This is a genomic window from Nocardia sp. NPDC052254, from assembly GCF_040679495.1.
GTDB lineage: Bacteria > Actinomycetota > Actinomycetes > Mycobacteriales > Mycobacteriaceae > Nocardia.
In genome coordinates this window covers 344,168-448,616 of the sequence record NZ_JBFAUW010000006.1, presented here as the reverse complement: position 1 = coordinate 448,616, position 104,449 = coordinate 344,168, and the positions used below count along the sequence as shown (strand labels likewise).

At 66.9% G+C, this 104,449-nt stretch carries 88 protein-coding genes (1 of these 88 only partly in view); 33 read left to right on the top strand and 55 right to left on the bottom strand.

Going from position 1 to position 104,449, the window contains the following annotated elements; translation table 11 throughout:
• Positions 1–1,042: 1,042 nt before the first annotated feature.
• Positions 1,043–2,419 carry a phosphatidylglycerol lysyltransferase domain-containing protein gene (locus tag AB0L57_RS18810; RefSeq protein WP_364963435.1) on the top strand — a complete coding sequence of 459 codons (1,377 nt, stop codon included), beginning with the start codon at positions 1,043–1,045 and terminating at the stop codon, positions 2,417–2,419.
• 14 nt (positions 2,420–2,433) lie between these two features.
• Here AB0L57_RS18810 and AB0L57_RS18805 read toward each other — a convergent pair whose 3' ends face one another.
• The gene (locus AB0L57_RS18805) at positions 2,434–2,961 is read right to left on the bottom strand and encodes a hypothetical protein (RefSeq protein ID WP_364963432.1); all 528 of its coding nucleotides are present in this window, start codon (positions 2,959–2,961) and stop codon (positions 2,434–2,436) included.
• 238 nt (positions 2,962–3,199) lie between these two features.
• On the opposite strand from AB0L57_RS18805, the gene AB0L57_RS18800 reads away from it, so the two are divergent.
• Complete coding sequence (locus AB0L57_RS18800; protein ID WP_364963430.1) at positions 3,200–4,657, top strand: metallopeptidase; 1,458 nt, start codon at positions 3,200–3,202, stop codon at positions 4,655–4,657.
• Positions 4,658–4,723: 66 nt separating this feature from the next.
• Here the strand turns inward: AB0L57_RS18800 and AB0L57_RS18795 are convergent, their stop codons facing one another.
• The 5 genes from AB0L57_RS18795 to AB0L57_RS18775 all read right to left on the bottom strand — a co-directional run bounded on the left by AB0L57_RS18795 (position 4,724) and on the right by AB0L57_RS18775 (position 8,990).
• Positions 4,724–5,191, bottom strand: coding sequence for a 6,7-dimethyl-8-ribityllumazine synthase (locus tag AB0L57_RS18795; RefSeq protein ID WP_364963428.1), 468 nt, complete (start codon positions 5,189–5,191; stop codon positions 4,724–4,726).
• A gap of 9 nt (positions 5,192–5,200) precedes the next feature.
• Positions 5,201–6,040 (bottom strand): lysophospholipase, encoded by an 840-nt coding sequence (locus AB0L57_RS18790; protein WP_364963426.1) that lies wholly within the window; start codon positions 6,038–6,040, stop codon positions 5,201–5,203.
• Between the two features lie 176 nt (positions 6,041–6,216).
• Positions 6,217–6,624, bottom strand: a complete 408-nt coding sequence (locus AB0L57_RS18785) for a DUF3224 domain-containing protein (protein ID WP_364963423.1) — start codon at positions 6,622–6,624, stop codon at positions 6,217–6,219.
• Positions 6,625–6,661: 37 nt separating this feature from the next.
• Complete coding sequence (locus AB0L57_RS18780) at positions 6,662–8,020, bottom strand: M20/M25/M40 family metallo-hydrolase (RefSeq protein WP_364963421.1); 1,359 nt, start codon at positions 8,018–8,020, stop codon at positions 6,662–6,664.
• A gap of 58 nt (positions 8,021–8,078) precedes the next feature.
• Positions 8,079–8,990 (bottom strand): oxygenase MpaB family protein, encoded by a 912-nt coding sequence (locus AB0L57_RS18775; RefSeq protein WP_364963418.1) that lies wholly within the window; start codon positions 8,988–8,990, stop codon positions 8,079–8,081.
• Positions 8,991–9,157: 167 nt separating this feature from the next.
• Here AB0L57_RS18775 and AB0L57_RS18770 point away from each other — a divergent pair, with 167 nt between their 5' ends.
• Positions 9,158–9,313 carry a hypothetical protein gene (locus AB0L57_RS18770; RefSeq protein ID WP_364963415.1) on the top strand — a complete coding sequence of 52 codons (156 nt, stop codon included), beginning with the start codon at positions 9,158–9,160 and terminating at the stop codon, positions 9,311–9,313.
• Positions 9,314–9,381: 68 nt separating this feature from the next.
• Positions 9,382–10,896 (top strand): serine hydrolase domain-containing protein, encoded by a 1,515-nt coding sequence (locus AB0L57_RS18765; RefSeq protein WP_364963413.1) that lies wholly within the window; start codon positions 9,382–9,384, stop codon positions 10,894–10,896.
• A 48-nt stretch (positions 10,897–10,944) separates the two neighbouring features.
• On the opposite strand, the gene AB0L57_RS18760 is transcribed toward AB0L57_RS18765, so the two are convergent.
• Both AB0L57_RS18760 and glnA read right to left on the bottom strand, forming a co-directional pair.
• Positions 10,945–11,088: a hypothetical protein gene (locus AB0L57_RS18760; RefSeq protein ID WP_364963409.1), complete on the bottom strand. Its 144-nt coding sequence runs from the start codon at positions 11,086–11,088 to the stop codon at positions 10,945–10,947.
• 562 nt (positions 11,089–11,650) lie between these two features.
• The gene (gene glnA / locus AB0L57_RS18755) at positions 11,651–13,087 is read right to left on the bottom strand and encodes a type I glutamate--ammonia ligase (protein WP_364963406.1); all 1,437 of its coding nucleotides are present in this window, start codon (positions 13,085–13,087) and stop codon (positions 11,651–11,653) included.
• A 459-nt stretch (positions 13,088–13,546) separates the two neighbouring features.
• On the opposite strand from glnA, the gene AB0L57_RS18750 reads away from it, so the two are divergent.
• The 4 genes from AB0L57_RS18750 (at position 13,547) to AB0L57_RS18735 (ending at position 16,856) form a co-directional block, all read left to right on the top strand.
• Complete coding sequence (locus AB0L57_RS18750; RefSeq protein WP_364963403.1) at positions 13,547–14,008, top strand: RDD family protein; 462 nt, start codon at positions 13,547–13,549, stop codon at positions 14,006–14,008.
• 192 nt (positions 14,009–14,200) lie between these two features.
• The gene (locus AB0L57_RS18745) at positions 14,201–15,013 is read left to right on the top strand and encodes an ABC transporter permease (RefSeq protein ID WP_364963512.1); all 813 of its coding nucleotides are present in this window, start codon (positions 14,201–14,203) and stop codon (positions 15,011–15,013) included.
• Positions 15,010–16,071, top strand: coding sequence for an ABC transporter substrate-binding protein (locus AB0L57_RS18740; RefSeq protein ID WP_364963401.1), 1,062 nt, complete (start codon positions 15,010–15,012; stop codon positions 16,069–16,071). Before AB0L57_RS18745 ends, AB0L57_RS18740 begins: the two co-directional genes overlap by 4 nt.
• Positions 16,068–16,856, top strand: a complete 789-nt coding sequence (locus tag AB0L57_RS18735) for an ABC transporter ATP-binding protein (RefSeq protein WP_364963398.1) — start codon at positions 16,068–16,070, stop codon at positions 16,854–16,856. The genes AB0L57_RS18740 and AB0L57_RS18735 overlap by 4 nt, the downstream gene beginning before the upstream one ends.
• A gap of 41 nt (positions 16,857–16,897) precedes the next feature.
• Here the strand turns inward: AB0L57_RS18735 and AB0L57_RS18730 are convergent, their stop codons facing one another.
• On the bottom strand, positions 16,898–17,455 hold the full coding sequence (locus AB0L57_RS18730) for a TetR/AcrR family transcriptional regulator (protein ID WP_364963395.1): 558 nt from the start codon (positions 17,453–17,455) through the stop codon (positions 16,898–16,900).
• Positions 17,456–17,549: 94 nt separating this feature from the next.
• On the opposite strand from AB0L57_RS18730, the gene AB0L57_RS18725 reads away from it, so the two are divergent.
• On the top strand, positions 17,550–18,410 hold the full coding sequence (locus tag AB0L57_RS18725; RefSeq protein ID WP_364963392.1) for an aldo/keto reductase: 861 nt from the start codon (positions 17,550–17,552) through the stop codon (positions 18,408–18,410).
• 4 nt (positions 18,411–18,414) lie between these two features.
• Here the strand turns inward: AB0L57_RS18725 and AB0L57_RS18720 are convergent, their stop codons facing one another.
• From AB0L57_RS18720 to AB0L57_RS18685, 8 genes are all read right to left on the bottom strand, one after another.
• Entirely contained in the window at positions 18,415–19,911 is a 1,497-nt protein-coding gene (locus AB0L57_RS18720) for an aldehyde dehydrogenase family protein (RefSeq protein ID WP_364963390.1), read from the bottom strand.
• Between the two features lie 103 nt (positions 19,912–20,014).
• Positions 20,015–20,650 (bottom strand): helix-turn-helix domain-containing protein, encoded by a 636-nt coding sequence (locus AB0L57_RS18715; protein WP_364963387.1) that lies wholly within the window; start codon positions 20,648–20,650, stop codon positions 20,015–20,017.
• 9 nt (positions 20,651–20,659) lie between these two features.
• Positions 20,660–21,844 (bottom strand): alpha/beta hydrolase family protein, encoded by a 1,185-nt coding sequence (locus tag AB0L57_RS18710; RefSeq protein ID WP_364963384.1) that lies wholly within the window; start codon positions 21,842–21,844, stop codon positions 20,660–20,662.
• A 33-nt stretch (positions 21,845–21,877) separates the two neighbouring features.
• The gene (locus tag AB0L57_RS18705; RefSeq protein ID WP_364963382.1) at positions 21,878–23,104 is read right to left on the bottom strand and encodes a homogentisate 1,2-dioxygenase domain-containing protein; all 1,227 of its coding nucleotides are present in this window, start codon (positions 23,102–23,104) and stop codon (positions 21,878–21,880) included.
• A 155-nt stretch (positions 23,105–23,259) separates the two neighbouring features.
• The gene (locus tag AB0L57_RS18700) at positions 23,260–24,003 is read right to left on the bottom strand and encodes a DUF4191 domain-containing protein (RefSeq protein WP_364963379.1); all 744 of its coding nucleotides are present in this window, start codon (positions 24,001–24,003) and stop codon (positions 23,260–23,262) included.
• Between the two features lie 95 nt (positions 24,004–24,098).
• Positions 24,099–26,309 carry an elongation factor G-like protein EF-G2 gene (locus AB0L57_RS18695; RefSeq protein ID WP_364963376.1) on the bottom strand — a complete coding sequence of 737 codons (2,211 nt, stop codon included), beginning with the start codon at positions 26,307–26,309 and terminating at the stop codon, positions 24,099–24,101.
• A 113-nt stretch (positions 26,310–26,422) separates the two neighbouring features.
• On the bottom strand, positions 26,423–27,406 hold the full coding sequence (gene lipA / locus AB0L57_RS18690; RefSeq protein ID WP_364963509.1) for a lipoyl synthase: 984 nt from the start codon (positions 27,404–27,406) through the stop codon (positions 26,423–26,425).
• A gap of 101 nt (positions 27,407–27,507) precedes the next feature.
• Positions 27,508–28,053 (bottom strand): N-acetyltransferase family protein, encoded by a 546-nt coding sequence (locus AB0L57_RS18685; RefSeq protein ID WP_364963373.1) that lies wholly within the window; start codon positions 28,051–28,053, stop codon positions 27,508–27,510.
• A gap of 349 nt (positions 28,054–28,402) precedes the next feature.
• On the opposite strand from AB0L57_RS18685, the gene AB0L57_RS18680 reads away from it, so the two are divergent.
• Positions 28,403–28,828 carry a peptidoglycan-binding protein gene (locus AB0L57_RS18680; RefSeq protein WP_364963370.1) on the top strand — a complete coding sequence of 142 codons (426 nt, stop codon included), beginning with the start codon at positions 28,403–28,405 and terminating at the stop codon, positions 28,826–28,828.
• A gap of 382 nt (positions 28,829–29,210) precedes the next feature.
• Here AB0L57_RS18680 and AB0L57_RS18675 read toward each other — a convergent pair whose 3' ends face one another.
• Positions 29,211–30,098: a TIGR01777 family oxidoreductase gene (locus AB0L57_RS18675; protein ID WP_364963367.1), complete on the bottom strand. Its 888-nt coding sequence runs from the start codon at positions 30,096–30,098 to the stop codon at positions 29,211–29,213.
• Positions 30,099–30,130: 32 nt separating this feature from the next.
• A complete protein-coding gene (gene sucB / locus AB0L57_RS18670) occupies positions 30,131–31,900 on the bottom strand; it encodes a 2-oxoglutarate dehydrogenase, E2 component, dihydrolipoamide succinyltransferase (protein ID WP_364963362.1) in 1,770 nt (589 codons plus the stop codon).
• Between the two features lie 414 nt (positions 31,901–32,314).
• On the opposite strand from sucB, the gene AB0L57_RS18665 reads away from it, so the two are divergent.
• Entirely contained in the window at positions 32,315–32,665 is a 351-nt protein-coding gene (locus AB0L57_RS18665; protein ID WP_364963360.1) for an oxidoreductase, read from the top strand.
• Positions 32,666–32,728: 63 nt separating this feature from the next.
• Here the strand turns inward: AB0L57_RS18665 and AB0L57_RS18660 are convergent, their stop codons facing one another.
• Positions 32,729–34,237, bottom strand: coding sequence for a leucyl aminopeptidase (locus AB0L57_RS18660; RefSeq protein WP_364963357.1), 1,509 nt, complete (start codon positions 34,235–34,237; stop codon positions 32,729–32,731).
• A gap of 87 nt (positions 34,238–34,324) precedes the next feature.
• Positions 34,325–34,987 (bottom strand): PhoU domain-containing protein, encoded by a 663-nt coding sequence (locus AB0L57_RS18655; RefSeq protein WP_364963354.1) that lies wholly within the window; start codon positions 34,985–34,987, stop codon positions 34,325–34,327.
• A 312-nt stretch (positions 34,988–35,299) separates the two neighbouring features.
• Between AB0L57_RS18655 and AB0L57_RS18650 the strand changes: the two genes are divergently transcribed.
• From AB0L57_RS18650 to AB0L57_RS18640, 3 genes are all read left to right on the top strand, one after another.
• Positions 35,300–36,142: a ParA family protein gene (locus AB0L57_RS18650; protein WP_364963506.1), complete on the top strand. Its 843-nt coding sequence runs from the start codon at positions 35,300–35,302 to the stop codon at positions 36,140–36,142.
• An 88-nt stretch (positions 36,143–36,230) separates the two neighbouring features.
• Entirely contained in the window at positions 36,231–37,046 is an 816-nt protein-coding gene (locus tag AB0L57_RS18645) for a class I SAM-dependent methyltransferase (RefSeq protein ID WP_364963352.1), read from the top strand.
• Between the two features lie 372 nt (positions 37,047–37,418).
• Positions 37,419–37,757 carry a hypothetical protein gene (locus AB0L57_RS18640; RefSeq protein WP_364963349.1) on the top strand — a complete coding sequence of 113 codons (339 nt, stop codon included), beginning with the start codon at positions 37,419–37,421 and terminating at the stop codon, positions 37,755–37,757.
• Positions 37,758–37,811: 54 nt separating this feature from the next.
• Here the strand turns inward: AB0L57_RS18640 and AB0L57_RS18635 are convergent, their stop codons facing one another.
• The 4 genes from AB0L57_RS18635 to AB0L57_RS18620 all read right to left on the bottom strand — a co-directional run bounded on the left by AB0L57_RS18635 (position 37,812) and on the right by AB0L57_RS18620 (position 41,034).
• Complete coding sequence (locus AB0L57_RS18635; protein ID WP_364963346.1) at positions 37,812–38,351, bottom strand: dihydrofolate reductase family protein; 540 nt, start codon at positions 38,349–38,351, stop codon at positions 37,812–37,814.
• A gap of 1 nt (position 38,352) precedes the next feature.
• Positions 38,353–39,270 (bottom strand): helix-turn-helix domain-containing protein, encoded by a 918-nt coding sequence (locus AB0L57_RS18630; protein ID WP_364963343.1) that lies wholly within the window; start codon positions 39,268–39,270, stop codon positions 38,353–38,355.
• Positions 39,271–39,342: 72 nt separating this feature from the next.
• A complete protein-coding gene (locus AB0L57_RS18625; protein WP_364963341.1) occupies positions 39,343–40,521 on the bottom strand; it encodes a glycoside hydrolase family 19 protein in 1,179 nt (392 codons plus the stop codon).
• Positions 40,522–40,611: 90 nt separating this feature from the next.
• The gene (locus tag AB0L57_RS18620; protein ID WP_364963338.1) at positions 40,612–41,034 is read right to left on the bottom strand and encodes a DUF1707 domain-containing protein; all 423 of its coding nucleotides are present in this window, start codon (positions 41,032–41,034) and stop codon (positions 40,612–40,614) included.
• A 246-nt stretch (positions 41,035–41,280) separates the two neighbouring features.
• Between AB0L57_RS18620 and AB0L57_RS18615 the strand changes: the two genes are divergently transcribed.
• A complete protein-coding gene (locus AB0L57_RS18615) occupies positions 41,281–42,135 on the top strand; it encodes a TIGR03621 family F420-dependent LLM class oxidoreductase (protein ID WP_364963334.1) in 855 nt (284 codons plus the stop codon).
• A gap of 10 nt (positions 42,136–42,145) precedes the next feature.
• Here the strand turns inward: AB0L57_RS18615 and AB0L57_RS18610 are convergent, their stop codons facing one another.
• Positions 42,146–42,889 carry an SGNH/GDSL hydrolase family protein gene (locus AB0L57_RS18610; RefSeq protein WP_364963331.1) on the bottom strand — a complete coding sequence of 248 codons (744 nt, stop codon included), beginning with the start codon at positions 42,887–42,889 and terminating at the stop codon, positions 42,146–42,148.
• A 320-nt stretch (positions 42,890–43,209) separates the two neighbouring features.
• Between AB0L57_RS18610 and AB0L57_RS18605 the strand changes: the two genes are divergently transcribed.
• The 3 genes from AB0L57_RS18605 to AB0L57_RS18595 all read left to right on the top strand — a co-directional run bounded on the left by AB0L57_RS18605 (position 43,210) and on the right by AB0L57_RS18595 (position 46,611).
• On the top strand, positions 43,210–43,683 hold the full coding sequence (locus AB0L57_RS18605; RefSeq protein WP_364963328.1) for a nuclear transport factor 2 family protein: 474 nt from the start codon (positions 43,210–43,212) through the stop codon (positions 43,681–43,683).
• Positions 43,680–44,465: an SDR family oxidoreductase gene (locus tag AB0L57_RS18600; RefSeq protein WP_364963326.1), complete on the top strand. Its 786-nt coding sequence runs from the start codon at positions 43,680–43,682 to the stop codon at positions 44,463–44,465. Before AB0L57_RS18605 ends, AB0L57_RS18600 begins: the two co-directional genes overlap by 4 nt.
• 193 nt (positions 44,466–44,658) lie before the next feature.
• Complete coding sequence (locus AB0L57_RS18595; RefSeq protein WP_364963323.1) at positions 44,659–46,611, top strand: UvrD-helicase domain-containing protein; 1,953 nt, start codon at positions 44,659–44,661, stop codon at positions 46,609–46,611.
• 67 nt (positions 46,612–46,678) lie between these two features.
• Here AB0L57_RS18595 and AB0L57_RS18590 read toward each other — a convergent pair whose 3' ends face one another.
• Complete coding sequence (locus AB0L57_RS18590; protein WP_364963320.1) at positions 46,679–47,287, bottom strand: CoA pyrophosphatase; 609 nt, start codon at positions 47,285–47,287, stop codon at positions 46,679–46,681.
• A 239-nt stretch (positions 47,288–47,526) separates the two neighbouring features.
• Here AB0L57_RS18590 and AB0L57_RS18585 point away from each other — a divergent pair, with 239 nt between their 5' ends.
• The 4 genes from AB0L57_RS18585 to AB0L57_RS18570 all read left to right on the top strand — a co-directional run bounded on the left by AB0L57_RS18585 (position 47,527) and on the right by AB0L57_RS18570 (position 54,622).
• Positions 47,527–51,330 carry a hypothetical protein gene (locus AB0L57_RS18585; RefSeq protein WP_364963318.1) on the top strand — a complete coding sequence of 1,268 codons (3,804 nt, stop codon included), beginning with the start codon at positions 47,527–47,529 and terminating at the stop codon, positions 51,328–51,330.
• A 903-nt stretch (positions 51,331–52,233) separates the two neighbouring features.
• A complete protein-coding gene (locus AB0L57_RS18580) occupies positions 52,234–53,025 on the top strand; it encodes a hypothetical protein (protein WP_364963316.1) in 792 nt (263 codons plus the stop codon).
• Positions 53,022–53,510, top strand: a complete 489-nt coding sequence (locus AB0L57_RS18575) for an alpha/beta-hydrolase N-terminal domain-containing protein (RefSeq protein WP_364963313.1) — start codon at positions 53,022–53,024, stop codon at positions 53,508–53,510. The genes AB0L57_RS18580 and AB0L57_RS18575 overlap by 4 nt, the downstream gene beginning before the upstream one ends.
• 74 nt (positions 53,511–53,584) lie before the next feature.
• Complete coding sequence (locus AB0L57_RS18570) at positions 53,585–54,622, top strand: hypothetical protein (RefSeq protein ID WP_364963310.1); 1,038 nt, start codon at positions 53,585–53,587, stop codon at positions 54,620–54,622.
• Between the two features lie 14 nt (positions 54,623–54,636).
• On the opposite strand, the gene AB0L57_RS18565 is transcribed toward AB0L57_RS18570, so the two are convergent.
• The 4 genes from AB0L57_RS18565 to AB0L57_RS18550 form a co-directional block, all read right to left on the bottom strand.
• Entirely contained in the window at positions 54,637–56,751 is a 2,115-nt protein-coding gene (locus tag AB0L57_RS18565) for an FAD-dependent oxidoreductase (protein ID WP_364963307.1), read from the bottom strand.
• A gap of 287 nt (positions 56,752–57,038) precedes the next feature.
• Positions 57,039–58,286, bottom strand: a complete 1,248-nt coding sequence (locus AB0L57_RS18560) for an MFS transporter (RefSeq protein ID WP_364963304.1) — start codon at positions 58,284–58,286, stop codon at positions 57,039–57,041.
• Positions 58,287–58,288: 2 nt separating this feature from the next.
• Complete coding sequence (locus AB0L57_RS18555; RefSeq protein WP_364963302.1) at positions 58,289–60,736, bottom strand: hypothetical protein; 2,448 nt, start codon at positions 60,734–60,736, stop codon at positions 58,289–58,291.
• 737 nt (positions 60,737–61,473) lie between these two features.
• A complete protein-coding gene (locus AB0L57_RS18550; protein ID WP_364963299.1) occupies positions 61,474–62,355 on the bottom strand; it encodes an SDR family oxidoreductase in 882 nt (293 codons plus the stop codon).
• A gap of 81 nt (positions 62,356–62,436) precedes the next feature.
• Between AB0L57_RS18550 and AB0L57_RS18545 the strand changes: the two genes are divergently transcribed.
• Both AB0L57_RS18545 and AB0L57_RS18540 read left to right on the top strand, forming a co-directional pair.
• Positions 62,437–63,015 (top strand): TetR/AcrR family transcriptional regulator, encoded by a 579-nt coding sequence (locus AB0L57_RS18545; protein WP_364963296.1) that lies wholly within the window; start codon positions 62,437–62,439, stop codon positions 63,013–63,015.
• Between the two features lie 151 nt (positions 63,016–63,166).
• Entirely contained in the window at positions 63,167–64,219 is a 1,053-nt protein-coding gene (locus AB0L57_RS18540; RefSeq protein WP_364963292.1) for a mechanosensitive ion channel domain-containing protein, read from the top strand.
• Here the strand turns inward: AB0L57_RS18540 and AB0L57_RS18535 are convergent.
• Positions 64,201–64,794, bottom strand: a complete 594-nt coding sequence (locus AB0L57_RS18535; protein WP_364963289.1) for a hypothetical protein — start codon at positions 64,792–64,794, stop codon at positions 64,201–64,203. The two genes, AB0L57_RS18540 and AB0L57_RS18535, sit on opposite strands and share 19 nt — an antisense overlap.
• 153 nt (positions 64,795–64,947) lie before the next feature.
• Here AB0L57_RS18535 and AB0L57_RS18530 point away from each other — a divergent pair, with 153 nt between their 5' ends.
• The 3 genes from AB0L57_RS18530 (at position 64,948) to AB0L57_RS18520 (ending at position 68,058) form a co-directional block, all read left to right on the top strand.
• Complete coding sequence (locus AB0L57_RS18530) at positions 64,948–65,520, top strand: helix-turn-helix domain-containing protein (RefSeq protein WP_364963287.1); 573 nt, start codon at positions 64,948–64,950, stop codon at positions 65,518–65,520.
• A 116-nt stretch (positions 65,521–65,636) separates the two neighbouring features.
• A complete protein-coding gene (locus AB0L57_RS18525) occupies positions 65,637–67,043 on the top strand; it encodes a cytochrome P450 (RefSeq protein ID WP_364963284.1) in 1,407 nt (468 codons plus the stop codon).
• Between the two features lie 37 nt (positions 67,044–67,080).
• Complete coding sequence (locus tag AB0L57_RS18520) at positions 67,081–68,058, top strand: hypothetical protein (protein ID WP_364963281.1); 978 nt, start codon at positions 67,081–67,083, stop codon at positions 68,056–68,058.
• Between the two features lie 55 nt (positions 68,059–68,113).
• On the opposite strand, the gene AB0L57_RS18515 is transcribed toward AB0L57_RS18520, so the two are convergent.
• Positions 68,114–69,616, bottom strand: a complete 1,503-nt coding sequence (locus tag AB0L57_RS18515) for a DNA mismatch repair protein (protein ID WP_364963278.1) — start codon at positions 69,614–69,616, stop codon at positions 68,114–68,116.
• Complete coding sequence (locus AB0L57_RS18510) at positions 69,613–71,136, bottom strand: hypothetical protein (RefSeq protein WP_364963276.1); 1,524 nt, start codon at positions 71,134–71,136, stop codon at positions 69,613–69,615. Before AB0L57_RS18510 ends, AB0L57_RS18515 begins: the two co-directional genes overlap by 4 nt.
• Before the next feature lie 147 nt (positions 71,137–71,283).
• Between AB0L57_RS18510 and AB0L57_RS18505 the strand changes: the two genes are divergently transcribed.
• Positions 71,284–71,493, top strand: coding sequence for a DUF5302 domain-containing protein (locus tag AB0L57_RS18505; RefSeq protein ID WP_364963274.1), 210 nt, complete (start codon positions 71,284–71,286; stop codon positions 71,491–71,493).
• 943 nt (positions 71,494–72,436) lie between these two features.
• Here the strand turns inward: AB0L57_RS18505 and AB0L57_RS18500 are convergent.
• From AB0L57_RS18500 to AB0L57_RS18485, 4 genes are all read right to left on the bottom strand, one after another.
• Positions 72,437–72,826: a DUF3761 domain-containing protein gene (locus AB0L57_RS18500; RefSeq protein WP_364963271.1), complete on the bottom strand. Its 390-nt coding sequence runs from the start codon at positions 72,824–72,826 to the stop codon at positions 72,437–72,439.
• Positions 72,827–72,965: 139 nt separating this feature from the next.
• A complete protein-coding gene (locus tag AB0L57_RS18495; protein ID WP_364963269.1) occupies positions 72,966–73,172 on the bottom strand; it encodes a hypothetical protein in 207 nt (68 codons plus the stop codon).
• Positions 73,173–73,666: 494 nt separating this feature from the next.
• The gene (locus AB0L57_RS18490) at positions 73,667–74,626 is read right to left on the bottom strand and encodes an alpha/beta hydrolase family protein (RefSeq protein WP_364963266.1); all 960 of its coding nucleotides are present in this window, start codon (positions 74,624–74,626) and stop codon (positions 73,667–73,669) included.
• A 448-nt stretch (positions 74,627–75,074) separates the two neighbouring features.
• The gene (locus tag AB0L57_RS18485) at positions 75,075–75,710 is read right to left on the bottom strand and encodes a TetR/AcrR family transcriptional regulator (RefSeq protein WP_364963503.1); all 636 of its coding nucleotides are present in this window, start codon (positions 75,708–75,710) and stop codon (positions 75,075–75,077) included.
• A gap of 228 nt (positions 75,711–75,938) precedes the next feature.
• Between AB0L57_RS18485 and AB0L57_RS18480 the strand changes: the two genes are divergently transcribed.
• From AB0L57_RS18480 to AB0L57_RS18465, 4 genes are all read left to right on the top strand, one after another.
• A complete protein-coding gene (locus AB0L57_RS18480; RefSeq protein ID WP_364963263.1) occupies positions 75,939–76,742 on the top strand; it encodes an SDR family NAD(P)-dependent oxidoreductase in 804 nt (267 codons plus the stop codon).
• A 48-nt stretch (positions 76,743–76,790) separates the two neighbouring features.
• Positions 76,791–77,918 (top strand): DUF5938 domain-containing protein, encoded by a 1,128-nt coding sequence (locus tag AB0L57_RS18475; RefSeq protein WP_364963261.1) that lies wholly within the window; start codon positions 76,791–76,793, stop codon positions 77,916–77,918.
• Positions 77,919–77,926: 8 nt separating this feature from the next.
• On the top strand, positions 77,927–79,483 hold the full coding sequence (locus tag AB0L57_RS18470; RefSeq protein ID WP_364963259.1) for a long-chain fatty acid--CoA ligase: 1,557 nt from the start codon (positions 77,927–77,929) through the stop codon (positions 79,481–79,483).
• A 155-nt stretch (positions 79,484–79,638) separates the two neighbouring features.
• Positions 79,639–80,133 (top strand): ankyrin repeat domain-containing protein, encoded by a 495-nt coding sequence (locus AB0L57_RS18465; RefSeq protein ID WP_364963257.1) that lies wholly within the window; start codon positions 79,639–79,641, stop codon positions 80,131–80,133.
• Between the two features lie 133 nt (positions 80,134–80,266).
• Here the strand turns inward: AB0L57_RS18465 and AB0L57_RS18460 are convergent, their stop codons facing one another.
• The 6 genes from AB0L57_RS18460 to dapA form a co-directional block, all read right to left on the bottom strand.
• Positions 80,267–80,728: a hypothetical protein gene (locus AB0L57_RS18460; protein WP_364963254.1), complete on the bottom strand. Its 462-nt coding sequence runs from the start codon at positions 80,726–80,728 to the stop codon at positions 80,267–80,269.
• 7 nt (positions 80,729–80,735) lie between these two features.
• Positions 80,736–82,028 carry a hypothetical protein gene (locus tag AB0L57_RS18455; RefSeq protein ID WP_364963251.1) on the bottom strand — a complete coding sequence of 431 codons (1,293 nt, stop codon included), beginning with the start codon at positions 82,026–82,028 and terminating at the stop codon, positions 80,736–80,738.
• Positions 82,029–82,331 (bottom strand): WXG100 family type VII secretion target, encoded by a 303-nt coding sequence (locus AB0L57_RS18450; protein ID WP_364963248.1) that lies wholly within the window; start codon positions 82,329–82,331, stop codon positions 82,029–82,031.
• Positions 82,332–82,333: 2 nt separating this feature from the next.
• Positions 82,334–82,678 (bottom strand): WXG100 family type VII secretion target, encoded by a 345-nt coding sequence (locus AB0L57_RS18445; RefSeq protein WP_364963245.1) that lies wholly within the window; start codon positions 82,676–82,678, stop codon positions 82,334–82,336.
• 149 nt (positions 82,679–82,827) lie between these two features.
• On the bottom strand, positions 82,828–83,241 hold the full coding sequence (locus AB0L57_RS18440; protein WP_364963243.1) for a pyridoxamine 5'-phosphate oxidase family protein: 414 nt from the start codon (positions 83,239–83,241) through the stop codon (positions 82,828–82,830).
• A gap of 218 nt (positions 83,242–83,459) precedes the next feature.
• Complete coding sequence (gene dapA / locus AB0L57_RS18435; RefSeq protein WP_364963241.1) at positions 83,460–84,350, bottom strand: 4-hydroxy-tetrahydrodipicolinate synthase; 891 nt, start codon at positions 84,348–84,350, stop codon at positions 83,460–83,462.
• 328 nt (positions 84,351–84,678) lie between these two features.
• Between dapA and AB0L57_RS18430 the strand changes: the two genes are divergently transcribed.
• Positions 84,679–85,485 (top strand): DUF3048 domain-containing protein, encoded by an 807-nt coding sequence (locus tag AB0L57_RS18430; protein WP_364963238.1) that lies wholly within the window; start codon positions 84,679–84,681, stop codon positions 85,483–85,485.
• 271 nt (positions 85,486–85,756) lie between these two features.
• On the opposite strand, the gene AB0L57_RS18425 is transcribed toward AB0L57_RS18430, so the two are convergent.
• The 11 genes from AB0L57_RS18425 to AB0L57_RS18375 all read right to left on the bottom strand — a co-directional run.
• Positions 85,757–88,249, bottom strand: a complete 2,493-nt coding sequence (locus AB0L57_RS18425; RefSeq protein WP_364963235.1) for an AAA domain-containing protein — start codon at positions 88,247–88,249, stop codon at positions 85,757–85,759.
• On the bottom strand, positions 88,195–89,436 hold the full coding sequence (locus AB0L57_RS18420) for a caspase family protein (protein ID WP_364963232.1): 1,242 nt from the start codon (positions 89,434–89,436) through the stop codon (positions 88,195–88,197). Before AB0L57_RS18420 ends, AB0L57_RS18425 begins: the two co-directional genes overlap by 55 nt.
• Positions 89,433–89,843, bottom strand: a complete 411-nt coding sequence (locus AB0L57_RS18415; protein ID WP_364963230.1) for a hypothetical protein — start codon at positions 89,841–89,843, stop codon at positions 89,433–89,435. The genes AB0L57_RS18420 and AB0L57_RS18415 overlap by 4 nt, the downstream gene beginning before the upstream one ends.
• A gap of 225 nt (positions 89,844–90,068) precedes the next feature.
• The gene (locus AB0L57_RS18410) at positions 90,069–92,138 is read right to left on the bottom strand and encodes a DUF262 domain-containing protein (RefSeq protein ID WP_364963227.1); all 2,070 of its coding nucleotides are present in this window, start codon (positions 92,136–92,138) and stop codon (positions 90,069–90,071) included.
• 183 nt (positions 92,139–92,321) lie between these two features.
• Positions 92,322–94,538, bottom strand: a complete 2,217-nt coding sequence (locus AB0L57_RS18405) for a 3'-5' exonuclease (RefSeq protein WP_364963224.1) — start codon at positions 94,536–94,538, stop codon at positions 92,322–92,324.
• Positions 94,538–100,891 (bottom strand): DEAD/DEAH box helicase, encoded by a 6,354-nt coding sequence (locus AB0L57_RS18400; protein ID WP_364963221.1) that lies wholly within the window; start codon positions 100,889–100,891, stop codon positions 94,538–94,540. The genes AB0L57_RS18405 and AB0L57_RS18400 overlap by 1 nt, the downstream gene beginning before the upstream one ends.
• Positions 100,892–101,253: 362 nt before the next feature.
• A complete protein-coding gene (locus AB0L57_RS18395; protein WP_364963219.1) occupies positions 101,254–101,784 on the bottom strand; it encodes a hypothetical protein in 531 nt (176 codons plus the stop codon).
• Positions 101,784–103,085, bottom strand: a complete 1,302-nt coding sequence (locus AB0L57_RS18390; RefSeq protein ID WP_364963217.1) for a hypothetical protein — start codon at positions 103,083–103,085, stop codon at positions 101,784–101,786. Before AB0L57_RS18390 ends, AB0L57_RS18395 begins: the two co-directional genes overlap by 1 nt.
• Complete coding sequence (locus AB0L57_RS18385; RefSeq protein ID WP_364963213.1) at positions 103,086–103,388, bottom strand: WXG100 family type VII secretion target; 303 nt, start codon at positions 103,386–103,388, stop codon at positions 103,086–103,088.
• A gap of 1 nt (position 103,389) precedes the next feature.
• Positions 103,390–103,737, bottom strand: coding sequence for a WXG100 family type VII secretion target (locus AB0L57_RS18380; RefSeq protein ID WP_364963210.1), 348 nt, complete (start codon positions 103,735–103,737; stop codon positions 103,390–103,392).
• Between the two features lie 103 nt (positions 103,738–103,840).
• Positions 103,841–104,449, bottom strand: the 3' portion of a protein-coding gene (locus AB0L57_RS18375) for an ImmA/IrrE family metallo-endopeptidase (protein ID WP_364963500.1). The gene runs 519 nt beyond the window's last position; the window shows 609 of its 1,128 coding nt (coding positions 520–1,128); the start codon falls outside the window, past its right edge; the stop codon is at positions 103,841–103,843.

Below are 104,449 nucleotides of genomic sequence, written 5' to 3'. Positions count from 1 at the left end.
GATCGAAACGGCCGCCGGGGTTTTCGACGCGCTGCCCATCGCCCGCGCCCCGCGCATGAGTTTCCTGCATCGTCGCGTACGCAGCGGCACCCGAACGGCGAGACGGCCGCCAACCCACCCGGGAGCACTGCCTCGGAAACGCTTTTGTCGTGCCGGGGTGCGTTGAGTGGGCATGGCCGCCTCAGGGGATGCATTTGCTGGGGGCTCGCGCCGCGCGACCCATCCAGCGGCACTACCCCGGAACGCTTTCAGCGTGCCGGGGCGCGTCGGGCGGGGATCCTCGCCTTCGAGGATGTGCTTGTGCTTCGGGGCTCGGTTGCCGTGCGAAGCGCCCCCAGCGGCACTACCTCGAAAGCCACTCGAGCGTGCCGGGTCGGCTCGTATCCGGATGTCGCCTTCGAGGTGCTCCGACTGTGCCGTGCGGGTGACCGATCTGTTCTGTCCCGCCCGCGATCAGGCATCGGTTCGGTAACTACACATCTGTCGCGCAGCGATCCTCCGCGGTCACAGCCGCCTCAGGAGTAACACGCCTGCGGTCCGGCAAGACCGTGGCAGGGGGTACTCCCGGGAGCGCCGAAGCAGCGTCGAATCGGTCTTGACCAGCAACATGGTGTGTTGTCACGACTTCCTTGTCCGGTATGCGACGGTGGGCGACGACGGTGCGGCCGTCGAATGTGGAGCTGTGAGGCCGAGCCGCCGCACACCCCGCGCCGCCGAATAACGGTGTTGCGGGGAACAGGTTGTACGCGATATCGGTTGATGTGAAGGTGTGCTGTGTTGTCGCGACTGTGTCCCCGATTACCAGCACTGTCTCATTGGGAGCTACCGATGCCGGTTCGTATGCGCGCGGGTGTGCAACGGCCGATCTGCCGTACCGTCACGGCGCGTCCGCCGGGGCCCCGCCGAGACGGAACGAGCGTTCCGCATACTGTATCGGTACGCGACCATTCGGGAGGACCACCATGGTGAGGATGTTCGTGGACGTGTCAGGCGCCCACCTCTTCGACGACACCCGTATCGCGCGATGTGAACGGAGAGCGTGATGGCGGAAATCGAATCGGTGGCCCTCACCGGTTATCGGACCTATCGGCACGCGGCGCTGAATCCGACACGTGCGGTGCGGGTTCCGCTGATCGTGGTGCTGCTGCTGGTCGGTGTCGTGCTGTTGTACGCGGCCGATCGCGCCTCCCGGGAGGGTGTCAACCGCGGCTGGTTCGTGGCGATGTCGCTGTCGGGCCTGTTCATCGCGCGCGGATTGCATCTGCGGCGCCCGATCACACTGCCGCACTTCACCGTCGCGGTGATCGTGCTGGGGGTCTCCAATGTGGCCTACCGCGGCGATCACGCCACGGTCGGCTTCGTCTGCCTGGCCTCCACCGGACTGATCCTCATGCTGCCGCAGGGTTCTCGGGCCCAGCCCGATCAGCTGCACCGGGTCGCCGCGCTCGTCGATCGCACGGTCGAGGATCCGCTGGCGCCCTTCGCCCTGCACTCGGCGAAGTCCTACTACTTCAGCACCGATTCGAACGCCGCGATCGGCTACCGGGCACGCTTCGGCATCGCGGTGGTCGCCGGTGATCCGATCGGAAACTGCGCCGAATTCGGCACCCTGATCGCGGAATTCTCCGAATTCGCGGCGGGGCGCGGCTGGCGGGTCGCCGTACTGGGCGCGAGCCCCGCGATGACCGAACTGTGGCGCACCCGCGCCGCCGACCATCACGGACTGCGCGCGATACCGATCGGCCGCGACGTGGTGATCGATGTCGGCTCCTTCGACATGGTCGGCCGCAAATACCGTAATCTGCGCCAGGCTGTCAGCCGCACCCGCAACTTCGGGGTGAAGACCGAGGTGATCCCGGAACGCGAACTGGACCGGGAACTGCGCGAGACGCTGCTCGGCATCGTCGACGAATGGGGCACCGGGCATCAGACCCGAGGCTTCTCGATGATCCTCGATCATCTGCTCGACGGCCGGCATCCGGGCATGTACGTGGTGCTCGCCCGTGATGCCGACGGCCGGGTCGCCGGATTCCAGCGCTACGGTTCTTCCAACAACGGCAGTGAACTCAGCCTCGATGTGCCGTGGCGGCGCAAGGACGCACCCAACGGCCTGGACGAGCGGATGATCGTCGATCTCGTCGACTACGGTCGCGACCACGAGGTGCGGCGAATCTCGCTGGCGTTCGCCGCCTTTCCCGAACTGTTCGCCGACAAGGAGCGCTCGCGGTCGAAACAGGCCATCTATGTGCTGGCCCGCACGCTCGATCCGCTGATCCGGCTGGAGTCGCTGTATCGGTTCCTGCGTAAGTTCAACTCCTTCGGCAATCAGCGGTTCGTGCTCATCCGCTGGCGTGAGATCGTGTTCACCGCCGTGGCCCTGCTGACGCTGGAATTCGTCCCGCATCGCAAACAGGGCTGATCGGACAGCGTCGCTCAGGCCAGATTGCCCTCGTAACACAGCGAGGAGGTCCGCCAGGTCGATTGCGGGGCAATGGTTCCGCGGTCGAAGTACCAGGCCTCGATCGGCTCGGCGGCCCGCCAGAACAGCGTGCCGTCGGCGGCTCGTACCACCTGGTAGATGTCGTCGGTGCCCTCGATGAGCTGATTGCCGACGCAATAGTCGTTGTAGGCGGTGCCGGGCTGGCGGGCGCCGAGGCTGAACGAATCGGTGGGGTCGGTCGCCGAACCCGGATTCGCGACGGTGTCCGCGCGGTGCGACGGTGCACCGGCCGACCACCGGGGCGCCCCCGAATCGTCTGCCGCGCAGAGGTAGTCACGGCCGCCGGCGACCACGGTGGTGCCGGTGGCGTGGCCGGTGCCGGCCCACAGGCAACCCGTCGTGGATTTGGTGGACGACCGCCGTTCTTCGGCCTCCGCCGGCGCGGCGGCGAAGCCCAGGCCTGCGACGGCCAGTGCCGCGAGGGCGGGAAGGGTCAGGGAGATACGAGGAATGCGGGGCATGGGATCGGCCTCTCTGCTCGCCGTTGAGCATCTACTGCCTACGTAAGTAAATAGTAGATGAATCGAGGGTGTGTGCGCCACGTCGTGCGCGTCACTTCCTGTCCCGGCGCACTACGTTGCGCATCCGGCCCGGTGCCCGATTACGATGTGAGCGCTCGGGAGACGGGGGGAGCCGCGGTGCGGAATCCTGGACCGTCGTCGCCTCCGGGCGCCGACACAGAATCGGGGAGGAATTCGGATGAGGAACAACAGGCGATTGCGGCTGGCCGCGGTGGCCGGGCTGCTCGTGCTCGGCGCGGCGGTGGCCGGCTGCGGTGGTGAGGCGAAAACCCCTGCGGCACAGGAGGTCGCCGCCACCGGCGGCAATCCGTGGGCGGTCAGTGGTGCCGCGACCAACAGCGCTTCGGGGCCCAGTGGCCCGCGGCCCGGTGTGCCCGACGCCCCGCTGCGCGCCGACAACGGTGACGGCGGGGAAATGGATCGCCTGGCGCTCAACACGTTGTCGGATCTGCGGGACTACTGGGGAGCGGAGTACGGCAAGAACTTCCCCGGCACCTTCACGCCGGTCGACCACTTCATTTCCTGGGATGCCAACGCCCCCAAGGAACAAGCGGTCACCTTCTGCCGCTCGAACACCTACAAGGTGGTGAACGCCGCCTACTGCAAGATCGACAAGACCGTCGGCTGGGATCGTGGCAAACTGCTGCCGTTGATCGCGGACAAGTACGGGAAGATGGCCGTGGTGATGGTGCTCGCGCACGAGTACGGTCACTCGCTGCAGGACCAGGCCCGGCTCAACGGCTTCTTCACCCCCGGCATCGTGCTCGAACAGCAGGCCGACTGCTTCGCCGGTGTCTTCCTGCGGCATGTGGCCGAGGGCGGGTCCACGCACTTCACGCTCAACACCACCGACGGTCTCAACGGCGTGCTGGGTGCGGCGGTCGCGGTGCGCGACCAGGATCCCGACAACCCGAAGAATGTGCACGGTTCGGCGTTCGAACGCGTCACCGCGGTGCAGATCGGCTGGTCCGATGGCACGGCCGGGTGCAAGAACATCAACAAGAAGGAGATCCAGGAGCGGCGCGGCGGGCTGCCGACCACCTTCGAACCCGGCGATCAGGAGAACCAGATGCCGGTCGACCAGGGCGGGCTCACCGCGGTCTCCGCGGCGCTGGGGCGTATCTATCCGCTGGCCCAGCCGCCGGCCTTCGATTATGACGGCATCGTCAAGCTGTGCGTGAAGAACAAAGCGGTGGAACCGGTTTCGTACTGCCCGTGGATGAACAAGATCGGGACCGACGTGCCGGAGCTGGCCAAGCGCGCGGGAGCGCAGGCCGGCGACGACGAACCGCTGTCCGCCGTGGTCGACGGCAACTACAACGCCTACGTGGTGTTCATCTCCCGGTACGCGCTGGCGGTGGAGAAGGACCGGAATCTGTCGCTGACGGGCCCGGAGACGGCGGGTCTGCGGACCGCCTGCCTGACCGGTGCCATCACCACCGAACTCAGCGATCCGGCCAGTGATCCGCGCCTGACCGCCGGTGATCTGGATGCCGCGGTATCGGGGCTGCTGGCCGACGGGCTCGCCGCCGCCGATGTCGACGGCAAGGTCGTGCCCAGCGGCTATCAGCGGCTGGACGCGTTCCGCAGCGGTGTCCTCGACGGCGAGGGCGCCTGCCTGAACAACTACAAGTGATGCCGGGCGCGGCCGGGGATCGGTCCCCGGCCGCACACCCGTCGGTGGATCTGTGCCGCGCGAGAATCAGGCGGTGCCGGTCGGCAGGGTGCGCAGCGAGCTGAGGGTGGTCGCGGCGGCCCGGGCCGCCTCGGCGCCCTTGGTGCGTAGATGGTCGGTGAAATAGTCCACGTGCTCGCGGTGCTCGTGGAAATGATGCGGGGTCAGCACCACGGAGAACACCGGGACGTCGGTCTCGAGCTGCACGCGCATCAGCCCGTCGATCACCGCCGATGCGACGAAGTCGTGCCGGTAGATGCCACCGTCGACGACCAGGGCGGCTGCGACCACGGCGTCGTACCGGCCGGTGCGTGCCAGGCGCTGGGCGTGCAGCGGGATCTCGAAGGCGCCGGGCACATCGAAGACCTCGACGGTCTCGGCGGAATACCCCAGGTCGCCGTACTCGGCCAGGAAGCCCTCGTACGCCTGGGTGACGATGGATCGATGCCAGCTGGCCCGGATGAACGCGATACGCCCCTGGTCGGTATTGCTCATCTTCGGATGCTACTGCGCGCCGGTGTGCTCCTCCAACCAGCGCACCAGGTCATCGAGCACCCGCTGCTGCTCCGGTTCGTTGAAGATCTCGTGGTAGAGGCCCGGATAGCGGAGCACTGTGAGATCGGTCGCGGCCGCGCCGGCCTCGATGCGGTCGGCGCCGGTGGGAATTGCCAGCGCATCGTCGCCACCGTGCATGACCAGGGTCGGTACCCGCAGCGCGTCCAGATGGCCGAGGACGAATTCCGCACCCCGCAGAATCTCGGTGGCCGTCCGAGCGGGAAGTTTGCCCCGATGGACCAGCGGATCGGAATCGTAGGCGCGGATCACCTCCGGATCGCGGCTGATCATCGCCGAATCCAGTTGCAGCACACCCAGTCCCGGGGCCCATCGGCTCAGCACCGGGGCCAGCAACCGCTGTATCGGATTACCGGCCTCGAGCACCACCGGTGGCGCCGAGACCGCGATCCCGGTGACGTCCACCGGCGCCCGGGTCGCGAGATACAGCGTGATCAGACTGCCCATACTGTGGCCGAGTATGAAGCGCGGCAAATCCGGGTGTTTCGCGCTCGCGATGGCCAGCATGGTGTTCACATTGTCGGCCGCGGCGTCGAGCGATTCGATGTTCGCGGACCCGCCCGCGGACCGGCCGTGGCCGATGTGGTCGAACGCGTACACCGCGAAACCGCTGTCCGCCAGGCGTTTACCCACGTGATCGTAGCGGCCGGAGTGCTCGGCGACGCCGTGCACCAGTACCACGACAGCGCGTACGGGCCCCTCGGGAAGCCAGGCCCGCCAGAAGACCTGTCCGCCGCGCGCGTCGAATTCTCCGGTATCGCCGGTCGTCATCGTTGCCTCCTGCGTCTGGCGGGACACCCGCACCCGGTCGCACCGACGACCAGCTGCGCGATTGCCGGTCATCGTCGCTCTGTCCGCGCCGCGGTGCCGGCGCCGTGCGTCATTGTCGCGCACGGCGGGCCGGAAGGATACGTCTCGGCGGTGCCGCGTGGCGCGACCCCGGGATCTCACCCCAGGTCGTAGTCGAACCAGATGCGATGGGTGCCGTCGGTGTCGACCGCCATTCCGCCGGTGCCGGTGATCTCGTTGAGTTCCCCGGTACCGCTCGACGGCACGATCGTGAAGAATTCCGCGCTGCGGTCGGTGCCGGTCGTGGTGGCCGAATGCGCGAAGTTGAAGGTTCCGGCGAGCCCGTTCAGCGAACCTTCGAACGACTCCATCGCCACGTAGGTGCCCTTGCCGGTGAACTGGTCGAAGGCCGCGGTGAACAGCGTGGCCGACCGTCCGACCGCCTCGCCCTCGAAATGCTTTTCCAGCCGGGCGATTCCGACCGGGGTGGCGGTCGGGATGTCCGGGTCGGGAAGCACATCCGTGGGGACGAAGGATTTGACGGTGAACGTTGCTGTAGCTCGCACCCGCTGAGCCTAGCGGCGGACCCCGGCATTGCCGGCATCAGCCGCCGGGGCGGGTGTAGTGCGCGAGCAATCGTCGATTGAACTCGATCAACCGCGCGTAGTTGGTGCGTGAGAGCCGTTCGTCGGTGCCGTGGATACGTTCGAGATCCGCCGCGTCGACGACGATCGGCGCGAAATTGCAGCGGGTTCCGGCCAGGCTGTCGTAGTGGCGGGAATCGGTGGCGCCGGGCACGATTCCGGTGGTGACCACCGCCTCGGGCACCAGCGCGCGAGCGAGGCCGGCGATCAGATCGAAAGCCGGTCCGGGTCCGGCGATGTGCGAAGGTTCCGATGCCGCGCCCACCACCTCCACCGAGACCCCTGGATCGGCGATCACCCGCCGGCAGTGCCGCAGGACATCGTCGACCGAATCGCCCGGCAGGATACGGAAATTCACCAATGCCTCGGCGCTCTGCGGCAGCACATTGGCCTTCACGCCGCCGCGGATCACGGTGGGTGCGGTGGTGGTGCGGACCATGGCCTCGGTCTGCGGACGCGCCGCCATCAGCCGGGTGACGACACCACTCGCGACCGGCAGCAGCCGCAGCGCCGACCGTCGTGGTTCGGACATGGCCGGACGCATGCGGGCGAGCATGTCGGCGATCACCGGTGTCATGCGCAGCGGCATCGGCCGATCCTGCAGCCGTGCCACCGCGCGTGCCATCCGGCCGACGGCGGTTTCGCGGCCGGGCATCGAGGAGTGGCCGCCGACGTCGACCGTCCGCAATCGGATGGTGGCCCAGCCTTTTTCACCGAGCATGATGGAGGCGACGGGTGTGGTGGCGCCGTCGGCGACGCCGGTGGTGATCACGCCGCCCTCGTCGAGCAGGAGATCGGCGTGCACCCGCAGTTCCCGCAGCCGTTCGGCCATCCGGGCGGCGCCGACCTGCCCGAAGACCTCTTCATCGTGCCCGAATGCGAGGTAGATGGTGCGGCGCGGGCGGCGGCCCTCGGCGAGCAGGGACTCGACGGCCTCGAGGATCGCCATCAGCCGGCTCTTGTCGTCGATCGCGCCACGGCCCCAGACGAATTCGCCGTCCACCACGCCCGCGAACGGGGGATGGGTCCAGCGCTGCTCGTCGTCGACGGGCACCACATCCTGGTGGGCGAGCAGCACCGCCGCCGTACCGGTTCCGGTGCCCGGCCACCGGTACAGCCGGCTGTGGCCGAACCGCTCCAGTTCCAGCCGGGAATGCACCAGCGGGAAACAGGTTTCGAGATGGCTTGCCAACCGGTCGAATTCGGCCGTGTCGGGTTCGGCGTCGTCGCGGGAGACGGTGGCGCAGCGCAGTGCGGCGGCCAGGCGCTCGGCGGTCCGGTCGTCGATATCGCTGATGATCTGATTCGTCGCGGTCATCGATTGTCGAGTCTGCCCCGCCACCCGGGCCGCCCGCCTGCCAGGGGGCCGATCCGGCTCAGATGGGCCGCAGGTCGATCACCTTGCGCAGGCGCGCGCGGTCGCGTTCGAGCTTGCGGGCCTCGTAGGCGATGGGGAAGTAGCGAATCCGCTCGGGCAGCAGCGGGACCAGTCGCGCCAGCAGCCAGCCGAGGATCCGCAGCTTGCGTTCATCCGCCGCGCTCCAGGTCAGACCCAGTTTCCGGCGGGCCGGTTCGGGTGTGGTGCCGACCGTGCAGAAGTACTGCATCCGGCCCACCGGCGAGGCCACCAGATTCCACAGCGGGATCAGCGGTGTGGGCAGCGACTTCGGGGCCCGGACATTGCGGATGGTCTTCAGATAGTCGCGGGCGGTATCGGTGGCGACCAGGTGGTTCTCGACGGTGTCGGCGAAGAAGACCTCGAAGTCGGCGTAGGTCGCCGGCATCTGTTTGGGGGCCACCGAGAACATCCGCTGCAGCTGCAGGACCTCCTGGTAGTACTGATTCTTCTCGGCATCGGTCAGGGTGCCGGTGCTGAAGTACTTCGAGCCCTCGGTGAAAGCGAACGTTCCGGTGTGCAGAACCCACGCCCACGGGCCCGACGCCAGGGCGGAATGTTTCTTGCCGTTCTCGTCGACGGTATTCAGCGAGGCGTGCATGTGGCGCAGTCGCTCCGCCTCGGCCACCGCCTCCTCACCGCCGTAGGTCCAGGTCATCACGGCAGCGAGGCTGCGCATGGCCCGGCCCATCGGGTCGGTGCGGAAGGTGGAGTGCTCGTCGACGACCGCGGAGATCGTCGGTTCCATGGTCTGTAGCAGGAAAGCGGAACCTGCGGTGAGGGAGAAGGTGATCAGCCCGACCTGGTCCCACATCCGGGTTCCGGGCTGGATCGGCTGCCGGGGACCGAGCTCGTTCGAGGTGTGCTCGGTCCGTGCGACTGACGCGGTCATGCGGTGATCTCCTTTGACCCCTGGACACGATGAGAAGATTGCATAGGAATCCTCTCATCGTGTCCAGGGTTTCGCAAGGCGTGTGCCACTTCGATGAAATCCCGGTCGACCGGTGGAAGAATGGTGTTCCACTTCCAATCACGGGACGGGGGAGGAGGGAGCCGATCATGGTTCACGTTTCGGTACTGCGGGGTTTGCGCGCCCGCGCCCGCCGTGCGGTGGCCCGCCACACCCTGACCGATCAGGAGCGCCGCAATCTCGAGGCGGCACACGGACATCCCGCGATCTACACGGCCTCGCTGGGCAGCCACCCGCATCTGTGACCGCCCGCCGTCGCCGGATTCCGGTATCGTCGCGCGCAGAAGGCCGTGCGGCGGTGGGGGAATGGATGTTGCGAAAACATCGAAGTGGCAAGCGATTACGCGCTGTCGCGGCGCTGGTCGTCGCGGTGTCGTTGGCCCTCGCCGCCTGCGGGAACGGTGCCGAGGCGCCGAGCTTTCCCGGTGATGTGGCGCAGGGGGTGGATCGCATCGCCGAATCGAGTATCGCCGCCGGGCTGATACCGGGTGCGGCGATATCGATCATCGATCCCCAGCGCGGGACCTACGCACGCGCCTACGGGGTGGCTGATGTCGGCACCGGCAGGCCGGCGGATGTGCGCGACCACTATCGGATCGCGAGTATCACCAAGACATTCACCGCGACAGCTGCGCTGCGACTCGCGGATCAGGGCAAGCTGTCGCTCGACGACCATCTCTCGCGGTATGTCGACGGGATTCCCAACGGAGATGTCATCACGCTGCACGATCTGCTGGGGATGCGCGGTGGGGTCTACGACTTCACCACAGACCCGTCGTATCGGGGATACAACATCGGGAAGCCTGCGGGACAGGTCTACGACCGGGAAAGCGCCCTGCGGGTGATTCGCTCGCATCCGAAGCGGGCCCAGCCGCCGAATATCCGGACCGTGTACTCGAACTCCGAATACTTCCTGCTCGGCATCGTCCTCGAGAAGGTCACCGGACGCCCCGTGCGCGACGTGCTGAACTCCGTGGCGGCCGACCATGGTCTGCCCGATACCGAATACCCCCTCGGCGCCGCACTTCTCGCTCCCGCCAGCCGCGGCTACAGCTATGACGAGGGCAAACTGGTGGACGTGACGTCGTTCGCCGGTCCGGAGGCGGCTGGCGCGGCCGGGGCCATGGTGTCGACGGTCGGTGACATGGGGCAGTACGTCCTGAAACTGGATCGCGGCGATCTGCTGACGCCGCAGAGCTTCCGATCCCGCTCGGCGTTCACCCCGATGAACGATGCCGGATACGGGCTAGGGTTGTGGAAGCTGGGATCGTGGGTCGGCCACAACGGTGGGATGCCCGGTTACAGCTCGATGGTCATGGCGCTGCCCGACCGGGGGGTGAGCGTGGCGGTCCTGATCAACCAGGCGACAACCTGGAAGCAAGGGTTCTCCATCTCGGCTTACACCATCTTCGCTCGTATCGTGAACAGCTTGTACCCGAGCACACTGCCCCCAACGCCGACCTCCGCATCGCCGTCGCCGCCGATTCCGTCTCCCGCCGAGCTGACCCCCCGCCTGATGGCCGTCCTCGACCCCGCTGCGAATCCGGCGATTCCGCCACTACCCATCGATGGCACCGACGTAGACCCCGGCCTACCCGCCGCGATCTCCGATGCCTATCGCTCCCAAGGCATCTCACTGCGAGTCGACCGAACCACCGACCTCGGGAGCGGGATGATGGCCGCCACCAGCACGATGTCGGTGCAGAACGACACCGGTCCCTTGATCATCATGCTGACCGCCCGAGACGGAATGTGGTTGCTGTCTCGCGGCTGGGCCTGTGAATCCCTGGCCCGGTTCTCCCAACAGCATTCACCGGCCTGCGGGTAACTATGCGACCTTCCAGGTGCGGTCGCCCGACGTAACAACGAAGTCCACCTATCCGCCGAGCGTCGCGACGTATGCCTCGTGGCGTTCGTGTGCGTGGCCGCAGTCGCTTGCGCGCTGTGCATCGCTGCGCGGGTCTGCCTGCCGCGCCTTCGCCTTCACCTCGTCCCACTTGGTGAATTTCGTGCTCGCCATCGCCTCTACTCTGCTCGATCGGAAGTCGCATGACCTGTTCGAGAGCCCTGGCGTGGGAGGGGCGGGGGGTTGGTCGTTGCCCCCGATTCCCATCGCTGTACAAGCCGTTTGGTGGCGCTCGCACATCCCGCATCGCGGAGCGCTCGGGCGAGGTCGTCCTGGCTGAGGAGTCGCGCGGTGCGGGCGGCGCGGAGGCATGACCATGGCTCTTCCATCTGACGGGATTCAGAACCGGGCTCAGGAAGGTCTCCATGGCTGGAGACGGCGAACCGCCTTGCGGCCGGAGGAGGTGTGCGGTGGTTGTGACATGGGAAAGCCGTCACCGCGGATGTGCCAGCCGAAACCGACCCACTGATCGTCGTTGTCGATGATGACGTATTCCTCGGCGCCGCCGTATCGCCGGTCCACTTGCTGGCCGCAGCGACAGTCGCGGAAGCGGAGTGGGAAACGCAGGGAAGTGCCTCCTTTGACATTCTGTATAGAGGCCAGCTTTGTAGCGAAACGTCCGGAGCCCCGGCCGAATTCGGCCGGGGCTCCGTGAGAACGTATGTCCTACAACGACTTACACGTCGTAGTACAGCTCGAACTCGTAGGGGTGCGGACGCAGGTTGACCGGCGCGATCTCGTTGTCGCGCTTGAGCTGAATCCAGGTCTCGATGAGGTCGTCGGTGAAGACGTTGCCCTCGGTGAGGTACTCGTGGTCGCCCTCGAGGCGGTCGATGACCGACGCCAGCGAGGTGGGGGCCTGCGGGATGTTCTTGGCCTCCTCCGGCGGGAGCTCGTAGAGGTCCTTGTCGACCGGGGCCTTCGGCTCGATCTTCTTCTTGATGCCGTCCAGGCCGGCCATCATCATGGCGGCGAAGGCCAGGTACGGGTTACCCGAGGAGTCGGGCGCGCGGAACTCGATGCGCTTGGCCTTCGGGTTGTTGCCGGTGACCGGGATGCGGACCGCGGCCGAGCGGTTGCGCTGCGAGTACACCAGGTTGATGGGGGCCTCGTAGCCCGGCACCAGACGGTGGTACGAGTTGATCGTCGGGTTGGTGAACGCCAGCAGCGACGGGGCGTGGTGCAGGATGCCGCCGATGTAGTGCCGCGCCAGATCCGACAGGCCGCCGTAGCCGGCCTCGTCGTGGAACAGCGGCTTGCCGTCCTTCCACAGCGACTGGTGCACGTGCATGCCCGAGCCGTTGTCGCCGAACAGCGGCTTCGGCATGAAGGTGACCGACTTGCCCTCCTGCCAGGCGGTGTTCTTCACGATGTACTTGAACAGCTGCAGGTCGTCGGCGGCCGACAGCAGGGTGCCGAACTTGTAGTTGATCTCGGCCTGACCGGCGGTGCCGACCTCGTGGTGACCGCGCTCGAGCTCGAAGCCCGCGTTCTGCAGGTTGGTCGAGATCTTGTCGCGCAGGTCGACGTAGTGGTCGTAGGGGGCGACGGGGAAGTAGCCACCCTTGTTACGGACCTTGTAACCGAGGTTGCGGGTGCCGTCGGGGTTGAACTCCTCGCCGGTGTTCCAGGAACCGGAGATGGACTCGATCTCGTAGAACGAGCCGTTCATGGCCGAGCCGTAGCGGATGCCGTCGAAGATGTAGAACTCGGCCTCGGCGCCGAAGAAGGCGGTGTCGGCGATACCGGTCGAGCGCAGGTACTCCTCCGCCTTGCGCGCGATGTTGCGCGGATCGCGGGAGTAGGCCTCACGGGTGAACGGGTCGTGCACGAAGAAGTTCAGGTTCAGCGTCTTCGCGGCACGGAACGGGTCGATCCGGGCGGTGGTGTAGTCGGGCAGCAGCAGCATGTCCGACTCGTCGATCGACTGGAAACCGCGCACGGAGGAGCCGTCGAACGCCAGGCCCTCTTCGGCCAGGTCGGCGGTGAAGGACTTCGCCGGGATCGAGAAGTGCTGCTGAACACCAGGGAGATCCGAGAAGCGTACGTCGATGTACTCGACGTTCTCCTCCTTGATGAACTGGATGACCTCGTCGGCCGTACTGAACGCCACTTGTACTCCTTACGGATCGGTTCCCAGCCTGTGCCGATTGCTGGGTTCAGCGCTGAACGGTATGGATGCGGTGTTTCCCCGCAATCAAGGCTGTGTTTCGCCAGTGTTACACGTGCTGCTGGACCGGGTGGCGGCGTCCCCGTGCTCCGCACCGCAACGGCGGTGGTGCGCTGCGGTGCTCGACCAGCACACTTATCCTGCCATCACGGTCTCGGCGCGCGGACACAAGGATCGCGGGTCGTGGCTGGTAGATGTCGTTGTGGTCGAGAGTTTCCCGGCCGCAACCGCTTTGGCGACCGTGCCGGACGCGGTGTTTCGCGGCCGTGCCGGGCCGCGGGAAGTGGCGGCCGAAGCGCGCGGTGGCGGCCCGTTCGGGTGGGTGAGCGCGCCGGTTCGTGCCGGCGGTGCGAGGTGTGGGTGTGACGTAATCCTCACCGTCGCCGCGCCTAAGCTGGCAGCATGGCGCGAATTTCCGGTTCCTGGCTGTCCGGCCCCGACTCGGCCCGACCCGATGGGCCGGGGCCCGACGACTATCCGGGGAAATTGCTCGGCCTGCCCGAGACGGGTGCGGGTTCGCTGGCGCCCATGTCACGGCGCATCGTGGCGTTGTTCGTCGACTACTTCATCGCGATGGGTATCGCCGCGCTGATCGTGCACGGTGCCGGATCGCTCAATACCGTCACCTATCTGGTCTGGTTCGTCGTCGGCATGGTGACGGTGATGCTGTTCGGCTTCACCCCGGGGCAATACTTCCTCGGTATGCGCACCATCCGGATCGATGCCCCGGTGCCGGTCGGTTTCGTCCGGGCGATCGCCCGCCAGGCCTTGCTGACCTTCGTGGTCCCGGCGCTGTTCACCGACGGTGACCGCCGCGGTATGCACGACCGGGCCACCGGGACGGCGCTGGTCCGGGCGCGGTAGGGCGTATTGCGATCACGGTGATCGCGACCCTCGACCGGCGGGCCGGCACCGGTCAGGATCGGGCGGGACGGTCTCCGCTCGGGATCGTGGATCCCGAGACAGACAGGACGACCCCTCGCCGTGACGCCGCCCTCGACCGTCGCTCTGAGCGACGATGCGTTCGTGTCGCCGCGCAAGTCGCGTGCGCTTCGCCTGGGCGGGCCGCGTGTGCGCGGCCTCGCGGTGCGAGTGGCATCGCTGCTGGTGCTGCTGATCGTGTGGTGGGTGGTCAGCGCCGCACAACTGGTCGACGCGCAGTTCCTGCCGGGTCCGCGTGCGGTCTGGGACGCCTTCGTGCGGGCCAACAGCTGGCATCGGATCGCTCCCGGTGTCCCGCGCGAGGTGCAGGGCGAGCAGAACTATTTCCTGTGGGAGCACTTGGTCGCGAGTCTGCAGCGCATCGCCGTGGGCGCCGGGGCCGCGGTCGTGCTGGGACCTCCGGTCGGATTCCTGCTGGGTAGCTCCCGGGTGATCAGCGCGATCGTGGAGCCGTATCTGAACTTCCTGCGCATGTTGCCCCCGCTGGGATATATCGGCCTGCTCATCGTGTGGTTCGGCATCGGCGACACGTCCAAGGACTGGCTGCTGTTCCTGGCGGCCTTTCCGCCGATGGTCATCGCGACCCTCGCCGGAGTCCAGGCGGTGCCGCGGGACCGGGTCGACGCGGCGCGGTCACTGGGGGCGGGGCGGCTGCAGGTCGTCACCCGGGTGCTGTTCCCGTCGACCCTGCCCGAGGTGATCGGCGGGGTGCGGGTGGCCGTTGGATTCGCCTGGACCACGGTGGTGGCCGCCGAGCTCAACAACGGCATTCCCGGCATCGGTGGGCTGGCGTATCTGTCCGGTCAGCAGTTGAATACCTCGCTGACCTTGGCGTGCGTCATCGTCATCGGTGTCACCGCGGTGGCGCTCGACGCGGCGATCAAGTGGGCCGGTGCGGCTCTGGTGCCATGGAAGGGCAGGGCGTGAAGCGGAGTTTCGTGGCGTCGGCGGTGGCCGCCGTGCTCGTCCTGGCACTGACCGGATGCGTCGAATCCGGGCGTGGCGACCGGTCGCGGGCGCTGGGCCCCGCACTCGACTGCCCGGTGGCGCCGAACGACGGTGTCACCGGTGCGGTGCGCATCGGATATCAGAACATCGCCAACGGTGATCTGATCGTCAAGGACACCGGGCTGCTGGAAACATGCCTGCCGGAGGCGAAGATCACCTGGTCGAAGTTCGATTCGGGTGCCACGGTCATCCAGGCTTTCGGTGCCGGATCCCTCGACCTGGGCCTGCTCGGCAGTGCGGCGGCGGCCCGCGCGATATCGGCACCACTGAACCTCGATGTGCGGGCCATCTGGATTCATGACGTGATCGGTCCGGCCGAATCGCTGATCGTGAAGGATCCGGCGATCACCACCGTGGCTGGGCTGCGCGGGAAGAAGATCGCGGTGCCGTTCGCGAGCACCTCGCACTACAGTCTGCTCGCCGCCCTGCACGCGGCCGGTATCGAACATGATGTGACGCTGGTGAATCTGCAACCCGACGCGATTCTCGCCGCGTGGAAGGACAGCGGTGTCGATGCCGCGTTCATCTGGGATCCGACACTGGGCGAACTGCGGCGCGGCGGGCACGTGGTGAACAGCGCGGCGGATACCGCGGCGGCGGGCGCACCGACCTTCGACCTCGAAGGTGCGCGGTCGGACTTCGTGGCCGCGAACCCGGCATTCCTCACCGTATGGACGGCAGTGCAGAACTGGGCCGTCCACCAGTTGATCAGCGATCCGCAGGGCGCGGCCACCCATGTCGCCGCTCAGCTCGGGACCGATGTCGACGCGGCGCGCAGACAGTTGGCCGGATACACCTATCCCGATGCCGCCACCCAGGCCGGCCCCGCCTATCTGGGTGGGCAACTCGGCGCGGATCTGCGCAGCACCGCCCAGTTCCTGCTCGGCCAGGGGCAGATCCAGGGCCTGGCCGCGCCGCGGCGATACCACGACGCCGTCTACGCGCAGGCGGCGGCGACCGTGGGAGGTGCCCGATGAGCACCGCGGCGGCGCTTCGCGATCGGGTCGTGCTGCGCGCGGTGTCGAAGACCTACGCCGATGACACGGTGGCGTTGTCGCACACGGATCTGGTCATCGAACCCGGTGAGTTCGTGAGTGTCGTCGGGCCCTCGGGGTGCGGGAAGACCACCCTGCTCCAATTGCTCGGCGGCTTCATCGAACCCAGCGCGGGAACCGTGCTCGTCGGCGACGACCCGGTCGCCGGGCCGAGTCCCGAGCGCGGGGTGGTGTTCCAGGCGCCGACGCTGTATCCATGGCTGTCGGTGCGTGGCAATGTCGAATTCGGCCCGAAATGCCTTGGCGTGGACAAGAAGACGCGTCGTGCCGAGGCGCAGCGACTGTTGCGGCTCGTCGGCCTCGGCGAATTCGGCGACAAGAGGCCCTACGAACTGTCCGGCGGTATGCAGCAGCGGGCCCAGATCGCCCGGGTCCTGATCAACGATCCGCGCATCGTGCTCATGGACGAACCGTTCGGAGCGCTCGATCAGCTGACCCGTGAACGACTCCAGGTCGAACTGCTGCGGCTGTGGCGGGATGCGGGCAAAACCATTGTGTTCGTGACGCATTCGGTGGAGGAGGCGGCGTTCCTGTCCACTCGCGTACTGGTGATGAGCGCCCGGCCCGGCCGGGTGATCGTCGACCGGCGCATCGACCTGCCGGGCGACGGTCCGGATACGGTTCGCGATCTCACGGTGACCGCGACGCCGGAATTCCAGGCACTGAAATCCGAACTGGCACAGGCGATCTACGCTGCCCACAGCTGAGAGTTGTCGGCCTCGGCCGATGTCATCGGCCTCGGCCGATGTCATCGCGGCGGACGCAGGCCGTCGACGAGCAGATCCAGTAGCCGATCGATCTGCTCGCGGTCGATTCCGGCCAGCGTGGCGCCGGCCATCGCCGCGGTCACGTCCTGCGCGGAGATGTCGGAACGTAGCAGTTCCGCCGGCGTGCCCGCGGCGATGATGTGACCGATCGCCGCGCTGAGGCGTTCCCGGGTCTGCGCCGAGGTGACCGCGCCCGACGCGATGACCTCGCGTAGTGCCTCGGCCATTCCGCGTTTGGTCGCGACGAAATCGGCGTAGCGGCCCAGCCATGTCCGCAACGCCTGATCCGGCGGCTGCTCGGTGAGCAGATCGCCGACCTGATCGCAGAGCTGTTCCAGTTCGCTGCGGTAGACGGCCTCGACGAGTGCTTCCCGGGACGGGAAGTGCCGGTAGAGCGTGCCGATTCCCACTCCGGCCGATTTCGCGATCGATTCCAGGCTGACCGTGGGCGAATCCCCGGTGAATGCCGTGAGGGCGGCGTCGAGGAGGCGTTGCCGGTTGCGTTGGGCATCGCGGCGGCCGCCCGGTTGTGCGGACAAAGCGGAGGATCCTCCGTTTCTGTGTATCATCGACGGTAAGCGGAGGATCCTCCGCTTACCGTCGAGAGTAGTCGAGATCAACCAGGAGCCACACATGAGGCAATCGCAAGACGGCGTACTCGCCGGGCAGCCCGTCGGGCGGATCGGTTACGGCGCGATGCAGCTGGAATCCGACGGCGACGGCGTCGCGGTGCTGCGCCGCGCCAGGGAATTGGGCGTCGACCACATCGACACCGCGGGGTTCTACGGCGGTGGGTCGGTGAACGCGCTGATTCGCGAAGCGCTGCATCCCTATGGCGAGGATCTGATGCTGGTCGACAAGGTCGGCGCCGCACATGTCGACGGCAGGCTCGTGGCGGCGCAGCAACCCGCGCAACTGCGCGCATCGGTGGAGGCGGATCTGGCCGCGCTGGGCGCCGAGCGGCTCGATGTGGTGAATCTGCGCCGGGTGGACGCGCCACCCGGCATCGTCGCCACCGGTGATCAGGTCGTCGACCTCGACGATCAGCTCGCCGAACTGATCGCGCTGCGCGACGAGGGCAAGATCGGAGCGATCGGGTTGAGCTCGGTGACGGTGGACCAGCTGGTGCGGGCCGCGCCGGCGGGGATCGTCTGCGTGCAGAACCTGTACAACCTGCTCGATCGCGGCGAGGAGCCACTGCTCGCCGAATGTGCCTCCCGCGGGATCGCTTTCGTGCCGTTCTTCCCGTTGGGATCCGGCTTCCCCGGGCATCCGAAGGTGGGCGAGCAAGCGGTGGTGCGCGATATCGCGGCGCGATACGACCGCACGCCGAGCCAGATCGGGTTGGCCTGGTTGCTGGCGCACGATCCGCACATCCTGCTGATTCCGGGGACCCGCCAGGTCGAACACCTGGAACAGAATGTCGCGGTGGCCGGCATCCGCCTGGACGATCGGGCGCTGGCGGCGCTGGAGAGCGACATCGCACGCCCATGACCGCTCAGAACATCATCTGCACGGTCTTCTCCTCGGTGTAGGCCTCGATTCCGGCCGGGCCGAGTTCGCGGCCGATGCCACTGCCACCCTGCCCGCCCCACGGTGTGGTCATATCGGGAATGCCGAAGGCATTGATCCACACATTGCCCACCCGCAATTCGCGGGCGGCGGTCTGGGCGGTGTGCAGATCCTCGGTGTAGACGATGGCGTTGAGACCGAAGTGGGAGTCGTTGGCGAGAGCGAGCACCTCGTCGGTATCGCTGAACGGAATGATCGTGGCGACCGGGCCGAAGATCTCCTCCCGGGCGATGCGGTGCTCCTGACGGCCCACGAACACCGTCGGCTCGACGAAATATCCGGTCCGTTCGGCCAGTGCGCCGCCGGTCACGAGCCGTGCGCCCTCGGTGACGCCGAGCCCGAGATAGCCGCCGATGCGGTCGTGCTGCTGCCGGTTGATCACCGGGCCCATGCTCACCTCGGCGTCGAACGGGTCACCGAGAGTGAGGGATTCGGCGTGGGCGGCCAATCGCGTGGTGAGCTCCTCGGCCAGGCTGTCGTGGACGTACACCCGGGTTCCGGCCGCGCAGACCTGGCCCTGATGCAGGAAATTGCCGACCGCGACGAACGGCAGGGCGCGGTCGAGATCGGCATCGGGGAACACGATCTGCGGATTCTTACCGCCCAGCTCGAGGGTCAGCTTGCGGAACCGGCCACCGGCGTGGGACCCGAGCAGGGCGCCGACCTCCGGGCTGCCGGTGAAGCTGAGCTTCGCCAGCCCGGGGTGGCCGGCCAGGGCCGCGCCGGTGGTCTCGCCGCGGCCGGGCACCACATTGAACACACCGTCCGGAACGCCCGCCTCGGCCAGGATCTCCGCGAGCCGCAGGATCGACAGCGCCGCGTCCTCCGGCGGTTTGATCACCACGGTGTTGCCCGCGGCCAGTGCCGGTGCGACCTTCCAGCCCGCGACCACGATCGGGTTGTTCCACGGGGTGATCGCGCCGACCACCCCGAGCGGCTCGCGCAGCGTGTAGTTGAGCCGGTGCCGGCCCGCGTAATCGGGTAGCGCCACCGTCGAGCCGTGCAGTTTGTCGGCGTAGCCGGCGTAGTAGCGGAAGGTCGCCAGCGTCGCCGGGATGTCGCCGAAAACGCCGTCCTTGTAGAGCTTTCCGACCTCGAGTGTCTCGAGTGCGGACAGGTACCGGGTCTGCTCCTCGATCAGATCGGCGGCGCGGAACAGGATCCGGCCGCGTTCGGCGCCGCCCATCTCCTTCCAGCCGCTGTTGTCGAAGGCGTCCTGGGCGGCGCGCACGGCATCATCCACATCCGCGGGCGCGGCTTCGGCGACATCGCAGATGAATTCACCGGTGGCCGGGTTCTCCGAACGGTAGGTGGCGCCGCCGCGGGCCGCGCGCCAGCGTCCGCCGATCCAGAGATCTCGCGGGGGCAGAGTGGTCGGCGGCCGCGCTCCGTCGGCATGGGCGGTGGTGGTGTAGTCGGACACGGCTGCTCCTGACGAACTGAACGAGAGTGTGAGCAGGCTAACGCCGCGACCGTTTATTGTGAAGACTTATCCGATTATCGGACGAATATGGCTGGGGTATCGGCTATTCGAGGGCTGTACGCAGCCGGTCGGCGGCCCGGCGCACGGCGTCGGCCATCGCGGGAGTCTCCTGGCCGACCAGCGTGACCACGCCGACCGCCGCCGGGGGACCCGGCAGACCCGGCAGCGCGGCGACGACACCGTGCGCGCCGGCCACCAGCTGCCCCTCACTTTCGAAGAGCCCGCCCTGGCCGCGCGCCGCCGCCTCGATCGCCTCGCCGAGTGCGCCCTGGCCGCGTCGGGTGCGAGCGCCCACCCGGTAGGCGACGTGAAAGGTGGTGAACGGCGGCTCCACGACGGCGACCGCGAGCACGTCGTCGCCGTCGGCAACGCAGAAATGCGCCGTCGCCTCCGCCTCGCGGGCCAGATCCTCGAGGATGTCGCGGGTCGCCTCGCGCACCGAGCCGAGCACATTGCGGGTGAGGATCAGCGCACCGACGGAGATGCCTACGGCCCCGTCCGCGCCGCGTCGGACCAGGCCGTGCTCGACCAGTGTGCCGACCAGCCGGTAGATGATCGTGCGGGACAACCCCAGTTCCGTCGCCAGCTGCGCGGGCGTGCGGGGGTGCGGACTGCTCGCGAGCACCTTCAGCACATCGAGTCCGCGGCTGAGGGTTTGTGAAGTGTCGGGGGCCGGCATGGCCAGATCCTACGTCGGCGGCATGCTGATCAGCTCCCGCTCGGCGGCCCATTGTTCGACGTGCTCGACACAGGTGCGCAGGTGGTCCGGCTGCCCGACGTAGTAGTGCGTGGCGCCCGAGATCACCCGATAGGTCCGGTCAGGGGTGGCCAGGGCGTCGCGCACGATCGGGTTGTGCGTGGCCGGAACCGCGTCGTCGGCGGAGTTCTCGATCTGCAGCACCGGGCCCTTGTCGATCCGCGCGGCGTTGCGAGCCCCGCCCGCCACCGAATGCTCCAGACTCCACTGGCTCAGCCACGACCGCAGGGTGGTGTAGCGCGCCAAGCCGACCGGGCCGACATTCGCGGTGCGCGGATCACCCAGATAGCACCGGTCCGGCTTGCGGTCGTTGGGGTCGACCGCCGGATCGATCCAGCGCACATCGCACATCGTGCGGTGGACGAGAAACGGTTGTTCCTGTTCGGGCCCGCCCGCCGCGCGCAGTTCGGCCAGCCGTCCCAGCGCCCACTCCGAGATGCGCCGGTTTCGGGCCCGCTGCGCCTCGCGGAAACCGGCGACGAAATCCGGGTCGAAGGGCGGGCGCCGCGGTGCGTCGTCGGCGTAGATGTCCCAGGCCGGGTCGCGGCGACGCGGATCGGCCTCGTCGAGCACCGACGGGTCCATCCACTCGGTGAGCGTTTCCGCGCGTGACAGATGGGCGGCGATGAAGACCACCCCGTCGGCCGGTGACAGTCCGGCGCCCACCACGTCGACCGGATCTCCGGCCGGTGTGTGGGTGATGGTCGGATGGAGTGCCTCGGCCTGATAGAGCAGCGACAGCGAACCACCCCCGGACCAGCCCACCAGAACCACCCGCCGATAGCCGCCCACCTCGCGCGCCCACCGCACCCAGGCACCGAGGTCGAGTACCACCTTCTCCATGATCAGTGCCGAGTCGTTCTTGGGATACCGGCTCGCCGCGCACAGCACGTGGTGGCCGCAGGCCGCGAGCGCGGTCGGCATGGGCAGCAGGTTCAGCGTCGAGGTCGGATGCTGGAAGATGAAGACGGTGTCGCCGCCGCGGTCACCCGGTGGGCGCAACAGCTGCCCCTCCAGGACGACACCGTGACCGCCGGTGAAGCCGTAGGTTTCCCGGATCGACGGCTGGTCCTCGTTGTGCAGGATCACCGGGATCCGCTCGAATGGTTCGCTCACACAGACTCCTGTCGCGGTGGGATGGAACGGGCGCTACGGGCGTCGCCCCGGCCGTCCGGCGTGTGGTTTGTCCGACCAGCTCCACGGATAGCCGGGCACATCGGAGGCGGTCCCGCCCTCGGCAACCTCCAGCGGACGGAAGGTGTCGACCATGAAGGCCATTTCGTTCGGTTCGGTGAAGCCGGGGGAGTCGAGGTAGGCGCGGCGGCGCGGGCCGTGGGTGTAGGCCGCCGGGTGCAGGGTCACCGAACCCGTGCGGATGCCGGAACCCTTGCGGGCGGCGGTCTCCCCGGCGAAGTAGAACATCACCTCGTCGGAGTCGACATTGGCGTGGTAGTAGGGCACCTTGATCGCGCCGGGCGCGAATTCCAGTGGGCGCGGGACGAAGTTGCACACCACGAATCCCGGCCCCTGGAAGACCTGATAGGTCGGTGGCGGTTGCAGCACCGCGCCGACCACCGGTGCGAAATCACGGTAGTTCAGGGCGTACGGATACAGATGACCGTCCCACCCGACGACATCGAAGGGGTGGTGGTCGTAGACGACGATCGTGCCGTGCGCACCCGAGGCGGTGCGATGGCGGACGTAGACCTCGGTATCGGCGTCCACCAGTTCTTCGCCGGCCAGTAGCGGGCCGTCCGGTCCGCGCAGATCGCGTTCGGTGATCGGGGAGCTCTCCAGGAATTGGCCGTAGCGGGTGCGATGCCTGTCCGGCGGCTGGACGTGGCCCGCGGCCTCGACGCACAGCAGTCGCAGGGGCCCGGCCGCCGGATCGGGCAGCCAGCGATGCACCGTCACCCGCGGGACGACGACATTGTCGCCCTGGCGTACCTCGATCCGGCCGAAGACGCTCTCCAGGACCGCCGCGCCGGATTCGACGAACAGCACCTCGTCGCCGATGCCGTTGCTGTAGAGCGGGGACGGCCGGTCCGCGACCACATAGGAGATCCGCACATCGGCATTGGCCAGGATCGGCCGCCGGTGCCGGACGGCGTCACCGCCCGTCGCCTCCGCGAACAGGTCCGGCGGGTGGAAATGTCGCGGTAGCAGCGGAGTGTTGGCGCTCAGCGCCTGGTCGCCGAGATCCCAGTCCCGGGCGTCGACCAGCGCCGAGGGGACCCGGCGGTGGTAGAGCAGCGAGCTGGTTCCCGAGAAACCCTCCTCGCCGATGAACTCCTCGAAGGTCGGTGTGCCGTCGGCGCGGGTGTGGATGGTGTGGCGTTGCCGCGGGAGTTCGCCGACGGCTCGGTAGTACGGCATCGCTTCTCCTGCCGGGTGTCCGAAATTCAGGATACTGAGTCCTATATTCGAACTTTAGGGAGCGCGTGGCGTCCTGTCCACCATCCGACGAAAAACTGCCGCCGCCCGCGGGTGCGGGCGGCGGCAGTTCGTGAAGCGGTGCGGCGGTGGGTATCTCAGCGACGGCGAATGGTGCGCTGGACACCGCGCATCTTGGCGCCGGCCGGCAGCGGGCCCTTCGGCATGGCCGGGCCACCGCGGGTCGCCAGAGCGGTGAGGCGGCCCTCGATGAGGTCCATCCGCTTGGCGTCGATGTTGCGGGGCAGCTTGGTGAGGTGGCGCTGCAGTCCCTTCAGCGGCACCTGGCCCTCGTCGTTGCCGATGACGATGTCGTAGATCGGGGTGTCGCCGACCAGCCGCGCGGTCTTCTTCTTCTCCTGCGCCAGTAGCGATTTCACCCGCTGCGGGGAGCCCTCGGCGACCAGGACGACGCCCGGCAGGCCGATGACGCGATGCACGGCGTCGAGCTGGGTGGTGGCCGCGACCGCCTGGGTGGCGCGCCACTTGCCCTGCAAATTGTCCAGCACCCACCAGGCCGCGCCGGCCTGGCCCTCGGCCTTGGTGTACACGTTCTTCTGCACCCGGCGGCCGAAGATGATGAACGCGACCAGCGCGCCGACCAGAATGCCGACCGGAAGCAGGAACCACTGCAGGTCGAACAGGAAACCGATGCCGAACAACACCACGGTGATGACGACGAGTGCGCCGATCATCAGCGGCAGCAGCAGTTTGTCTTCCTTGCGCACCATCTGGAACGTCTGCCAGAGCTGCTGACGCCGCTCCTTCGACGCCTGCCGGCGCGCCGCCTTCGCCGCGGCCTTCGCTTCCTTCGACGGTGTGCCGCCCTTACCTGCTGCCATGACTCCCAGAATAGTGGTCGGGCCGGACATATCCCGCGCGGGATGGGTCCGGCCTGCCGATCGCCCGCCGAAGCTCGCCGGCTACGGCGCGGTGCTCACACTCCGCTGCCGACCCGGTCGCGCAGATCCTGTGCCACCTGGGCGGGTGCGGACTCGTGCCGGATATAGGTTCTGGTGAACTGTGCCCCGCCGTGCGACAACGACCGCAGGTCGATGGCGTAGCGGCGCAGCTCCAGCTCCGGGACCTCGGCCCGGATGCTCGTGCGACCGGAGCTCGCCGGTGCGGTGCCCAGGACCCGGCCGCGGCGGCCGGACAGATCACCCAGCACCGTGCCCACGTACTCGTCGGCGACGGTCACCTCCACCTCGGCGATCGGTTCGAGCAGGGCGATCCGGGTGGCCGCGGCTGCCTCCCGCAGGGCCAGCGCGCCGGCGGTCTGGAAGGCGGCATCGGAGGAATCGACCGAATGCGCCTTGCCGTCGAGCAGGGTCACGCGCACATCGACCAGTGGATATCCGGCCGACACCCCGCGCTCGGCCTGGGCCCGCACGCCCTTCTCGACCGAGCTGATGAACTGGCGGGGCACCGCACCGCCGACCACTTTGTCGGCGAATTCGATTCCGGAACCCTCCGGCAGGGGTTCGACCTCGATATCGCAGATCGCGTACTGGCCGTGCCCACCCGACTGCTTCACATGCCGCCCGTGCCCGGAGGCCTTGCCGCCGAAAGTCTCTCGCAGCGCCACCCGGTATTCGTCGACATCGACGTGTACGCCGAAGCGCGACCGCAACCGCTCGAGCGCCACATCGCGGTGCGCCTCCCCGAGACACCACAGCACCAGCTGGTGGGTGCGCGGATTCTGTTCCAGCCGTACCGTCGGATCCTCGGCGACCAGCCGCGCCAGGCCCTGCGACAGCTTGTCTTCGTCGGCCTTGCCGTGCGCGCGCACGGCCACCGGTAACAGTGGTTCGGGCAGCGGCCACGGTTCGATCAGCAGCGGAGAATCCTTGGCCGACACCGTATCCCCGGTCTCGGCATGACCGAGTTTGGTGACATAGGCGATATCCCCGGCGATGGCCTGGCTCAGCGGGAACTGCTGTTTGCCGAACGGTGCGGTGACCGACCCGATCCGCTCGTCGAGATCGTGCGCGCCGTTACCGGCCGCGCTGCCGTGGCCGTGGATGTGCACGGTGTCGTCGGCGTGCAGCGTGCCGGAGAACACCCGCACCAGCGAGACCCGGCCGACATAGGGATCCGAGGCCGTGCGGATGACCTCCGCGGCCAGGGGCGCGCCCGGATCGCACGACAGCGCCGCCGGTGCGGCACCGTTGGACGGGCAGCGCGCCGACACCGCGTGCTCGGCCGGGGTGGGGAAACCGCGCGTGATCAGTTCCAGAATCTCGACCATCCCCAATCCGGCGCGGGCACCTTCCGGCGGTGGCGCGGCGATCAGGATCGGATGGAAGCGATCGGTGGCCACCGCGCGCTCGAGATCCGCGGTCAGGGTGGCCAGATCGATGGGCTGCCCCTCGAGGTAGCGGTCCATCAGGGTCTCGTCCTCGCTCTCGGCGATGATGCCCTCGATGAGCCGGTCGCGGGCCGTCTCGATCAGCGTGGCTTGTTCGGCGGTCGCGTCGGTGCGGGTGTGCTCTCCGGCGGAGTAGTCGAAGATCTGCTCGGTGAGCAGATCGATCAGACCGGTGACGGGGCGGTGCCCGTCGGCCCCCTTGGCGCCGTGCACCGGGAGTTGCAGGGGGAGTACGGCATCGGAGTCGCCGTTGCCCAGCAGCGCGGCGCACGTCCGGGCCATCAGATCGAAATCGGCGCGGACGGCATCGAGATGGGTGACCACCAGAGCGCGCGGCATACCCACCCGCGCGCACTCCTCCCACAATGCCAGGGTCTGACCGTCCACACCCTCGGCGCCCGCCGCGGCCGAGACAATGAAAAGGGCCGCGTCCGCGGCTCGTAGACCGGCCCTGAGCTCGCCGAGGAAATCGGCGTATCCCGGTGTATCGATCAGATTGATCTTGATCCCGTTCCAGGCCACCGGTACCACCGACAACTGCACCGAGCGATGCTGACGCTGTTCGATGTCGTCGTAGTCCGAGAGACAGGTGCCGTCCTCCACCCGCCCGGACCGGGTGAGGGCACCGGCCGCCATGGCCAGCGCCTCCACCACCGTGGTCTTACCCGAACCGGTGTGCCCGACGAGAACCACATTGCGGATTCCGTCGGGCCGCTCCGCCTCGGGCACTCTGCCCACGGAATTGCCTCTGGCGCCGTTGCTCGCTTTGTCGGCCATGTCTCATCACTTCCCGGAGTCGACACGTGCGGTTGCTTCGAGCTTCCCACCGGCAAGCGGCTGTGTCACCCGGTTCCGGGCATCCGCACCCCGTGCGTGATGAAATGCCTCGATCAGCCGCCGAAGCGGGCGAGGACCGCCCCGGCCTCCTGGGAGGCGGTGCCCTCCTGGGCCAGATGCGCCATCTCCGGCGCGATCTCCCGGCCGTGATGCGCCATCGCCTGCGCGTACAGCCGGCCGGCCCGATAGGACGAACGCACCAGCGGGCCCGCCATCACACCGGCGAAGCCGAGTTCCGTTGCGACCCGGGAGTGTTCGACGAACTCCTCCGGCTTCACCCAGCGATCGACCGGGTGGTGCCGCGGCGAGGGGCGCAGGTACTGCGTGATCGTGAGGATGTCGCAGCCGGCCTCGTGCAGGTCACGCATGGCCTGGGTGACCTCCTCGGGGGTCTCGCCCATGCCGAGGATGAGATTGGACTTGGTGACCAGACCGGCCTCGCGGGCCGCGGTCAGCACCGCCAGGGAACGCTCGTAGCGGAAGGCCGGCCGGATGCGCTTGAAGATGCGCGGCACCGTCTCGACGTTGTGCGCGAGTACCTCGGGACGGCTGGCGAACACCTCGGCCAGCTGATCGGGCTCGGCGTTGAAATCCGGGATCAGCAGCTCCACACCGGTGTTCGGATTGAGCCGTTTGATGGCGTGCACGGTCTCGGCGTAGAGCCAGGCGCCACCGTCGTCCAGATCGTCGCGGGCGACACCGGTGATGGTCGAATACCGCAGGCCCATCGCCTGCACACTCTCGGCTACCCGGCGCGGTTCGTCGCGATCCAGCGCGGCGGGCTTACCGGTGTCGATCTGGCAGAAATCGCAGCGGCGGGTGCACTGTTCACCGCCGATGAGGAAGGTGGCCTCGCGATCCTCCCAGCATTCGAAGATGTTGGGACAGCCCGCCTCCTCGCAGACCGTGTGCAGCCCTTCGCGTTTGACCAGGCCCTTGAGCTCGGTGTACTCGGGGCCCATGGTGGCGCGGGTGCGGATCCACTTCGGCTTGCGTTCGATCGGGGTCTGCGCGTTGCGGGCCTCGATGCGGAGCATTTTGCGGCCACCGGATTCGCGTACCAGCGGATCGGGGGACGAAGTGGCCGGCGTGGCGGGTTGTGCCGCGCCGCTGTTCGATGTCGGGGTGTCGACGGAGCTCACTCGCAAGACTCTACGCTCGGTGAAATCGGGCCCGGCAGCGTGCGCTGCATCAAGGTCAGATCCATCCATCCGCCGAACTTGTGACCGACCTCGGGCAGCTGGCCCACGATCTGGAATCCGAACTTCTCGTGTAGCAGGATCGAGGTCTTGTTGGAGGTCTCGATCGCGGCGATCACGGTGTGCACGCGCCCGGACTCCTCCGCCCGCCCCAGGAGCGCGGTGAGCAGCGCGGTCGCGGCGCCGCGGCGCTGGAACCGGTCCGCGACGTACACGGAGTTCTCCACGCAGTGCCGGTACCCGGACTTCGGGCGCCACTGGGCGTAGCTGGCGTATCCGGCGACCTCGCCGTCGATCTCCGCGATCAGGACGGGATATCCGGAGGTCACCCGGTCCCGCCACCACCGCAGCCGATCGTCGAGATCGACCGGTGCGGAATCCCAGATCGCGGTCGTCTCGGTCACGGCGTTGTTGTGGATCGCCAGGATCGCGGGGATGTCGCTTTCGCTCGCGTCGCGAATCAGCGGGGCGTTCTGCTGGATCACCGGATCAACTTATCGTGCCGGCGGCTGCCTTCCGCATACCCGGTCCCAACAGCGAATCTGCCACCCGCCATTGCCATCGGCCGGCGCGACCAGATTTTCCCACCGCGTGGTGAATTATCGGTGCACGCGGAAACATCTGTTTCATTCGTGGTGTCGGCCAGGGTCGCGTAATTCGGTCATGGAATGAATATTTCACCGAGGGTCGAAGTAATGTCCGGCGTCGAAATAATTTGCTTTGACCAGCATCGATATGGCGACAGATACCCGTCGAGTTCAGCGTCGAAACTTCCAAATATGGGAAGCGATCGACCTTGCTCGCCCCTGGGATCGATCCGGAAACATGCCGCCCGTGAAAAAACTACTTTTGGCGCTGTGTGTTGCCGTCGTCGCTGTGATGTTCTCGATCGGGACCGCCGCCGCGCGGCCGGCCGACGGTGACGGCCCGCCGCCGCAGATGCCCAAGCCGGCCGAGCCGGAGAAGCCGCACAAGGGGAAGCCGGAAGCGCCTGCCCCCGAAGCGAACAACCAGCTCCAGCCGTACCCCGGTTCGGACTTCTTCCACAACGGCCAGAACTCGGCGATCGTCACCAATATGGGTAAGCGCTTGGTCGAGGTGGGTTGCTCGCGCTACCAGGTGGGCCCCAGCCCCCAGTGGTCCGACGCCGACCGCAACTCGTACAAGTGCTGGCAGGAGAAGCTGGGCTACAGCGGTGGCGACGCCGACGGTATCCCCGGCCCCGCATCGTGGAACGCCCTGCACGTTCCGCACGTCTAGCCGGAGCAACAAGAGTTGGAGACTGCACCGGCATGAGTTCGAATCGACTGGTGCAGTCTCACTCGGCCCAGCAACAGACCCGAGGCAACACACCTGAGCCTGCACAATTGGCAGTCCGGTCCACGCCTGCTCAGTCGACCCACGTCCCCCACCTGGGTGGGTTTCGCCCGGCCCCCGCCGACCCACCCGAGTGGGTTTCGCCCGGCCCCCGCCGACCCACCCGAGTGGGTTTCGCCCCGCCTCCGTCGACCCACCTGGGTGGGTTTCGGCCCGCCTCGATTCTGGACTGCCGGAGCGGAGGAGCGAAGCGGAGGAGCGGAGAAGGGAAGAATCGAGGCCCAGAGGGCCGAAACCCCGCCGCAGCGAAGCGGAGGCCAAAGACTCAGCTCACGGCGGCCAGCGCCTCGCCGATGGTCTCGTGCCGGAACGAGTAGCCGGCCTCCTCGAGGACTGTGGGAATGGCCCGCGGGCCGCGCAGGATGGCCTCGGAGGCCATTTCACCGACCACGGCCTCCAGCGCGAAGGCGGGCAGCACGAATGGTGCCGGGCGATGCAGTGCCCGGCTCAGCGCCCGGTTGAATTCGGCATTGGTCACCGGCGCGGGGCCGACCAGGTTGACCGGTCCGCGCACCTCGGAGTGGGTGAGCGTGAACTGGAGGCCGCCGACCTCGTCGTCGAGTGAGATCCACGGCTGATACTGGCGGCCACTGCCGAGGCGGCCGCCCAATCCGAGGGTGTAGAGCGGTCGCAGCAGCGCGAGCATGCCGCCGTGGCGTGAGAGCACGACCGCGCTGCGCACCAGGACCACCCGCACGCCCGCCTCGGCCGCGGGCTGGGTGGCAGCCTCCCAGTCGCGGCACATCGTCGACAGGAAACCCGCTCCGGCGGAATCGGATTCGGTGATCACGCGGTCACCGGTCTCGCCGCCGTAGAAGTGCACACCACTGGCATTCACCAGCGTCGGCACTCCCGCGGCGGCGACCGCGGTGGACAGCACATCGGTCGGACCGATCCGGCTGTCGCGCAATTCCTGTTTGTAGCTTCCATTCCATCGACGTGAGCCGATTCCGGCGCCGCAGAGATTGACCACCGCGTCCGCGGAACGCAGGGCCCGTTCGGGCACTTGCGCTCGCACCGGATCCCAGGTGAACTCGTCCGAGGCCCCGGCGGGACGGCGCACCAGGCGGGCCACTTCGTGACCGTCCCTGCGCAGAGCGGCTACCAGCGCCGTCCCGATCAGCCCGGACGAGCCGGCGATCACAATCTTCATGCGGGCACCGAATCGTCGTGTCGAGGAGTGGTTTACAGACCCAGGTCGGCCTCGAACGCGGCCTCTTCCAGCCGATGCCTGATGGTGGTCAGGAAGCGACCGGCGTCGGCACCGTCGATGAGGCGGTGATCGTAGGTCAGCGGCAGGTAGCACATCGAGCGGATACCGATGAACTCACTGCCGTTGTCGGAGATCACGATCGGACGCTTGACGATCGCACCCAGGCCGAGCATTCCCGACTGCGGCGGGAGCAGGATCGGGGTGTCGAACAGGGCGCCCTGGCTGCCGATATTGGTGATGGTGAAGGTGCCACCGGCCAGCTCGTCGGGCTTGAGACCGCCGGTGCGGGCACGGTTGGCGATATCGGCGATGGCGCGGGCCAGTCCGGCCAGCGACAGATCGCTGGCGTTGTGGATGACCGGCGACAGCAGTCCCTGATCGGTGTCGACCGCGATACCGAGGTGCACCGCGGAGTGGTAGGTGATCTCCTTGGTGTCCGCGTTGTAGGAGGCGTTGACGTTGGGGTGTACGCCCAGCGCCTCCACCGCGGCCTTCGCGAAGAAGGGCAGGAAGGTCAGGTTGACGCCCTCCCGTTCGGAGAACGCGGCCTTGGTCTTGGTGCGCAGTGCCGCGATCTTGGTGACGTCGACCTCGTGGGTCTGGGTCAGCTGCGCGGTGGTCTGCAGCGATTCGAGGGTCTTGGTCGCGGTGATCTGCCGGATCCGGCTGGCCTTCTGGACCGTGCCGCGCAGCGCCTGCAGCTGCGGGCGGACGCCCGCGGCCACGGCCGGTGCGGCGGGAGCCGCGGTGGCAGCGGGAGCGGCCGGCGCGGTGGCAGCGGGAGCGGGAGCCTTGGTCGCCTCGGCGGCGGCCAGCACGTCCTGCTTGCGGATTCGTCCGCCGACGCCGGAGCCCTTCAGCGCCGACAGGTCGACGTTGTTCTCGGCGGCCAGCTTGCGGACCAGCGGGGTGACGTAGGGGGAGTCACCGTTGCCGGACGCGGTCGCCGCGGCGGCCGGGGCCGGAGCAGGCGCCTGCGCGGCGGCCGGTGCCGGTGCCGGAGCGGGTGCCGGTGCCGGTGCCGGAGCGGGCGCGGGTGCCGGAGCGGGCGCGGGTGCCGGAGCAGCGGCGGCGGGTGCCGGAGCAGGCGCGGGGGCCGGTGCCGGTGCGGCGGGAGCCGCGGCGGGCGTACCGCTGCCGATCACACCGAGCTGACCACCGACCTCGATGACATCGTCCTCGTTCGCGCTGATCTCGAGCAGCGTGCCGGCGACCGGCGACGGGATTTCGGTGTCGACCTTGTCGGTGGAGACCTCGAGCAGTGGCTCGTCGATCTCGACCTGCTCACCGACCTGCTTCAGCCACCTGGTCACGGTGCCCTCGGTGACGGACTCGCCCAGCTCGGGCATCTTGACCGGGGTGCCGGAAGCGGCAGCGGCCGGTGCGGCGGCGGGCTGAGCGGCCGGGGCGGGCGCCTGCTGTGCGGGGGCCGGGGCCGGTTCGGGGGCCGGTGCGGCGGCGGGGGCTTCCTGCGCGGGGGCGGGAGCGGAAGCGGGTGCTTCGCCGGCATCGCCGATCACACCCAGTTCGCCGCCGACCTCGACGACATCGTCTTCCTGGGCCACGATCTTGGTGAGCACGCCCGCGGTGGGCGACGGGATTTCGGTGTCGACCTTGTCGGTGGAGACCTCGAGCAGTGGCTCGTCGACCTCGACCGTGTCTCCTTCCTGCTTCAGCCACCTGGTCACAGTGCCCTCGGTGACGCTCTCACCAAGAGCTGGCATCTGGACGGAGAAGGCCATGTCCGTTGACTCCTCTAACTGCTCGACGGGTCTACAACAGTTCGTCTCTCGGCGGGGGCACGCCGCGGGTCGCGGCGAGCACCCGGTTGCCACCGAACATTCCTGTGGCACCGGAGATCCGTGCGGTTCTTGTTCCGGTTCTCCATCCTTGCACTCGCCGTTGCGATACGTACCACAGGGCAGGGCGTCCGCGGGCCGTCGGCGATCTCACAGCATTCGCCCCATCGTCGAGAGCAGGACGTATATCGGCCCCGCGGCCTGGCGTGTCTGATTCGCCACCTCGGCGATGTGCGGAGTTCGGCGGCTCGGCGGTCCCGGCGGATCGGGTCTGTCGCCCGAAATGCCCGACAACTGGCACTATCGATGAGGAGGGAGTGTCGATCCTCCCCATCCGTGCACAGGAGGTAGGCGGCCGTGGGGTTGCTCGATCGTTTCCGCGGCGGCCGTGGGAGTACCGGCCACACCGCATCCGATATCCGCTATCTGGCCGATTGGGTACGCACCCACACCGGCGTGGAGGCGTATATCGAACCCAAAACTACCGTGACTGATGTCACAGCCGTACTTGTCGCCGCCGATGGGGAATGGACCCGCCGGATCGTGGGTGAGTCCGGTGCGCGCCGCCTGGCCGATCGACTCGGAATCCCGGTCTACGACGTGGGCCGCACGGGATATCCGCAGCGGATGCGCGACTACGACGCACGCCGGCGGATCGAGCGTAAACGCGCGTTCGACGCCGAACTGCGTGATCTGTCGGCGGAGTAGGCGCCGAAGCGCCGGCCGCAGCGGGGTTCTCCGCGACCGGCCGCACGGAATTCGTTGTACCGCTTACTCGCCCGCGATATCGGTGAGCACGGCGACCAGGGTGCGGACCGGAACGCCGGTGCCGCCCTTGCCGACATAGCCGAACGGCCCGCCGGTGTTGTACGCCGGTCCGGCCACATCCAGGTGTGCCCACTGCACACCCTCGGGCACGAACTCCTTCAGGTAGATGCCGGCGACCAGCATGCCGCCCCAGCGGTGCGGCGAGACATTGGCCAGATCGGCGATCTTGGAATTCAGGTCCGCCCGCAACTCGCTGGGCAACGGCATCGCCCAGCCGTTCTCGCCGACCTGCTGGGACAGTCGCGCGACCCGGTCCCGGAATTCCTCGGTGCCCATCACGCCCGGGGTGCGGGTGCCCAGCGCGACCATCTGCGCACCGGTGAGGGTGGCGACGTCGATCAGATAGTCGGGATCGTCCTCGCCCGCGCGCACGATGGCGTCGGCCAGGATCAGCCGGCCCTCGGCATCGGTGTTGATGACCTCGATGGTGGTGCCGCCGTACTGGGTGAGGACGTCGCCGGGCCGCTGTGCGGTGGCCGAGGGCATGTTCTCCGCCATCGGCACCGTGGCCGTGACCGTGATCGGCAGGCCCAGGCGCGCGGCCACCAGGGTGGTCGCGATGACCGCCGCGGCACCACCCATGTCGGAGGTCATGTTCTCCATGTTCGCGGCGGGCTTGATCGAGATGCCGCCGGTGTCGAAGGTGATGCCCTTACCGATCAGCGCCACCTTCCGGTCGCCGCCGGCGTAGGTGATGCGGATCAGCCGCGGCGGGCGCGAGGACCCCTTGCCGACGCCGACGATGCCGCCGAATCCGGCCTCCTCCAGCTGCTTCTCGTCGAGGATCTCCACGTCGAGTCCGGCCGCCCGCGCCAATTCCGCTGCGCGGTCCGCGAATTCGGCGGGGAACAGCGCGTTCGGCGGGGTGTTGACGAAATCGCGGGCGGTGGCCACCGCCTCGGCGATCGCCTGCGCGCGCATCAGTTCCTCTGCACCGGAATCCGGTGTGGGAACGAGGAATTCGACGCGCCGCACGGGCTGCTCACCGGGCTTGGGCGCGGATTTGCCGGATTTGAACGCGGTGAAGGTATAGGCGCCCAGATAGAAGCCTTCGGCGGCGGCCCCCAGATCGAGTCCGGACAGGGTGGTGACCGCGGTGGCCGAACCCGCCAGCGCGCGGGCCGCCACACCGGCCGATTTGCGGATCTGCTCGGCGTCCAGTTTGTCCTCGGCGCCCAGTCCGACCGCCAGCACACTGGTCACGCCGAGACCGTCGGGCGCGGGCAGCCGGGTCAATTCCTCGGCCTTGCCCTTCGCGCCGACCGCGAGCAGCGCTGCCAGCAGTCGCTCGCGTGTCTCGGCGTCGAGCGCCTCGTCGAAGACATCGGCGGCCGCGATCACCGGGCCGTCGTCGCGGGACAGGACTCCGATCACGAGGACGTCGGTGTCAGGGCCGATACCGTCGGTACGAGCCAGTTCCGGGCCGAGTGAGCGATCTGCAACAGCTGTCATGCGGCCCACGTTACCGGGGGGTGTCCAGCCGCCCGGCGAGTGCTGTGAGCAGGAGCGGAATTCGCCGGAGCGGGGTCGCGATGCCGTTCACCGATCGTCGGACTGCGCGGACAACGGCACGCCGGTGTGAAAGAACCGGATCAGCCGTCCGATCCGGACGCAGTGCGCCGCGCACCGTTCGTAATGATGTGCCATCAGCGCCGATTCGACGGCCACGGCACTGCCGTGCTCCCAGCCCGTCTCGGAGACCGCGGCGAGCAACTGCTGATGCAGACCCGCCATCCCGGAATCGGGCGGGATCAGGGTGGTGCCGGGTTCCACCTCCTCGACGGTGATCGTCGTGACGGCCGCGGCCGTGAGATCGACGGCGGCGGCGGCGATCGCGGTCAGCAGGGCCGTGATGTGTTCGGGCGCTACCGGTTCCGGGAATCTGCGCACCACGGCGTCGGCGACCCGGCTCAGCCCGGTCGCGATCCCCGACAGATCTTCGGCGATCTGGATGGCGGTCACCACATTTCGCAGATCGCGCGCGACCGGCGCCTCCAGTGCGAGTAGCAGAACCGAACGGTCCTCGCAGGTGGCGTGCTCGGCCTGAATCTGCTCATCCAGCGCCAGGACTTCGTAGGCGGCGGTCAGGTCGGTGTTCTCGATGGCCACGGTGGCACGCTCGGCCGCCTCGTGTGCCAGCCGGGCCATGTGGGCGAGCTCATCGCTGAGCGCCGCGAGCTCGGAGGAGAATTTCGTTCGCACCCTGGTATCTTCGCCGCCCCGGCCGCCGAACGTGCAACATCGCAGGAAAACTCGCCGAATCTCCACCTTGTGGCATGGTGTCGTGCACTGCCGCAGCGTGTATCGGTCACTAGTCTGTAGCGAACCGTGCCGACGGTGGTGTGATTGGAGGGTCTCGAGCTGGTGGAAGTGCGTAGCGAGGCGCAGGTCACCGCGACCGACGACGACGGATTCGATTGGCTGGGGCGGACGAGGGCGCGCCGGGTGCTGCACCTCGAACGGCCGCAACGGATCTGGGAGGGTGAGCGCACACCCGGCCGTTCCCGGCCCTATGTGGTGGCCACCTTCAATCTCAAGGGCGGCGTGGGCAAGACCACCACCACCGCGGCCCTCGCGGAGATCCTGTCCGCCGAATTCGACAAGCGGGTCCTGCTGATCGATCTGGATCCACAGGCCAATCTCACCGCCATGATGGTGGGGGAGAACCGGGCGCGGGAACTGGACTCCGCCGATCGCACCCTGGCCACGGTGTTCGCCGCCGTCCTCGCCGGTCGCCCCGGGCCCGACGCGCGCACGCTGATCCGGCACGAGGTCTCGGCCATGGACGCGGTCACCTCGGTGGATCTGCTGCCCGCCTCGCCGAAACTCATTGCGCTGCAAGACGAGTTGCCGACATTGTGTGCCGGTGATCCCACCGCGGTGCTGGCGGCGTCGCTGTCGGGTGTGCTCGAGGACTACGACTACGTTCTCGTGGACTGCCCACCCAATCTGGGCCCGATCACACAGAACGGCCTGCGGCTGTCGGACGGCTATCTGATCCCCACGATTCCGGACATCATGTCCACCTACGGAATTCCGCCGGTGCAGGCGCATCTGCGCCATCTGGCCGGACGCTGGGGTGCGCCGCTGGAGGAATTGGGGGTGGTGGTGACCAAATATCGCCGCTCCTCCGCGGTGCACCGCACCACGCTCGAGATCCTGCAGGCCAACCGCACGCTGCCGCGGTTGTTCCCGACCCGGATTCCGGATTCCAATCAGATCGCGGCCGCGGCCGCGTTCACCGACTTCGGCAGTCTGCGCAGGAAGTACGGGACCGGCGGCCAGTTCCTGGCGTTGCGCGAACTCACCGCGGACTTCCTCGCGACCACTCGCATCACCCTGGCCTGGGGGCGCTGACCGGCCGGTTCGGATATCGCCGACAGCGAAGCGCGCTATCGTCAACCTGAGGTTGACGATAGTGGAGGGCTGCTTCTACCGTGAACGCATGCCCGCCACTGAACCGCCGCCGCGCGACATCTCCGCCGAAGTCCGCCGGAAGGTCGGCGCATCCTTCGGTATCGATCCGGCGCGGTACGACCGGACCCGCCCGCCGTATCCACAGGCATTGATCGACCGCATCGTCGCCGGGAGTCCGGGGCCGGATGTCCTGAACGTCGGCTGTGGAACCGGCATCGAGGCGCGGCAATTCCGTACCGCCGGATGCGCGGTGCTCGGTGTCGAACCCGATGCGCGGATGGCCGATTTCGCGCGCCACGACGGACTGGTGGTCGAGGTGGCCCGGTTCGAGGAGTGGGATCGCCGAAATCGCGACTTCGACGCCGTGGTCGCGGGAACCGCCTGGCACTGGGTCGATCCGGTGGCCGGTGCGGCCGCGGCCGCGCGGGCATTGCGGCCCGGTGGCCGGATCGCGTTGTTCTGGCACGTTTTCGAGTTGCCCGCCGCGGTGACCGAGACGTTCGCCGCGATCCATCGCCGGTTGCTGCCGGGCTCCGCGTTCCGGATGCCCGCGTCCGGGCGGGCGCTGGACGGATACGAGGGGATATTCATCAACTCCGCCAACGGAATTCGGGACAGTGGCGGTTTCGGTGCGGTCGAGCGGTGGCGGTTCGACTGGGAGCGGTACTACACCCGGGACGAATGGCTGGACCAGATGCCCACCCAGGGGTCCTTGACGCAGGCGCCGCCGGAGGTGGTCGAACAGGTCCTCGATGGTGTCGGTGCCACGATCGACGACATGGGCGGCGGGTTCACGATGCCGTACTCCACGGTGGCGGTCACCGCCGTCCGTGCGGCGCGATGATCGAAAAGGATATGGCCTGAGCCGCATTCGAGGATTCGCGGAACCGGGGCGCGGTGGCGACGTCCAATCCCTGTCGACCAACGGCTGCCCGCCACCGCCCATCGGTGTCGACGGAAAACCGCTGCCGCACGGGCCCGACGGCAAGCCGCTGCCGCCACCCATCGGTGACGACGGCAAGCCGTGCCCGCCGCCCACCGGCCCGGACGGCAAGCCGCTTCCGCCGCCGCCCGGCGCCCAGTACCCCGGTCCGCGCGGATCGGGGGGATGCGCACGGGCTCGCCGGGCGGCCGTCGAAACAGGCTTCATCGGTGGGAAGGGACTCTCGAGTTGTGCGGTCATCATGGACCGCGCAACTTCGAGTGAGGGAACGGCATGAGTAGAACAACTGCCGCAGTTCTGATCTGCGCGGCGATAGCGAGCTTCGGCTCGTTCGCCGCGGGATCGGCCACGGCGAATCCGGGGGCCTCCATCCCGACGATCCAGCAGGGACTGGGCCCGAACGGGTGCCCGGCACCGCCCGGGGCGGATGGCCGGCGACTTCCGCCGCCGAATCGCAACGGCCATCCGGCGCCGCCGCCAGGAATGAACGGCCATCCGGCACCGCCGCGCGGCGCGGACGGTAAGCCGGTGCCGCCGACCGGAACGGACGGCAAGCCGTGCCCGCCACCCACTGGTCCGGACGGTAAGCCGCTACCGCCACCCGGCTCCTGACATCGTGGGCGCGCGCGGCGCGACGCATCGTGCGACGCGCGCCCACGCCGGTGTTCAGTTCGATCGCACCACATCGTAACGAGCGCAGGCGAATTCGCCGTTGCGATCGAGTTCGGTGAGAATCAGCTCGACGTGGCGGGGCAGCAGCGGACGTCCCGCGCCGAGCGTCACCGGCGCGATCGAGACACACACCTCGTCCAGCAGGCCGTGCTCGGCGAACTGCGCGGCCAGTGGCCCACCGCCGACGATCCACACATTCCTCTCGCCCGCCGCGGCCGTCATCTGTTCGTGTACCACCGGGATCGGGTCCTGGGTGAATCGCACATCGGCGCCGTCGCCACGGGCGGGGAACCGCTGATGGGTGAACACCCACGAGGGCATCGAGTACGGCCACTCCACGGTGGGATGGTTGTCCAGCAGCCACCGATAGGTCTGGGCTCCCATGGCGAGCGCGCCGATATCGGCGATGAAGGTGTCATATCCCATCGGACCGGAACCGTCGGTGCTGCGCGAGAGCAGCCAGTCCAGTGAATGATCCGGTGTCGCGATGAAACCGTCGAGGGTGGTGGCGGTGTAGTACACGGTCCTGGGCATGTCATCCTCTCGTGCGCAACCACATGATCGGGTCGCCGTTGTCGTGTTCGGTTGATTCGCCGGTTGTTTCGCTCGTGATCCATCGGCGCACCAGCAGGCGCCGGTAGGCGGAGTAGGTGAGAACGTGCGCCACGACCGAACCGAGGACGAAACTCTCCGGCGGTTCGCACAGCGCGTCGATGAGGGTGTCGTCCCAGCCGCCCCGCCGGTCGATCTCGCGGATCGCGTCCAGCCAGCGCGGTGCCACCGCGTCGAAGCGCCGGGCCAGTTCCGCCGGGTCGTCGCCGCCACGGCCCGGCTGATCGGCGCCCGCGATGGCGGCCAGCCACACCTCCTTCGTCCGGATCAGGTGATTCAGCACCGAGGCGATCGAATCGTCGGGACCGTCCCAGGACAGCACCGCGTCACCGGAGCGCCGGCGCCGGAACTGCTCGTCGTCGAGATCGGTTGCCGATGCCAGTAATTCGCGTGTATCGGCCACATCGTGATGCAGCAGCAGGGAGGTCGGATCCATGTCGTGCCTGCCTTTCGGTTCGCCCTCCACCCACAGCGACATCGGCGGGTGGAAATGGATGCCGTTCACCGCCGGTAACCAGCGCGTGCGCGTATCCGCGGCGGTGGCACTCGGTGGATGTCCGAACGCACGGTGATAGGCGCGGCCGAACCCCTCCACCGACTCGTATCCCGCCGCGAAGGCCACCTCGGTGACGGCCGCACCGCCACTCAGTTGCCAGGCGGCCCGCTCCAGCAGGACCCGCCGCCGCATCGCGACCGGTGACTCACCGGTGCCCCGGGCGAACTGGCGGGAGAAGTGATACGGCGAGGCGAACGCGCCCTGTGCCATCGCACCCAGTGTGGTGTTGTTCTCGTCGAGAACGGCGTCGAGGAGTTCGCGCAGGCGGTCGCGTCCGGTGGTCACCCGAACAAGTCTGGCCGGATGCGGGCGGGAGCGCTTGACCGAAATTGCGCATGTCGAATCCGCGGGCGACGACTAATCGGCGTCGAGAATCTTGCGGGCCCTGTCGTAGTAGTCGCGGCGTTCGCCCGCACCGGTGCTGCCGCCGTTGATGTCACGGGTGATCGCGTCGAGATCGGACTTGTCGGCATGGCCGTTGAGATGATGGGATTTCCAGTACCAGCCGGCGATATCGAACGCATGCTCAGGCTCAGCGGCCTGTCCTGGATGGTCCTCCAGATCGATACCCAGCGCCTTGCCTGCTGCCCGGTAGTTCGATCGCCCGGTGATCTGCAGCGCACCACGGCCGCGGTACCGGGAGCCGTCACCGGAGTGGGTGTTGCCGAGAGACCGGCCGATCGCGGTCCCCGGTCCGTAATTGGAGTCGAAGTAGTCGTCGTCACCGTATTCGGTGAGCGTTTTCAGCTTGTCGGTCTCGTGGATGACCTGAGCCAGGAATGCGGCCTCGCGCTTCGGGTCGGTGATGCGCGCCGCCAGCATCGCCTTGTTCAGGTACGGCAGATACTCCCGCAACTTGTCGGAACTCGTTTTCGGCATCAGGGATTTCAGGTCCGCGAGTGTCAGGGGCCCCATTCCGTCCTTGGTGGAGTTGTTCGCGTTGACGACGGCGTCGTACTTCTTCCATATTTTCCGCAGGGAGGTTCGCAGCTGATCGAGTAAGCCGACCTCCACCTGTGCGGACAATTTTCCGCTGCCCGCCGCAGCCAGAGCGGTCCGCAGATCAGCGACCGCGTTCCAGATGTCGCGGTTGAGCGCGGTGCCCATCTTGGCCGTTGTCGCCACCTGGGCGGTGATGTCCGCGTGCTGGGCGATCAACCCCTTTTTGACACTCCGCATCCGGTCGAGAGTGGCATTGTGCGCGTCCGTGGCGAGGGACTTGTCGATGGTGTCGGACAGGCCGGTGTCACGCAGCAACGTGTTCACATCCGGTACCGCCGCCTTGCCGCCGACACCGAGTTGGTCGACCATCGCCTGGAAGACCCCCTGAGTCAATGCCGTCAGTAGTCGCAGCGCGGCGTGCGCTTTCGGTGGCGGGGACAGTTCGACGGTCCAGCCCGTCCAGCCGTAGGTGGGGCAGGTGGTGGCGTCGGCGGGTGCGGCGGTGTACGGAGAATCGGATCGTGGACCGGGGCGATCGGCGGTTGCCGATTCACCGACGATTCGGGAGCTCGATGCGGACGTCGGGTCGCCCATCCGGAAATGATGGCACGGGTTTGCCAGCTGTGTCGTCACAGCTGGGAATGCGGCTGTCCCGGGAGTCGAGGCTCCGGCTACGGCGGGGAATCACGCCCGGTGGTCGCGCCCCCCGCCGTAGCCGGGTGGACCGAACCGTCCGCGGGTGCGGATGAACAAGAAGAACAGCACCGGGAAGATGAAGAACGGCACCATGTGGGTGGTCGCCACGACCACCACACCGAGGACGATCGCGGCCAGCAGCGCAGCCGGAATCCACGGCTGGGGCCGTCGGCGTGGCTGCGGCCGGGCGACCGGCGCCGCGGGCTGCGGCCGGGGCAGGTCGTCGAACAGTACGGTCAGGTCGCCGGAGGTCTTCGCGGCGTAGGCCCGGCCGACCCGGTCATCGTATTCGTCGAGATCGAGGCGTCCGGCGGCGAAGTGCTCACCGAGCGCGGCGGCGGCCTGCTCACGTTCGGCCGTGCCGACCCGCACGGTCGGCGGCCCGAACACCGCGGGATCGAATTCGGTCATGACCACCGCCTCACCGGGAACGAACGACGATGACCCCAGAGTAGGCCGGTCGGACGAAGCGCGCCTGCGCCGCTGGGCGTATTCGCGGCTACATCCCGCGGCGGACGAGGGTCCCCCGCGGATTGCCGCCCTGTCGGCCGTTACGGGGAACCGCGGATCGCCGCCTGTCCTGCCCCCGTGGGGTGCCGACCACGGTGCGAATGCCGACGGTCGATGCACCGGCCGTTCCACGTATAGGGTCGGGTCGTGCGCGATTTCCGATTCGGAGTCAATTTCCTCGAGCCCGGTTCCCCCGACGAGTGGGCGGCCAAATGCCGCCGGGCCGAATCACTGGGCTACGACGTACTGCAGGTACCCGACCATCTCGAACTGCCCGCGCCCTTCCCGTCACTGGTCGCCGCGGCGGCGGCCACCGAGCATCCGCGGGTGGGTACCTTCGTCCTGAACGCGGCGTTCTGGAATCCGGTCCTCCTGGCCCGCGATGTGGTCAGCACCGCGCAACTCACCGGCGGCCGCCTCGAACTCGGTCTCGGAACCGGTTATGTGCGCCCCGAATTCGAGGAGGCCGGGATCGATTTCGGTACCCCGCGAACCCGGGTCGACCACCTGGAGCGGACCGTCACCGAACTCGAGCGGCTGCTGCCCGAACCACGCCCCGCCCTGCTGCTGGGCGGCACCGGTAACCGGATGTTGCGCCTGGCCGCCCGGCACGCCGATATCGTCGCGTTCACCGGTGCGCAGACCGTACCGGGCAGCACCGACGGCAGCCTGCGCCTGCTGAGTGCCGCGGCCGTGGACGAACGGGTCGCGGCCGCACGGGGTTTCGCCGCCGAGTACGGCCGGGATCCCGAATTCAACATTCTGATCCAGCAGGTGGTGCCGACCGACGACCGCAAGTCCGTCGCGGCACAGGCCGCCGCGCAGATGCACCATCTGAGCCCCGAGGAAGTACTCGAGCTGCCGACGATGCTCATCGGCACCGCCGAGGAGATGGCCGCTCAGCTGCTCGAGAGCCGCGAGCGGTTCGGGTTCTCCTATGTGACCGTGCTCGAACCGGCGCTGGAATCCTTCGCGGACGTGATCGCGCGCCTGCGCGGCTGAGCGCGGCCGATCATCGATCGACCGGTCCCGGCTCCGGTCGTTTCGCCGTTCGCCCGTCGCCGGTGGACACACCCCGCAGCCGACGCCACACCCACGGCCGTACGGTGGCCGCGACCCAGGCCAGTTCACCGAACACCCCACCGGCTCGGAAATCCTCGGATCGTTGCGGCGGCACCGTCCACGAGTGATCGGCGCCGTCGAGTCCGAGCGCCTCGGCGGCCGCCAGGGCGAATCGGTTGTGTCCCTCCGGGGAACCGTGCAGCCGGTCCGGACTCCACATCCGCAGATCGGCCATCGACGGCGCACCGTACAGATCGACCAGGCGCAGGCCGTACCGGGTGGCGCACAGGCGGATTCGCTCGTTGATCAGGTCCATGCGTGGCCCGATCAGGCGAGCGGCCAGCGGCACGATCCGGCGCGCGTCCGGGAAGGTCGTGGTGACGACGGTGGCGCCACTCGCGGTGAGCTTCGCGTACAGCTCCTCCATGATGTCCAGAGCCGCGGCGAAGTCGGCGCCCGGTGCGGTCACATCGTTCATGCCCGCACAGAATCCGACCAGGTCGGGCTGCGCGGCCAGGGCCGCATCGAGTTGTTCGTCGCGGACCTCGGCGAGACGACGGCCGCGCACCGCGAGATTGGCGTATTCGAGTTCTGGATTGTCCTGGGCCAGGCGCTGGGCGAAGCGGTCGGCCCAGCCGCGCACGCCGGTCTCGTCGTTTCCGTCCCAGAGTCCCTCGGTCTGGCTGTCTCCCATGGCGACGAATCGCTCGTATCGTGGCGCGGGCGATGACGGCAAGGCGGGACCTCCGGGAGCGAAGTGGGGCGGTGCGACGACATGTCGGCCACCGGTTGTCGGTTCGACAGGCTACTCGCCGCTCGCCGCCGGCTCGCACGCCCAACTCGGTCGCTGTGACCGAGCGGACTCGCGCGAGGTTCCGCGCGGCCCGTCGTCGTCCCAGCGAGCGGGATGCGGCCACCACGCGCGGCGCTCGCGCGATAGGAGTCGATGCAGCGGACCGGACACCGGCACCGATCCGCCGGCGACGAGCTGTCGGTTTCCCGGAAGGATTCGATGTGAGCGAATTGGCCGAGCTGCGACAACGGCTGGCGAGGATCGAGGACGAACGGGCGATCGAGCGGCTGATCGCCTCGTACGGTCCGCTGGTCGATTCCGGCAGCGTCGAGGCGACCGCCGCGCTGTGGTCGCAGGAGGGCACCTACGACGTCGAGGACTGGCAGATGCGTGGCCGCGCCGATGTGGCGGCGATGGTGGGCTCGGACGCGCATCAGGGCCTGATCGGCCGCGGCTGCCTGCACTTCCACGGCCCCGCCGTGGTCACCGTCGACGGGGACGACGCGGTCGCGGTCTGCGAATCGGTGCTGGTGGTGCGGCACGAGAGTCGCAATGTCGTCGCCCGCACCGGCGCCAATCACTTCCGGCTGCGGCGGATAGCGGATCGCTGGCAGATCACCGCTCGCGTCACCCGCACCCTCGACGGTGACGCCGGGGCACGTGAGCTGCTCACGACCGGAATCGAGGGACGATGAGCGGGCAACTCGACGGCCGGGTCGCGCTGATCACCGGCGGCGCGGCGGGGATCGGCGCCGGAATCGCGCGGCGGTTCGCCGACGAGGGCGCACGGGTGGTGATCACCGATGTGGACGAGCAGTCCGGTGCCGAGGTCGCCGCCACGATCGGCGGAACCTTCGTCGCCGCCGACATGCGCGTGCGGGAACAGGTCGAAAACGCGGTCGGGACGGCGGTTTCCGTATACGGATCAATCGACGTCCTGGTCAACAACGCGTGGGGTGCGGCCGGTGCCGCCGGGCGGGTCGAACGCAAGACCGACGAGCAGCTGGCGCACGGTATCGCGCTCGGCTACTACGGCCCGTACTGGGCGATGCGCGCCGCGTTCGGGCACATGCGCGAACGCGGCTGGGGACGGGTGATCAACATGTGCAGCCTCAACGGGGTGAACGCGCACATGGGAACGCTCGAGTACAACGCCGGCAAGGAGGCGCTGCGCGCGCTCACCCGGACCGCGGCCCGGGAATGGGCGCCGACCGGCATCACGGTCAACGCCGTCTGCCCGGCGGCCCGCAGCCGCAGTTTCGAGCGCGTTCTCGCCGAACAGCCGGCGATGGCGGCGCTGGCCGATGCCGCGAATCCGATGGGGCGCATGGGAGATCCGTACGGTGACATCGCACCGGTGGTGGTGTTCCTGGCATCGGAGGGATCGCGCTATCTGACCGGTAACACATTGTTCGCCGACGGCGGCAGCCATATCAACGGGGTGGCGTGGGCCCCGGATCTCGACGCCGGCGAGTAGGGATTCCGAGCGAGATCTCTTGCGGGCCCGCCCGTTGTGCGGTGTTGCTCGGGTGGCCGTCACGCCGTGCTCCACCCATTTCCCGGCGGTGGTGGGAAATGTGTAATACCTTGGTGGACACAGGTTTCGGTGGTTCGGGCGCGATATCCACCAGGGACATACGCACCCGGCCGGGTCGGCAAGGGGGATCGCGATGTCCGATATCGAATTCGAGCAACGCCGGCATCGGGTGCAGCAACAGCTGGGTGAACTGCCGGCGCTGACACCGGCGTGGCGGCGCTTCCTGTCGGTGCCGCTGATGCGTGCGGGCTGGCACGTCCTGGTCGAACGGGAGAACAGCCGTTCCGACCGGTTCGATGCCTACGCCGTGGGGCCCGGCGGAATCTTCGCGCTGGTACTCACCGAGGCGGCGCCGTCGGCGGCCGAGCTGCGCCGGATCCGGTGGCGCGCGGAGGAGACCTTCGCGAACCTCACCGCGGGCCGCAAAAGGTATGTGCCACATATGATCGAGGTGCTGCTGCTGATGTCGGCGGCGTCGGACACCCCGGCCGAGGCGCGCTATCTGACCGCCGATCCGGCCTCGATCGCGCGCCGCCTGTTCGGGGAGTCCACCCTCTCGGTGAGCGCGGCCCGGCAGATCGCGACCACCGTCGCCGAGCGCAACACCTGGTTCGCCCTGGTGTCCGCGGCGGGTGCGCCGAGCCGTGAAAACGGCACCGGCGAAGGTCTTTTCGATTCCGTCACGGTACGCGCCAACGACCGCTTCCGGGCATTACGGCGACCGTTCGGCGAATGGATGATCTACCTCGATCCGGACCAGCTGGACCTGGTCTACCGGAACTACAACGGCCCCGCCCGATTCAGCGGCCCGGCCGGCACCGGGAAGACCGTCGCCGCCCTGCATCGAATGGCGCGATTGTCCAAACAGGGGGCGGGCCGGCAACTCTTCACCAGTTTCGTACGGACCCTTCCCGCCTATCACGAATCCGGATTCCGGCGGCTGGCTCCGTATGCCGGTGATCGCGTCGAGTTCACCGGGCTGCACAGGTGGACGACGCGTCTGCTCGACCGGCGCGGTATCGGTTACCGTCTCGCCGGTGCGGACAATGCCTTCCATCACGCCTGGCGTATCGCCCGCCGGGACCTCGAACTCGTCGAGCCGAATCCGAGCTATTGGAAAGACGAGCTGCACCGCGTCATCAAGGGCCAGGGGGTCGACGACGCCGAGCTGTATCTGAAGATCGAGCGGGTGGGCCGAAACCGGCTGCGGCTGGATCGATCTCAGCGCGAACTGGTCTGGCACCGGCTGTATCTGCCGTATCAGGCGGCCCTGCGGGATCTGGGGCTGGTGGATTTCAACGACGTGATCGATCTGGCGCTCGACGAGCTGCGCGCCGCACCGCTCGACGACCCCTACGACCTGGTGGTGGTCGACGAGGTCCAGGACTTCACGCTGATGGAACTGAAACTGGTGCACCAGATAGCCGGTGGTACCTCGACCTCGCCGCTGCTGCTGGTCGGCGACGGGCAGCAGCAGGTGTACCCGGGTGGCTGGCGGCTGTCGGATGCCGGTATCCCGATCGTCGGCCGCGGCGCGGTGCTGCGCACCAACTATCGCAATCGCGCCGCGGTGCACGACTACGCGAAACGGGTCGACGCCACCGATGTCGTCGACGATCTCGACGGGGCACCGGGTTTCGTATTGCGTGACAGTGCGGTGGTGCTGTCCGGCGGCACGGCGAGATCGGAGACCTTTCCGCGATCGCGCGCCGAGGCGGCGATACTGGCGGCGCTCACCGATTCCGGACTTCTCGATTCCGGTGCACCCGGCGCCGATATCGCTGTGATCACCGATACCAACCGGCAGGCCGAAAGGATCCTGGCGGCCTTGCGGCGCAGGCGGATTCCCGCACTGGCGCTGGCGCAGTACGACGGTACGCAGCGCGAGGCGGTCAAGGTGGGCACCGTGCATCGGGCCAAGGGGATGGATTTCGCGGCGGTGTTCCATCTGACCGATGCGCCCACCCGGCCGCCGGAGCGATTGCGGGGCAGCAGGCGCGATCGGGCCGAACTGGCGGCTCGCCAGACCATGGTGGCGCTGACCCGCGCCCGCGACCACATCTGGATCGGGTTCATGCGCGACTGACGGACGCCGCGCGCCGGGTCCGCTCGAACGGGCACATCATGCGGAGGGGTGGGCGTGACGGGTCGCGCTAACGGTGCGTCCAGTCGGGCTGTCGCAGATCCGCGACCCTGGTCGGGCGGCCGAGTAGCACCACATCGCGGAACTGCAGCAGCATCGCGCCGGTGGGCGCGTGAATGGTCATCGCCTCGCCGAGCCGCATCTGCAGCAGCCGGCTTCCGTCCGGCTCATCGGCCCAGTGCGGTACGTCGTCGGCCGCGAGGCGGTCGAGGGCGACGAAATGCACCCGATGCACCTCGTGATTGGGGGTCAGGGCGCCGGGGTCGTCGAGTGCCACCACGATCGGCGTGATCGCGAAACCGGACGCCGCCGGAAAATCGTCGAGCCGGCCCAGGACATCCCCGGGCGACGCGTCGAGTCCGATCTCCTCCCGCAATTCGCGCAGGCCGGCCGCGACGGCGGTCTCGTCACCGTCGACGCGCCCGCCGGGCAACGCCCACTGCCCGGCGTTGCGGCCACGATAGGCGCGTTTGATCACGACGACGCACGGCTGCCCGTCGTGTTCCAGCACGCACAGCACCACGGTCGCGCGCCGCATCCCGGGAGTATCGGCCACGGTTCGAACATCGAACTCGCGCAATCGCATTGCGGCGAGATCCCGGAAACTCTGCACACTCATCCTTCGAGCATGGCACCACCGGCGCCGTGGGGATCGGTCCGGGACCGGCAGCCGGGACGGGTGCCCAGGCGGCATCGGCCCGCGGCCGGACGCGTCGTCCCGAGCCGCGCACCCGCCCCGGCGGACGCTCGACGCCGTTCGCATGGCGTCGCCCACACCCATCCCAACCTGCGGGTTTTCATCCGTAGCATCGATCGGGGGGCCACGAACCGAACGGTACGAATCAGGAAGGCGACGCGGTGACCAGCAGTGCCCGCAGCGAGCTGGCGCAGCGGCTCGACGCGCTCTACACCGCTGCCGGGTCGCCGCCGCTGAAGGCGATCAGCGCGCGGGCCACGCGGGAATTACGGGCCCGGAATCCGCGCGGGCGTGAGGTGAGCGCGCAGCGCATCTCCGACTGGCGCCTCGGGCGCAGCGTGCCCGCCAAATTCGACGGATTGTCGGCGGTATTGAGTGTCCTGATACCCGCCGCGCGGCAACGCCGGGCCGAACCCGACCCGCCGGGACTGTATTCGATGACCGGATGGCACAAGCTGTGGTCACGCGCGCAGTCCGAACGCACCACCGACCGGCCCGCCGCCCCGGCGCTGTGCCCGTACCCGGGGCTGGCCGCGCTGACCATCGGCGACGCGGAATTCTTCGCCGGCCGCGACTCGCAGATCGACACCATGCGGGAGCGCTTGGACCGCAACCTCGGCAGCGGCGTACCGCTGATTCTGGTCGGCGATTCGGGCGTCGGGAAATCCTCCCTGCTGCAGGCCGGATTCGCGGCCCGCGTCCAGGACGACTTCGATGTGCTGCTGGTGACTCCGGGCGCGGTCGGCGGCGGCGAACTCGAATCCTGGGCGGCCGAGCGAGCATCGGAGGCGAAACCCTACATCCTGGCCGTCGATCAGCTCGAGGAGCTGTTCCTGCCACCCTTCGACGACGAGTCCGCCGACCGCTACCTCGATGTTCTCACCACACTGGCGGTGCGCGGCCCGGCCGAACGCCGGCGGTGCGCGGGCGTGGTGGCGGCCCTGCGCGCCGACTTCTACACCCACGCCGCCCGGCATCCGGCGCTGGCGAGCCTGCTCGAGAACAATCAGATGCTGCTCGGCCCGCCGACCGCCGAGGAGCTGACCGCCGCCGTCGTCGAGCCGGCGAAGAAGCAGGGGCTGCGCGTCGGCGACGGTCTGGTGGAGTTGATCCTCGCCGATCTGGGTGTGCGCGGCGCCGACCCCGCGATCCGGGCGGGCACCTTCCCGCTGCTCGCGCACGCGCTGCGCAGCACGTGGCAGTTCCGCGACGGCGATGTCATGAGTGTGCGGGCCTACGAACAGGCGGGCGGGGTGCGCGGCGCCATCGCGGCCAGTGCCGAACAACTCTGGGACACCTTCGGCCCGCGGGACCGCGCCACCGCGCGCGGCATCCTGCTGCAACTGGTCACACCGGCGGCCGACGGAACCACGGTGGGCCGGCACGTCGATCGCGAAACCCTGATCCGCGGCTGCCCCGATCGAGGCTCGGCGACTGCCGTCCTCACCGCGATGGCCGAGGCGCGAATCATCACCCAGGACGCCTACGGGACCTCCCTCGCACACGATGCCGTGCTCAGTGCCTGGCCGCGGCTGGCCGAATGGATCGACGAGGATCGCGAGGACGCGATCGTGCGTCACCGGCTGCGCACCGACGCCGACGAATGGGTGTCCGCGGGCCGCGATCGCGCGCTGTTGTACCGGGGCAGCCGGCTGGCCGTGGCGCGGGATCTGCGGTCGCGGACACCGAACGCGCTGTCGGAGCGGGGCGTGGAATTTCTCGACGCGGCCGAGGTGGTCCGGCGGCGTCAGCGCCTGGCGATTCGCGGGCTGGCGCTGTTCCTGGTCGTCGGGGCGGTGGTGACCTCGGCGCTGGCGGTGGTGTCGATGCGCCAGACCCATCGCGCGGAACGTGAACGTTCCGATGCCCAGTTCGCCGCGCTCATCGCCGCCGCGCAACACGATCAATCCGCCGATCCGACCGAATCGGCGCAGCTGGCCCGGGTGGCCGAGGCTCAGCGCGCGGGGGATCCGCAGGCCCGGGGTCTGCTGCTGGCCTCCCAGTCCGCGCCGCTGGCCGCGACCGTCCCGGCCGGTGCGGGCGCGATCTACGGTGTGGCGCAATCGAGTACCGGGCTGGTCGCCTCCGGTGGCTACGACGACGCGGTGCGTCTGTGGCGGCGCGATGCCGCGCAGGGGCTGATCGCGCTCGGTCCCGCGCTGCCCGCGTCCTCGTGGGTGGCGTCGGTGGCTTTCGCGCCCGATGGGCGGACATTGTTCGCGGCCACCGGGTCGGGTCTCGTGCACCGCTGGGACGTCTCCGATCCCGGCCGGCCGGTGCGCGCCGCCGATATCGATCTCGGACACGAGGGCGCGGTCTACTCGGTGGCGGTCCGTTCCGACGGCCGCTGGATCGCCACCGCCGGCGACGACCACACCGTGCGCCTGCACGATCTGCTGTCCGGTACGACCACGACCCTGACCGGGCACACCGGCCCGGCCCGGACGGTCGCTTTCGCTCCGGACGGAAACACCCTCGCCAGTGGTGGCGACGATCGGACGGCGCTGGTGTGGGACGTCTCCGATCCGGCGACCGCGCATCCGCTCGGGGCGCCGCTGACCGGTCAGGAGCTGAGCATCCATGCGGTGGCCTTCGGCCCGGACGGAACCACGCTGGCCACCGGCAGTGACGATCAGACCTTCCGGCTGTGGTCGATGCGTGACCGCGAGGCGGTCACCGCGCTGGGCCCGCCGGTGGACGCGGGCGCGGCGGCGGTGTGGTCGCTGGCGTTCGCGCCGGACGGCCGGACGCTGGTCACGGCCGGGCGCGACGGCACCGCCGCCTTGTGGAGCATCACCGATCCGCGGCGACCGGTGCCGGTCGGCATGCCGTTGAACGGCAGCCGGGGCGCGCTGGCCGCGGCCGTGTTCCTCGGTGACGATCAGGTGCTCACCGGTGGGCAGGCGGGCAGTCTGCAGGTGTGGACGCTGTCACCGGCCGCGGTCGCCGGGCACACCAGCCTGGTGCAGGCCCCGAGCTTCGACGCCTCGGGCAGGGTGATGGCCACCGGATCCTGGGACGGTCAGGTGCTGCTGTGGGACACCTCCGGCGCGACCCCGCGGCCGATCTCCACGGTCCTTCCGCCCGCCGACGACATGCGCGTCGAGAACGTCGCCCTCGCCCCCGACGGTGCCACCCTCGCGGTGACCCGTTCCGATACCGGTGATGTCCTGTTGTTCGACACCAGCACTCCGTCCGCGCCCCGGCCGCTGGCCACACTGGCCGTTCCCGGCGCCCGCTACGCCCACGAGATCGCCTTTTCCCCGGAATCGCGGTTGCTGGCCACCGCCTTCGACGACTCCCGCGTCCAGCTGTGGGATCTCACCGACCGGGCGCATCCCGCGGCCCGGCCCGATCCGCTGACCGGACCCGCCGGCTGGGTGAACGCGGTGGCGTTCGCGCCGGACGGGTCGCGGCTGTACGCGGTGTCGGGGGAGGGGCGGCTGCACGGCTGGGACCTGCGCGCGAATCAACACACCTCGACGGTGCTGGCCGATCATCGTGGCGGCCTGAACGCGGTGTCGATCAGCCGCGACGGCACGTTGATCGCGACCGGCGGCGACGATCAGATCGTGCGTATCCTGCGGGTGCGTGGTGATCGTGCCGAGGAGGTGTCCGCGATGAGCGGCCATACGAGCACGATTCGCTCGGTGAGCTTCGATCCCACCTCACACCTGCTGGCGACCGGTGCCGACGATCAGACCGTCCGGTTGTGGTCGGTGGCCGATCCGGCCGCACCGCAGGCCATCGGCCCGTCGATCGTCCCGCGCGGCACCGTGCGCTGGCGGGTCCAGTTCAGCCCCGCGGGCGTGCTCGCCGCGGGCGGTGAGAACGCCGTGCTCAGCTGGTTGACCACGAATACCGGCGCCACCGCCGATCGGGTGTGCACCGCGAGCAACGGGACCGGACTCGACGACGAGTGGCGGCGCTGGACCGCTCAGCTCGCCGACGCCTGCGCGCGCTGAGGCTCCCGGACATACGGAAAGCCCACACGGTCCGATGAGGGACGACCATGTGGGCTTTCGCGTGTGTGGGTGACTCAGCCGCCGATGCTGACGTGGAAGAGGTCGCCGCCGAAGAGGGAGAGATTGTTGAACAGCTGAGTGAGTCCGGAAAGCATGTGCGGGTCCTTCTCGTTCGAACTTCTTGGTGAGTGCGCCGTGTTTGCCGGTGCCACATCAGAGTGGCGGCAACCGTCCGGATCGCGGCGGAGCGGATCTGTGTTTCCACAGGTGGTCCCATGAAAACAGACTCTCCGGTCCGGACGATTCCGGGCCACCGGACCGGACTTCCCGAAGGGTTGGGCCCGCCCGGGATGTGCGGGCGAGGGCGTGCGAGCTCCGCCCGGACCCTCCGCTCCTCGGGCTCGCGACGAATCGCGGCGGTGCTTCGAAGAGACGCGGTCGACCTTCGCGGATGGCGCCGAATGATGCCGGAGCGCGGTCGAATGTGATCGCGGACAAATGGATTGACGAGTGTGAGCCGGTCCACGTATCGATCACCCCGGCTCGCCGCCCCGGCATCGGCGGACGAGCCGAAAGCGGGAGGCGCCCACCCGGCCATCGTGCCGCTCGATCCGCGTCCGCGCACCGAGCGGGACATGGGGGTAACGGCCGAGTTGCCAGCTACCCGACCGCACCGGCGCCCGGCATACCTGCCTCCTGGGTCCCTGCACGCGGTGCGCTGAGAGGGTGCGTACCGTGGCGGGAGACCTGGTCGCAGCGTTTCGGTGCTTCGGCGGATTACCGTTGCTCGGCAGCGAAAACGCCTCTCATCAGCAGCGGAGTCGCAGTACCCGCGGCCACGGCGAATAAACATCTCGGTAGCGAGTCGGTCTTTCTCAGTCTTATCCGTTACCTTCGGCATCCATGACCGACGCATCACCGGGTCCGGCCGGGCACGACATACCGCCGGCCGCAGCACCGTCCCCAGATCCGCGGCCCCGAATTCGGGGCCGGATCCGGCAGGTGGTGGGTTCGCTGGTGCTCGCGGCGATGACCGCCACGGTGCCGCTGGCCTTCGCGCCGGCGATGCCCGCGTCGGCGGCGGTGACGAAGCCCGGTGTGGAGAATGCGGCGGCCCGTGCGGCGGTCACCGATATGGTCGGCGATCACCCGGGGGTGGTGACTCTGCCCGCCGATTTCGCCGCCGGCGCCGGTTATCGGCCGGTCGTCGAGAAGGGGGTCCTGGTCAATCCGCACGGCGACTGTTCGTCGCCCATTCAACTCCCCGGTGAGTTCGATGATGCGTGCAAGGCACACGACCTGGGCTACGACCTCCTGCGCTATGCCGAGCAACGTCAGCAGCCACTGCAACCATGGGCCCGCCAGGCGATCGACGCCACCCTCCAGCGGCGTATGCACGCCGCGTGCGACACCCGCCCGGACACCGCTGCCCGTGCCCGCTGCGATGTGCTGGCCACCGTCGCGACGACCGGTGTCGATCTCAATTCCCGGCGGCAGAACTACGCGACCCCGGATCCGGAGTTCCTGTTCGGCACGGAACTGTCGGGTGAGCGCCTCAGCGACCAGCTGCTGCATGTCGGCGCTCCCACCGCGCTGGGCGTGCTGGGAGCCGCCATCGTCGGCCTGGTGACCTGGCGGCGGCTGCGTCCGCAGCCCGGACGGGTCGCCGCCGTCGAAGCAGGCGCCGTCGCATGACCATCGTCACGCCCCGCGCGACCCGACTTTCCGAACCGGTCACCCCGCGCCGCCATCGTCCCGCTCTCACCCGGCCACGGATCGAGACGCTGATCGCCGTCACCGCCGCGGTCGTGGTGTCGTTGCTCCCGGCCGTGCTGCCCCGCACATCCATATCGCAGGCCATCCTGACCGCGGTGCCGGTGGCCTTCGCCATCGGCATGGTCGCGCTGCTGCGGGCGGTGCTGGGGTATTGGCGCATCGATATCGACGCGCGCCTGGGCCGCCTGCGGGTACCGGTGCTGCTGCTGTGCGGATTCGTGGTGACCGCGGCCACCGCCCGGGCCGCGGCCTGGCAGAACGGTCTGCACGCGGCGATGGGCATGGCGCCGGCCGGTGCCGCGTACTGGTTGCGCTGTCTGCTCGGCACCGCGTTGATCGTCGGCATCCTCGTCGGGACCGGGCGTGGAATGCGCTGGGGGATAAGGAAACTCGTACGGCTGTGAGCGGAGGCCGGATGTGTGCCCGGCGCTGATGGTCTAGGCTGCTCGGCGACTGCCGACACAAGGGGGGCGTGCGCGTGCGCAGACTGATGCTGGTTCTGCTGGTCCTGGTACTGGCCGGATGCTCACAACCGAAGGGTGGGGCACCGCAGGCCGTCACCGCCTTGCCACACACCGATTTCGGCATTCCGCTCGCGGACGAGGGCAAGCGGAATCTGGAGCTGGCCGAGCAGTTGCGCACCCTCGACCCCTGCGCCTTGATCGATACGGCCGCCCTGGCCTCCTACGGCAGCCCGCAGGTATCGACCACACCGGCGATCACGAGCTGCACGCTGAAGGTGCGCGGGCCCGACGCCGATCTGCTCGCGCAGGTCAGCGTGACGGTGGCGGGTCACGGAAATTCCGCGAGCGCCGCGACCGCGCAGACCCATCGGATCGAAGGTTTGGCGCTGCCGGTGAATGCCGGATCCGTGCCGGGTTCACTGTGCGGATTCACCGTTCCGGTCGGATTCTCACCGAAACCCGCGGTGCGCGAACCGCAATCGCCCGCCGATCCGGTCGGCTACCTGTCCGTCGACGCCCGCTTCTTCGGCGACGCCACCTGCGATGTCGCGAAACGGGCCACCGCGTCGGTGATCACGGCCGTACGCGACAACCGGATTCCGCGCCGCGATCACGCCCGGATCCCGGTCCCGCTCACCGACCGCAGCCCCTGTGAGCTGACGGCCCACCTGCCGCAGGGCTATTCGGTGACCTCCTTCCGGCCCGGCTGGGACCCGTCCCAGTGCTCGTTCGGTGTCGCGAGCGCGGGTGCGCGCATCGACCGCCCGGCAGTGAATGTCACCTTCGCCCTGCAGAATCCGGACAACGTCCTGCATCCCACCGGAGGACAACGCGTCGAGCAGATCGCCGGGCATCCGGTGCTCGTGCAGGAAGCCGGGGGCAACGCCTGCCAGATCGTCGCTCCCGTCGGAGCGCCCGTCGCATCGGTCGCGCTGACCGAGCCGCCGGTCGAACCGGAACAGCATCGAGCGGTCGTGGCGGTGGACGCCCAGTGCTCGGTCCTCGACGACCTCGCACCCGTCGCCCTGGATCTGTTCGGCGCCGCCCGCTGAGCCGGATCGGTGGCTCACACCGTGGTGGCGACCGCCCACGCGGTGTGAATCGCGCCCTCGATGTAGTCGACCCGTGCCGCATCACCCACGACATGCACCGCGGGAACCACGCCCTCGAGCGCCGCGGCCAGCGGTGCCTGCGCCGAAACCCCCGAGGCCACCACGACCATGTCGGCCGATGCGGTCATGGTCCGGTCGCCGACGCGAAACTCCACATACTTCTCGGTGATTCGCTGGACGGTCGCCTTCCGGTGGATGGTCACCCCCGCCTCGCCCGCGTGCCGCACCGCGGTCCAGCGTCGCGGCATCGCCATCGGCACCCCGAGTTGCCCGCCCTCCTCGAGCAAGGTCACGGTGCGGCCGCGCTCAGCGAGGAATTCCGAAAGCTCCAGTCCGACAAGTGAACCGCCGATCACGACCACGTTCTTGCCCATCGGCAGGAATCTGCGGGTGACGGCGCGGATCGCGGCGGTCCGGCGGGTGATCCCGGACAGCTTGCCGAGCCGGGCGATGGTCCGCAGCAGCGGCGGTACCCGCGAGACGTCGCCGGATCCGGTCATCAACGCGCGCAAGGTATCCCCGGTGTGCACATGCGGCAGATCGCCGCCCGGCACCGCCGGGCGGTCGCGCACCGCACCCGTGGCCACCACGACCACATCCGGACGCAGCGCCCGGATGGAGTCCACCGTGGCCTCGGTCCGCAGCCGGATGTCGATGCCCAGCCGCGCGACCTCGCCCTTCAACCAGTTCAGCAGCCGCTCGTTGTCCGGTGTGGTGAGGCCGGAGAACCAGAGTGTGCCCCCGAGCCGATCGGACTTGTCCAGCACCGTGACCCGATGCCCGCGCTCACCGGCCACCCGGGCGGCCTCGAGCCCGCCCGGCCCCGCCCCGACGACCACGATGTGCTTGCGGGTGTCGGTGCGCACCAGCGGCAGCAGCGTCTCGTTCCCGAGCGCCGGGTTCACCGCGCACAGCGGGGTGTCGTCCCAGAAGTTCTCCTGAACGCACACATAGCAATTGATGCACGGCCGGACCCGCTCCGGCGTCCCCGCCTTCAGCTTGTTCACCAATTCCGGATCGGCCAGCAGCTGTCGTCCCATGGCGGCGAAATCGGCCCCGCCCCCGACGATCGCCTTCTCGCCGACCTCCGGCAGTACCCGCCCGACCGTGATCACCGGAATCGAGACGGCCTTCTTCACCGCCGCGGCCAGCTCGGTATACGCCCCGACCCGGTCCGGCAGCGGGCCATCGGTGAAGTTGGAGAAGGGATTACGGCCCCATCCGGTCACGTGGATGGCATCGGCCCCGGCCGCCTCGAACAGCACCGCGGCCGCGGTGGCTTCCGCGGTGGTCAGCGCGTCCTGCTCGCCGAACTCGCGGCCGGCGACGCGCACCAGAATCGCCAGCGAATCGCCGACCTGTTCCTTGACCGCGCGGATGACCTCGACCGCCAGCCGCGCCCGGTTCTCGAGCGATCCGCCGTATTCGTCGGTGCGCCTGTTGTCGGCCCGGCTCAGGAAGCCGCCGAGTATGTAGCCGTGCGCGCAGTGGATCTCGACCGCGTCGCCGCCGGCCGCCGCGACCCGGCCCGCGGCCTCGGCGAAACATCGCACCACCCAGTCGATGTCGTCCTTGGTGGCCTCGCGATAGGTGGCCTTCTTACCGCCGGTGACGGCGGCCATCTTCCGCAGCTCCTCGGCGGTGTTGTCGCCCAGCGCGGACATGTCCGCCGACCCGGTGGGTTCCGAGGGAACCAGCAGCGGCCGCCCCTGCACGGTGTCGATCCGGGCCACCTTGCCGTGGTGGGTCATCTGCACGCACAGCTTGCTGCCGCCGGCGTGCACGGCATCGGCCAGCGCCTTGATTCCCGGAATGAACCGATCCTGTGACAGCCCCGGTTCCTTGGTGCTCGCACATCCATGCGGATAGGCCACAGCGCAGCAGCCGGTGATGATCAGTCCGGTCCCACCGGCCGCGCGGGCGGCGAAATGGTCGATGTCGCCCTGCTCGATCTCACCGTCGTCACACAGGTTCATGTCCATGGCGGGCATGACCACGCGGTTGGGCACGGTGAGGGGACCGATGGTCCCGGGAGCGAGCAGGTGGGGGAAGGTCTGATTCCGGGTCACGAATAAAAGCTAAGTCTCCGCACAGCATCATTTCGCGAAGCTCCCGATGATCGAGACCGCCACCGCAGTGACACCCGACACGCTGCGACAACGCCGCCTGCTCGATACCTGCCACGAGGACCGTCGCCGGATCACGCACACCCGCGCACTCCCCGCCGAATCCGATCCGCACCGGGCACCCACGCCGAGATCTCGCTCGAGCGCCCTCGAACCCTGTCCCGCAAGAGAACCACGTCCTGAGCACGGCAGCCGGACCGCCGGGCGGCCGGGACAGGGGAGGTGAGCTCCTACTCCTGGACAGCGGATGTGCTCGGCGCCGTGGGCCGCGTGCGCACCGCCCATGCGATGAGATACGGCGCCAGCAGACCCGCGCCGAGCATGGCGACACCCGAGATCAGCCAGCCGATCTTGCCGAGCCCGAGACACAACCAGGCCACCAGCGCCGGACCGGCCGTCTGCGCGATCCGCAGACCGGCTCCGTAGACCCCGAGGTAGTGGCCGACAGCGTGGGCGGGAGCCAGGGCATTGGACACCTCGAAACCCGCTGCGGAATGCCATAGTTCACCGACCGCCAGCACCACAGCGGCGATGCCCACGAGGAGCAGCGACAGCCAGGTGGAGTGATCGGCGGCCATCGAAACGACCAGGCAGGCACACAGCACCGCCCACCCCGAATACACATAGGCGCGCGCACCGGCCGTCGGTGTCGCGACCCGACGGCACACCCGGACCTGGAACAGCACCACGATGACGGTGTTCGCGATGTCGGCCGCGGCGATCGACCAGCGGGGAGCGGTGGTCGCGGAGACGATCCACAACGGCACCGCGACCGCCTGCATGCTGTGCTGCAGCGCCAGCACACCGTCGAGTGCGGCCAGCGCGAGGTAGGGCCGATCCCGAAGCACCGCCCGCGCGGCGCCGTCGTGGCGCGTGACCGGCGGTGCGATGTGCGGAAGCCTGCCCACGAGCGCGGCCACCGCGAGCAGGAGTACCGCGGTCCCGAGGAAGATCACGCGATAGATCTCCGGAGAATCGGATTGGGCGACCAGTCCGGAGGCACCCGCGCCCAGGGCCAGCCCGACGTTCAGTACCGAACGAAGATATCCGCGCACCTCGTTGGCGTTCTCGTCACCGAGGCGGCTCACCATCGTCGCCACCGCCAGTTGCGCACCCGCGTGTGCGGCCGAGGTGATCGGCACGATGACCAGGAAGGTCCCCCCGTCGCGTACCCAGGGCAGCGCCGCGGTGGCGATCGCAGCGAAGACCAGCGACCAGCGCAATGTCGGCCCCGGGCCGAAACGGTCGGAGACGCGGCCGGCCGCGACGACGACGGCCACGCACAGTCCTCCCGCGATGCTGAGTCCGAAACCTATTCGCCCGGAAGAGATGTGGGCGATTCGCGAGAAATACAGGATGCCGGAGGTCAGATACACGCCCGCCGCGAGGCCGGCCCCGGATACGACGATCGTCAGCATTCTGCGAACGTCGCGGGTGATGCCGCCGGCGCCGCCGGCGATCTCGGTCGAGGTATCCATGATCAGACGGTCATCGCTTCCGAATCGGAAACCACAGGCACGCAATGCATCCCGAATCCGGCAGCGGTCGCTTCGATCGCGGCGCGCACCTGCGCCGTCGACGGCCCTCGGAACCGGAAGTTCGCGCCGATCCCCTGATAGCCGAAGCTCTCGGTGACGGTGGTTCCGGGCTCCGGCACATCTTCGGCGTAGGGCCGCAGGCCGTCCGGAACATCGAGGTGCGTCGACTGCACCGTGCACGGTGGATCCAGTGGCGGCCGGATCAGGAGTTCGCCGGCGACCGTGGTGTCCGCCAGCGGATGGCTGTGTGGTGGCATCCCGAGCTGGATCCGCATCGCCTCTGCGGGCAGATCACAGCCGTGCACCTCTCGCCAGAGGTTGACCGTCTCGCCGCCGGCGAAGCGGGCGGCGACCTCGAGGAACTCGATTCCGATGGCGCCGCCGGATGCGGGCACCAGGAAGACCTCCAGATGGAAGACGGTCGGCACGCCCGGACTCAACGCCGCGAAAACCGAAGTCACGAACGGTTCCAATTCCGCGTTGTACGCGGGATCGTCGGTCTCCACCGTCCCCAGGGTCCGGCCGCCGTCGGCGAAACTCAGACAGGTATCCAGGTAGATCGACGGGCGCCACGGTCCCAGACGCTCCCCGGTCCACACCCCGTCGACGAAGGCGATGTCGCCCGGGCAGAACCGCTGCACCAGCCACGGTTCGGTATCCAGATCCGGCAGCGACGCGAGATCGGCCGGCCCGTCCAATCGCATCACACCGCGGCTGCCCGCACCCAGCGCCGGTTTGACGATCACCGGATATCCGACGTCCTCGGCGAACCGCTGTACATCCACCTCGGTCGAGACGGCGGCGAACTCCGGGATCGCGATCCCGGCGGTCTGTATCGCCTGGCCCATCAGCAGTTTGTCGCGGAATAGAAGGATATGGCCGGGCCGATCACCGGGCACATTCCATTCCGCCCGCAACTGCGCGGCGGTCAGCAGATCGAACTCGCTCAACGCGACGATTCGATCCGGAGTGCCGTGCCGTCCGCACAGCACGGTGGCCGCCGCGGCGGCTCCGGACATGTCGTCGACCACGATCACCTCGGCGGCGCCGGGCGGCACGCCGTCACGAGCGGAGACCGGGCACACATAGGTGACCGCGTTCGACTCGTGATCGATGACCTCCGCATACGGGATGGCGAGGCCGCGCACCCGATGCAGCACCAGGATGTGCGGGCGAGCCGCGACCACCTCGGCAGGCGCACAGGTGATCCGGAATCCGGCGGCAGTGTCCAGAATCGCCTGTTCGACTTCGCCGGACCGGGATCCCGCGAACCGGAACCGGGCCTTACCCATCGCATACCCGGAGGTGTCCACGACCACGGAACCCGGCTCGGGCACGATCGCTGCGTACGGCTCGCCCGGGACAGGCGCCGGGGTCGCCTCGACGACCCGGAACGGCGGGGGCGTGGCCGGGGCGATCAGTAGCCAGCCGCCGGTACGATCGTCGCCCGGCTGTTCGGCTCGAGGCGATTCCCCGAGCTGGATACGGGTGTGGGCTTCGAGCAAGTCGTAGCCGTGGACTTCGCGCCATACGAACGGGACCTCGGCGCCGCCGGCTCGCGCGCCGATCTCGAGGAAGCGAAGGTGCGGATCGTCCCCGCTGCCGAGAAATGCCTCGAGATGGAACACCAGCGGAGCTCCGGGGCTGAGCGCACGACACACCGTCGCGGTGAATTCCGCTGTCCGGCGGATCGTTTCGCTGTCGTCGATCTCCACCGAGCCGAGCACTCCACCGTCGGTGAATTCGGCGCAGGTGTTGATGTAGCGGGAGGGCCGCCACGGCCCCAGCGTCGCACCGGTCCAGACACCATCGATGTGGATCACCGGATCGGAACAGAACGCCTGGACGAGTGTCGGCTCGTCCCAGGCGGCACCCGGGTCCGGCAGCTGTCCCGGTTCGTCGAAGCGCTGGAATCCGTAACTCAGTTGGCCGACACGGGGTTTCGTGATGACCGGCCAGCCGTGCCGGGTGGCGAAGTCCGTGATGTCGGACGGCTGGACAGCTTCGGCGAAATCGGGCAATGCGATTCCGTGCGCGGCCACCGTGCGGTACATGGTGAGCTTGTCGCGAAAGACCGCCGTGCGCTCGGGTCGATCGCCCGGGGTGTCGAATCGGACACGAAGCTCGGCGGCTCGGTACAGATCCATTTCGTTCAATGCCACGATGTGGCTGGGCCGCCCGAAGTCGGCCACGAGCTGGTCCGCGGCGTCGATGGTTGTGGCGGCGTCGCTCAGGTCCACGACGCGAATGCCGGCGGCCGCCGGTGGCACGGAATTCCGGCCTGCCGGCGAACAGATATACGTGACGGAGTATTCGGAGTGATCCAGATAGGTGTCGTAGGTGGCGAAGAAGTCTCGCCATCTGTGCAGGATCAGCACATGCGGTTTCATCGTTTCTCCGTGATTGAAGATGCACGAAACGACGCGATTGCCAGGCGCAGGGAGAATCCACACGCCGACAGCGTCGAAAAGGGTGGTACCGAGGGAGTTCGTGGAGGGAAATCCGGTCAGCGACTCACGTCACGCGCCGGAGTATCGCCACGTTGTGGATCACAGAGAAGGAGGGGAGTGCCACCGGGTTTGAGGCGATCAAAGTGGTTCTCGATTCACGCGTCGGTGTGTTCGCCTCATCGTTGCCGAACATCACCGATCGCAGTGCAGCGCACTGCGATCGGCAGTATACATACGATTTGAAATATTCCCTTTCCCAAGATTGGGGAGTGGTCGGCGAGTGTTGTCCGCGACGTATTGTGGTGGCGGTACGGGCAATTCGGACAAGTCGCGGGAAGGGATTGTTCTTACCGGAAGGAGAACAATAGGAATACGAATTCTTGCTTTGGGTCGAATCTATATCGAATTGGGGTTGTGGCGCGGTTCACGTCGCCCGGTCCCGCCGGACCCGGTCTGTTCACGAGAATGCGGCTGTCGAGTCGCGCGGGGCGGTGGTTTCGGCTGTCACCGGCCCGACCGGCGTCGACCACGCCGTCGGTGCCCGGCGGCCCGCCGCATGCGGCTTCGCCGCTCACCGCCGCGAACGGCTCCGCATCGTGATCGGCCGGTACACCCGTCGTGGTGTACCGGCCGACATGTGAAAATCTCTGTCCCGCAGAATGATCGCGTCGTTCCGGTCAGGGACGGATGTTCGTGAGATCCGCCAGCAGCCCGGGGTGTGTGGGCTCCCAGCCGAGGGTCTCGCGGGTGTGCGCGCTGGACGAGGGCTGATCGGTCGCGAAGATCTGGCCGAGCGGACCGTAGGTCTGCTCCGGAACCGACTCGACCGGCAGACCCAGCTGCTGCCCGATCGCCGCCGCGATATCGGCCACCCGGTCACCCTCGTCGGCCACGGCATGCCACGCGGTCCCGGGCTCTGCCTTCTCCAGTGCGAGCCGGAACAGCACCGCCGCGTCGAGCGCGTGCACCGCGGGCCAGCGCTGCGCCCCGTCGCCCGGATAGCCGGACACTCCGGTCTGGCGGGCGATCCGGGTCAGTAGTCCCGCGAAGCCGCCGTCGCCCTGATTGTGGACCGTGCGCGGCAGCCGCACCGCTGAGCTCCGCACCCCGCGCGACGCCGATTCCAGCACGGCGGTCACCGTGAGACCGCGACCGCCCACGGGTCCGTCGGTGGACGTCGGATCGGCTTCGGTGGAGGCACGGCCCGGAACCCAGGGCGTGCCAGAGACGATCACGAAAGGCCGGTCGCTGCCGATCAGTTCCGCGGTCAGGGCCTCGACCGCGGCGCTCTCCTCGGCGACATTGCCCGCCAGCGCCTCGGGGCTGCTGAAGTCGTTGCCGAACGCCAGATGGATCACCCCGTCGGCGCCGGTAGCTCCTGCGCGCAGCACGTCCAGGTCGCCGAGGCCGCCGCGTACGGGCTCGGCGCCGGCGGCCTTCGCGGCCGCGGCCGAGGCGTCGGATCGGGCGAGTGCGACCACGGTGTGGCCATTGCCCAGGAGTTCGGCGACCACGGCCGAACCGATCAGGCCGGTACCTCCGGTGACGAATACGTGCATGAGTCTCTCCTCCGTGATGGGACCTTTGTCCCGTCACGCTACCACCGATGAGACTCTTGTCCCATCACATATGATGACCCCATGGCTCGATGGGAACCAGGCGCACGTGACCGCCTCGTCGTGGCGGCCGTGGACCTGTTCACCGAGCAGGGCTACGACGCCACCACGGTCGCGCAGATCGCCGAACGCGCCGGCGTCACGAAAAGCACCTTCTTCCGGCACTTTCCGGACAAGCGCGAACTCCTGGCGGCCGGCCAGGAGACACTCGGCCGCCTGCTGTCCGACGGCATCGCCGAGGCCCCCGGCAACGCCACCCCGCTGGAAGCGGTGGCCGCGGGACTGCGGCGAGCGGCCACCGCGATGGGACCGGGCAACCGCGAACTCGCCCCCCGGGTGCAGGCCGCCATCGCCGCCAGCACCGAACTCCAGGAACGCGACGCCCTCAAGAGCGTCGGCCTCACCGCGGCGATGGCCGAAGCGCTCATCGCGCGCGGTGTTCCCGGTGTCACCGCGGCTCTGGCGAGTGAACTCGGCGGCCTCGCGTTCAAGCGCGGTTTCGCCGAATGGATTGCAGGGCAGGGTGATACATCCGATGAGCTCGCCCGGTGCGCGGTGGCGGCACTGGACGAGTTGCGCGCGGCGAGTGCATCGCTGGGCTGAGTGATCGCCGCGGCGCGTACTCCGGCGGACCGCGTGCCGCATCCGATCCGGATGTCGAATTTCCCACAGCCCCGGGCCGATGCGAGCTCCGGGCTCCATCGGTACCGTGGCCAGAAGCCCGAGATGCAGTCGTCGCAAGGAGTTGGAAGCCTTGGAGCAGGTACTTCGACCGCTGGTGGTCTTCGCGGTGACGCTCGCGGTCACCATCGCAATCGGCATGGTGGCCGACCGCCTGCTGTCCCGCGCCGCCGACAGGCGTCCCCGGAACCGGCTGCCCGCCTTGTTGCGGCGCGTCCATCTGCCGTTGCAGATGTTCCTCGCGACGATCGCTCTGCACTTCACCTATCCGCTGGCACAGATCGACCTGCGCCACGACGACGTCGTGCTCAATGTTCTGGCGGCGATGGCGATCCTGTCCGCGGCGTGGCTGGTGATGCGCGCCGTGGACGCGATCGCCGAGAACACACTCGACAAGTACGCCCGGCGGGCCACCGACACCGCCCGGGTCAGGCGCCTGCACACCCAGCTGACGCTGGTCCGCCGCATCATCACCACCGTGCTGGCGATCACCACCGCAGCCGTCGCCATCCTGCTGCTGTTCCCGAATCTGCGGACCCTGGGCACCTCGCTGCTCGCCTCCGCCGGTGTCATCGGCATCATCGCCGGTGTGGCGGCCCAATCGACGCTCGCCAATCTGATGGCCGGGCTACAGATCGCCTTCGGCGATTCGGTGAAGATCGGCGACACGGTGGTGGTCGAGGGGGAGTGGGGCACGATCGAAGAGATCACCCTGTCGTTCCTGACCGTCCGGATCTGGGACGACCGCCGCCTCACCATGCCGGTCTCGTACTTCAACTCCAAGCCGTACGAGAACTGGTCCAAGGGTGGTCCCCAGATCACCGGCACCGTCTTCCTCTACCTCGACACCAGCACCCCGGTCGACGAACTGCGCGAGCACCTGCACGCATATCTGCGCAGCCGCGACGACTGGGACGGCCGCAACTGGAACCTCCTGGTCACCGACAGCACCCCCTTCGGTATCCAGGTTCGAGCCTCCATGTCCGCCCGCAACGCCGACGATGTCTGGACCCTGCGCTGCGCGGTGCGCGAGGAACTGCTGGCCTGGCTCGGCCGGGAGCATCCCGGGGCGCTGCCGAAGGTGCCGACCAGCGTGGTCGAGCGACCTCACGCGATGGCGGAGTGATCGGCCGCCTTCGCGGTGGTGCGGTGCAAGCGAATCGCGGAGATCAGGAAGAAGACCCCGCCCAGCGCCGCATACCCGGCGATGGTCGTCAGTGACGCGTCCGCCGCGCCGGCCATCAGGACGAAGCTGCTTCCGGCGAGAACCGAGATTCCTCCGCTGAGGATCATCGCCCACTGACCACCGAGCCGGTAGCGCAGGACCGCGACGATCAACTGCACGAGCCCCGCGGTGATCGCCCAGAAACCCCACACCCGCAACACATCCGGGATACCCGAACCGACCGCGAACCCCAATCCGACGGTGGTGAGCAGGCTCGATCCCATATTGATGTACAGCGGCGCCCTCGCGCGCGTGGCGCCGGCGGAGCGGAAGTCGACCACCGCGGCGGCGAGGTCGAACAGGGGGTAGATCACCAGCAGGACAACGGTTCCCGCGTCGATCGTCTCGGCAACCACCATCATCGACACCGCCCAGGCGATGGCGAAACCGAATCGGACGTAATACAGGTTTCGCAGCGTTCGAATGCTGCCGCCGGTCGTGTCGGGAGCGGTGGTGGTGGCGACTGATGTGGACATCGGATCCCTCTCGGTGGGTGATGTGGTGACCGATCGGAAGAAGAAAGAACGATCGGTACACATGAGGTTGCAGCATTCCGGCACGGGCTGTCAAGACCGATCGTTCTTTCTGCTAGGTTGGAACGACACGTCGAGAGATCGGATGGGAAGCGAATGTCGGAAGCGCGGACGCGCCTGCTCAACACGGCGGCCGGTCTCTTCTACGCCGAGGGCCTGCACGCGGTGGGCGTCGACCGTGTCATCGCCGAGGCGCAGGTGACGCGGGCGACGCTCTACCGGCACTTTCGCAGTAAGGACGACCTCCTCGTCGCCTACCTGACCCAGACCGACGAGGCGATCCGCGCGCGGATCGATACCGCGCGCACACCGGACGCGAGCCCCGACGACGTCATCCGGACGGTCGCCCGATCCATCGCCGACGACATCGGGCGCTCCGGCTTCCGAGGCTGCGCGTTCCTCAACGCCGCGGCCGAATACCCCGATCCGGCCCACCCGGTCCACCGGGCCGTCCTCGCGCACCGGCAGTGGTTCCTGGCCACGATGACCGAGCTGTTCGCCGGCACCGGAAAGGCCGATGCGGAACCCGCCGCCCGGCACTTCGTCATGCTGCGCGACGGTGCCATGGCCGCAGGCTGCCTCACCGATCCGAAACCGATCGGGCAGACCTTCCTGCGCGGCGTCGAAGGACTCCTCGGCTACCGCAGTCGCCAGGAGCCGGAGGTCTAGAACGGGGCCGTCCGCGTAATTCCCTGCAGTGGTGAGCTTCTCGTCGAGCGTTACGGTCGACGACTACCGCCCGCGGGAAGTATGCGGACGCAGTTCGATGTCGGAGGTTTCACATCATGGCCCATGCTTCGATGAGTCCCGAGAAGTCCGCCGCTGAACCTGCCCCTCCCATCGCGCCCGGGCGGCTACCCGTCGTCGGGCATCTGCCGGCCCTGTTACGTGATCCGCTCGAATTCCTGGAATCTCTACTGCCCCTTGGGGATATCGTCACGATCTATCTCGGCGGCCGGCCGATGTACTTTTTGAACTCGCTCGATCTCGTCCACACCGTCCTGGTGGAGCGGGTCGAGGAGTTCCGTCGTGGCATCATCTTCGAGAAGGCCGAGAAGGTGCTCGGCAACGGGCTCACCGTTCTCGAGGGCGAGCCACATCGCAAGCAGCGCAAGCTCATTCGGCCCGCACTGCACATGCGCCAGATCGAGAACTACACCGATACGATGATCGCCATCGCCGACGAGCGAACCCGGACGTGGCGTACCGGGCAGCCGCACGACATGAACCTGCTCATGCACGATCTGGCCATGGAGATCTTCTGTCGCGCGCTGTTCCGGAACGAACTCGCCGATGACGCGGCCGCGCAGGTGAAGGTGGCGACCCCCAGCTTCATGGCGGGCATCGTCGCGCAATCACTGTATCCGGCACCGTGGATGGAACAGATCCCCCTTCCGGTGAATCTCAGAATCAAACGCGCACGCCATCAAATGTCCTCGGCGGTAGTGGAAATCGTGGGCCGCTACCGCGCCATGGTCGATGCCGCGGACCCCGGCGACATCGACACCAGAGCCTCCATCCTGGACGTGCTGGTGGCCGGCCGCGAACAGGAAACCGGCGCGGCGATGAGCGATGAACAACTCCAGGACGAGATCATCAATCTCGTCGTGGCGGGCGCCGAAGCCCCGGGAACCACGCTCGCCTGGCTGTTCCACGAACTCAGCTGTCACCCGGACGTCGAACAACGGCTCCGGGAGGAGATCGACACCGAGTTGGGCGCCGAGCCACTGACATTCGAGAATCTGCAACGGCTGACCTACGCGTCGGCCGTGATCACCGAAACCCTCCGGCTGCACACTCCGACGTGGATGCTGACCCGGCGGCCGTTGCACGACATCGAACTCGCCGGGTACCACATTCCGGCCGGCGGGGAAGTGGCCTTCGGGCTGACCACCCTGCACCGGCACGAACAGCAGTACGGCAACCCGGGTGAGTTCGACCCATCGCGCTGGCTGGACGGGTCCGCCAAGGACCTGCCGCGAAGTTGCTTCATGCCCTTCGGTATGGGTAAACACCGTTGTCTCGGTGAGCATTTCACGCAGAACACCATGCTGGTGGCCATCGCGACCATCATGCGCCGGTGGCGCCTCGTGCCCGCACCGGGAACGACCGTGCGCGAACAGTGCGTCGCCCTGGTCCAGGCCAAGGGGCTCACGATGGTCCCGACGCCGGTATCCGCACTGTCCGAGTAGAGCTTTCGCCGATCGCCGGCAGATTCGAGGCCACACCGTGCCCCAGGGAATTGCCTCCCACATCCCGTTTCCCCAGCGCATCAGCGTCGATGTCGGACGCGCGCGGGCCAAGCATCTGGACTGGCCGACCTCGTTCGGCCTGCTACCCGACCAGCGCGCGCGAGAGCGGCACCTGCAAGGCGCCTATGCCGAGCTCGCGGGTCGGTTCCATCCGGCCGTCACCGGTGCCGACCTGGACCTCGGCGTCGACCAGATGAGCTGGTTCTTCCTGTTCGACGACCTGTTCGACGGGACTCCGGGCCGGTCGGTCGAGCACGCTCGCGCGCTGACCACCGCGACGATCGCCGTCCTGGACCGGCCGATCGGTGCCGTCGACGCCACCGATCCGCCCGTCGTCGCGGCCTTCGCCGATCTGTGGGATCGCAGCCGGGCGGGCATGTCGCCCGCGTGGTGCCGCCGCGCCGCGACCAACTGGCGCAACTACATCGCGGGTCACGTCGACGAGGCGGCGAACCGGGCACCGGGAACCTGGCCGACATTCGCCGACCAGCTGACATTGCGGCAGGAGACCAGCGGCACCTACCCGATCATCGATATCGCGGAACGTCTCGGCCACTACGAGATTCCCGACCGCGCCTTCGCCGCCCCGACCCTGACCCGATTGCGCACCCTCGCCGCAGAGGTCGTCGTGCTGGACAACGAGATCATCTCGGTGGAGAAGGAGGCGGCCATCGGCGACCGCAACCTCGTGCTCACCGTCGAACAGCAGCGCGACCTCGGTAGAACCGCCGCCATCGACGTGGTGCTCGACATGATCAGGGAGCGTTCCGAGCAGTTCCTCCTGCTCGAGAGCCGCCTCGACCAGATGTGTGAAACCCTCGAGCTGACCGAGGCCGAACACGCCGCGGTCATGCGCTACCAGACCGACGCGGTGCGCACCGTGATGCGCGGCGCGCATGATTGGCAGCAGACCTCACTGCGATACGGGGAGGGCTATCTCGCTGTCTCACAATAGATCTCGGTGACCTCCGAACGACTCGGTGTTCGTCATACCGCCGCCGGACAGCGCATCAGGATTGGGGACGTGGGCCGTCGTCGGGACCGAAGACGTGCCGATAGACATCCATGGCGTGGCTCGTTGCCGCCGGCGGACCCGTTTCCAGCTGGAAGGTGCGCGAACCGTCGCGCCGCCGCTGCGCGCGAAGGAACAAATCGGTTGCTCGCCCGCGCTGCGACAGCTCGGACGCGAAATCGTACAGGTGCGTCACCACAACCACTTTCACGCCCGACGCGAGCAGCGCCTCGGTGATCGGCGCCAGGATTTCGGCGGCCTCGCGTTCGCTCGTCGAGGCGAGCGGTTCATTCCACAGCACCAGCGACGCCGGGGTGATGCGGTTCGTGAGCTCGCGCATCCGCACCAGCTCCTCCTTCAACCTGCCATAGGTCATCGAGGAGTCGTCTTCGATGCGGAAGTGGGTGAAGATTCCGTCCCTGATATCTGCCGCATAGGCTTGCGCGACGACGAACATGCCCGCCTGCATCATGATCTGAGCGGCGCCGAGACTGCGCAGGAACGTCGACTTGCCGCCGCTGTTGGCGCCCGTGACGACGGTCAGCAGTGTGCCCCCGCCGTCGATCGAGTTCCCCGCGACCGGTTGCCCGCCCGACAGGCAGAGCGCGGGGTCTCGCAGGGCGCGGCAGCTGAAGGAGGCGCCACTGCCACGGGGTAGTGGGGTCGGGAAGCACAGGGCATACCCGTCGTTCCGCAGTCGCTCGAAGAGATTCGAACAACCGACGAAGAAGGCGAGTTCGGTGCGCAGGGCTTGGAAGAATTCGACGATCGCGTCGGTGGTGTCGGAGACCACGTCGGCGACGCGATCGAGGCTCCCTCCGACAAGGCGCGAGATGAACAGCTTCGCGCTCTCGTCGGTCGGGGAAATCTCCACCTCATGGCGTTTTCGATTGCCGAATACCGATTGCCGGCGTCGAGGTTGTCCCGGCGGTTCGTGCAAGACGGTTCCGGCGATCCCACCCCCCGCGCCGAGGACCGCGCTGATCGCGAAGCCGTGCTCGAATCGCAGAGCCTGCAGGCAACTTTCGACTTCGGTGAGATATTCGTCCCCGAATGTGGCGGCGAGCCGGTCGGCCAATCCGCGGAATCCGGCCGAGGTGAACTGCGCGGAATTCGATTCGCAGGTGGATCGCAGGAGTCGCAGGAAGCCGATCAGCTTGCTGAGTGGTTCCAGGGACAAGTGCAGTTTTCCTCGCGCGCTGCGGTCGCGGCCCACCATCCACCGCCGCGCACCGGCGGCGTCGGTCGCGATGGCATACAGATCCCGCACCAGCGCCGGATGCGTAGCGCTGTCGGCCACCACGCGCTGGCGGTACTCGATGACCTCCGGATCGGTCGACGACCGTGGAACGACATCGGCGACGACGGTGCGGATGAACTGGTCGCCATCCGCCATCGCGTCGTACATCGCGGACAACTCGAGATCGTCGGCGACGGTGTGACCGTTCTGCGTGACCTGGGACCGCCCCCACCCCGCCGGTCCGAGGAGATCGACCCTCACCGTGCCACCCGGCGGACAACGGCGTCATAGGACAGGTCGAACTGGTCGGCGAGGGCCACGGCATAGGCCCTGCCATCCGCGGGTTTTCGTTCCACCTTGAAGGTCCGCAGCGTCGGCTCGGCGCCGACCCCGGCAACCATGCTGACGACACCGTCCAACCCCGACAGTTCATCGAGAAATGTCACGAACAGCGCGATGGATTTTCGCCCCGATATTTTCCGCAGGACTTTCTCACCGATATGGCGAGCGTCCACGGTGGCGGTCGAGCTGAAACTCTCGTTCAGGATGATGACCGTGCGATCGGTCGCGTGCTCGAGCGTTTCGTTGATCGCGGTCAGTTCGCCCTCGAGTTTGCCTGCCGCATCGATGGATTGCTCGCGCCGCTCGAAGTGGGTCCATATCCCGTCGGCGAGCATTGTTCGGGCGTACCGCGCCGGAACAGGGCAGCCGAGCGACGCGAGATAGGTCACCTGCCCGAACATTCGAGCGAAGGTACTCTTGCCGCCCTGGTTGGGGCCGGTGACGACGACGATGCGTTCATCGCCGGAAAGATGATAGTCGTTGGCGACGGGCAACTCTGCTTCGCCGAAACTCTTCAGGGCGAGTGCCAGATCGTACGCGCCCTCCACTCGAATGCCGTCGAACGAATCGGTCACCTCGGGAAGGCAGAATTCCAGGCCCCGGTCGGACAGTTTGTCGATCAGCTGGAGATACGAAAAGTAGAACTGAAATTCATCGGCGACGCGTTCGATCACCGGATCCAGAAAATCACCGCAAGAATCCGAGTACTCCATCATCCGGCGGAACGGGAGCGGGAACAGCTGGGCAAGCTCGTCGAGAACGCGCTCTTCGACCGGGTGCACATCGGTGGACCGTCGAATATCGCCGGGACCACCCGCCGCCCGCCCGGCCGCGAACGGCTGGAACAAGCGCTCGACCTCGGCGGCGTAATCGGTTGCCCCACTGGCCTCTTCGATCACCATCCGATGCTCGTCGATCCGCATCGAGTAACGGATTTCTCCCAGGCCGGCAAGTACGTCCGCGCAACCCGACGTCAGCCCTTCGAACTCGGCGCCGGCGACATAGGCATTCACATACGCCCGCCACGACCGCAGCCCACGCGACGCGAGTGCGACGCCGTCCAGGCCCCGCTGCAGCGACAGCGCGGTCCGGCAGTAGGCACTCGCGAAATCCAGGTGCAGCCGGGACCGGACGATCGGATGCCGTACGGCGCTCAGCGCGGAAAGATGCCGCCGGATATTGCCCATCGACCGCGAGAATGTCTCGAGCTGCGCACGGACCTCCGGTGCTGAAAGGTCCTCGAAGACCTCCCGGCGATACTCGACATCCTCGCTGTTCAGCAGCGGCGCCCGCAACAGGCGATCGACGGAGTCACTGCCGCCCGACGCCGCGATCTCGGCGAAGACGCGGTCGAGATTCAGATCCGAGATCATCGCCGAACCGGGCTGTGCGGTGGTCGCGTGCTCACCCTCGCGCCACAGCACACTCGGCGGCCTCATCGGACTGTCTCCGTGACCGGCATCGAGCAACCGCGCTTTCCCATCGTTTCCCACCCTACTGGGACCGTCGCTCGGCACCACGGCGCGTCGGCCAACGCGCCCGCGTCCATTCGCCCCCGGTCCCGGGCAGGTGGCAGGCTTGCTCCCATGGCCGAAGAAAGAGAAGTCCCCACCGAGAATCCGGTGGTCGAAGCTGAATCGCCCGAAGAGGCGACCAAGCGCAAGTTCCGCGAGGCCCTCGCACGAAAGGATGGCCACGCGTCCGCGGGCGGATCCACCCCGAACTCCGCCAAGGTGCACGGCACCCACGCTCGAGCGGGCGGAAAGCGCACCTTCCGCCGCCGCGCGGGCGGCTGACCCGCCGCAGGGGCAGAGACCGCCGACGGCCCGGTCCGCAGGGACCGGGCCGTCGGCATGCGCCGGTCCCGAATGCCACGCGTTCGCCGCTGTTCACGGCCGGAACGGTGCGATCTCCGCACTGCCACAACATCTTCGAATAATTCACATCGGGGTGGTGCGACCGGGACACGTTCCCGCTCCGGTGCGGCGGGGCCTGCTCGAACCTGCCCGGCGCCGCCGACGAACTCTTCGGTACCGGAGTCGAATTGGGCCAGTTCGTCGGAATGCCCTCAGGTCGGCTGGATCCTCGAGTGCGGGTGGTCCGGGGAGACCGAGACCGGGTGCGTCTGGTCCGCCGACGAGGAATCCTGAGCACCCCCGCGATCACCGTTGCCGTTCTGGTCACCGGATCGCTCACCCGCTCTCACGATGCGGCGCGGTGTGGCCACGCGCCGAATTCCGACGGCCACGGCGCGGTCACCGGTTCGTCTCCGTCGCAACTCGTCGAGCTCGACGACAGTCCCATCCCGGTCGCCATCGCCTGGATCAGCCGCCGGGCGTTGCCACGCCGCACCGCGATCGACCGGCCACGACCCCGTCTCCCGCTGCAATTCCGACCGCATGACGGGGCTGGTCGGCGCCGGATCGTAGACGCTGGCGCCCTCCGAACGCCACGTCTTACGAGCAGGCCTGCCGATGTCGTCCGCCACGCGTCGAGGAGGCCGGGGCAGCGGGATGACCTTCGGCGTTCCCGCGCCCGTCGTTCTGGGCGCGGTCCGCGGTTCCGGTGCTTCGTGGTCCGACATCGAATCAGCAGGTGAGGAGTGCCGCTGGACCGACGGCGCCCGATGGCCCGCCAGGGCGAGGTTCGATCCCAGTGCTGAAGGTGGTGCTCACAACCGTATTCTCTATCAGACCCCGCCGCGAGCCGCTAACGGGTGTCGGCAGGGTCACGTGTGTGTCAGAGCCAGCGGGAAACTCCACCGTGCCTGGAGCAGGTGCCCGAGCGATGCTGACTGAACGAGTAGGTGCCGTCGGAGCATTGAGCAGTGGCACCGTCCGGCGCGGTGGCCGACGATTGGGGGTCGTGAACGCACCGGCCATCGGAATTGACGTAGGAGTCGGGTCCGCAACCCGCGACTTCGTGCACCGCGATCAGTTGCGGGCCACTGGACGCGACCGCTGGTTGTGCCATGACGCCGCCGGCCAAGCCGATCGAGAATACCGCCGCGCCAAGGACTCCCAAGGCCCGCCGGATCCCGAATCGCGGCCGGTGGAATGTCGTGCCCACCGTGGTGACCGCGCCGAGGCACACGGTGCTGAGTGCGGTGATGATCAAGGGACTGTTCATGGGTTCGTGACACCTCTGAAGAATGAAAATCCAGCCGCGGCAGCCGGCAATCGGGCTGTCTCGAGGGTTTTCGATGGATGAATCGGTTTCTCGGCGCCGGCGCGGCCGCGTGGTCGTACCGCCCCGGCGCCGATCCCGGTCAGCGCAGCGAAACCGGTGCGCCGCCGGAGAACATGGAGTCGTGCGGGACGATCCGGTCCGGTTCCACGCCACGCTCGGCACCCTGTTGTCCGGCGGGAGCCGTGATCGCCGGCGGGGTGGGATCGGCGCCGGCGACACCGCGGGTGGTTGCGGTCGCGGCGACCGTCAGCAGTGCGATGTCTGCGCCGGTGCGGAGGGTGGTCATGCGTGTACTCCGATTGTGTGAAGCGGATCGGGTGTGGATCCGCTGGGCGTGTACGTCGTCCCCGTTGCTTCGCGCAGGGCGGACTGTGAGGATTTCCTCGTACCCCGAATCGGCTACGGCAGTGCCGGCCAAAGGATTTCGATTGGCGGCCCCTGTTCCAGTCAATCAGGTATTTCCCGCCGCACAGTCGTGTGTTCGGCCGACAGACATCCGCCGGAACTCATGCAAGATCTCGCCGGTGTCTGCTGTGCCGCGGTCCCTGTCAACCGCTGGGAGTCTTCGGAGATACCGGACCCGATCGGCTGGCAACCACTTCATGACCGCCGGCCGATGGCGCGACCGGCCGTTGTGATCCTGTGCCCCAGTGGGTCTGGCGGAGGCGGTGCCTTCCAGATCGCCAGACGACCAGGTCCGGACGCACAACCGCCGCACCTCCCGCGAGATCGCAGGAGGTGCGGCGGTAGCCGTCCCGAGTGTGAGCGCCGAGCTCGAACCTATACGCCCAGGCCAGCTTTCAAGGTGGGCCAGGACTTGGGCAAAGCGGCCTTCCAGTACGGCCACGAATGGACGCCGACGGCGGCCCAGTCGGTCGAGACGTCGGCGCCCGACAGCCCCATCGCGCTGCCGGTGACTCCGGTGCACTCGTGGGAGACGTTTTCGATCTCGCTCGCCCGGAACGGATCGTTCGGCCACGACCAGTTGCCGTCGAACACGGCGTCATCGAGGCTCGGCACGCCCGTGCCGACGTACAGGTGGACCGGTTTTCCACGCAGCGCGTCGAGGTGTTTCATCGGATCGTGCGCATCCCACTCCGGATTGCCCGCGCCACCCCACATGTTGTCGGCGTTTCCGCCCTTCGCATCGACCACCGGGCGCACCGAGAGCTGGCCGACACCGTCGGCCGAGTAGCAGCCGCTGAAGGCGGCCAGGGCGCGGAACATCTTGGGGTGCCGCACGGCGAGAATGGCCGCCGCTCCCGCCCCCATCGACAGCCCGCCCACCGCGTATGCCCCGTTGCCGTTCAGCTCGCGGTCGATCAACGGTGGCAGTTCCGAGGTCAGAAAGGTCTCCCATTTCTGGTGCCCGAGTTTGGGATCGTCCTTGAGCCAGTCGGTGTAATAGGTACCGCCGCCGCCGACGGGCATCACCACGTTGACCGGCTTGTCGGCGAAGAATTCCTTGGCGCCGCCGCGCAGGGTCCAGGTGCTCTTGGGCTGTGATTCCGTTGCCCCGTTTCCGTCCAGCAGCAGTACTGTCGGCCGGGATTTCGACTGATTCTTCGGCACCAGCACATCGAGATGAATGGTCCGCTTCATCGCCGGAGAGCGGACATACATCTGCCATTGCTGACCGTCGCGGTCGATGCGCTCGACCACGGCTGCGGCGTTCGCCTGCGGAATCGCGATGAACATCGGTGCGACGGCGACCACCGCGGCTGCTGCGAAAGAACCCATTCGCCGATACCCGCGGCGTCGTCGTGACGCCGACATGCGCAAAGCCATGATGCGAACCCCTCAAAGACGTGTGGCCTCCACGGAGGCGGTGACTGGATCCCGGCGACGATGTCACGAAACGCGCCACCCGCCGCCCCAGGGAAGGGCAAGACGGGCGGTGACCGCTTTCTGTTGTCGAGCCGGTCGCCGCGGTCCGTGGACGAGTCGCGGCGGCCGGGCGAGCGGTGCCGTCCTATCGGTGGGCATGCGCCGACCCACCTCTGCCGAGCAGTCCGCCCTGCGGTTCAGCACCTTGAATGTCACCTCGAATGTGTACTGCGGCAACCGATCCGAGAAATCGGCTGCGCGGAAATCATCGATCAGCGGATCGTGATCTGCCCTCGCGCGCTCCGCCGCAGGATCGCGATCAGTTCATGCTCACGAGGTTCGACGACACCCGGCGCACGTCTCAGCCGGAGTGGTCGGTCAGCAACGCGAACACCGCGTTCAGCTGATCGGGCGCCGCGTCGGTCTCCGCCACCCGACCGGCGATATGGTGCAGCAGCGCACGCTGGAAGATCCCGTCGATCGTCACGTAGGCGACAGCGGACGGCAAAGCCGGTGCCGCGTCGGCCAATTCGCAATAGCGCGAGATCACCCGCCAGATCATCTCCTCGCGGCGCGCCTCGATATCGAGCACATCGGCGCGGAAGGAGTCATCGAACAGGCTCTGGTTGCGCAGGTCGTACCAGAGCCGGTGGATCGCGGCATCCGCGCGCAGGGTGGCGAAGTAGGTCGCGGCGAACTCGGCGTACAGCTGATCGGCGCTCTCGGCGGAAGCGACGACCTCGTCGTATCGCGTCACGCACATCGCCTCGTATTGGCGCACGGCGTGGGTGATGAGGTCGAGCTTGTCGGAGAAGTAGTAGTGCAGGACTCCGTGGGAGTACTCGGAGTTCTGGGCGATCTCGCGCAGGCTGGTGCGGGCATAGCCGAGTTCGGCCAGGGTGTGCAGGGTGGCCTGCGCCAGCTCGGTACGCCGCGCTTCGAATTTGTCGCGCGCGCGTTCTTCCACTCGGGCCTTGGGGTCGGCGACCTGCGTCACGTTGAGTCCTGTCAGCCGGGTCACATCATGTCTGTCTGCGTAGTGTAGCCGTGCCCGTACAGCGCACGTTTGACGACTGTCCAAGAAATTTTGGACGACTGTCAAGAGAAGTCTTGACGACTGTCAAGATTTCCACTTACTGTGTCCTGCGACACATCGCTCGATGGCTGTGTCCCATATCGCACTCGCGGGTCCCGGTACCGGCGAATTCAACGAAGAGGTAGGGATATGACGAGCTACAACCTGGCCGGACGCACCGCACTGGTGACTGGCGGAGCGCAAGGGCTGGGAGCGGGAATGGCGCAGGCGCTCGCGGCGGCGGGCGCCTCGGTGGCAATCGGTGATGTCAATGTGGACGCGGGACATCAGGCCGTGGAAACCCTGCGGAAATCGGGGACCAAAGCAGAATTCGTAGCCTTCGATGTCACCGACGACGCCGCCTGGGAAGCGGCGGTCGCCACGACGGTGCAGTCCCTGGGCGGCCTGGACATCGTGGTCAACAACGCCGGTATCGAGGTCACCGATCTGCTGGTCGATCTGGATCCGGTCGCGGCGTCGAAGATGCTGAACGTCAACCTGCTCGGCACCGCCCTCGGAATCAAGCACGCGTTCCGGGCCATGCGTCCCGGCGGCACGGCCGGAAACGGGGGAGCGATAGTCAACATCGCGTCGGTCGCCGCGACGATCGCGTTCCCGGGCATCAGCATGTACTCGGCCACCAAGTCCGGCATCGACCGTCTCACCAGGGTCGCCGCGGCCGAATCCGGCAAACTCGGCTACGGCGTGCGGGTCAACTCCATCTATCCGGCCCTGACCCCGACCGCGATGGGCAACAAGCTCGCCGTCGACTGCGCCGAACTGGGTCTGTTCCCCTCGCCGGAGGCCGCCGCCGGAGCAGTCGCCGAATTGACCCCGCTCGGGCGCCTCGGCCAGATCGACGACATGGCCGACGCCGTCGTCTTCCTCGCCTCGGACGCCGCGAAATTCATCACCGGAGCCGGACTCCCGGTCGACGGCGGTATGGGCATGTAGCCCACCCCTTTCCGAGCATCCGACACCGACATCCTGAGGAGTTCAGCCATGCCCACCCACAAGCGCGTCGTCGTCTACGGAGCCTCCGGCTACACCGGCCGCCTCATCTGTGAATACCTGCGCGAGTACAACATTCCGTTCCTGGCCGCCGGCCGCGAGGACGCCCGAATCAAGGCGGCGGTCGACGCGGTACCCGGCATCGACACCGCCGACTACGAGATCGTCGAGGTCCAGCACACCGCCGCCGCCCTGGCCGAGGCGTTCCGCGGCGCCGACGTGGTCCTCAACACCGTCGGCCCCTTCGCCCGCTACGGCCACGAGGTCGTGCAGGCATGCCTGGAGATCGGGGCCCACTACACCGACACCAACGGCGAACAGAACTGGATGATCGACGCCGAGGCTCAGTACGGCGCCGAATTCGCCTCGCGTGGTTTGCTTCTCACGCCGGGACTGGCCCAGATGTACACGATCGGTGAGATCGCCGCGAACATCTGCCTGGAGAACCCCGGCCTCGACACCCTCGACATCCAGGTGTTCTGGAAGGGCCATCCCACCGTCGCCTCCACCAACACGATCCTCACCAACGCGGCCTTCGCGAAGGCGTACTACCTCGAGCAGAACGAGTACGTGGAATGGCCGCCCGAAGAGGGCCTCTACACCGTCAGCGTGCCGGGCCAGCACGACCTCGGCCTGGCACTCCCGTGGGGCGGCACCTCCCATCCGGTGTGGTTCAAGAACGATCCGCGCGTCGCCAACGCCCGCGCTCTGGGCGGTGTGTTCAATCGCCCACTGATGCAAGGCGTCCCGGTACTGGTGGCCGCGGCCCTGCAGCAGATGGAGGGCAAGTCCGAGGAAGAGAAGTACCGGATCATCGACGAGCAGTCCGCGGCGATTCGCAGCGAGATGCCGCCGCGCGAGAACCCCAGGATCAACACCTCCCTGGACTCCGTGTACGCCTCCGGTCCGCTCGCTCGCGCGCACTGCGTGATCCACGGCAACTGCAACTACAAGCAGACCGCGCTGCTCAACGTGCACGCCGCGGCGGAGTTGCTGCAGAGCCCGCCGCGAAAGGTCGGATTCGCTTCCAGCTGCCAGGCATTCGGACACCGCGAACTGCTCGGAACACTGCGGTCCTTCGGCCTCGTCTTGGACCCGATCGTCACGGTCCACCGCTGAGGCCGACGATGCGACTAGCGGATTATCTCGACAAAGGTACGTCGCTCGGTCGGGAGGCCCCCTGCCTCACGACCGGCGGCGTGACCGCCACCTACGGCGAGGTCCACGACCGGTCGGTCCACATCGCCGGCGCGCTGCAGCACACCGGTGTCGCGGCGGGCGATCGCGTAGCCGTGCTGTCGGCCAACGACCCCCTCGCACTCACCTGCGTCTTCGGCATCTCGCGGGCCGGCGCCGTGTGGTGTCCGGTGAACCCGCGCAACGAGGCCGAGGAGAACCGGCAACTGTTCGACCTCTTCGGCTGCCGGCTGCTGTTCTTCCAGGAGAAGTTCGCCGGCCTGGTCGACCGGATCCGCGGCGACCTGCCACAACTGGAATGGCTCGTCTGTCTCGACGGTGACCTGGAGTGGGCGATGAGCTTCGACGACTGGCTCGCCGCCCATCCCGCCGAACCCGACCAGACGCGACGGCCCGAGAGCGGCCTGTGCATGCTGGCCGGCACCGGCGGCACCACCGGACGCCCGAAGGGCGTGCGCCTCACCGAGACCAACATGATGACCTCGACCGCGCTCGCCCTCATGAGCTACCCGTTCGGCGACCGCCCGAGATATCTGGCCCTCGCGCCACTGACACATTCAGCGGGAGTCCTCGCCTTCCCGATCCTCAGCCTGGGCGGCGAGATCGTCATCATGCCGTCCCCCGACATCGGCGAATTCCTCGCGTTGATCGAACGGCACCGCATCACGCACGCCTTCCTCCCGCCCACGGTCATCTACGGCGTCCTCGACCACCCGGACCTGGACGACCGCGACCTGAGTTCACTGCGATGCCTCTGGTACGGCGCCGCCCCGATGTCACCGAGCCGCCTGGAACAAGCCCTGCAACGGATCGGGCCCGTCCTGGGGCAGCTGTTCGGACAGACCGAGGCCCCCAACATGATTGCGACTCTGGCACCGGCCGACCACTTCCGCCCGGACGGCTCGGTGGCGACCGAACTCCTCACCTCGGCGGGCCGCCCGACACCGCTCACCACCGTCGCCATCATGGGCGCGAAAGGCGCGCTGCTCCCTGCCGGGCAGCGTGGCGAAATCGTCGTTCGCGGACCACTGGTCATGGACGGGTATCACGACAATCCCGAGGCGACAGCCGAGGTCAGCGCCTTCGGGTGGCATCACACCGGCGACATCGGCTATCTGGATCACGACGGATACCTCTTTGTGGTCGACCGCGCCAAGGACATGATCATCACCGGCGGGTTCAACGTGTACTCGGCGGAAGTCGAGCAGGCTTTGCTCGCGCATCCAGCTGTCAAGGACTCGGCAGTGGTGGGGCTTCCCGACCCCAAATGGGGTGAACGGGTCGCCGCCGCAATCGAAATGCGTCCCGGACACGACGCGCCGGAGTTCGAGATCATCGCCTTCGTCAAGCAGCGGATCGGGAGTGTGAAGGCGCCCAAGGAGATTGAGGTGTGGGGTGAGCTGCCGCGCTCGAAGGTGGGCAAGATTCTGAAGAACGAGGTGCGCGCGGGTATGCGGAATACGCGCGAAGGTGGATCGGGCGGTTGATCGGGGAAGCTCGAGGCAGGGTTTCGCTCGAGCGGCGCCGTGTCCCAAACGACGGCAGGACAACCGGGGTGGCGGGTTTGCCTGAGCACGGTCGGGCGCTGCGTGTCCAAAGTGCGGGCCGAGCGGCGAAGGGCTGTGCGAGATACAGTGATGCGGTGCTCGGCGCCGAAGAGTTCGATCTCGTCATGGCTGTTGTTCGTGGCGACGCCGACGAGGTGCGACGCGCTCACGAAGTCGGTGTCGACCTGGCGAGTGTCACCGCGCCAGGAGGCTCTGGCTCCCTCCTCGGTTGGGCAGCGGAGTGGGGCAGAACCGAGATCCTCGCCTACCTGCTGGCCCAGGGCATCGAACCGGAGCCGAATGCTCTTGCGAGGGCCGCGAACAAGGGCCATGCCGAGGCGGTGCGGCTCCTGCTCGACCATGGCATGAGCCCGGATCTGCCGGCCGAGTGGCCGCCGTTGTGCGCAGCCGCAGAACGTGGTTCACCCGAGTGCGTCCGAGCCCTCCTACAGGCCGGAGCGCGGGTTGATGTTCGGATGGGGCCGCAGTCGGACCGCTCGGGCGGGAAGACCCCCAGCGAGCTTGCCGCGATGCGTCCTGGGGAGGGCGGCGCGGAGATGGTCCGGCTTCTTGCACAGGTAGACCGTTAGACGGCTCGGGATCGGCAGTCGCTGCCGTGGTGAAGGGCGTCAGAGTTGGCCGCTCGCAACTGCTGTGGTGAATTCGTCCCGTGCGGCGACCGTTGGGCGCCTGCTCGGAGCATTCGCTGAGGAGGGCCGATCCTCACTCCGCTTCGAGGTGCGCCCAACGGGCCAGGTCTTCGACGATCGGGCCGGAATCCGGAACGCGGTACCACCACCATCCGCGCCCGGTCCGATCGACTTGCGCGACGGCGGCCATGCGCTTCCCCGAATCTTCCGCGGTAATGGCCTGGTATCTTTCATCGGCTTCGGATACGTACTCCGATACTTTGTCGGACAACGGAGCGGGCAAGTTTTCTATAGCCGTATTCAAGTAGTCGCGTATCGCCAACGCCGCGCAGAAGTCGTATTCGTTCCAAACGCTGCGATCAGACCATGGAAGCGCCCTGTCATGATCAATCTTGTCGATATGCGCAGCCCAGGAATCTGCTAGCCGAACAGCGTCGCGCCGTTCTCCTGTTTTTAATGCGATGGAATTCTGTTCCAATTCCGCGAGTTCATTGTCGGAAAACTGAATATCTGCATTGGGGTTGGTTTCTGGCACGATTACCTCATAGCTTCCATGCCGTGGACTTCCAAGGCATTTCGTAATTGACAACAACCTTGATGCCCTTGTAGACAAATTGCTCGGCCTGTTCTGCGGTGCGGCCATCTCCCATCGGTTCGGGGGTGCCACGCTCCAACGCATCGTGGACCTGTGCCGGTGTTGGTCTGTCCATCGTCGGATTGCCATCACCAGTATGCCCGTTGATGAATTCCTCGATCTCGTCCTGAGTGTATTCACTGTGTCGGAAGTCCGGCTGGTCGGAGTGCTGCGAGTGCTCGTCCTCGTCGATGAGAACTTTCATGGCGATGATGGCAGCGAGTTTGGCGGCGTTCTTTTCGAGGTCGTCGACGGGGACGGCCTCGAAGGCCTTTACGGTGGCGACGGCACCGATCGCGAGCGTGGTGACGCCCAGGATTTCGACCAGCGCGCTGGAGGAGAAGGCTTCTTCGATTGCTCCGATAGTGGCCGTGACAGCCGCGGCAATGCCTTCGCCGGCGGCTTCGACACTCATGCCGACCGTGAAGATGGCAAGGGCGACACCGGCGACGGCGGCAGCGGCGATGCCTGCTTCGAGCCAATTGATTTTGTTCGCGGTGTCGTGACCGAAGGCGACGGTGGCGTCGTGGTATCGGCTGGTGGGTGTGGCGATGTTCTGTGCGCCGGTGGCGATGTTGCCGGCGCTGGTCTCGAGGGTGGTGAAGTGGTCTTGGATCAGTTGGCGGTTGGTGGCGTCGTCCATGCCATCGAACAGGCCGGAGATGGTGGAGATTGTGGCCGAAGCGCCGGTCAGGGTTTGGTGGTTCGCGAATGTGTTCCAGGTGGTGTGGGCGGTCTGTAACTTTGCGGCGTCGCCATTGGGAAGTTTGTGGAACTTGTTGACGACCGCTGTCGTGAGTTTATCGAAGAAGGCTTTGACGCCGCCTTTTTGCTCGAACCCTGATCCGTTGTCGTGGACGGAGGTGGGTAGGTCGACTTTGTATTCGCCGACTTGGCGAGTGTCAGGTCGTGGTGGGGGCGGTTTGGACTTATTGGATATCGCCCAGTTGTAGCCTTGGGCGTAGAGGACAGCGCCGTAGTTGGTGAGGGCGTTGGCAAGGCTGGCAGAGGTCTGCAGGGTGTGCAGGGCGGATTTGTCGTAGGCCTCGCCCCACTGTTTGCAGCCGTTCGCGTCGCCGGCCATTCCCTTGCAGTCACCTTTGACAGCATCATGGACGGGTTTGTCTGCTTTGCGTAGTTCATTGGCGAGGTCTTGGCATTTTCTGGCGGCGTCGTAGTAGGTCTGCCAGTCAACGATCATCTATTGCCCGCTTTGCAGCATCCGGCTGTTGAGATCCAATGCACGGGTGTAGGCGGTATGTGCTTGCTTGGCGGAGTCGCTCATCTCGCGCACGCCGTCGACGAGTTCTTGTGCCCCGCGCATCCATTCGCGATGGGCATCGTCATAGGCCCGGGCAGCGACACCTTCCCAGCCCGTGCCCTGCAGGGTCGCGACGCGTTGTTCGATATCGGTGAGGTGGTCGGCGATGAAACCGGCGAGCCCGGACAGTCGGGTGACGATCTGGTCGAGGTGGTCGAGGTCGACCGAGAACTGTGAGGCCATGACTAGGACCAATTCAGGGTGGGGATACCGAGTGCATCGGCACTGGCCTGGTCGACGGTGGCGAAGGTTTCGGCGGTGACACCGAGTTTCTCGGCCATCGTGGTCAGGGCCGCGAAGATCTGGCGTCCGCCGTCGTGGACTTCGTCCCAGCCTTCCGAGAATTCGTCGGCGTAGTCTCCGGTCCAGTTGCCGTTGAGGAGTTCGGCGACGTCCTTGGCGGCGGAATCCAAAGCGCCGGACAAGGTGTCGGCTAATCCGTAGATGTAGGTGCCAACATCGTGCACCTGTTCCGGAACAACTGAAAAGTCCTGGCCAGGAGCCGGAACGTTCCCCCCGCTATCGCTCATAGGGCGATGTTAAACGATCCGCCGACGGCGCGTCCATCGTGACGACGTCGGACATTTCACTGAAAATGGCCAGGTCAAACGTTTTTCGGCCCAGAATGCAGTGAGTACGTCCACAGCCCCGTGACTGCCCTTGAAATCGAAACTCGCGGCTACGTCCGGCGGATCTCGCGCAGCCCGCCTTCCGGTGTCCACCATCGGATCAGCAGCTGCTTGTTCTCCACCGTCGTGTGCACGACCTCGTGGATATCCAACCGGAACAAGTGCGACCCTTCGTTCGGCACCTCGACCGCGATCCCCGCGACCTTTCCGTCGCCGCCACCCATCGAACCGTCGCCAGGGTTGGCATGGATCGTGAAGCGACCGTCACGCTGTAAGTCCCGGGCCTTCACGGCATCCGGCATCGACCCCAGTTGTATCTCATCTCCGTCGAAGCCCACTTCGGTTCCACTGACACGTGGTGAACCGTCTGTGCGGAGCGTGGCCAGCACGTGGTGTTTGGTCGCCTCGAACTGTGCCCGCACCGAACGGCCAACTCGGGTTCCGCGGCCTCGACTTCTCTCCATGTCGCCATCCGCCCACACTGACATGCACCAGGACGCATTCACCCAACCGAAATTGCTCAATGCCGATGATGATCCGCTGTCGCGGTCGTCGAGGCCTACCCGTCCTATCGCATCCGAACGTCGGGATACCGATAGGCATTACCTCGGCGGCGTCGCGGATGCGCTGAATCCCCTGGGCGAGTTCAGAGACTCATCGATGTTGATGTTCACGTGCCCGTCTACAGCAGACCGGATTCCTCGAGTCCGGCACGCAGGCGTTGCTGATGTTCCGGCGGGCCCTGCCGGTATGGCATACGCAGCGCATCGGAGGAGATGACGCCGAGCATTTTCATCGCGGCCTTTGACTGAATGGCGCCCTGCGAGACATGCATGATCGCATCGACGGCGGGGATGAGACGCCGGTGGATCTCGCGCGCCCGGGACAGGTCGCCGCGGTCGACGGCGGCGATCATCTCCGCGTAGCGATCGCCCGCGACGTGACCCACCACCGACACGACGCCGGTCGCGCCTTGAGCGAGATGTGGCAGGTTGACGACGTCGTCGCCGGAATACCAGAGCAGGTCGGTCTGCGACATGATCCGACTGGCCTCGAAGAAATCACCCTTGGCATCCTTGACCGCGCGCACGGCGGGAATGTCGGCCGCGCGGAGAATGGTGTCGGTGCTCAGCGCCGTCCCGGTTCGGCCCGGGATGTCGTACAGCATGACCGGCACACCGCCGCCGGCCTCGGCGACCAGGCGGAAGTGTTCGAGGATGCAGTCCTGCGGCGGCTTGTTGTAATACGGCGTGACGACGAGCAGAGCGTCGGCCCCGCAACCGACCATCTCGCGCGCCGCACGAGTGGAGTGCTCGGTGTCGTTCGTGCCGCAGCCGGCCATCACCTGGACACGGTCGCCGACAGCCTCGACCACCGCCCGCACGCAGGCGTAGTCCTCCTCGTCGGTGGTGGTGGCGGACTCACCCGTGGTCCCGTTGACCAGCAATCCGTCATGGCCGTGGTCGGCGAGATATGCGGCGAGGTTCTGCAGGCCGTCGTAGTCGATCGAGCCGTCGGCGTGCATGGGGGTCACCATCGCCGTGATGACTCGACCGAAGGGGGTGTCCACCATGCTCGTGAGATTACATGCGAGCACCTCACCGCCCGTGCGGTAGGCCGGTGCCCACGCGAAATGCGTCGTCAAGATGGTCCCCGGGTGCTCGCCGGGGCATCAGCCTCAACCAGCGACCGGCTCGAGTGGTCAAGAGCGGCGTAAGTTGGTAGCTAGAGGTTTGCTTATGCGACAGCGATGGTGGTTATGGATAGCCGCGTTCCTGATGCCCTTGGGAATGTGCACTACATTCGCGTGCAGTAGCAGCACCGGACCCGAGCCCGCGGCAACCGACTCGCCCCAGCATGGGGCACCCGCCTCGCCCACACCCTCCCGGGTAGGGGTGCCCGTGCTGGTCGCGAAGATAGACAACAGTCCGGATGCACGGCCGCCGGTAGGGCTCGGAGCCGCCGACATGGTCTATGTCGAGCCTGTCGAGGGTGGTTTGAGTCGGTTGGCCGCGGTCTTCTCGACCCAGAAACCCCCGGTGATCGGACCTGTCCGGAGTGCGCGGGAAACGGATCTGACGCTGTTGAACCAGTTCGGCAACCCGACACTGGCATCCTCCGGTGCCGCACCCGAGCTGGTCCCCGCCATCGATTCCTCCTCGCTCCAGAACGCCTCGGCCGACCAGCAACCCGCGGCGTACTTCCGCGACTACAGTCGCCCCGCACCGCACAACCTGTTCGTCCACCCCGATCAGCTGCCCGCAGGCGGCGGCTGGCCGGAGGCTTCGCAACCGCACTTCGGTCCTGCGCCTGCCGGCGGCCGACCCACGCAGCATGAGGAAGCGCAGTATCCGGCCGCGGTGGTCGGTTTCGACTGGTCACCCAGCGACCACAAGTGGCTGGTTTCCATGGACGGTGCTGCCTACACCGCTGCCGATACCGGACAGCTCATGGCCAGTACGGTCGTACTGCAGAGCGTGCCGGTACATAATTCGGCCATCAGCGACGTGGCGGGCAGCGTGTCGCCTCTGGCCCAGACGACCGGTAATGGTCAGGCGCTCGTACTTCGCGACGGTCAGGCGTTTCCGGCTGTGTGGTCCCGGCCCTCCTCGGAGGCGGGCACGACCTATACAAGTCCTACCGGTGCAGCCATTCCCTTTGCGCCGGGGCAGGTTTGGACAGTTCTGGTTCCGGAGCAGCTCTGGTGACTCGTGCCCTTGCGGTGTGACCGGTGATGCCGAATTCGCAGATGTCGGCAACGTACCGACCGCCGAGCCGGGAGAGTGGCACGCCAACGCTGCTCCGGCCCGAGGAGTGAGGCGGGACCGTTGGATATGAACTCGTGTCCGTCGCATCCCCGTGCTCACTGCGCAGTCCCGGCAGCGGATCACGCACCTCCAGGGCCTGGGTATCGGACGCGAGGAGTCGGATTCATTCGCTCGTTTTCATTCGCTCGTTCGGCGATGTTGTTCCCGATTGTCACCGGCTCGCGTCGTAGAGCTCCCAGGCCGGGATCCGCACGGCGCTCGAAGGCCGCTCGGCGTCTGCCCGAATATCTTTGTGGCGCAGCATCAGCCGAAGGTGCCGTGCGGGATCGGAGCCCTCGTGCACACCCCGATCGAGTACGACTGCAGTCGCGGCTTCGTCGGAACGTTGGACTACCGCATCTGTCGGATACCCACGCAGCTCGGTGCAGAGTGTCACCCGGTCTCCGGTGCTGTCGAGAAGGGCGAAGAGCCGGTCCTGTAACTCGTCGGGCGGGGTGTCGTGGCCATGCTGTGCGTTCCCAGCAGCCTCCAGTAGGGCAGCGCCTATCTGCCGCTCCGACCACAACGACCTGTTGCCGATGACCACCAAATGGGATCGGGCACGTGTGATCGCGACATTCCACAGGTTGCGTTGCCGGTCGACCCACTTGATCGAGCCGCTCGGCATGTTCGGGGCGGCGACCAACGAGTAGAAGACGAAGTCGCACTCGCCGCCCTGGAACGTGTGGACAGTTCCGATCCGCACATGGTCGAAACCCTCGCCCAACTCCGAGCGGATGAGATCCGCCTGCGCTTTGAACGGGGTCACGACACCGATGCTCGGCTGGTCGGCTACGACTCCACCGGGCGGCAGCAGAAACTTGACAGATTCGACCACCTTCGCGGCCTCGGCCCGATTGATCCAGGACTTGCCGGACCGAGGCTGCTCCGCACGACCCTCGACATGGGTCCAGTGGACGGCGCCGCGATTGGTGATTGTGGGACGGCCGCGAATATCGGTCAGGACCGTCAGCTGCCCGTCATAGAACAGGCCGTTGACGAGTTCCGCGATCTTCGGGTGGCATCGGAAGTGTTCATCCAGCAGTAGGTGGCCGCCGGCGGCGTGCTCGGCGGCCCGATACGCGGAGTGTCTGCGGTAGGACATCCGGTTGCTCTCCAGCCATCCCAGCCCGAAACCGGCGAGGTCTGCTGCGTGGATCTCATGTTCGGGTCCGATTTCGGCGATGTGGGTCAGCTGCATCGGATCACCGATGATCACAGCACGACGTGCCCGGAACAGCAGGGGCAGTATTTGCGGTATCGCGCATTGGCTCGCCTCATCGATGATCACGAGGTCGAACAGTGCAGGGGCGGGTGGGAAGTAGCGTGCCGACAGGGTGCTGACGGCCCAGCCGCGGACGTTCGTGAGGGCGGCTCGGACGGCCCGCCACGCGCGGCCGTCCTCGGTGGCCTCGATGAGATCGGTGATCCGGTCCCTGCCCTGTACCGCGGCCGTACGGGTGTTCGTCTCCAACACAACTTCGGAGGTGCGGCGCAGCTCGGATTCGGTGCTACGCAGTCTCTCCGAGAGTTCGGTATCGCTCGGTAGTTCCGCCAGCCGACCACGTGTGGTGCGCCAGATCGCCTCGGCCTCGCAGAACTCGGCGAGAGCTGCGCAGCTGTCGGCGAGAGAATCGTCGTTCTCGATCGGGATCTCCCAGCCGCGCAGCAACCGTGCCCGGCGATACCGGGCGAAGAACCGGGCTCGCACCAAGCGACCGGCTGTCCGCGCGGCCGTCTCGGGCGACGTCTGCCCGAGACGTGACAGCAGGCCGACAACGGAAACACCCAGCTCACGCGCTGAATCCTCACGCGTACGCCCCGCAGCCAGCAGGCGCCGCTCGAGTTCGGCGGTGGTGGCGAGCAGGCCCCGTGCCTCGCCATGAGCACGTTCGGCCTGCCGCAGCGCTGCCAGCGCGGTCGCCGGATTCTGTTGCGGCGCAGAGACAGTGAGCAAGTCGCGCAGAGTTTCGAGGGTGGCGCTGCGATAGTCCCGACTGCCGGTACGCACCAGACTTCCCGCGGCGACTTTCGCACAGCGTTCCCAGACCTCGTCTACAGCACGGTTGTTGGTCGATGCCACCAGCACCGTCGAGTTGTTTGCTACCGCGGTGGCGACCAGGTTGGTGACCAGCTGGCTCTTGCCCGTTCCGGGTGGTCCGGTGGCAACGGTCAGCCGGTTCCGCATCGCCGAGCGGATAACGGCTTCCTGGGCCTCGTTGCATTGCAGAGGTGTCACCAGTTGGAACGGTGTGTCCGTCTCCGCCGCCGAGCCGGAGGAGGGCCGGAGGGCAGCGAGCGCTGTGGCGGGTATTCGATCGGCCTGCTCGATCAGGCTGTCGAAATCGCCGAGCAGTTTCGATACCGGGCTCGGCCCGTTCGTCACCCGCAGGAGTACGGCGGCATTCCGCGCCCCATCGTTGGCGGTGTCGACATCTATGTAATCGGCGAGTTCGGCGGGCCGCAGCGGCTGGACGCAGGCGACGCCGAGTTCCTGTTCGAGTACTTTTGCGATGTCATGTGCCATCGCGGCGGGCTGACGTGCGTGCCAGGTCGGGCGGTAGGTGGCATTGAAATCGGCGGACGTGTCCTTGCCGAGGCAGGCCTCGATCAGTTCGGGATGGGCGATGACCCGGCCGGTCGGTTCCAGTCGGACCCCAGCCACGGTGTGCACCACATCCACCTTCCGGAGGAGCAGGGGCGCGAACCGGTGCCGGTCGCCGGCCCTGGATTTTCGCCCGGCAGGCAGGACCACTGCCGGGTAGCCGGCCCACGCTCATCGTCGGTCGAGACAACCTCTTCGACGAACTCCCGGGCCTCGTCGGGAACGGGAACTCGGTGGTCGTCCTCGACGGTCCCCGACAGGAAGCGTTCACTGCCGTGCAGGCAGACATACGATTCGCCGTGATCGGACACGGAGAGGGTCGAGAACTCGCTCTGTCCCGTGGTCAGACAGTGCCGGTAGTAATCGAGTAGTTGCGGCCAGGTCGGGTTCGTATCCTTCGCCGGAACCGCCTCGGCTACTTCGACTTCCGCGTGCTGCGGAACGGGGGTGAGTCTCGCCGGCCCTTGCGGCCGCGAAGCGATCACGATGCGGTCGTCCACCTGGACGGCCGATTTCACCGGGACCTGCTTGAAGTCGGCGCGCAGCTGCTGATTCACATACTCGAAGAGATCGTCGACCGTGACCTCGCCGGTCTCGGGCCGGGCGGCGTCCCCGCTGCGCAACGTCTCAACGACAGCTCCGGTGAAAAGCGACGGGGCGATGACGGCCGAGTCGGGTGATCCGGCGAACGATGCCTCGGTGGCGCGGGACGAAGACAATACGAAGACACCATTGCTACGCAACACCGGGGTAGGGGACGCGGCGGTGGCGCCCTTTTCGGTGGCGTCTTCGTCTCGGTCGGCTGCCCGGAGCCCGACAGCGAACCCGCCGCTCTGGCAACAGTCGATCATCAGGATCTTCTGTCGCGCAGCACATGATTCGAGGGCATCGTTCACGAACTGAGCCCCGACCGCGGTCGCCGCGATATTGTCGAAATCGGTATCGGCGGTGACGAAATGGAACTCACTGTTGACCTGCACCAGCCGGGTGCCGTGTCCCGAAATGTACAGCAGCGCCAGTTCGTCCTCCTCGCAGCTGCCGAGGAATTCGGCGATCTCGGTGCACATCCGCTCCGCCGTGCAATCGGTGACCGGACGGACCTCGCTGAAGGCGCCGATGTGCCGGTGCAGAAGCGCTTGACCCAACAGTGAGAGGTCCGCACGGATCGAAGGCAACGGGGCGAATCGGCTATCGGCATAAGTCTCGATACCGAGCAACAGTGCCCGTCTCCGAACCTGCCGGTTCATGACGTTTCGCGATCGGTTTCGACCGCGGGCATGCGGTTGCCCTGCGTCAGTACTCGAACGATTCTCTCGGTCTGTTCGTCGACACCGCCGGTGATGACGACACTGCCGTCGCCGGTGACTTCCACCTTGCGGTTGCGCTCCCGGGCGCACCACTCACGGATGGCAGTGACGAGTACGCGTGTGATGGCGGTGGCGGTGGGCACCGTCACCGCCGCCGACAGCAGCAGATCCGCCGAGCCGGCACTCTTTTCGCCTTCTGCTCGGGCGGGGTGATCGGCGATGGCGAAGCCGACGTCGAGTCCGTCCACTGTCGACAACGTGCGGCGTAGGTCCCGGGTCAACCGCTCGGCTCGGAAAGTGTCGCCAGCAATCACTCGTATATGAATGCCCGGGTTGTCGTGCACCATGGTGTCCCCCTGCCATGCTGACCCTGGAGAGACGCGATACGCCACCCCTCCGCTTGTCATCGTCCAGGCCAGGGTACGTAGCCAAATCGGTTATGTCAGGCGAACTTTGAACATTGCATGACCGTATGCGGTGAAACGGCGATCTCGGCACGGGATGCGAATTCGAGTCTGAGTGGGCCGAACCGATCGAGATCATGCGAGATCGGCGGAGAGCTCTACGATGGGTCACTCAGCCGGATCTGGGTCCTCCGTGTCCGCTTCGCGCAGTGTCGCGAGTGCTTCTGTCGACATGCGCTGATCGGGATCAGCCCGCCCGGCGACGAAGCGGATACCTTCTCGTTCCAGCATCAGACGAGGATCATCGGTGCGGCCGGGTTCAACCCAGCGGAAGGCTGCGGATACCTCGCCCTGCGCGGTGAGTACTCGGTGCGCATTGGGCGCCGGTACCGCTGCGAGGCGGCTTCCGAGCGGCTGGGCCGCTGTACCCAGTACCTTGGCGAGATCGCCGTAGGTCGTCCAGTGTCCGGCCGGCAGCAGGGCGAGCAGCCGGTGCATCGATTGCCACAATGGATTGTCGTCACGGAAGGGCCCTGACAGTGCGAGCGGGCCGGGCCATGCCGCGATGATCAGCTGGGCCAGCTCGCGCCCACGTTGCTCGATCTGTTTCGGTCCCCATTCGGTGTGGGCGGCGATCGATTGGTTCATGCGAATACTGCTGGCTTGCAGGATTTCCCGCTTGCGCTCGAATCGATGATTGCCGAGCGATTCGTTGTAGCCGGTGAGGGTGAGATTTCCGAGCGTGTGGACCTGGCTGTCGTGTAGTTCGTCGACGTGTTCGGCCCCGTAGACAGCGCCCAGCTCCTTTCTCCAGTGGGTCGACAGTGTTTGTGGCATAACGTGTTCGACCGTCAAGGTTCCGGGTGAGACCTGTTCTTTCGACGTGAACAACTGCTCGATCCAGGTCAGCATCGTCTTGCGCTGCGCTGCGCGGCCGGTGTTGTACAGGGGTGAGGTCAAAATCGCCTCAGTCAGTTTCTCGTCCGTCGCGTAATGTTTGCGGCCTTCGGAGAGGTAGCAGTGCAGGGCCTCGTCGACTGGTAGTGACCGATCGAGTTCGTGCACGGCGGCCGGAAACAGCCGGTTCAGGCTCTGTGTGGCGGTCCCGACGAGGAATCGTCGAACAAGCAGGGACTCGATGTAGAGCAGGGCACGGGCGATCTGTTCCGAGGTGGCGTCGCCACGGTCGCGCAAAACAAGCAGGTGCAGCACCAAGGGGGCGGGCGTCGTGGAACCCCACTCGACCAATCGGGTAAGCCGCTCACGGACAGCGAGATTCGGCTCCGTGGATGGCTGCAGCATCAGCCGATAGAGATGGCCGAGTGCAGCGATCCGCTCGACTTCGGCCACGATCTCGTCCTCGTGAGCGAACCGGTCCAAACGGGCCTGCTGGCCGGCGAAGGTCTGTGTCTGCTTGACCTTCGACCTGGTCTGCAGCAAGTCCAGCCAGAAGAGTGTTTCGAGACGTTCGTTGTCGACCAGCGCTTCCTGCAGCGGTCGCCAGATGGTGCGATACACCTCGTCACTGCGGTTCGGCATGCGCATGAACAGGTAGTTGCGTAGCAAGTCGCCCTGGGTCAACTTCAACCCGGTGTTGTTGAGCGACTGGAAGATTCGATGAACATTGTCACCGTGGTCGGTGCTGATCGAAACGACCGACAGCCCGGAGGTGACGGCATGCGCGATCTGCACAGCGTCGCAAGTCATTTCGGAGTCCACCGGTTCGGCCAGGCGCATCCGGAAGAAGCGGTAGGCAGCACCGATGTTGTCGTCACCCCCGGCCGTGGGCAGGCTGTCGATCACCGCCGCGTAGGAATCTCGATCTGTCTGCGTAGGGAGCAGCTTGAGCCGGAGTGGGTCGTCCTCGTACTGGTTGGTCAGCAGTTGATTGTGGATGCGGTCGATGTCGCGGCGGGGTGGATCGTCGAGGTCGCCGAGGTGATCTCGGATGGCGGCGAGCAAGAGGGTGAGAGTGGTGAGCCGCTGCTGCCCGTCGACGACCAGATACCTGGTGATCGAGCCTGCCACTCCGCCGGGCACCGGTGCGAGGACCACCGATCCGATGAAGTGCGTGGTGTGAATGTCCTCGGTCAGGTCTTCGGCAAGCTGGGTGACGTCGCGCCACAGCTCCTTGAAGTTGTCCGGGCCCCACTGGTACGGCCGTTGATACAGGGGCACAAGATACTGTGCGGCTCCAACCAGGATTTTCTGCAGACTGGTTTCCTGCGCGGCGACCACGACGTTGCTTCTCCTGACGGCTGAGGCCGGTGGCGGATCAACCGGCGACACGTGTGCGGGGACACCCCCGGCGAGTACGAGTTCGGGGACATATCGGTGGTGCCGCCCAACATGTTTCAGCGAAGCGATGCTCACCTCCCACGCTCAGTGTGCAGGTAAACGAAACGGTCGACGCTGCGGCAGTTACTGGGCACCCAGTAGTGCCGACGGTTGCCCACTCCAGGTGACCACCAATTCGTCCCGCGCTCGGCTGGCCGCCACATACAGCAACGACCGCTCACGCAACTCCGCTTCCGCTTTCTCCTCCTCCGGCACGGTCCGCATCGCCGCCTGGGACGGCACATGCGCCTCGTCGATTCCGGCGAGAACGACCCGGGAGAATTCCATTCCTTTCGAACGGTGCATGGTCAGTACCTGAACATGTCCGGTCGTCGCCGGATTGTCATCGAGTGCGCGTGCTTCGATCCCTCGTTCACCGAGCGCCCGCACGAATTGTGTGCGGTCGTTCTGGCCGCGAGTGAGGACCGCGACGGTCTCCGGCTCGGCTCCTTCGTCGAGCCATGTCCGAATGGTCTCGGCGACATAGTCCAACTCGTCGGCGAGGGAACTACATTGGTGTCGATCGGGGTTCGGTCCCAAGCGCGCCGAGCGATACCCGAGTGTCGACTCTTCGCCTTCTTCGAGATCGTGATACTCGGCGCCGGAGAGGATTCCCACGGCGAAGTTCAGGTTCTGCGCGGTCGTCCGGTAGTTCAAGGTCAGTCGACGAGACCTGCCGACGATCTTTATTCCCATACGTCCCAGCACAACCGGCTGACCATAGATGCGCTGATGCGAGTCCTCTGCGATGAAAAGATCGTTGGGGCCCTCGGGTACCAGCGCGCGCAGCAGCGCCCAGTGGGTGGCGTGCAGGTCCTGCGCCTCGTCCACCAGAACGTGATCTGCCACGAACGGCTGACCGTCCTGTTGTGCGAGCCGCAGGTATTCGGCAGCCACGGCCAGGATCTCGGGAAAGCTGAAACTTCCGTCGGTGCGGCTGTGGCGTCGGAAAGAGTCGACCAGTTTCCATACCGCGATCCGTTGTGACCGGGAGAGCCGCACTCCGCGCCCCGCACGGGGCACTCGAACATATTGCTCGAGCGAGGTCACCTGGTTGGCCAGAACCACTGATACATACTCGTTTTCGAGAAATGCCGGAGTGCTCAGCCGTTGGTCGAGACCACTTCCGAGAGGTTGGGCTATCTCCCGCCACACCCGGTCCGGGCTGGTGCGCTTCGGCGTCACATCGATGGGGGCGCCGAATACCGCGGTTGTGGCGGCGGTCAGGTTGGACGCGCGGTTCACGATATCGCTCGCGAGTTTGTCGATTCCGGCCACATAGATGCCGGGCTCGCCGGGACGCTGTGCGATGACGACACCGGGGTCGAGCACTTTGAGATCAGCCTCGAGGCCCTTGGCGAGCGTTTTGTTGAAGGTGGTCAGGACGATTCGCGCCTGCGGGTCGGACTTCCACAACCGGTGCGCGCGGTGGATGGCGACGACGGTCTTACCCGTGCCGGCGCCACCGGACAGGCGGAACGCGCCGTTGAAGTCCTTCTCGACGTAGGTGCGCTGTTCAGGGTGAAGGAAGGTCCGCCATGCCGCGAAATCTCCGCCTTCGATGACCCGGCGCAGCTCCTCGGTGTCATCGATATAGGTGAACTGCATCTTCGACGCGGGATGATCCAGCGCGGCGATGATCTGGCTGTCCTCGTCCAGGCTCTCGTCCACCGGGTGCACGGTGAACGCGTACTTGGCGCGAATATCGTCGATGCTGGTACCGCAGGCGAGATCGAGCAGCGCATCACCCTGCCAGCCGTCGACCTCTGCGGCGATGGCGTTGATCGCGTAGTCGTCGGTCGCGGTCAGGGCACGCCGGGCAAGTGTGGGGTCCAGCCCGAGGTGATCGACGAGATCGTCCTGTGTGAAGCCGACGAGGTAGGGAGACTTGTCCTGTTCGACCACCGTCGGAATTTCGGGCGTCGCGGACGGAACGAGCTTTTGGTCGGCTTCGCCGTTGAGTTCGCCGATGATCCCCTCGACCGTGCCGTTGATCTTGTTGACTCGCAACGTCGATTGTTCGGCGAGGTTGTTGGCCTCGTCGTGTTTCCACGTCCCCATGTAGACGTAAGTGGTATCACCACCCACCGGATCGAGGCGGAAGAGAATGGCCCGGTAGTTCAGATCGACCCGGCCGGTCCGGACGCGTGCATCCGAGGCGCCCTTGATGGGCTCGATATGCAGCCCTGGTGCCGTGTCGTCGGTTTGAAGCTTCTCCAGAAAGTCGTAGACCTTGCGTTTGACGGAGCCGTCGAGTTTGCCCATCGCCTTGGTATTGGTCGCAATGACGATATTCGGCATCACTTCACCCCGTTCGTAGTCAAGGTTTCCACGATCCGGGTGGGATCGGGTGGGCAGATCGTCCAGCCGCGCTCCGCCATGATCTGCGCGGTTTCGGACTCGGTATTGAACAGCACCACGACCTGTGCGTCGGGCCAGGCGAGGTCCAGTACCTCCCCGTCGTCGCTTTCACCACCGACGACGGGGACCGGTGCCTCTGCGGCCGCCAGCGCGAGCAGCAGATCCTTCTCGGCCGGGGAGATCGCATCCGAAAATGCCTGCTTGTAGGCGGGATTCAACTCGTCGGCGCCGACAGCCGGCTTCTCCTTCGGGGCCTCGAGGGTGACGGCCATCAGGCTGCGGGCGGTGATGGTGTGGTTGTCGCACAGCCCGAACCAGTTCGACAGGCGCAGCCACTCCTTCCATGCCTTGCCGTCGAGTTCCTCCAATTTCTCGTCGCGATCGTCGAGAGCGAGTACGGAGTAGATCGTCTTCGTATCTCGTCGCATGGCAGCGGTAATCGCAAGGGGACCAGCGGAATAGGACCAGCAGGCGTAGTTCCCGTCCGGGATCGACGGCGTGCGGCCGTCCAGTAGATCGAGCGCCCACGGCACCACCGCGGTCAGATCGCCCTTGCCCCTGTTCGTGCCCATGAACATCATCGGAAGCCAATGCCCGACAGCCGCCCATGCCTCGCGGTCCGGGTCCTGCATGAACGCCACGAGCTGCGTGATCGGGTCTGCGGTGAGCAACTTCAACAGTGCGGGGCGCAGCTTGCCTTCCCGCATGATGATCTGGGCTGGGCGCTCGGTGTACCACGAGGGAGGCACCGCGTTGCCTTCCTCGAACCGCAACACATCTTCGTGCCCGAACGACCATACGATCCGGTTGCTGATTCGCAGGTTTTCGCGTTTCAACGCATCGTCGGCGACCCGGTTGGTGCCCGGCACGGCGTGGTATCGGCGCCCGTCGGCGAAGATCGCAATGACCGGGACGTTCGAATCGACCGTGCTGAGCTCGAAATCGGGCAGGCTGTTCTCCATCCGCACCTGTGGTGTCAGCGTCCAGGTGCGAATTACCTTGCCGGGCAGCGTGATCGTCGCCGCGGAACCGTAGGTGCCGGGCGTCTCCTTGATCGTCGCGCCCATATTCCGCAAGCGAGCGATGAAGGCCACGTAGAACCTGCCTTCCAGAGCCGACTCCTCGCTACCGACCCGGCGCCGCGGCTGCTCGGTGGTGAGGACGTTCTCCCAGTCACTCCAAACGGGCTCGCCTTCTTTGTCCACACCCAGTAACTCGTCGAGTATCCGCGCCGCGGTCTTCCGGGATACGTGGTCGAGTTCGTGCGGTGTGGCGAAGGGCAGCAGGCACTTGTGGCACGCGAGCCGCTCTTGCTCGGCGCATTCACAGTTCTGGACGATCCGCCTTGCCGCGGCGAGCACTGCCCACACTTTCGTGGCGTCGGCGAATTCGGCGAGATATCCGGTGCCGCCGGGAACCGTGTCGTGGATGAGCAGTGCCTGCTGGCTGGGCGCGTGCAGTGCGTCGGGGATGATCGCGACATCCAGATGTTCCGGAGACCCGCCGATGACCTCGCGCAGGCCGAGCAGGATCGCGGTCTTGAGGCTCGGATAGGTGAACGAGTCGTACTTGAGCCAGCTGGGAACGTGCAACAGCACCGCCTGGGTGTTCAGGGTGCGCGCCAGCGCGATCTCGCGGACATGCTTCTCGTCGGTCGCGGTGCGGAACTTGCACCAACTGCGATGTTCATGGGTGCGGTTGTGCCCGGCGATACGGTCGAGCTGGCCACAGCCCGAGCAGACCCGAAACAGCCCGCTGGTGGTTTCCTGCCCGGCGATCTCCCGCTTACCTCCCTGGGAGGAGCGCTTACCCATGTTGAGCCATCGAATGTCGATGTGCTGCAGGTATTCCGCCCCGAAATCACGGTCGGTCACGAACCAGCGCTGCGCTACATCGTCGGGGTTGATGTCGGCAGCGGTGATGACATTGAACGATTCCCGTTTCCGGTCGTCGCGGGCGTCGTTGATGGCGGCTTCGTCGCGCCGCACCTCTGCGGAGACGCGCGACATCTCCACAACCTGCAATTGCTGGTTCACATCGGCGATGGCGGGACTGTGGCAGCGCGGGCATTGCGCGGGCGGCGGGCTGTCGTCGGCCGCATGGGAGATGCCGGTCCATCCACACCGTGGGCACATCCGCCAGGTGTGGATGTTCGCCTCACCCGGACCGAGGTCGACCGCGTCGATCTGCACGGCCAGCCCCTGCGCGTAGAACGTTGAACCGGGCGCCAATTCGGTGAGAGCGACGCGTGATCCACGCTGATAGCTGGCGGTATCGCCAGCATATTGGTTGGTGTCGGGGTCGATCCACGTGATTCCGACGTCGAGGGTGACCGAATCGTCGAGCAACGTGTAGTTGGGCAGGACACCATACCGCTCGAGAACGCCCACCCAATGTTCGGTGGTGAGGTCCTTGATGTGGCGGCCCAGCAGGCGCAAAGTTCCTCTGGCCGTCCGGAGTTCACGCCGGTCCTCATCGGTGGCGGCGGGTGAGTTCGCGCGCTGCTCGAACTCCGGGATGGCCGCGTCGACGGCCTTGCGCCGGTTGCTCAGCTCGGTGACGTCGCGGTTCCAGCGATGCACTACCTCACGCAGGTTCGCCACCAGAGCACTCGGCGTTCCGTCCGCGGCGGCGCTGGCCCAACCGCGCAGCGTGTCCTGGGTGCGCGGGTCGAGCAATCCGTCGAACTGATCGAGGAAGTTGTCGAGCAGTTGTTCGGAGTCGGCGTCCGCCGTGGCGAGAAGTGTTGCCATCCAACTTCCCTCGTCGAATGTGCCCAGAATGGCGCGGGCCTCGATCGGGTCCTGCGCGCCCGGTTCACGGGCGATCCGGTCGACGATGTGTGCCGTGTACTGCCGCTGCAGTATTTCCTCGGCAGTCAGGAAGGTGGCCGGTGGGCGCACCTCACCCTGGATCACCGAAATCGGTTCGTAGAGTTTCGGCAGATGCTCACCTCGCCCGCGGACGAACGCGAGCACCAGTGAGTTTCCGGTGAGACGTCCGGCCCGGCCGACTCGCTGCAGATAGGACGACACGGTTCGTGGCATCGATCCGAGCATGACGGTCGACAGATCGCCGATGTCGATACCCATTTCCAGTGTGGGGGTGGCGACGAGAACGTTCGGGGCGGTCGGGTCGGGTGTGGTCTGTTTGAACTTGGTCTCGTATTCGAGGCGGGTGTCGGTCGGTAGCAGTGACGTGTGTTCGCGGGCGACGACGCGCTTCATCTCGGAGGCGTCGTAGAGGTTGCGATAGAAGTTTTTCGGGTTCCGCGGCGTCTGGCGCAATGTTCCGGGACAGCGATCCAAAAGACAGGGAGCGCCGTCGAGTTGTGCTGTGACAGTCGCGGTTCCGGGATTGGGCGTCTGACACACATCGCAGGTCAACAGGTTGGCGCCGATCTCGAGATCGGCCGGTTGTGCGGCGCCGACCAGAATGGATGCTGGCCCCAGCTGGTAAACGGTCAGGTCCTTCTCGGTCGTCTTCGCGGTGACGATTCGCTGTTCGGCCAGCGCCGCGAACAGGGCCCGTGCCGCGAACCCGCCCTCGAATGCGGAAACATCCAGGCATTTACTGGCCCAGCGGGCGTACCAGGCGGCAGGGGAGGTGATGGCATCGAAGCCTTCGGGGATCGTGCGGGATCCGATGGCCGGGAAGGCCGGTGCCGGACGGCCTTTCGGGAATGCGGGCATGCCTTCGTGTTTGGGGCGCCCGCCCCAGACCCAGCGGCGATTCGCGTCCTTCGCGATGTATTTGTCGAGCCAGGGATGTCCGATGGCGCCTTGTGTGCGCATCCGTTCGACGGTCCCGCGCACCCATCGCGTCACGGCCGCCGGATCGAGGTCGGTGAAGGCCAGCTGATGTTCGGTATTGCCGAGTGCGCGGGTGCCCAACTCGACGATCCGGTCCGCCGATCCCAGATCCACCTCGGCGACAACACTTCCCGTGAGCTCCAGCGTGCGGCCGAGCCGCGACTGCAATCCGAACTCCAGATTGATATCGAACTGCAGGCGTTTGCGCACCAGACGCAGAGCCTTGTTGCGGGCGGAGGATACGGCCTGGTCGTCCCAGAATGCCTTGAACTCGTCGCGCTCGACGATATCCGGCGCCAGCAGGTGGTAACGCCGCAGGGGACTCGATTCGGCACGGTCGATCACTGCCTCGCACAAATCCGTCAGCGGCAACAGACCAGCACCGGAGGCTGTGGTGCCGAGCGCATTTCGGAGAGTCGAGCGCAGGCTTAGCGTATGTGAACGTGCCTGCACGAACCCGGCGCGGTGGGCCGCGTCCTGGACGCTGTCGGTGAACATCAGGGCCTTCTTTTCGGCCGCATCGAGCCCGGGATCGCCGAACATACTCGACAAGGCGACCGAGAGCTGGGTGGCCACCGCGCTACCGAGGAAGCGGATTCCGTCCGCGGTCCGGCATGCCGGGCACATATCCTTCTTCGAGTTGTCCTCCGCATCGGGACCGGTCAGCACGAGGATCGGCAGTACACGCCCTTCGAGCACCTCGGTGCCCTCGGGATCTGGTGCGTCCTCGGCGATTTCGCGTTCGTCGACGTGCAACCACCGCAATCCGTCGATCTCGGTGCCGAGCTGTGCCTCGACCGGTGCGGAGATCAAGGCTCGGAAACGCTGACCGTCCGCAGCGTGCTGACGTCGGATGTCCTCGTCGGTGACATCGAGAGACATGCCGGTGGGTGCCAATCGTGCACCCCAGCCGGACCTTCCGCAGTGCCGGCAGTACACGGCCGGTAGGTAGGTCGTGCCGGGAGCATCGACCGCGCCGTCGTCGGCCCAGTGAAATACGGTGGCGGCGGCCAGGTTTCGGTCGATCCGAGAGAGTTCGCGAACCCACAGGTGGACATCGACGTTCAGCGCACTGCGCCCGATACCGGCCCGCAGGTGTGACAGCGCGGCGAACACGAAGTCGAGGTAACGCTGCCGGCGAGCCACGTCGCGCGGTTGTTCGCGGCTGCTGGTCGAGGTCTCCAGGACGGTGTCGGCCAGTTCGGCGAGAGATACCGCATCGACGCTTCTGCGGAGCAGATTCCGGAACAGGTCGTGATTCTTCAGCAGATCGAGCAGCTCGGTGTCGTCGAGCTTTCGCAGGTCGGAAGCTCGTTGGCTGAGATCGCTGTCGGCCCCGGTCCGCTCGAACAAGGTCGCGAGGATCAACGCGGTCGCGGCGGCGTTGTTCGCTGCCGCGGCGACCTGATTCTCCAGCTCGCGCATGTTCTCTTCGTCGAGCGCCGGATGCCGGATCGGCCGATACAGCTGATCGAGAGCGGCACTGCGCTCGGCGAGCCATTGGTCCGGACCGAGCCGGGTTTCTCCCACCACGGCGTCGGCGGCGAAGACCTCTCCGAAGACCGTGTGCGCGAAATCGAGCATCGCGGTGGGGGCCTTCTCGGATCCGAGCGTTGCTGACGTCGCCACCGGCGTGATCCGCCCTAGCGGCCGCGCGCGATCCTCGTCGCTGACCGCCGCATCCTCGGGCCAATACGATTTGATCGTCAACCCCAGCCGCCGCAACAGCATCGCCACATCGGTGCCCTGCGCACCGTCGTAGGTATGGAACTCGTCGAGCACCACGTACTGCAACGACTGCGCCGACTGCCGCCACATCGGCGCCCGATCCGGCCGCAGCAACATGTGATCGAGCATCTTGTAATTGGTGAGCAGGATGTCCGGCGGTGAATCGTGCATGATCCGCCGATCGGTGATCAGCCCGTCCGCGGACACCAGCGTGCGGCTGCTCGCCGAACTCTCGCCCGTGTAGAGACCGGCCGTCACTCCGGCCAGCGCCGGATTCTCGGTGATCAGCCGGGCCAGGCGCTGTTCCTGGTCGTTGGCCAGCGCATTCATCGGATAGATGATGAGCGCCTTCATCCCGGCGACACCGGCCTTCTTGGCGCGCAGCACATGGTCGAGAATCGGGATGAGGAACGATTCCGTCTTACCCGATCCCGTACCGGTGGTGACCAGCGTCGGCTGCGGCCGCGCCTGAAACTTCGTCGACAGCTGCTCGAACGCCTGCGCCTGATGCCCATACGGCACGAACTTCTCCGGCCACCAGTCCAGATGCATCCCCCAATTGCCCTGCGCCGGCGCGAACGGCAACCGCAGCCGCACATACGGCCCCTTGAACATCCCGTCCCGTGGATGGTCGATGAAGTCGACCAGCGCCCCCTTGGTATCGGCATCGGTCAACGCGAAGGTGGTGGCGAGGTAGTCGGTCAATCCCTCCCGCAGCCGGTTGGCCTGCAGCGTGGGCAACAGTGCCCCCATGATCGACTCCCCTCGGTGTCCCGACGTTCTCCACGTTTGCTGTGACCCGGATTTACCGGTATCGGTGCCGCGAATACCTTTGACAGGTAATCATATTCGGTGGCCCCTCGGGCAGCCGTTCGGCTGAGTGGATCCAGGTCGGATAGCACATCGGTAGTGGGCCGGAATTGGTTACCGGGATGAGCCGGGATTAGTAGTGTCACGGCGATGACTCGGCACCGTCAGGGTAAGGTGCCGCTCGGGCGACGCATGCCGGGTGTGATCAGACGTCTCTCGCGTAGCCTCTCCTCGGGTTCCGGTCACAATGCTCCCCCCGCCGCAGTCACCCAGACGAGGCCTGCGGCAGTACTGCCGAATGGGTATCAGTCGTTGATATCGTCCGATTCCGGTCGGTTTTCCAGGTAGGCCGGACGGCTCGGCCAATCGGGTGGTGTGACATGTTGTCCAGTCCACGGATCTATCGAGTGAATATCAAAAAGCGAGCGGTCCACAATTCCGTCGGTATTCCATAGGATGCGATTGTCGAACTGCACCGCTGGAGAGTAATCGCCTGGGTCGGCGCTGATGAAAAGAATCCATCCGTTCTTGAACGCCAAGCGGACCGCGCCGGTCTTGAAGAATGCAGCAGAGACAATCTTCGTGGCGAGAAGCTCCTCAATCTGATGCCGGCTCCAATGATCGATACTATGTCTGTCCGGTGAGTCTTTTGCAAGAGTTCGTGGAGAAAGCTCAGCGTCGTATCCGATCAGAATTCGGAAGTCGTCGCCATCCAAGATGAGCTCCAGATGGTCCGCCTCCCAATCGATTCTGGATACGGTGTGGCCGCGTAGAGGTTTGAGCAGCCAGCGATCCTCGTGCTCTATGATGGTCCCTGACCTCTTCTGGGCTTCCATCAATCCTCCAGCTCATCCAGTATGTTGCCGATGCTATCCTCCGATGGAGACCCGTCGGGCATCTTCACATACACTTCGCCATCGTCCAAATCGACTACGATATCGGGATTTCTGCTGCCGCCGTTGCCGCGCCATGCGCCTTGGGCTTTGATTTTATGAATTGCGTCCCTCACGGCTTGCGGAGGGACGCCGTAGTGGGATGCGATTTTGTTGACCTTAGTGGTCATTGATGCGGTGGTGAAAGCGTCCGTCGGGCTATCTGGGTTGACGTCCTCCGAATCATCTATGAAGACTTTTGCTGCGATAATTGCCGCGAGTTTGGCGGCATTCTTTTCGAGATCGTCGACAGGGACAGCCTCGAAGGCTTTGACTGTGGCGACGGCGCCGATCGCGAGGGTGGTGACGCCGAGTATCTCGACCAGCGCGCTGGCGGAGAAAGCTTCTTCGATTGCTCCAATGGTGGCGGTGACAGCCGCGGCGATGCCTTCACCGGCGGCTTCGACGCTCATGCCAACGGTGAAGATGGCGAGGGCGACGCCGGCGACTGCGGCTGCGGCGATGCCTGCTTCGAGCCAGTTGATTTTGTTGGCGGTGTCGTGGCCGAAGGAGACGGTGGTGTCGTGGTAGTGGCCGACTGGGGCGGCTATGTTCTGTGCACCGGTGGCGACGTTGTCGGCGCCAGTTTTGAGAGTGGCGAAGTGGTCCTGGATCAGTTGCCGGTTGGTGGGGTCGTCCATGCCGTCGAACAGGCCGGAGATGGCGGATATGCCGGCTGAGGCGCCTGTGAGCGTTTGGTGGTTGGCGAACGTGTTCCACGTCGTGTGGGCGGTGTGAAGTTTTGCTGCGTCACCGTTGGGCAGTTTGTGAAATTTGTTGACGACTTCGGTGAGGAGTTTATCGAAGAAGGCCTTCACGCCGCCTTTGTGCTCGAACCCGGCCCCATTGTCGTGGACCGAGCTCGAGCTGGAGAGATCGACCTTGTAATCGCCGACTTGGCTGGCGTCGGGCCGCGGTGGAGGAGGGTCGGATTTGTTGGCGATGCCCCAGTTGTAGCCGTGGGCATAGAGCACTGCGCCGTAGTTGGTAAGGGCGTTGGCGAGGCTGGCGGACGCTTGCAGGGTGTGTAGGGCGGATTTGTCGTAGGCCTCGCCCCACTGTTTGCAGCCGTTTGCGTCACCGGCCATTCCCTTGCAGTCGCCCTTGACGGCATCGTGGACAGGTTTGTCTGCTTTGCGTAGTTCGGTAGCGAGGTCCTGGCATTTCTTGGCGGCGTCGTAGTAGGTCTGCCAGTCGATGTTCATCTATTGCCCGCTCTGCAGCATGCGCCGGTTGACTGCCAGCGCACGGGTGTAAGCGGTGTGCGCCTGACGTGCGGAGTCGCTCATTTCGCGGACGCCGTCGACGAGTTCTTGTGCGCCGCGTATCCATTCGCGGTGGGTGTCCTCGTAGGCGCGGGCGGCGACGCCTTCCCAGCCGGTACCTTGCAGGCTCGCAACGCGTTGTTCGATGTCGGTGAGATGGTCGGCGATGAAGCCGGCGAGCCCGGACAGGCGGGAGACGATTTGGTCGAGCTGGTCCAGGTCGACCGAGAATTGCGAACCCATGCTATGGGGACCAGTTCAGCTTCGGGACACCGATCGCATCGGCGCTCGCCTGGTCGACAGTGGCGAAGGTCTCGGCTGTGACGCCGAGCTTCTCGGCCATCGTGGTCAGGGCTGCGAAGATCTGTCGGCCGCCGTCATGCACCTCGTCCCAGCCGTCGGAGAATTCGTCGGCGTAGTCCCCGGTCCAACTGCCGTTCAAGAGTTCGGCGACGTCCTTGGCCGCGGAATCCAAAGCGCCGGACAGAGTGTCGGCCAAACCGTAGATATAGGTTCCGACGTCACGTACCTGATCCGGTACGACCGAAAATGCCTGGCCTGGACCTGGAACGTTCCCCCCGCCCTCGCTCATGCCGTCATGCTAAACGATCGAACGACTGCTCGTCCAACGTCGCTCGAGGGGCGCCGATGGTGCATTTGTCCAGTTCATCGGCGGTTCGGGATGTGCTGGACCGCTATCGAACGAGACCGAGCCGTTCACGTCCGGACTTGGCCGCTGAGCTTCCCGTGGGCGCTGTGAAACTCGACTCCGAGTCAGCGGTCCGCCGATGATGAGTAAGGGCTGTCATCGTGAGGCCGAAAACGTGCGAGTGGAGGTCGTCCACGGACAGGCCTAGGTCATGTGCGATGGTGGCGGGACGTTGACCGTCCTCTCGCAGGGCGGTGAAGACCTTGGTGAGCAGCATCGATGTCTCACGAGGTGCTCCATCGGGCTCCGACCGTCGGTACCCCAGTTGAGACAGCTGAACGCAGAGTGACCTGTACCGCCAGTCGGTCAGCAAGCCGAGGTCGAACAGGCGACGAGTGAGTGCCAGCGCTGAGACATTCCAGTGGCGTTTGGCCTCGAGGACCCGGTCGAGGGTTGCCTCACGCAGGCTGAGACCGAGGATCGCTGCGCGAGGCATCAGGAAGGCAGAGGCGAACCGGTCGGCTTCGGCTTCGGCGGCCGGATCGTTCGGAATACGGCCGCCGTCGTGCAGGACCAGGTGACCGCATTCATGCGCACCGTCGAACCGCCCTCTCTCACTGGACTCTCCGATGTTCAGAAACACATATGGCTGTTT

Bases quoted from the DNA above. Each gene is read 5' to 3' on its own strand.
- AB0L57_RS18795 (WP_364963428.1), bottom strand. From the start codon at position 5,191: ATGAGCAATACCGACCAGGGGCGTATCGCGTTCATCCGGGCCAGCTGG.
- dapA (WP_364963241.1), bottom strand. From the start codon at position 84,350: ATGGTGGACACCCCCTTCGGTCGAGTCATCACGGCGATGGTGACCCCC.
- AB0L57_RS18590 (WP_364963320.1), bottom strand. From the start codon at position 47,287: ATGAGTGTGCAGAGTTTCCGGGATCTCGCCGCAATGCGATTGCGCGAG.
- AB0L57_RS18510 (WP_364963276.1), bottom strand. From the start codon at position 71,136: ATGAGGCCGCCGAGTGTGCTGTGGCGCGAGGGTGAGCACGCGACCACC.
- AB0L57_RS18735 (WP_364963398.1), top strand. From the start codon at position 16,068: ATGAGCACCGCGGCGGCGCTTCGCGATCGGGTCGTGCTGCGCGCGGTG.
- AB0L57_RS18380 (WP_364963210.1), bottom strand. From the start codon at position 103,737: ATGAGCGAGGGCGGGGGGAACGTTCCAGGTCCAGGCCAGGCATTTTCG.
- AB0L57_RS18555 (WP_364963302.1), bottom strand. From the start codon at position 60,736: ATGAAACCGCATGTGCTGATCCTGCACAGATGGCGAGACTTCTTCGCC.
- AB0L57_RS18715 (WP_364963387.1), bottom strand. From the start codon at position 20,650: ATGCCGGCCCCCGACACTTCACAAACCCTCAGCCGCGGACTCGATGTG.
- AB0L57_RS18475 (WP_364963261.1), top strand. From the start codon at position 76,791: ATGCCCACCCACAAGCGCGTCGTCGTCTACGGAGCCTCCGGCTACACC.
- AB0L57_RS18400 (WP_364963221.1), bottom strand. From the start codon at position 100,891: ATGGGGGCACTGTTGCCCACGCTGCAGGCCAACCGGCTGCGGGAGGGA.
- AB0L57_RS18480 (WP_364963263.1), top strand. From the start codon at position 75,939: ATGACGAGCTACAACCTGGCCGGACGCACCGCACTGGTGACTGGCGGA.
- AB0L57_RS18790 (WP_364963426.1), bottom strand. From the start codon at position 6,040: ATGACGACCGGCGATACCGGAGAATTCGACGCGCGCGGCGGACAGGTC.
- AB0L57_RS18775 (WP_364963418.1), bottom strand. From the start codon at position 8,990: ATGACCGCGTCAGTCGCACGGACCGAGCACACCTCGAACGAGCTCGGT.
- AB0L57_RS18405 (WP_364963224.1), bottom strand. From the start codon at position 94,538: ATGCCGAATATCGTCATTGCGACCAATACCAAGGCGATGGGCAAACTC.
- AB0L57_RS18500 (WP_364963271.1), bottom strand. From the start codon at position 72,826: ATGAACAGTCCCTTGATCATCACCGCACTCAGCACCGTGTGCCTCGGC.
- AB0L57_RS18550 (WP_364963299.1), bottom strand. From the start codon at position 62,355: ATGCACGTATTCGTCACCGGAGGTACCGGCCTGATCGGTTCGGCCGTG.
- AB0L57_RS18560 (WP_364963304.1), bottom strand. From the start codon at position 58,286: ATGGATACCTCGACCGAGATCGCCGGCGGCGCCGGCGGCATCACCCGC.
- AB0L57_RS18545 (WP_364963296.1), top strand. From the start codon at position 62,437: ATGGCTCGATGGGAACCAGGCGCACGTGACCGCCTCGTCGTGGCGGCC.
- AB0L57_RS18455 (WP_364963251.1), bottom strand. From the start codon at position 82,028: ATGATCGTTGACTGGCAGACCTACTACGACGCCGCCAGAAAATGCCAA.
- AB0L57_RS18525 (WP_364963284.1), top strand. From the start codon at position 65,637: ATGGCCCATGCTTCGATGAGTCCCGAGAAGTCCGCCGCTGAACCTGCC.
- AB0L57_RS18725 (WP_364963392.1), top strand. From the start codon at position 17,550: ATGAGGCAATCGCAAGACGGCGTACTCGCCGGGCAGCCCGTCGGGCGG.
- AB0L57_RS18800 (WP_364963430.1), top strand. From the start codon at position 3,200: ATGAGGAACAACAGGCGATTGCGGCTGGCCGCGGTGGCCGGGCTGCTC.
- AB0L57_RS18490 (WP_364963266.1), bottom strand. From the start codon at position 74,626: ATGGGTTCTTTCGCAGCAGCCGCGGTGGTCGCCGTCGCACCGATGTTC.
- AB0L57_RS18390 (WP_364963217.1), bottom strand. From the start codon at position 103,085: ATGAACATCGACTGGCAGACCTACTACGACGCCGCCAAGAAATGCCAG.
- AB0L57_RS18810 (WP_364963435.1), top strand. From the start codon at position 1,043: ATGGCGGAAATCGAATCGGTGGCCCTCACCGGTTATCGGACCTATCGG.
- AB0L57_RS18445 (WP_364963245.1), bottom strand. From the start codon at position 82,678: ATGAGCGATAGCGGGGGGAACGTTCCGGCTCCTGGCCAGGACTTTTCA.
- AB0L57_RS18625 (WP_364963341.1), bottom strand. From the start codon at position 40,521: ATGGGCGACCCGACGTCCGCATCGAGCTCCCGAATCGTCGGTGAATCG.
- AB0L57_RS18495 (WP_364963269.1), bottom strand. From the start codon at position 73,172: ATGACCACCCTCCGCACCGGCGCAGACATCGCACTGCTGACGGTCGCC.
- AB0L57_RS18530 (WP_364963287.1), top strand. From the start codon at position 64,948: ATGTCGGAAGCGCGGACGCGCCTGCTCAACACGGCGGCCGGTCTCTTC.
- AB0L57_RS18695 (WP_364963376.1), bottom strand. From the start codon at position 26,309: ATGGCCGACAAAGCGAGCAACGGCGCCAGAGGCAATTCCGTGGGCAGA.
- AB0L57_RS18620 (WP_364963338.1), bottom strand. From the start codon at position 41,034: ATGACCGAATTCGATCCCGCGGTGTTCGGGCCGCCGACCGTGCGGGTC.
- AB0L57_RS18440 (WP_364963243.1), bottom strand. From the start codon at position 83,241: ATGGAGAGAAGTCGAGGCCGCGGAACCCGAGTTGGCCGTTCGGTGCGG.
- AB0L57_RS18420 (WP_364963232.1), bottom strand. From the start codon at position 89,436: ATGAACCGGCAGGTTCGGAGACGGGCACTGTTGCTCGGTATCGAGACT.
- AB0L57_RS18640 (WP_364963349.1), top strand. From the start codon at position 37,419: ATGAGTAGAACAACTGCCGCAGTTCTGATCTGCGCGGCGATAGCGAGC.
- AB0L57_RS18705 (WP_364963382.1), bottom strand. From the start codon at position 23,104: ATGCCGTACTACCGAGCCGTCGGCGAACTCCCGCGGCAACGCCACACC.
- AB0L57_RS18635 (WP_364963346.1), bottom strand. From the start codon at position 38,351: ATGCCCAGGACCGTGTACTACACCGCCACCACCCTCGACGGTTTCATC.
- AB0L57_RS18505 (WP_364963274.1), top strand. From the start codon at position 71,284: ATGGCCGAAGAAAGAGAAGTCCCCACCGAGAATCCGGTGGTCGAAGCT.
- AB0L57_RS18770 (WP_364963415.1), top strand. From the start codon at position 9,158: ATGGTTCACGTTTCGGTACTGCGGGGTTTGCGCGCCCGCGCCCGCCGT.
- AB0L57_RS18415 (WP_364963230.1), bottom strand. From the start codon at position 89,843: ATGGTGCACGACAACCCGGGCATTCATATACGAGTGATTGCTGGCGAC.
- AB0L57_RS18645 (WP_364963352.1), top strand. From the start codon at position 36,231: ATGCCCGCCACTGAACCGCCGCCGCGCGACATCTCCGCCGAAGTCCGC.
- lipA (WP_364963509.1), bottom strand. From the start codon at position 27,406: ATGCTCCGCATCGAGGCCCGCAACGCGCAGACCCCGATCGAACGCAAG.
- sucB (WP_364963362.1), bottom strand. From the start codon at position 31,900: ATGGCCTTCTCCGTCCAGATGCCAGCTCTTGGTGAGAGCGTCACCGAG.
- AB0L57_RS18595 (WP_364963323.1), top strand. From the start codon at position 44,659: ATGTCCGATATCGAATTCGAGCAACGCCGGCATCGGGTGCAGCAACAG.
- AB0L57_RS18660 (WP_364963357.1), bottom strand. From the start codon at position 34,237: ATGACAGCTGTTGCAGATCGCTCACTCGGCCCGGAACTGGCTCGTACC.
- AB0L57_RS18385 (WP_364963213.1), bottom strand. From the start codon at position 103,388: ATGGGTTCGCAATTCTCGGTCGACCTGGACCAGCTCGACCAAATCGTC.
- AB0L57_RS18470 (WP_364963259.1), top strand. From the start codon at position 77,927: ATGCGACTAGCGGATTATCTCGACAAAGGTACGTCGCTCGGTCGGGAG.
- AB0L57_RS18450 (WP_364963248.1), bottom strand. From the start codon at position 82,331: ATGGCCTCACAGTTCTCGGTCGACCTCGACCACCTCGACCAGATCGTC.
- AB0L57_RS18805 (WP_364963432.1), bottom strand. From the start codon at position 2,961: ATGCCCCGCATTCCTCGTATCTCCCTGACCCTTCCCGCCCTCGCGGCA.
- AB0L57_RS18580 (WP_364963316.1), top strand. From the start codon at position 52,234: ATGACCGACGCATCACCGGGTCCGGCCGGGCACGACATACCGCCGGCC.
- AB0L57_RS18700 (WP_364963379.1), bottom strand. From the start codon at position 24,003: ATGGCAGCAGGTAAGGGCGGCACACCGTCGAAGGAAGCGAAGGCCGCG.
- AB0L57_RS18675 (WP_364963367.1), bottom strand. From the start codon at position 30,098: ATGAAGATTGTGATCGCCGGCTCGTCCGGGCTGATCGGGACGGCGCTG.
- AB0L57_RS18760 (WP_364963409.1), bottom strand. From the start codon at position 11,088: ATGGCGAGCACGAAATTCACCAAGTGGGACGAGGTGAAGGCGAAGGCG.
- AB0L57_RS18575 (WP_364963313.1), top strand. From the start codon at position 53,022: ATGACCATCGTCACGCCCCGCGCGACCCGACTTTCCGAACCGGTCACC.
- AB0L57_RS18750 (WP_364963403.1), top strand. From the start codon at position 13,547: ATGGCGCGAATTTCCGGTTCCTGGCTGTCCGGCCCCGACTCGGCCCGA.
- AB0L57_RS18395 (WP_364963219.1), bottom strand. From the start codon at position 101,784: ATGGAAGCCCAGAAGAGGTCAGGGACCATCATAGAGCACGAGGATCGC.
- AB0L57_RS18610 (WP_364963331.1), bottom strand. From the start codon at position 42,889: ATGGGAGACAGCCAGACCGAGGGACTCTGGGACGGAAACGACGAGACC.
- AB0L57_RS18535 (WP_364963289.1), bottom strand. From the start codon at position 64,794: ATGTCCACATCAGTCGCCACCACCACCGCTCCCGACACGACCGGCGGC.
- AB0L57_RS18600 (WP_364963326.1), top strand. From the start codon at position 43,680: ATGAGCGGGCAACTCGACGGCCGGGTCGCGCTGATCACCGGCGGCGCG.
- AB0L57_RS18780 (WP_364963421.1), bottom strand. From the start codon at position 8,020: ATGACCGCGACGAATCAGATCATCAGCGATATCGACGACCGGACCGCC.